This is a genomic window from Nonomuraea sp. CA-141351 (assembly GCF_050944675.1).
Lineage (GTDB): Bacteria > Actinomycetota > Actinomycetes > Streptosporangiales > Streptosporangiaceae > Nonomuraea.
This window is the reverse complement of the sequence record NZ_CP191982.1, coordinates 3,719,143-3,830,488: the sequence shown is the minus strand read 5'-3', so window position 1 is coordinate 3,830,488 and position 111,346 is coordinate 3,719,143. Positions and strand designations below refer to the sequence as shown.

The following is a 111,346-nucleotide window of genomic DNA, read 5'->3' as shown; positions in this document are numbered from 1 at the left end:
GCCGGTGCCGCCGAGGATGGCGATGGAAAGCCCGCTCACATCTGTCATACGCCCGATGATGCCAGCCCCGGGGGACTGCGCCGGCCCGCGGGGCCGGGCCCGGCGAGGCGGGCCCGGCCGGGATGCGGGCTAGCAGTTGCCGATGGCGGGCAGCCCGAGTATCCGCAGGGCCAGCCATTCGATGGCCGGCGGCCCTCCTTCGACGGCGCCAGTGACGTGGCTGGGCGCGGGCACAGCGGTCCACCGGACGTTCACGCCGGCCCGGCAGTACTCGGACCGCAGCGTGGACCCGACGGCGAGCGGGATGATCTCGTCCCCCTGCGCGTGATACAGGAACATCGGCACTCGGGGAGCCACGGCGCCCAGACGGTTCTGCCCGAGCCGGGCCAGCCACTTCGGCTGGTTGAGCAGGTCGACCGGGCTCAGGTCGGAGAAGCTGAGCCCGGCCAGCTTGTCCAGGTCGCCCACGCAGTCGTCGGCGGCGTCGGCGAGCAGGGCGCGGCCCCGGTCGTTGAGGTCGCCTTCGAGGTTCAGCTCGGGATAGGCCGCGTCGAGCCCGACCCCGGCCGCCGCCGCCAGCCCGAAGTTCGGCCCGCCGTCCAGGTGGTCCGCGACCGCGTGCAGGTCGGCGGGCACGCCACCGGCCGCGACGCCCTTGAGCCGCAGCTCGGGCGCGTACGACGGCTGCAGCTGCGCCGCCCACCCGGCCGACGCGCCGCCCTGGGAGTAGCCCATGACGGCGACGGGCGCCCGGCTCGACAGCCCGGCCCCGGACACGTGGGTGGCGGCCCTGATCGAGTCGAGCACGGCGTGACCCTGCGAGATCCCGGCCATGTACGTGTGCGGCCCGGGCGTGCCGAGCCCCTCGTAGTCGGTCATGGCCACCGCGAACCCCTTGAGCAGGAACAGGCTCACCAGCGCGAGCTCGGCCTCCCGGCCCTGGCTCATGCTGACCGAGGGGGCGCACTGGTCGCCGAGCCCGTGGGTGCCCACGGCGTACCCGATGATGGGGCGCGCGCCGAGCGGATAGCCGCTCTTGGGCACGAGCAGCGTCCCCGACACGGTGTTGATCGAGCCGGTGGCGGAGGTGGAGTTGTAGAGCAGGTGCCAGGAGTTGACCGGGACCTCCAGCAGCTTGCCCGGCAGGAGGTAGACGGTGGTGGGCTGGGCGGAGACCACATCTCCCGGAGCCGCGGCGCGGGCCGGGGCCGTGATGAGGGACATGATCAATAACAGGATCATGGACATGCTGACGCGGACACGTAAGGTCATGTGCCGCCCCTCTCCGTGAGGACCACATACTTGGGACGGCGGCGCCGCGAGCCGATCGTTACCCGAGAGTAACCCCGTGTCAAGGCCCGAAATGACGCGTAAACACACCTCGTGTCAACACATCACTCCCGAATCAGCCACCCCGAGGGTGCTGGTCGGGCACCATGGGTGACATGGACTCAGGATCGGTGGCCCTGCTACGCGAGCTCCTGGCCGAGACCGGCTGGCTCGAACGCGCCCGCGAGCTGGGCGTCGCGCTGCGCGCCACCCGCTCGCCCGGCGGCCTCCTCCTGGTCGGCACCCCCGACGAGGAGCCCTGGCACCTGACCGCGCACCTAGCTGACGAGGCCAGGTTCTCGGGTTTGTCGCAGCTCACGCCCACGCTGGTGCGCTGGGCGCCGCCTGCCGACGCGCCCGCCCACCTGCGCGTCGGCCTCGAGCGCCTGGAGCGGGCGGCCCGGGGCGAGACGCTGTTCGTGCTGACCGAGCAGCAGGCGCCGGTCCCGCTGCTCGAACGCGTGAACGACGCGCGCCGCACGGGGGCGACCATCCTGGCCATCGAGGGCGGCGACCGCGAGCTCGCCGGGCTGGCCCATGACGCCATCCAGGTGCCGCGCGACGGGCTGGTGACGTTCGACGGGGCGCAGCACCTGGTGAGCACGGCGGCCGGAGAGCCGGAGCGCCGCCCCGGCCTGCGCGAGCGTCTGGCCCGCCTGCTGGAGAAGGTCAGCGGTCCTCAGCCGGCGGACTAGCCAGGCGTCCGCTCAGCGACGTGCCCAGCGTCGCCGTGGACTCCTCGATCGCGCCGATCACCACGGCCTGCACCGGGTCGGGCTCCCCCGACCTGGTACGGCTCACCCGCGTGACGGCGTCCAGCCTGCGCGCCCCCACGTCGCGTATCTCGCTCACCCGCACCTCGCCCTCGGGCACGTCCAGCAGGGCCAGCGCGGGCACGATCGCCACCCCGTGCCCCGCCGCCACCAGCGCGAGCGTCGGCCCGAACTCCGTGATGACGTGCACCTTGCGCGGCTCGAACCCGTGCAGCCCCGCCAGCCGCTCCAGCGCCTGACCGCACACCTGGTTCGGCTCGCCGGCCACCCACGGCTGCTGCATCAGGTCGGCGACCGTGTGCGGATCCGGCCAGCCGGGCGGCAGCACGATGCGGTATTCGTCCACGTAGAGCAGCCGGGTCCGCAGCGACGGCTGTGACAGCGCGGGCAGGCCCATGTCCTGCTCGGTGATGAGCACGTCCACGGCCCCCATCCGCAGCTCCTGCAGCGCGGGCTGGCCGTAGATCTCATGGATGACCGGGGTGATCTTGGGGTGTCGTTCGGCCAGGTCACGCATGGCGGGCACCAGCACGTGCTTGATGACCGTGGGGAAGGCGGCGATGCGCACGGGCCCGGCCAGGCGTTCGGTGAAGCGGGTGAGCTCCCGTCTGGCCTCCAGGAGCTCCTCTTCCACGCGCTCGGCGTAACCGGCGAGCACCCGCCCGGCAGGAGTGAGCGAGACGCTGCGCTGGGAGCGGTCGATGAGGGCCAGGCCGACTTCACGTTCGAGCTGCGCGAGCTGCTGCGAGACGGCTGAGGGGGTCAGGTAGAGAGCCTCGGCGGCCCGCATCACGCCGCCGCGGCGGGCGACCTCGTGGAGGATGCGTAACCGCCGTGGATCGATGTCCATGCAGGTCAGCTTACGCGCACCTTTAGCCTTCTTTATTTGTGCTTCAGCACCCCACGTCCGGACAATGGCCGCCATGGATCTCCTCCTCACCGCCGTGGGCTGGATCGGCGCCGCGCTCCTGCTCGCCGGGTATGCCCTGGTCACGACGTCCCGGTTATCGGGGGACGGCGTGGCGTACCAGCTCGTCAACCTCGCGGGCTCGATCGGCCTGATGATCAACAGTGCTTACAACGCCGCCTGGCCGTCGGCCGGGCTCAACCTGATCTGGGCGGGCATCGGCGCCGTGGCCCTCGTCAAACTCACACGAGCAGGAGTGTCCAAATGATCGTCGAACTCAGCCACCGCATCGTCGACGGGATGGTCACCTATCCCGGCATCCCCGGCCCGAAGCTGGGGGTTCACCTGAGCCGGGAGGATTCGCGCAAGGTGTACGCGCCGGGCACGGAGTTCCACATCGGCATGATCACGCTCGCCGCCAACACCGGCACCTACCTGGACACCCCGCACCACCGCTATGCCGACGGGCCGGACCTGTCACAGGTGCCGCTGAGCAAGCTGGCAGACCTCCCCGGCCTCGTGGTCCGCGGCGGTGAGGGCCGGGAGGTGGTGATCGACAAGGGTCTGGACGTACGCGGGCGGGCCGTACTGATCCACACCGGCTGGGACCGCCACTTCGGCACCGACGCGTATCTGCACGGCCACCCCTACCTCGCGCCCGAGTCGGCGCAGTGGCTGGCCGGCCAGGGCGCAGTGCTGGTGGGGATCGACTCGCTGAACATCGACGACACCCCGCCGCACGGCGAGCGCCCCGCACACTCGATCCTGCTGGAGGCGGGGATCCCGCTGGTGGAGCACCTGACGGGGCTGGCCGAGCTGCCCTCCGGCGGCTTCCGCTTCCACGCCGCGCCCCCGATGGTCGCGGGCATGGGGACGTTCCCGGTCAGGGCGTACGCGATCGTTCCTTAGTGGTCGCCTTCATCAGCCTTCCCAGCCCCTCAGCTGATCAGCTTGGCGACCATGCGGACGAGGGTGTCACGGGCGGTCCCGGCACCCTCGGCCATGATCATCTGCGCTAGTTGCGGGGTGGCGTACCACCAGCCCGCCAGCGCGATCACCGCGTAGAGCAGCTCGCGCGGCGCGAAGTCCGTGCCCAGCGTGCCGGCCTTCTGGGCGGCGGCCAGTGCGGCCAGCTTCGCGGCGTAGTGAGCCGCGCGCACTTCACCACCCGCGACCGGGCCGCTGCCACGGTGCAACCCCTCCCAGTGCAGCAGCCGGATGAACTGCGGGTGCTCACGGTGATAGTCGTAGACACGGCCGGCGTATTCGGGCAGGTCGGCGGCCAGGCCCTCCTCCAGCGGCACCGCCTCGGCCAGCCGTTCCAGCGCCCAGGTCAGGACGGCGGCGAACAGCTGCTCCTTGTTGCCGAAGTACTGGTAGATCCGCTCCTTGTTGACGCCCGCAGCGGCGGCCACCCGGTCGAGCCGGGCGCCCTCGGGGCCGTGCTCGGCGAACTCCTCCACCGCCGCGTCCAACAGGAGCCTGCGCGTCTGCGCCGTGTTCCACGCCATGGGAGCAGCATAGCCAAAATTCCAACTCGACAGTTGGAGATGAGTGTGCCAAACTCCAACCAACGAGTTGGAAATGACCCAGGAAAGGGACGAACCATGTCTGCTGCCCCCTCTGTGCACCACCGCGCGATGATCACCTGGCTGTCGGTCTACTTAATGATCATGGCGGTGCAGCTGCTCCTCGGCCCGGTCATCGCGCCGCTGCCACTGGCCCTGCGCACGCTGGTGCTCACCTTGATCGTGGTGCCCACAGTGGTGTACGCCCTCGTGCCGAGCCTCCTGCGGGCTCACTCCCGCCTGCGCCGGCAGCGGGGGACGCGACCCGAGCCCAATCCCTGTGACCCGGCCGCAGCAGTGACCCGGCCGGAGGGAGCCGGCCGCTGACAGCAGAACCACGGCTCCGCTGCCCCGGCCGCTCAGCCCGCCGGGGACCCCGAAGGGCCGCCCGGCGTCGTGCGACCAGAACCCCGGCACGACGCCGCGGAGGCACCACCAACGGCCCGGGCCGCGCCGTGCCTCAGTCTTCTTCTTCGGCCTCGTCCCAGGTCTTGTTGCGGGCGGCGGCGCGCTCCAGCGCCCCGGCCGCCTCCTGCTCGGACTCGTAGGGACCCATCCGGTCCTTGTTGGGGCAGCCCTGGTCGGGCTCGACCCGCATGTGCTTGAGACAGAACCACCACTGGCCTTCGCTCACGAGGTCAATTCTGCCCCGTAGACTCATGTTTCATGACGACACTGCTCCAGCCCGGGCGAGTTTCGCCCATGCGAAAGGTTCCCGCCCACATCGAGCGGCCGGAGTACGTCGGTAAGAAGCGCCCCAGGACCGGCGAGTCCGACGTGAAGAGCCCCGAGATCATCGAGCGCATGCGGGTTGCCGGCCGGATCGCCGCCCAGGCGCTCGAGGAGGTCGCCAAGCACATTCAGCCGGGCGTGACGACCGACGAGCTCGACCGGATCGGCCACGAGTTCCTCATCGACAACGGCGCCTACCCGAGCACGCTCGGCTACAAGGGCTACCCCAAGTCGCTGTGCACGTCGATCAACGAGGTGATCTGCCACGGCATCCCCGACGACACCGTGCTGCGGGACGGCGACATCGTCAACGTCGACATCACCGGCTACATCGGCGGCGTCCACGGCGACACCGACGCCACATATCTGGTGGGCGAGGTGGACGAGGAGTCGCGGCTGCTGGTGGAGCGCACGCGCGAGGCGATGATGCGCGCCATCAAGGCGGTCGCGCCCGGGCGGCAGCTCAACGTGGTCGGGCGGGTCATCGAGGCGTACGCCAAGCGCTTCGGCTACGGCGTCGTGCGCGACTTCACGGGTCACGGGATCGGCACCAGCTTCCACTCCGGGCTGATGGTGCCCCATTACGACGACCCGTCGCTGCGGGTGGAGCTGGTGCCGGGGATGACGTTCACGATCGAGCCGATGCTCACGCTGGGGACGATCGAGTACGACATCTGGCCGGACAAGTGGACGGCGGTGACGAAGGACCGCAAGCGCACAGCCCAGTTCGAGCACACGATCGTGGTGACCGACAGCGGCAGCGAGATCCTCACCCTGCCCTGACCCTCGCCGTGGCGCGGCGAGTCACCGCTGCCTGGGCACCACCCCGGTCACCGTCGTGCCCTCCCCCAGCACGCTGTTGACCGACAGGCTCCCGCCCATCTCCGCGAACGCCGCCCGCATCCTGGCGATCCCGCCGCCCGTCCCCGTGATGGGAAAGCCCTGGCCGTTGTCGCTGACCGTCATGCGCAGCCCGCTCTTGGAGGTCGTCACGGCGATGGACACCATCCGGGCCCGGCTGTGCAGCTCGACGTTGGACAGTGCGTCGTCCATCGCGGCCATGACGGCGCTCGAGACCCGTGACGGCACGTCGGTGGCGGGCAACGCCCAGGTCTCCACGGCGATCCCCGTGCGCTCGGACCACTCGGCCAGGTAGCTCTCGAGCGCCTCCGCCAGGCTCTGCCCCCCGCGCATCCGTGTCTCTTTCGACAATGGTTTCGCCTTCCTCGGCACGCCGGGCTCGCGCCGGTCCCCACTCCGGCGCTCCCACCTGGCGCGCGCATCCCCCCCTCAAGGCCTACGCACGCTAACTGATGAGGTTATGCCCGTCTCCCCTACGAGACAGGCTACCGGCCGGTCCAGAGACGTGTAGTGGGAAGATAGAAGGCCATGGCCGAACCGCTACTCGCCCATGAGGCCACGCGGGAAAACGGCTACTTCCCCTTGTCGGCGCGGTTGAGACGGGCGAGATAGGCGTTGTAGGAGTCGAGGTCGGGATCCCCCGCGCCCGTGCGGTCGGCCCGCCTGTCGGCGCGCCGGGCCTGCCTCTCGTCGTCCCTGTACCACTGCGCCGCGATGGCCAGCAGCACCAGCAGCGTCGGGATCTCGCCGAACCCCCAGGCGATGGCTCCGCCGTTGCTCTGGGTCTGGAGCAGCGTCTCGCCCCAGGGCCGGCCGAGCTGCTCGTACCAGTCGGAGGCGATCACCGTGCCCATCATCATCAGCGCGATGCCGAAGAACGCGTGGAACGGCATGGTGACGAAGAGCATCAGCAGCCGCCCGACGTGCGGGAGCCGGTTGGGCCCGGGATCGATCCCGATGATGACCCAGAAGAACAGGCACCCGCTGATCAGGAAGTGGAGGGTCATCCAGATGTGCCCGAGATGCTCCTGCATCGCCGACTCGAAGAGCGGCGTGAAGTACAGCGCGTACGTCGAGGCCACGAAGATGAACGTGGCGACGCCAGGATGCGTGATGACCTTGGTGAACCGGCTGTGCAGGATCGTCGTGATCCACTCCCGCGGCCCCCGGTCGCCCCTGCGGGTGGCGGGCTTGAGCGCGCGCAGGGCCAGCGTGACGGGTCCGCCGAGGACCAGGAAGATCGGCACGACCATGGAGAGCGTCATGTGCTCGATCATGTGCATGTCGAACATGACCTTGGCGTACCGGGCCAGGCCGCTCTGCGTGGCGAAGATGAGCAGCGCCACCCCGACGTACCAGGAGGCCGTGCGTCCCCATGGCCACTTGTCGCCGCGCCGCAGCAGCCTGAACACGCCCAGCCCGTAGAGCCCGCCGAGCACGGCGGCGACCACGGCGAAGAACAGGTCGAACCACCACAGGGTGAACACGTTGCCGAGCGTGATCTCGACGGGAAGGGGGAAACCGAGCAGCTCGTACGCCCGGTCGGCGGGGACGCTGAACTCGGGAGGCGGCGTGCGCGACAGCGCCACGGCCACGCCGACGGTGGCGAGCATGAGCAGCATCTCGCCGGAGGCCAGCCGGGTGAACGCGCGCGGTTTGCCCTTACGGAGGTCGGCCACCGTGCGCTGCCTGTGCCAGTAGCCGATGTAGCCGAGCAGCACGAACGCCACGATCTTGGCCAGGGCGAGCAGGCCGTACTGGGTGGTCCACAGGTCGGACAGCGCGCCCAGCCGCGCGACCAGGCTGAACACCCCGGAAATGCCGACCCCGGCGTAGCACCAGAGGGCCATGTCGGAGAACCGGGCGGCGGCCACCTCGAGCTGCGGCTGCCGGCGGACCGCGTGCAGGGTCAGCACGACGAGCCCGCCCACCCACAGCGCGAGCGCGAGCAGGTGCAGCGACACCGACGACGTGGCCAGGTCGTGGTTGGGTGAGGACGAGGTGTGGCCGGTCAGCGGCGCCGGCAACAGCGTCACCAGGGCGAACACCAGCAGCCCGGCCGCCGCTCCGGCGGTGATGGCGCCGCGCGAGAACAGCGCGATCGCCACCCCGAACAGCACCACGAGCGTGAGCGCCACGCCCTGCGTGGTCTGGGTGGCGTAGCTGGTGAGAAAGGCGCCGTTGAGGATCTCGGGCACGGTCCTGCCGATGGACTCGGCGGTGCCGAACACGATGGCGGCGAACGCCGACCCGGCCCAGGCCAGCGCCGCCCACGAGCCGGCCTTGACGTATTCGACGCCACTCCTGCCGAGCACGCCCTTGTCGTTGGGCAGCAGCATGGCGGCCATCAGCAGCAGGCCTACGGTGGCCACGCCCGACACGTCCATGGCCAGCTTGGACAGCGGCAGCCCCCACCGGACGACTGCTCCGGAGTCGGGCAGCCCCGGGATGATCCTCGGGAACGCCCTGCCGCCGGCGATCATGCCGATCACCAGGGCGACGACCGCGGCGGCCGCCCCGGTGAGCGCGAGCCGCGCCGCCCTGCTCATGGCTTCCTTCTCCGCGCGCTCAGCAGGAAGCCGATGCCGATGCCGATGAGCGCGCCGATCACGATGATCAGCCAGACCGGGAACGTCCCCTCTTGGGCGGCCGACGCCTGATCGGTGGCCGGCGCCGTCTCACTGGCCGAAGGCTGGGCCTGAGCGGGCGCACTGGCGCTCGCCGGCGCCTGGCTCTCGGAGACGGAAGGGCTGGGAGACGGCGTCTCGGCCCCCTCCACCTTGAACGGGATCTCACCCTCGATGGGATGCCCGTCGGACGACACGACCCGGTAGGCGATCGTGTATTTCCCATCGGGCAGCGGCCCCTCGACCGCCTGCGTCACCACCTTGCCGTCCACCTGCGGCTTGCCGCTCTGATGCTCGGCGTCGCCGGGACCGCGCACGATGACGAACGGCAGGCGCACACCGGCGGTGAACTCGAGGCGCACCTCCTCGAGGGCCTTGACCTCGGCGCCCTTGGCCGGGGAACTGCTCTTGAGCGCGTCGTGCGCCAGCGCGGGCGCGGCGGTGACGAGCACGAACAGGGCGGCGGCGATAGCGGTGAACACCGCGAACGGGGATCTCTTCATGACATCCTCAAGGCTACCGACGCCACCGCCCGGTCCGGACTCCGCTACAGCCCCGCGCAGGCCAGCGCCCGCTGGTAGGCCTCCACCGCTCCGGCGGAGTCGCCGAGCTGCTCCATCGTCTCGGCCGTGGCGTACCAGGTGGCGGCCGAACGGCGGGAGTCGGGCAGCGGGGCGAGCCAGTCGCGTGCGGCGGCGACGTGCGCGGCGGCCTCGTCCGAGCGCCCGACGGCGCCGTAGATCCTGCCGAGCAGCAGATCGGCCTCGGCGCCCAGCGCCATCCCCGACTTGGGCAGCAGGTTGCGGCCCGCCACGGCGTGCTCGACGGCCCTGTCGAGCTCACCGGTGATGGACTCGGCCCTGGCCAGCTCCACCTGGAGGCGGGCCCGCTGGATCGTGCTGGTGGAGGTCTGCTCGAACTCGGCGACCGCGTTGCGGAGCATGTCGCGGACGGCAGCGGCCTCGTGAGGCCGGGCCTCCAGGCGCTTTTGCGCGAGCGCGAGGCGCATCCTGGCGACGGCGCGCGGCTGGCCATTCTCCAGCTGCACGGCCATGGCCCGCTCGGAGAACGACAGCGCCTCCTCCAGGTGACCGGTGAACTGGGCGGTGTTGGAGGCCATCCAGGTGGCCGCCACGATCGAGCGCGGGGTGCCGAGCGCGTCGGCGGCGTTGAGCAGCTCGGCCGCGAACTGCCTGGCCCGCAGCAGGTCGCCGCGCTCTATGTAGGCGGCCAGCAGGGTGCCGCCCAGCTCGACGAGCAGGTCGGTCCAGGCCGGGCGGGCGGTGCCGACGAGCAGCTGCTCGCCGACCTCGACGGCCTCGGTCAGCCGCTCGCTCTCCCGGTAGATGCGGCAGAGCGCGATCGCGACCTCGATCTGCCGCTCGGCCGGCAGGTCCTCTGCCCGCAGCCCGAGCAGGATGGAGATCGCCCCGTCGAGGTCGCCGCCGGCCTCCGCCGCGAGGGCGAGCCCGTATTCGGTCTCTTGACGTAGCGAGGTCAGCCCTGTCAGGTTATTGTCCGCCAGAAGCTCGTCGAAGCGTGTGCGGGCCTCAGAGACCTCGCCGTTCTCGAGCGCCAGGCGTGCGTAGCCGAGCGCGAGCTCGATGTCCTCCATCTGCTCGGCGGTCACGCCGTTGATCAGGTAGGACAGCGAGCAGTCGAGTTTCTGGGCCAGCAGCTCCAGGACGGCGGGGGTAGGGGTACGCTTGCCACTCTCGATCAAGGAGACATAGCTGTCAGACAACTCGGGATGCGCCAGCTGCGCCTGCGACAGGCCGCGCTGTCGCCGAACCGTTTTAATACGGAGTCCGACCAGGTCAGATGTGGTCACTGTCGCCGCTCCCTGAGATGATGAAGTCCGAGCAACCCCACATAGGCGAGGGAGAATCCTCCATGCGTATGCGTATTGCCCTGTCTGCTCTGGCTGCCGTGGTTTTGGCCGCGGTTGCCGTTGGAGGCAATGTTACGGCCGCGAGTGCCGAAACGTCTGCCTCCCTTTCGAGTCTGCAGGACGCGGAACACTGCTGCTGAGCATTCGGCGAGAGGGGGCCCACGACTGATCAAGGGCACGCAACCGCACCGTGCCCCCGCAGGCGACGTCTCCCGATCAAGATGACGAAGCCCGCCTACGTCGTTGTGCCCCCTCTTCCGCCCCCTCTCATGGAAGGGCCTGCCGCGGCGGCCCCGTGTCTCTGAGGGCGAGAAAGAAATCCACCCGGTCGGCCATGGTCGACAGATTCCTGCCGGTAAGTTCCTCGATTCTGCGGATGCGGTAACGCACGGTGTTCACGTGCACGTGCAACTGCTCGGCGCAGGCGTTCCAGGAACCGGCGCAGTCGAGGAAGATCCCCAGCGTCCGCACCAGCTCCGACTGGTGCCTGCGGTCATAGTCCAGCAGCGGCGACAGCAGCCTGGCCGCGAAGGAGCGGCGCACATCCCCCGGCACCGTGGCCAGCAGCAGCGCGTGCGTGTAGATCTCGTCGCTGGTCACCACACCCCCGGCGCGGGCCTCGGCCAGCCGTCTGGCGTGCCCGGCCTCCTCGACGCCGCCCTTGATCGCGGCGGCCCCGGTCAGGGCGCCGCTCAGCCCCACGCAGAGCCGGGTGTCCGGCAGGGCCGACAGCACCTCGGCGCCGGCGCGCAGCCGCTCGGCGACCTCGGCGGTGGTGCGCTCGCGCAGCGGCACCACGGCGACCGCGCCGTCCGCGCCCGCCGCGGCCACGACCTCGCGGCCCAGCAGCTCCTCCACGACCTGGCCGCCGAGCGTGGCGGGGTCGGGGCCGCGGGTGGCGCCCGGCCTCGGCGCGGTGGCGTTCACGACCGCGTACGGCTCCGCCGCGTCGATCCCGCACGTCCGCAGCCTGGCGTTGAGCTCGGCCACGTCCGACTCGGCCAGCGCGGCCACGATGAGCTGCTCGCTGAGGCGGCGCTCGACCCTGCGGCCCTCCTCCATGCGGCTGCGTTCGAGGCCGACGCAGGCCGCCAGCTCGTAGCCCAGGTCGGCCTGGCCGATCAGGTCGCCGTCGCAGGCCAGTGCCCAGCCGGCGGCCCGGTGGCCGCGCCCGACCGCGAAGATCGTGTGGTTGCCGACGTGCGCGGGCAGCCGCGGGGCCGTGAGGTACGCCTTGGCCAGCCGTACCGGATCCTCGGCCGCGCCCACGATCACCTCGCCCGACGCGGACAGGACGGCGCCGGTGACGCCCAGCTCGGCGGCGGTCAGCTCGAACAACTCTCGTAGATCCGCGCCCTCGGCGATGGCCGCGACCAGCCTGCGGTGGCGGCCGAGCGCGTCGCGCATGTCGCCGGACAGCCGCGGCACGACCAGCTCCGCCAGCGTGCGGAACGACACCTCCGTCGGCACCTCGATCAGCGGCAGGCCGGCGTCCTCGCACGCTGCCACGAGGTCGGCCGGGATGTGGCCGAGCCACGCCTGTCCGGCGCCGAGCGCGGCGACCCCCGACTCGACGAGGGCCGACACGAACCTGGCCGAGTCCTCGGGCGCGTGCCACCACATCAGCCCGGACAGCACCAGCTCGCCGCCGACCAGGTAGCGTCCCGGCTCGGGCAGGTCCGTGATGTGCACGGTGTGGAACTCGCGCGAGGCGTCGCCGGCGAGCAGGGTCAGGCCCAGGTCGTCGATGGCCAGCAGGTCAGAGATGTGCACTTGTAGGAATATACAAGGCTGTGCGGCCAACCGCTGACCGGGATTTCACGCGACGCGCATGGAGGCGGCCGGGCGGCGGTGCTCTACTCGGAGAATGACGGAGACGGCGTACACCACCCTTCACGGCGTCGGAGAGAGCGCCCGGCGGCCTGACGCGACGCTGAAGGTGACCGGAGAGTTCGCCTACGCCTCCGACCTGTGGCTGGACGGCATGGTGTGGGGCACGACGCTGCGCAGCCCGCATCCGTCGGCGTGGATCCGCTCGATCGACGTCGGTCCCGCGCTGAGGATCCCGGGCGTGCTCACCGTGCTGACGCACGAGGACGTGCCGGGCGCGAAGTTCTACGGGCTGGAGCACAAGGACCAGCCGGTGCTGGCCATCGACCAGGTGCGCTACCAGGGCGAGCCGGTGGCGCTGGTGGCCGCGGACCACCCGGAGACCGCCCGCAGGGGGGCCGAGGCCATCGTGGTCGAGTACGAGCCCCGCGAGGCCGTGACAGACCCCCGCAAGTCCCGGCATTTCGTGAGACATCAGCCGGTGCGGCGGGGCGACACGTTCGAGGCCGAGGTCGTCGTCACCGGCGAGTACGAGGTCGGCATGCAGGACCAGGCCTTCCTCGGCCCCGAGTCGGGCCTGGCGGTCCCGGCCGAGGACGGCGGCGTGGACCTCTACATCGCCACCCAGTGGCTGCACGTGGACCGCGACCAGCTCGCCCCCTGCCTCGGCCTGCCCCCGGACAAGGTGCGCCTGACGCTGTCGGGCGTCGGCGGCGCGTTCGGCGCCCGCGAGGACCTGTCGATGCAGGCGCACGCCTGCATGCTGGCGCTGCGGCTGAACCGGCCCGTGAAGATCGTGTACGGCCGTGAGGAGTCGTTCTTCGGCCACGTGCACCGCCACCCCGCCTGGATGCGCTACGAGCACGGCGCGACCCGCGACGGCAAGCTGGTCTACGTCAAGGCCGACATCCTGCTGGACGGCGGCGCGTACTGCTCCTCCTCCCCCGCCGTGGTCGGCAACGCCGCCTCGCTCGGCGTGGGTCCGTACGAGGTGGAGAACGTGCGGGTGGACGCCACCGGCGTCTACACCAACAACCCGCCGTGCGGCGCGATGCGCGGCTTCGGCGCGGTCCAGGCGTGCTTCGCGTACGAGTCGCAGATGGACAGGCTGGCCGAGGCGTGCGGCCTGTCACCGGTCGAGATCCGGGTGCGCAACGCCGTCTCCCAGGGCTCCCACCTCATCACCGGCCAGGTGATCGACTCCCCCGCCCCGCTCGCGGAGATGCTGCGCGAGTTGGAGGCGATACCGCTACCCTCCGCGGTGTCGGAGGACCTGCGGTCCATGCCTGGCGGCGTCTCCCAGACGACGCACGGCGAGTCCGTGCGCCGCGGCGTCGGCTACGGCGTCGGCATCAAGAACATCTGCTTCTCCGAGGGCTTCGACGACTACTCCACGGCCAGGGTGCGCGCCGAGCTGATCGGCGGCGAGCCGCACGTCACCGTGCACACGGCGGCCGCCGAGGTGGGCCAGGGCCTGGTGACGATCCAGGCGCAGATCGCCCGTACCGAGCTGGGCATCGCGAACGTGACCGTGGCCGCCGCCGACACCTCGGTCGGCTCGGCCGGCTCCTCGTCCGCCTCACGCCAGTCGTACGTGACCGGCGGCGCGGTGAAGGCCGCCTGCGAGGCCGTACGGGAACGATTCAACGGACTGTCGCCGGAGGAGGCCCTCGAGAAGTTCGGGCCCATCGAGGAGACGCGCGAGTACCGGCACCGCCCCACGTACCCGATGGACCCGCGCACCGGCCAGGGCGACTCCCACACCCAGCTCGCCCTCTGCGTGCACCGGGCCGTCGTGGACGTGGACGTGGAGCTGGGCCTGGTCAAGGTGGTCGAGCTGGCGGCCGTCCAGGACGTGGGCCGGATCCTGAACCCGCAGGCCCTGGAGGGTCAGATCCAGGGCGGCTCAGCTCAGGGGCTCGGGCTGGCGCTCATGGAGGAGATCCAGATCCGCGACGGCAGGCTGCTGAACCCGTCGTTCACCGACTACCTCATCCCCACCATCCTCGACATGCCGCCGATGCACATGAAGATCCTGGAAAATCCGGATCCGGCGGCGCCTTACGGACTGCGTGGCGCGGGCGAGCCGCCGACCCTCTCCTCCACCCCCGCCATCGCCGCCGCGGTCCGCGCGGCGACCGGGCTGCGGTTGACTCGCGTTCCGATTAGGCCGGAAGATATCGCGTTGTTCGACTGACGTTCCGCAATGGGGGTATCCGATGGCAAGCGCGCGTGAAGCGGCCGAGGCTGAGTTCAGGCGGTTCGACACCGACGGCGACGGTCTGCTGACCGCCGCCGAGATCCGCCAGGCCAACGAGGCGCTGGGCGGGCTGGGCGCTTCCGAGAGCGAGATCGAGGCGTTCATCAAGGCCGCCGACAGCGACGGCGACGGGACGATCGGGCTCGAGGAGTTCGTCGGCCTGGTCAGCCACGGGCGCCACGAGAAGGCGTGATCTCGTCCCCCGCAGGGTAGCAAGCCAGCAGTCCCCCTGATCATGATGAAGGGGGACGGCGGGTGCTCGATCGATTCTTCGAGCTCACCGGGCGGGGGACCACCGTCGGCCGCGAGGTGCGTGGCGGGCTGACCACGTTCGTGGCCATGGCCTACATCATCCTGCTCAACCCCATCATCCTGGCCGGCGCCAAGGACGTCACGGGCGCCCGGCTCTCCATCGCCCAGCTGACCACCTCCACCGCGCTGGCCGCGGCCGTCTCCACGCTGCTGATGGCCTTCATCGGCAACGCCCCCTTCGGCCTGGCCGCCGGGCTCGGGCTCAACGCGGTCGTCGCCTACCAGGCCGCGCCCCACATGACATGGGCCCAGGCCATGGGCCTGGTCGTGCTGGAGGGCCTCGTCATCATCGTGCTGGCCGTGACAGGGCTGCGCACGCTCATCATGAACGCGATCCCGCTGGCGCTCAAACACGCGATCAGCGTGGGGATCGGGCTGTTCATCGCGCTGATCGGCCTGGTGGACGCCGGGTTCGTGGCGCGGGGCACGGGCACGCCCGTGCAGCTCGGCGCCACGGGCCACCTCACGGGCTGGCCGGTCGCGGTGTTCTCCTTCGGCCTGCTCCTGATGATCGCCCTGTACGTGCGCAGGACCCCGGCGGCGATCCTGATCAGCATCATCGTGACGGCCGGCCTGGCGATCCTGGTCAACTCGCTGGCCAGGGTCCCGCGCGGGTCGTGGGGCGTGGTCACGCCACACGTGCCGGAGCGCCTGATCTCGGCGCCGGACTTCGGGCTGGCCGGCGCGTTCGACCTGTTCGGCGGGTTCGCCAGGGCTGGGGCGCTGACGGCGGCCGTGGTGCTGTTCACGCTGGTGCTGTCGGGGTTCTTCGACGCGATGGGCACGATCATCGGCGTGAGCGACGAGGCCGGGCTCGTGGACGAGCGGGGACAGGTGCCCCGGCTGGGCCGGATCCTGACCGTGGACGGCGTGGGAGGCATGGTGGGCGGCTCTCTGAGCTCCTCGGCGAACACGGTCTTCGTCGAGTCGGCCGCCGGCGTCGGCGAGGGCGCGCGGACCGGCCTGGCCAGCGTGGTCACCGGCGCGCTGCTGGGTCTGACGCTGCTGTTCACGCCGCTGGCCGCGGTGGTGACCTCCGCCGCCGCGGCGCCCGCGCTGGTGCTGGTCGGAGCGCTGATGATGACGCAGAGCAAGAACGTGCCCTGGGACGACCTGGACCTGGCCGTCCCGGCGTTCCTGACGATCGCGCTGATGCCGTTCACGTACTCGATCACGAACGGGGTGGGCGCGGGCGTGATCGCCTACACCCTCGTCAAGGCGGCCAAGGGGCGCTTCTCCGAGATCCCGTGGCTGCTCTGGATCGTCTCGCTGATCTTCCTGGCCTACTTCGCGATCGACTGGCTGGAGGAGCTGTTCGGCCGTTAACGGAGGTCGCCGCTGTTGCAGGCCACGCCGTTGCCGTCGACGTCCTTGTACCAGTAGTACTCCTCATGCGTGCCCTTGGTGTAGGGGCCGTCTCCGGCGGCCACGGCCTCCTTGCAGCTCGCGTACCGCTTGTCGGGGGTGCGCCTGGAACCTGACGCCGGGTTCGTCGCGGCGGGGTTGGTAGCACCGGGGTTCGTGGTGCCGGGGTTCGTGGTGCCGGAGTTGGTGGTGCCGGGGTTCGTGGTGCCGGAATTGGTGGCGCCGGGGTTCGTGCTCTGCTGGTTTCCGGTCTGCGGCGGGGTGGGCGCACCCGTGGAGGCGGGACCGGTCGGCGCCGAGGTCGCCGGGGAGGTGTCCTGGCCGGGCGTGGTGCCCAGCAGACGCGCCACCAGGGCGTCGGCCTCCTCCTTCTCGAACCCCGCGATGCTCATGCTGTCGCCGTCCATGTACTGGGTGACGATCGGCGCGGCGAGCACGACCTTGGGCGCGTCCGGCTGCACAGGCGCCAGCACGATGGCGACCTGCCGCTGATCGGGCACCAGTTCGTCGATGAGCTGCACGAGGCGCTCCTTGAACCTCGGGGCGATCGCGATGCGCACGGAGTATTGCCCGTCCTTCTCGCGCACGGGCTGGACCGTCTGCACCGAGTCCACCGTGACGCCGTCCTCCAGCAGGTAGCAGGTGGTCTGCTCCTCGTCGAGCACGGCCTGGTCGCCGGGGCACGGCGCGGCCTTGGCCTGCCTGACGGGGGCGAAGTGGATGGGCACGGCCAGCTGCTGCGCCGGCGCGGCGCCTAAGAGCGGCGAGTCGGGATTCCTGGTCATCAGAACGGCGATCGTGCCGAGCACGCCCGCGACCAGCACGACGAGGACGAGCGAGACGATCAACACGATGGTGGTGAGTCTGCTGGCCTGCGGGTCCCCCGGCTCCGCGGTCGGCGGCTCTTCCGGCTTGTCCATCGATGTCGATCCCATCCTGACGTTCGGACTGCCGGTGAGCCTATCGAGGTCCGGCGGCACCGGGGTAATCAGCCGGATAATCCTCACCTATCCGTGAGATGGAGTGAGATGGAGGAAGAATGGAGGTGTACACGCACCTCACCGAAAAGAGTTCGCTCATGAAGGTCGGTGTTCCGCAAGAGCTCAAGAACAATGAATATAGGGTGGCGCTCACCCCGGCCGGAGCGTACGAGTTCGTGCGCCACGGCCACCAGGTTTTCGTGGAGCAGGGCGCCGGCCTCGGCTCCTCGATCCCCGACGCCGACTTCGCCGCGGCGGGGGCCGTCATGATCCCGGACGCCGATGAGGTCTGGTCGGTCAGCGACCTGGTCATGAAGGTGAAGGAGCCGGTGCCGGAGGAGTACCACCGGCTGCGCAAGGGGCAGGTGCTGTTCACGTACCTGCATCTGGCCGCCTCCAGGGCGTGCACGCAGGCACTGCTCGACTCGGGCTGCACCGCTGTCGCCTACGAGACCGTCCAGACGCCGAACCGCGCGCTGCCGCTGCTCGCGCCCATGTCCGAGGTGGCGGGGCGGCTGGCGCCGCAGGTGGGCGCGTACCACCTGATGCGCTCGCAGGGCGGCAGGGGCGTGCTCATGGGCGGCGTGTCCGGCGTGCACGCGGCGAACGTCGTGGTCATCGGGGCCGGCGTGTCGGGCATGAACGCCGCCGCCATCGCCCTCGGCATGCAGGCCGAGGTGCTGCTGCTGGACAACAACATCGACAAGCTGCGCCAGGCCGACATGATCTACCAGGGCCACTGCCAGACCGTCGCCTCCAACACGCTGGAGATCGAGCACGCGGTGCTGGAGGCCGACCTGGTCATCGGCGCGGTCCTGGTGCCCGGCGCCAAGGCGCCCGAGCTGGTGAGCAACGAACTGGTGAGCCGGATGAAGCCGGGCTCGGTGCTGGTGGACATCTCGATCGACCAGGGCGGCTGCTTCGAGGACTCCCGCCCGACCACGCACGCCGAGCCGACGTACCAGGTGCACGACTCGATCTTCTACTGCGTGGCCAACATGCCCGGCGCGGTTCCGAACACCTCGACGTTCGCCCTGACGAACGTGACGCTCCCGTACGCGCTGGCCATCGCCGACCTCGGCTGGCAGCGGGCCCTGCGCGAGGACCGGGCGCTCGCACTCGGCCTGAACACCCACGAGGGCCGCCTGACCAGCCGCCCGGTGGCCGAGGCGCACGGGCTGGAGTGGACGCCGCCGGAGCACGTTCTGTCCGCCTGACCCGCCCAAGGGACGTCAGCCCCTCCCCTCCCGAGGGACCCCAGCCGAAGTACGGAGGGGGCCCGAGCTACTTCTGGCTGGGCGACGGCGAGATGGTCTCCATCGGTGCCTGCTGGTCACCCGTGGGCTGCGGCGGCAGCGGCGCCTGGTCGGCCGTCGTGGTGATGGCGTCGTCGCCACCGCACGTGGCGCCGGGCTCCGGCGTGTCAGCCCCGTTCTGGAACTTCTTGATGAACGCGGGCAGCTTGGGGTCGGCCGGATCGTTCAGCTTGAGCTGGTGCCCCCAGGACGACGCGACCACCGGGGAAGGAAGGCCGGGGTACGGGCTGACCAGCATGTAGTCCTGCTGCCCCGTGGTCGTGGCGACTTCCTTCAGCTTGTCGATCTGCGCCTTGGGCAGGTCGGGCCGGTAGGTGATCCAGACGGCGCCGTGCTCGAGCGAGTGCACGCCGTGCTCGTTGTGGATTGGCTTGTCGTAGATCGAGCACATCTGCCAGTAGTTGTTGTGCTCGCCACCGACCGGCGGCGTCTCCTTGTACTTCACCGCGGTCCACACGTGCTGCCCGGCCTCGTACTTGTAGTTGGCCACGGCGTCCAACGAGGTCTCGCGGGCCTGCTTGATCAGGTAGAAGCCCACCACGCCGACGAGAACGACGATGATCAACCCGCCCGCTCCCCACATCAGCAGGGCGGCGCGGCGTTGTTTGCGCTTCTGCTCGGCCCGCATCTTGGCCAGATGCTCGCGCCGCGCCTGCGCCTTCTCCTTCGTCATCGTTCCTCCATCGGCGTGCCAACTCCGGTCACCCTATTGCCTTCCGGCGTATGCGGAGAATAAGACCCTTATAAGGGTCCGATCACGACGCCCTCTTCCTGTGGGTACGCTGGACGAGCCATGGAAAAGCCCGTGAGGAAACCCATCCTGATCGTCTGCGGCGTGCTCGTGCTCGCCGTGGCCGCGTTCCTGCTGTTCGGCCGCGACGGCACGCCCGGCGACACCTCGCCCGAAGCCGGGTTCGCCCGCGACATGGCCACGCATCACGCGCAGGCCGTCGACATGGCGTTCACGATCAGGGACAAGGGCCCGGCCAGGGAGATCAGAAACCTGGCCTTCGACATCATCAACACCCAGGCCAACCAGCGAGGCATGTTCCTGGGCTGGTTGCAGCAGTGGGGGCTGAGCCAGGCGACCGACCAGAAGGCGATGGCCTGGATGAACGGCCACGGCCACGGCGGCGGCGCCATGGCCACGCCCGGCGTCATGCCCGGCATGGCCACGCCGCAGCAGCTGACCCAGCTCAAGGAGGCACAGGGCACGCAGGCCGAGGTGCTGTTCCTGCAGCTGATGATCCGCCATCACGAGGGCGGCGTGCAGATGGCCGAGGGCCTGCTCAAGCTGTCCAACCGTCCCGAGGTGGTCAGCATGGCGCAGAAGATCGTCCAGGGGCAGAGCGGAGAGATCAAGCTCATGACGGAGCTGCTCAAGCAGCGAGGCGCGCAGCCCTACCCGTCGATACTCACGGCCCAATAACCGCCCCGGCAGACATGGACGCCGACGCGGTCGTGGTGGGGTCCGGGCCCAACGGGCTCGCCGCCGCCGTCACGCTCGCCCGCGCCGGGCGCAGGGTGCTGCTGCTGGAGGCGGCCGACCGGTTCGGCGGCGTCGCCCCCCGGGTGGGTCAGGGGTGGGCGGTCCGCATTTCCTCGGCGAGGGCGGCGGCGAAGGCGTCCACGTCCGCCTCCGTCGTGTCGAACGCACACATCCATCGCACCTCCCCCGTTGCCTCGTTCCACGTGTAGAAGCGGAACCGCTTCGCGAGCCGCTCGGTCACGTCCGGGGGCAGCACCGCGAAGACGGCGTTCGCCTCGACCGGCCGGGACAGCGAGACCCCAGGGATGCCGCTCACCGCCTCGGCCAGCCGCCGCCCCATGGCGTTGGCCTGGCGGGCGTTGCGGAGCCAGAGATCCCCCGACAGCAGCGCCTCGAACTGCGCCGACACGAACCGCATCTTCGACGACAGCTGCATGAACGTCTTGCGGATGTAGTCGACCCCGCTGGCCGCGGAGGGGTTGAGGACGACGACCGCCTCGCCGTACAGCAACCCGATCTTGGTGCCGCCGAACGAGAGCACGTCCACCCCCACATCCGTGGTGAGGGAGCGCAGCGGCACGTCCAGGGCGGCGGCGGCGTTGGTGAGGCGGGAGCCGTCGAGGTGGACGAGCAGCCCCAGGTCATGGGCGTGGGAGCAGATCGCCGCGAGCTCGTCGGCCGTGTAGAGGGTGCCCAGCTCGGTGGTGTTGGAGATGGACACCACGCGCGGCTGCGCCCGGTGCACGTCGCCGAACCCCCACGCCTGCCGGTCGATCAGCTCCGGCGTGAGCTTGCCGTCGGGCGTGGGCACGGTGAGCAGCTTGATGCCGCCCACCACTTCGGGCGCCCCGCCCTCGTCGGTGTTGATGTGGGCGCTCTCCGCGCAGATGACGGCCTCCCACTGGGAGGTCATCGAACGCAGCGAGACGACGTTCGCGGCCGTGCCGTTGAAGACGGGCCAGGCCTCCGCCTGCTCGCCGAAGTGCCGCTTGAAGACGTCTCGCAAGGCCTCGCTGTAGACGTCCTCGCCGTAGGCGATCTGGTGGCCGCCGTTGGCGGCGGCGATGGCCTGGAGGATCTCGGGGTGCACCCCGGCGTAGTTGTCGCTGGCGAACGCCTTGAGCCGGGGGTCGTGCCTGGCAGTCACGCAGTCAGGTCCAATCGGGTGCCGTTGATCTCGGCGGCGGGACGGTCGTAGAGAGCGCCGATCGCCGCTGCCAGGTCGTGTACGTCCGTGAAGCCGAGGAACTTCGCCTCTGGCTTGGCGGCCCGCATGGCGTCGTTCACCAGGGCCTTGATGACCAGGATGACCGCCGCGCTGCCGGTGCCGGACAGGGAGTCGGCCAGCGCGAGCGTCCACGCCTCCGAGGCCGCCTTGGCCGTGGCGTAGACGGCGCCGCCGGCGGAGGGCCGTTCGGCCGCCTTGGCCGAGACAATCACGAAGCGGCCGTTGTCACTGCGCCGCAGCAGCGGTTCGAAGGCCAGTGACACGTGCTGGAGCGTGCGGATCAGCAGGTCGTGCAGGAGGTCCCAGTCGTCGAGGCTGGTCTCGGCGAACGAGTCCGACCCGCGCCATCCGCCGACCAGATGCACCACGCCGTCCACCCGGCCGTGTTCACGGCCGATGCGGTCCGCCAGGTCCTGTACGGCGGCGCGGTCGAGCAGGTCGACGTCGTCCTTGTCGACACCGATCACAGTGTCGCCTTTTTTCCAGAAGAATTCGGAAACGGCCTCGCCCGTCGGCCCGCCGGCACCGGTAATCAGAATGATCATGCGCGCAGTCCCTTAGTCGATTCGACCACATCCGTCAGCTTACGGCGCAGCGCCTCGTAGAACATGCTGAGCGGGAACTCGTCCGGCAGCACCGCGTCCACCTTGGCCTTCTGCTCCTCCGGCAGCGCCTCAACCCCCTTGGCCCAGGTCGAGCCGGGGTGCGGCGCCACGTACGAGCTCACCAGCTCGTACGCCGCCAGCCAGTGCGCCAGCTTGGACCGGTCGATGCTGTCGCGGTACAGCTTCTCGACCTCGCCGCGCAGATCGGCGACCCCGTCCGCGACCCGCTCCCAGTCGATCGTGAGCCGGTTGTCCGTCCACCGCACGATGTCGTTGCGGTGCAGATAGGCGAAGAGCAGCTGCCCGCCGAGCCCGTCGTAGTTCCGCACCCGCTCGCCCGTGATCGGGAACCTGAACAGCCGGTCGAACAGGATCGCCACCTGCACGTACCGCGCGTGCGGCACCCCCCGCTCCTCCAGCTTCACGGCCTCGCCGAACGCGGTCAGGTCGCAGCGCAGCTCCTCCAGCGAGTACAGCCAGTACGGCATCCGCTGCTTGATCATGAACGGGTCGAACGGCAGGTCGCCGTGGCTGTGGGTGCGGTCGTGGACCAGGTCCCACAGCACGAACGTGTCCTGCGCGAGCCGCTGCGAGTCCAGCAGCCTGGCGGCGTCCGGCGGCAGGTCCAGCTTGAGCGTGCCGGCGGCCGCCTGCGACACGCGCCGGAACCGGGCGGCCTCGCGGTCGGCGAAGATCCCGCCCCAGGTGAAGCGGGCCGGGGCCTGCCGCACCGCGACCGTCTCGGGGAACAGCACGGCGGAGTGGGTGTCGTAGCCCGAGGTGAAGTCCTCGAACGTGATCGGCACGAACATCGGGTTGTCGTAGCCGCCCGCCTCGAGCTCGGCCAGCCAGTCCGGCCAGATCGTACGGATCCAGACGGCTTCGAGGTTGCGGTCGGGGTTGCCGTTCTGGGTGTACATGGGGAACACCACGACGTGCTCCAGCCCGTCCTCACGCTGGGTGTCGGGGTGGAAGCGGTCGAGCGAGTCGAGGAAGTCCGGCACGCCGAGGTCCTGCGCGGCCCACTTCGCCAGGTCGTCCTGGACGGCCTGGAGGTAGGCGGCGTCATGCGGGAAATATGGCGAAATTTCGCCCACCAGCGTCCCGATCTCGGCCACCAGCGCCTTGGCCCGCTCCTTGCCCTCCGGCACCGAGCCGTCCTTGACCTGGAGCGGCCTGAGCTCCTCCACGGCCGCCTTGAGCCGGGCGAAGACGGCCGCCTTGGCCTCGTCGCGGCCCTCGGCGGCGCCGCCGGCGTCCGGGACGCGGGCGGCCCAGGTGACCGCGTTGCCCCAGAGGCGGCGGTGGTCGTAGTCCTCGATGGAGTCGTCACCGAAGAGGTCGGAGTCGGCGAAGGCGACCACGCGCCCCCGCCCGTGCCGGACCGCGACGGCCAGCGGCGCACCCGCCGGGTCGGCGGTCGGCGAGGAGGCGAACAGCACCTCCGACTCGCCCGTGATCGTGAGGACCCCGGTGCGGTAGAAGCAGGCCGAGCGGACCCCGGCGAGCAGGCCGGAGGTGGTGGCGGGCTCGGCGAGCACCCAGGTGGCCACGTCCCGGTGCGCGTGCTTGGGGTCGCGCACCGTCGCGTGCTCCACGCCCACTCCGAAGCGGGCGAGCAGCTCGCGCAGGTTGTTGCCGTACTTGTCCTGCTCCTCCTCGGCCAGCACCACCAGTCCGCCGCCACCGGCCACGAAGGACTCGATCGCGTCCAGCTCGCCGGCGGTGAAGACGGGGCTGCCCTGGCCGGTGGTGCGTTCCCAGCGCTCTCCTGACGGGTGCGCGATCACCAGGACGTCCTGCTCCGCCAGGACCTCGGGCGTGAGCCCGCCCGACGTGCGGGCGGTGACCGTGTGCCCCAGGTGCCGCAGCAGCCCGGCCGCGCGCGCGTAGCTGTTGTCGTCAGGGTGGGCGGGGTTGATGGCCTCCGCCACCTCGCGGCGGACGGTCCACGACTCGCTGTGGGCCTCGTCGAACAGCACCCGAGGGAACGCTTGCATGAAATATCTCCTGTATCTACCGCCTTACGCAGAAAAATATACACAAAGATCGGCCATGCCCCGCCAAACCCTCACTCAGGCGGTGCCGGGCTGGACGACGCCGGTCTCGTACGCGAACACCACGGCCTGCGCCCGGTCGCGCAGGGACAGCTTCATCAGCACGCGCGCCACGTGCGTCTTGACCGTGGCCTCCCCCACGTACAGCTGCCTGGCGATCTCCGCGTTGGTGAGGCCGCGGGCCAGCAGCCGCAGCACCTCCAGCTCGCGCGGCGTCAGCTCGGCCAGCCGGGGCGAGGGCGTCGGCTCGGCCCGGCTCGCGAACGTGGCGATCACCCGGCTCGTCACCGCCGGGTCGAGCAGCGCGTCACCGGAGTGCACCACTCTGATCGCCTCCAGGAGCTGCTCCGGCGGCGACACCTTCAGCAGGAACCCGCTGGTGCCCGCGCGCAGAGCGGCGTAGAGGTTCTCGTCGGTGTCGAACGTGGTCAGCGTGATGACCTTGGGCGGCGACGGGGCGTCGAGCAGCTCCTTGGCCGCGGCCAAGCCGTCCAGTCTGGGCATCGAGATGTCCATGAGGACGATGTCCGGCCGCGTACGCCGGGCCACCTCGACTGCCTCGCGCCCGTCGGATGCCTCGCCGACCACTTCCATGCCGGGGTCGCTGTCGACGACCATGCGCAGCCCGGCCCTGACCATCGCCTGGTCGTCGGCGATGACTATGCGAATGCCCACACGCGGAGGGTAGACGCCGGGTGCCCGCTTTGGACACCCAGGCCAAGCCGCCCGCAAGTGAGTCACAAGTCACGACACCTGGACACTCTGCCTTATACGGGCCTGGGTTGCGTCGTCGCAGGCGGTCTTGGCGCAGAAGTACATCACGAGCATGGTCTTGGGCTGCCGGTCGATCACGTAGCTCACGAAGCCCAGCCTGGTGCCGCTCGCGGGGTCGTGCAGGGCGCCGTCGAAGCGGGTGGCGGGGCTGGTGCCGGCCTGGTCCTGCACGGGCTTGCCGACGTCGACCTCGCCGGGCAGCAGGGCCTCCATCTTGGCCTTCATCTGATCGGAGGTGCCGCTGGCGTCGAGGGTGTCGGAGACCTGGACGTACACGCCCGAGGCGCTGTCGGGATCGTCCGCGACGATCTGGGAGACCGCTGTCCAGTCGGCGCCCGGGCCGGCCACGAACAGGGACTCGAACTCGGGCGCGTGCGGCGAGGCCACCGCGAACAGGTCCTGGTGGGTCCGTACGGTCCAGTCGCCCGGATACTCGAACGTGAGCGGCGCGGCGGCGCTGGTCTTGTAGTGGGACCAGGTGTCGCTGCGGTGGTTCATGATGATCATGATGACCAGCGCGAGCGCCGCGACGGCGGCGACCAGCGTGGTGGCCACGATCGGGACGCGGCCCGGGCGCCTCGTGGTCGCGGACGGCTGCGTGGGCGGCGAGAGCCGGGACCCGAACCCCGGCGCCGCGTGGGGCCCGGACGTCGGCCCAGACGTCGGGGCCGCGTGGAAGCCGGACGTCGGCGCCGGAAGAGGCCCGGCGGAGGGACCGGTGTGCGGGCCTGAAGGCGGCCCGGACCCGGGCACGGGATAGGGCCCCGAAGGGAGGCCCTGACGCGGCACGAAGTGGGCGCCCCCCATCGGGTCGGACTGGAGTCCGCTGACGGCGTCACGCAGCACGGTCACGAACTCCGTGCAGGTCGCGTAGCGCTGCTCGGGCGACTTGGCCAGCGCCCGCATCATCACGGCGTCGACCTGCTCCGGCAGCTCGGGCCGCAGTTGCGACAGCGGCGCCGGCTGCTCGGCCAGGTGGGCCCAGAGCAGCGCGATGTCGTTCTCACGCTGGAACGGCAGCCGCCCCGACAGCGCCTCGTAGACCACGCAGGCCAGCGCGTACTGGTCGCAGCGGCCGTCGATGTGCTCCTTGTTGATCTGTTCGGGCGACATGTAGCGGGGCGTGCCGATGAACTGGTCGGTCTGGGTCAGCCCGGAGATCGACGAGCGGTGCTTGGTGATGCCGAAGTCGGTGAGGTAGACGTGGTCCCCGGCCAGCAGGATGTTGGCCGGCTTGACGTCGCGGTGGATCAGGTCGTGCGCGTGCGCGGCGTCGAGCGCGGCGGCGACCTGGGCGAAGATCTGGTTGGCCTGGCCTAGGGGCAGCGGGCCCCGGTCGTAGAGGAGGCGGCGCAGGTCGAGGCCGTCGACGTAGCGCATGGCGATGTAGAGCACGCCGTCGGCGTCGGCGTTGGCCTCGTAGATGGGGATGATGTTGGGGTGCTCGATGCTGGCGACCGTCCTGGACTCCAGGATGAACCGCTGCCTGAACCGGTCGTCGACGCTGAGCACCGGGTTGAGGATCTTCAGCGCCACCCGGCGGCTCAACCTGGGGTCGAGTGCAAGGTAGACGACGGCCATGCCGCCTTTGCCGACGATGTCCTCGATGTAGTACCCGGCCACCTCCTGGCCGATGAGCGATCTTTCGTTCAATGGCATCACGTCTCGATGGGGTGGCCGCAGTAGCCGCAGAAGCGATGTGCGGGCCCGAGTCGCATACCGCACGACGTGCAGTACTTGATCGCCGGATCCTGCGCGGTCATCACCTGCTGTTGCTGCGGGGCCACTTGGAACGACTGTGATCGCCGTACGACCACGGTCTGGTTGGCGCCGTCGTCGAGCGGTGGGCCGGCCGCCAGCGGCTCTGGCAGCTCTTCCGGTCTTTCAGGAGCGCGGCGGCGCCACAGCAGATACGCCCCGCCACCGGCGGCTATGAAAAGTATCCCGGCCGCCAGGATGAACGGCCACAGGGGCGTGGACCTGGCAGGGGTGCTCGCCGCCTGCTTCGTGCCCTTGTCCTCGGGCCCGCCCCGCTTGGCCAGCGAGGTCTTCAGCAGGTCGGCGGCCACCACGTTGCCCGGGTAGAGCTCGAGCACTCGCTGGAAGCCGGGCGCGGCCTCGGTGTAGTACTTGGTGTGGTAGCGGGTCAGCGCCGCCTCGAACGCGGTGTCGATCGCGCCTCTGCGCGGCACCACCTTGGCCGCGGCCAGGATGCCGGTGACCTCCCTGATCCCGATCATCCTGCCTTCTTTGCCGCCGCCGACCAGCAGGCCGATGACGTGGCCGTCCTTGTCGCCGATCACCGGCGCGCCGATCAGGCCCTTGTCGGCGAGCCCGCCCAGCTTGACCGGCTCGTCCACCTTCTTCTCCGGGTCGGCGAACGGCCTGCCGTTCTCACCGGCCACGCCGCCCTTGGCCAGGTGGGCGATCTCGACAGTGTGCTTGACGTTCGGACCCGGCCTGCCGAGGAAGCCCGCCACGTTGGTGGGCGAGCCCTCCTGCTCGGGCACCTTGTCGGCGAGCGGCGCGGTGGGCATGCCGACGCCTCCGGCCGTGGGGGTCACCGGCACGAGCACGGCGGGGCTGTCGGGCGTCGGGCCGGCCTTGATGCACTTGACCTTGAAGCCGTTGGGGCTGGGGGGCGACACGTTGGGGTAGGCCGTGATCTCGGTGGTCACGTTGATGATGCAGGTCGCCGTGTCGGTCTTGGGCGGGTAGCACTCCTGCAGGTGGTGGTCGAGCAGGTCGTCGGAGACGTGGTGCTTGGTGTAGTCGGCGGGGATCTTCACCTTGTGGTGCTCGGCGAAGATCTTGTTCGCCGCGTAGACGGCGGCGTCGTCGGGGTTCACCGCCAGGCGCCTGAGCGCGACGATGGTGCCGTCGGGATTGACGACGGTCCCCGTGCCGGCGCCGAACGGGATGTCGTAGGACCGCTCCACATGTTTGAGCTCGCCGATGTGGTCGAGCAGGGTGATCTCCACGTGGGACACGGCTTCCAGCCGCACCACGGCCGGGGTCACCAGGTCGGTGATCCCGCTGGGGTGCTCGTGAGCCGCGACCGGCATCGCGATCAGCACCAGTGCCGCCGCGACACCACCGGCAAGAGCTGTGAGGCGCGCCATCTCCGCTCCAAACGCAGGCCCTGGAACCAGGGTGCCAATCAGGTGCCGTAAGTCAATAGATCGCTGCATAGACAAGCGCTTGTTTGGTAGCATAACGTGCCTGAATGGGCTACACGATCGGCGTCGATGTCGGTGGCACCTTCACCGATGTGGTCCTTCGTGGCACGTACGGCGCGGTTTCCGTGGCCAAATGTTTGAGCACCCACTACGACCCCATCGCGGGCATCGTGGCAGGCGTTACGCGCGCGCTCGGCGACCGCGACCCGGCGCAGGTCACGCGGGTGGTGCACGCCACGACGCTGGCCACCAACGCGGTGCTCGAACGCAAGGGGGTGCGCGTCGCCTTTGTCACGACCCAGGGCTTTCGTGCCGCCATCCCGCTCGGCCGCTACGCCCGCGTCGAGGAGGACCGCTACGACCTGCGCTTCTCGCCCCCTCCTCCCCCGGTGGCCGCGGGCGACTGCTTCGAGGTGGTGGAGCGTGTCTCGGCGCGCGGCGCCGTAGTGACGCCCCTGGATCCTGACTCCGTACGGCACGTCGCCGCGGAGATCGCGGCGCGCGGGATCACGTCGGCGGCCGTGTGCCTGCTGCACTCGTACGCCAATCCATCCCATGAGCGGCAGGTCGCCGCGATCCTCCGCGAATCAATCCCGAACGTGGTGACGTCGTCGGAGATCTGGCCGGAGATCCGCGAGTACGAGCGGGCCACCACCACCATCATGTCCGCATACATAGGCCCATTGATGGCGTCTTACCTTTCGCGGCTCCGGGAGCGGCTGGCCGGGCTCGGGATCCACGCGCCCATCCACGTCATGGAGTCGAGCGGCGGCGTGATCTCCGCCGAACTGGCGGCCCGCCGAGCGGTGGCCACGATCGAGTCGGGCCCGGCCGCGGGGGTGCTGGCGGCGGCGGGTTCCGGGTTCGCGAACGTGATCTCGTTCGACATGGGCGGCACCACGGCCAAGACGTGCGTGGTGCGCGGTGGGCGTCCGGAGATCACGCACGAGTTCCATGTGGGCGGCAAGGGCAGCTTCGGGGGACGGCGCGCGGGCACCGGGGTGCCGATCAAGACCCCGGCGATCGACCTGGCGGAAGTGGGGGCGGGCGGGGGCAGCGTGGCCTGGCTCGACCCGGCGGGCGCCCTCCGCGTGGGCCCGCACTCGGCGGGCTCGTCACCCGGGCCCGCCTGTTACGGCCTGGGCGGCTCGGAGCCGACCGTCACGGACGCGAACCTCGTCCTCGGCTACCTCTCCTCGGCCTCACTCCCTCTGTCGCCTGCCTTGGCCGCCAAGGCCCTCGACCGGCTGGCGTCGCCCTTGAACGTGTCCCGGGAGGAGGCCGCGTACGCCGTGCACGAGATCGTGAGCGCCTCCATGGCATCGGCGGTGCACGTGGTGACGGTGCAGCGCGGCATCGACCCGCGCGGCTTCGCCCTGGTGGCCTTCGGCGGCGCGGGGCCCATGCACGCGGCCCGGGTGGCGGAGCGCTTCGGGATCGGGACGGTGGTGGTGCCCGCGTACTGCGGCGTGGCCTCGGCGGCAGGCCTGCTGTCGGGCGCCCTGTCCACGGACCGCGTCCTGTCCCGCCTGGACGCTCCCGATCCCTCGGCCGTCTTCACCTCCCTCGCCGCGGAGGCCGCCGCCGACCTGGGCGTCTCGCCTTCGGAGCCCGGAGTGCTGGTGTCGCGGTCGGTGGACGTCCGCTTCAAGGGCCAGTCCCACGACCTGACGGTGGAGTGGACGCCCGAGCGCCCGGTGCTGGAGGCGCGCTTCTCCGAGCGGTACGCGGAGGTGTACGGCATCGCGCAACGGGGCGAGATCGAGCTGGTCAGCTACCGCGTCCGCGTCACCGTCCCCGCCACCCCCGACGCCGCCCCCACTCCACACCCTCCCGGCGCCGGTGCGGCCGGAGCGCCACGCACGAAGCCGGGCAGCAGGCAGGCGTACTTCCCGGAGAGCGGCGGTTACACCGAGGTGCCGGTCCACACCAGGGACACCATGGGCGGCGACCACCTCCACGGCCCCGCGATCATCGAGGACGCCGAGTCCACGATCGTCGTCCCGCCCGGCTGGACCGCCGCCCTGGCCGGGACCCGTGCCGTACACCTCACCAGGAGCACGACATGCCAGACCCCCTGACCGCCGAGGTGCTCAGGAACGCACTGGTCGTGGCGGCCGAGGAGGCCAGCATCGTGGTGGTCCGCTCGGCGTACTCGACGTTCATCGTCGAGGGCTCCGACGCCTCGGCCGCCATCCTCGACGCCCGGGGCCGCCTGATCGCCCACTCCATGGCCACCACGCTCATGAACAGCATGGCGCTCAAGGTCGCGCTCCCCGAGCTGCTCAAGGACATCCCTCCGGACACGATGAGCCCTGGCGACGTGTACGTGCTCAACGACGCCTACCGCGGCGGCGTGCACACCAACGACCTGCTCGTCTACCGCCCGGTCTTCGTCCAGGGCGCCCCGGCGTACTTCACCGCCACCATGATCCACGTCTCGGACCTGGGCGGCCTCTCGGCGGGCGGCATGGCCCCGCTGGCCACGGACATCTTCCTGGAGGGCCTCCAGCTCCCTCCGGTACGCCTGGCGACCGGCGACGGCCTCGACCCCGCCATCGAGGCCGTGCTCAGGGCCAACAGCCGCACTCCCGACAAGGTCATGGGCGACGTACGGGCACTGGTGGCCGGGACGGCGGTGGCGGCCGCCCGCATGGAGAGCCTGGCCGGCGAGTACGGCGAGGAGGGCCTGCGGGCGGGCATCGACGACTACCTGGACTACACGGAGGCCAGGACCCGCGCGGCGCTGGCCGAGCTGCCTGAGGGCCGGTTCGAGGCGGCGTACTCGATCGACGACGACGGCATAAATCAGGAAAAAGCCCACCACATCCGCGTCGCTGTCACCCTCGGCGACGACCAGGCCGTGCTGGACTTCGCGGGCACGGACCCGCAGGTCCCGGCGGCGATCAACGCCTCGGCCTCGCAGTCCCTCGCCGCCGCCGTCTTCGCCGTCCGCTGCTTCCTGGACCCCACGATCCCCATGAACGACGGCTGCCTGCGCGCCATCGACGTGCGCCTCCCCCAGGGCTCCCTGCTCAACGCCCGCTCGCCCTATCCGTGCGGCGGCCGGTACGTCCCGATCTACGCCGCCATGGAGGCCGTCTTCCAGGCCATGTCGGACGCCGTCCCCGACCGCGCCATCGCCCCCAGCGGCATCCTGCAGCCGTTCTCGATCGCCGCGGTGGGGGCGCCGTACTGGATCCACCTCTCCTACGACTTCGGCGGCGTCGGCGCCCGCGTGGGCCTGGACGGCCCGGACGCGACGGGAGTGCACTTCGGCATCGGGCGCAACTCGGTGCCGCAGGCGGAGCCGGTGGAGAGCCGGTGCCCGCTGATCGTCGAGTCCGTCGAGACCATCCCGGACTCTGGCGGCCCCGGCCGCTTCCGTGGCGGCCTGGGCTCGCGCACGGTCTACCGCTTCCTGGCGGACTGTCACGTGACGACGCGCGGCGACCGCCTCCGGCTCGCGCCACCCGGCCGGGACGGCGGGCTGCCGGGGCGGCTCGGGGGGTTCTTCAAGCGTCACCCGGACGGGACGGTGGAACGGCTGGCGTCCAAGGTCAACAATGTGCGGTTCGCGGCCGGGGAGGCGTTCATAGTGGAGACCACGGGCGGCGCCGGCCTCGGCCCGCCCGGCGAGCGGGCCCGTGAGGCGGTCCTGGCCGACCTGGAGGCGGGGCGCGTCACGCCTCCAGGAGCGGTGGAGGACTACGAGTTCAGCCCCGGAGGCGTAGCAAATCGGCCGGATCGAAGCTCACGGGGAAGGGCGACGACAGTGTGACCGTGGTCCCCGCCTTGTGAGCGACAGGTCCTGCGTAGGTGCGACCGTCGAGTTCGTAGACGTAAACTGTCGGCCCTTCCATGGGCTCGATGCGCCAGTAGAAGGGAATGCCCGCCTCCGCGTATGCCGCCACTTTGGCCGCCCTGTCGAGCGATTTGCTGCTCGGGCTGACCACCTCCACAGCCAGGAGCAGGTCGCTGGGCGCGTAAATGAGGTCAACCACCTCAGATACCTGCTCCGGCACGACGACAAGGTCGGGTATGTAGAGATCCTCGTTGCTCGGGCTGACGTTGACGGTCGTCAAACATTCCAGCTCAGGCGGTGCTGCGGATTGAAGAATGAGCAGCAACCGGGTGATCACCCTCTGGTGACGGGGGGTGGGGGCAGGGCTCACTACAAGGCTCCCGTTGAAGAGCTCGTAACGGTTCCCGTCGTCGGGGAATCTGAACAGGTCGTCGACGGTGAACGGTGCGATCGGAAAAGCCATGCGTTCCGTCGGTTCGATCGTCGCCATTGCGGTCACCCACTCAGTATCGGGAGTCTCGCCCTCGCCCACATGCTACTTGCCCAAATTCCGTCACCTAAAGTCACGATGTCGCCACGCCTCGGCGCCTCTTCGCACGGCCGTGTGCACGGCGCGGGCCAGCCGCGCGCCCCACTCCGAGCGCGGCCCGCCGAACAGCTCCGGAGTCCCTTCCACCGGCACGGCCACGCACACCGCGTCCGACGCCGTCCCCGTGCACGGGAACCCGGTCTCGATCAGCGCCTGCGACTTCGCCTCCGTAACAGTCATCACCGCGTTGACCAGGGCGGCGTCCGTCATGGCCACCGGCAGCACGGCCACGATGTTGATGGTCCCCACCCGTATGGGCGCCAGCTCCGGGTCCGCGGTCCCCTCCGGGGCGGCGGCCCAGGTGGGGACGCGGAGGCCGACGGTCGCGCAAGCCTCCACGCCGCCGTCCGAGGCCTCGACGTAGCGGTCGACCGAGGCGGCGGTCAGCATGCCGACGCCGTCACCGCCGGGGCCTAACGACACCAGGTGATCCACCGGGTCCATCCGCGAATAGCCCGCCACCACCTGGGCGTTCAGCACCCACTCACGGACCCCGATGCCGCCGCCGAGCAGCGCGGAGGAGATCATCCGCCACCCCGGTCCGAACTCCCACAGCAGCGCCCCCAGCCGCGCCCCGTCCTCCACCCGATACGTGAGCTTCACGGTCCTCCCCTGACCAGGTGCACGACGGGCCGGCCGTCCGGCCCTGGCTCGATCTTGACATGGGCGTCGAAGTGCCGTCCCACCAACGACTCGGTGAGCACCTGGGCGGGCTTGCCCGAGGCCACCGCGCGCCCGCCGGCCAGCAGGAGGAGGGCGTCGGCGTACAGGCCCGCGACGGTCAGGTCGTGCAGGGTGGTGACGACGGTCAGGCCGTCCGCGCGGCGCAGCCGGTCCACCAGCTCCAGGACCTGCTGCTGGTGACCGAGGTCCAGCGCCGTCGTGGGCTCGTCGAGCAGCAGCACGGGCGCCTGCTGGGCGAGTGCCCTGGCCAGCACCACGCGCTGGCGTTCGCCGCCGGACAGCTCCCCGACGCGGCGCATGGCGAGCGCGGTCAGGTCGAGCCGGTCGAGCACCGACGCGGTCACCTCCCGGTCGTGCGCGCTCTCCCGGCCCAGATACGGGATGTACGGGGTACGCCCGAGCAGCCCGTAGTCGAAGACCGTCATGTCGGGCGGCAGGGCGGGGGCCTGCGGGGCGTAGGCGAGCAGGCGGGCCCGTTCGCGCGGCTTGAGCCGGGCCGACGGCCGGGAGTCCAGCGCGACCTCGCCCCGGTGCGCGACCAGGCCCATGACCGCCTTGAGCAGGGTGGACTTGCCTGCCCCGTTGGGCCCGATGACGGCCAGCCACTCGCCGCGGCGCACCTCGAGGTCCACCTCGGACACGACGTCGCGGTCGCCGAGGCGTACGGACAGCCCCTGGGTCCTGATCACGTGGCCGCCCGCCTGGTCATGCGCAGGACGCCGACGAAGAACGGCGCCCCCACGAACATGGTCACCACCCCGATCGGCAGCTCGGCGGGTGCGATCACGGTGCGCGCGATGAGGTCGGCCAGCACCAGGAACGCCCCGCCGCCGATCAGCGAGAGTGGCAGCACGATCCGGTACGAGCCGCCCGCCAGCCGCCGCACGATGTGCGGGATGACGATGCCCACGAACCCGATCAGCCCGCTCACCGCCACGGCCGCCGCGGTGGCCAGGGAGGCGGCCAGCAGCACGATGAGGCGCACCCTGGCCGCCCGCACGCCGAGGCTCGTGGCCTCCTCGTCGCCCACGGACAGCACGTCCAGCATCCGCCCGTGCAGCAGGAGCAGCACGGCCGAGACGGCGGCGTACGGCAGGACCAGCCAGAACTGGTCCCACCCGCCGCCGACGTCGCCGAGGATCCACGAGTAGATGCGCTGCAGCTCCTCGACCTTGAACTGCTGGATGAACGTCTGGATCGCGGTCAGGAACGACGTGACCGCCACCCCGGCGAGCACCAGCGTCGCGGTGCCGCCCGCCCGCCCGGCGGTGTTGCCGAGCGTGTACGCGAGGAACACGCCGCCCACGGCCCCGAGGAAGGCCGCGACCGGGACGCTCCCGGCCGACACCGGCAGCAGCACGATGGCCACGGTCGTCGCCAGGCCCGCCCCGGCCGCGGCGCCCAGCAGGTACGGGTCGGCCAGCGGGTTCCTGAACACGCCCTGGTACCCCGCCCCCGCCATGGCCAGCAGCCCACCGACCACGGCGGCCACCAGCACCCGGGGCAGCCGCAGCTCGAACAGCAGCCCCTGCTCGACCGGCGCGAGCCCGGAGTCGACGTGGACGAACGGCAGCCAGTCCAGGGCCTGGAGCACCACCTGCCAGGGCGAGATGTCGGCGGCCCCGCCGAGCAGCCCGGCGATCATGCAGACGGCCAGCACGCCCAGGGCGCACGCCACCCAGAGGGGTCTGGCCCTGGACGGGCCGGCCTGCCGTGTCATGGTCAGCTCTTGGTCCCAGTCTTGGGCACGGCCTTGGTCACCGCTGCGCCGATGGACTCGGCGAGCTGGACGACGCGCGGCCCCCAGCGGGAGGCGAGGTCGTCGTCGAGCTGGATCACCTGGTCGTTCTTGATGGCGGACAGGCCCTTCCAGCCGGGCCGCTTGGCCAGGGTGTCCTTGCTCTGCTGGCAGCACTTGACGTCGCCGAGGAAGATCAGGTCGGGGTCGGCCTGGGCCACGAACTCGGCCGACAGCTTGGGATAGCCGCCCGCCTGGTCGGGGGCCTTGTCGGCGATGTTCGTGAGGCCGAACATGCCATAGACCTGCCCGATGAACGTCTGGGACGTCGCCGCGTACGGCGTCTGGTCGAGCTCGTGGTAGTAGGTGAGCTTCTTGTCCTTGGGCGCCTCGGCGGCCAGCTTCTCCATGGCCGTCTTCATGCCGGAGACGACCTCGTCCGCCTTGGCCTTGTTGCCGGTGGCCGCGCCGATCTCGGCGATCTCGTCGTACGCCTCGTCCAGCTTGGCGGCGGCGGGCTCGAGCAGGACGGGTACGTTCACCTTGCCCAGCTCGGCGACGATCTGGTCGATGTCGTTGGAGACGATGACCAGGTCGGGCTTCTTGGCGACGATGGCCTCGACGTTCGGCTTGAAGCCGGACAGGTCGGTCTTGGGGGCCTCGGGCGGGTAGTTCGACTGGTCGTCCACGGCGACGACCTGGGAGCCGGCGCCGATCGCGAAGAGCGTCTCGGTGTGGGTGGCCGAGAGGGAGACGATCCGTTCGGGCTTCTTGGCGAGGGTGACCTTGCCGTTGCCCGCCTCGATCGTGACGGGGAACTCCGCCGAGGAAGCGGTGGCGGGGGCGGTGGCCGTGGGGGCGGCGGAGGAAGTGGGGGCGGTCTGGCCACATCCGGCCAGAGCCAGCGTTCCCAGCAGCGCGCCCGCGAAGGCCGTGCGTACGGGCCTCACGAGTAGTCCTTTCACACTGTTCGGAACCGAGAGACCCGCGTTTGAGCGACGGATCACCCTTTTCCACGAGGGTTGATGACGTCAGCGCAGAGGCAGGCGACCTGGCTATGACAGTTGCGGGACAGCGCCGGATTCGCACCGGACTTCGCTGCAACACTGCGCGTCGGACAAACGCTATCAATCCTCCAGATGCGCGCGGCGTCAAGGGGCGAGTTGGGCCTCCGCCTCGGCGATGATCTCCTGGAGCCTCAGCCCGTGGGCGGCGTCGAGGGGATGGCCGCCGCCGTTCCGCACGGTCTCGGCGAACTCCGCGACCAGGGTGACCATGGGGTCGTCGTCGAAGGGCTGGAGCTGGGCGCTGCCGGTGCGGCCGTAGACGGCGAACGTGGACGGCGGCAGGTCTCCGGCGGCGGCCATGCACAGTGACGCCTCGCTGACGGCGCCGCCCTCGTGCTCCAGCAGCAGCCCGGTCCAGCCGAGCGGGTCGCCGTGCGCGCGCACCCCGGTCACCGGGCCCAGGGCGGCGTCGAGCAGGTCGATCACGTGCGGGCCGACGTCGAGCAGCGCGCCCTTCTTGAGCCGCCACGGGGTGGCGAAGGGGTGGTCGCCGAGGAGGACACCGGAGATGTTCGCGGCGTGGCCGCCGAACGCCTGGATCTCCCGGCACCGGTCCAGGAACGCGCGGGTCTGGGCGGCGTACCGCATGGTGAGGACCATCTGGGAGGCCACGCCCGCCTCCGCGACGGCCTCGGCCAGGCGCCGCGCGCCGTCCAGCGTGTCCGCGAGGGGCTTCTCGAGCAGCAGCGCCTTGCCCGCGCGGGCGGCGCGGACGCCGAGCTCGGCCTGTACGGCGGGCGGCACGCAGAACGCCACGGCCTCGCAGGCGTCGAACAGCTCCTCGATCCGCTCGAACACCGGCGCCCCGAGCCGGGCGGCGGCCTCAGGACGGCGGGCCCACACGCCTGCCAGCCGCGTGTGCGGCCCCCTGGACAACATCGGCCCGTGCGCCATCTCGGCCCACGGCCCCGCTCCGACCAGCCCCACTGCCACCGGCTCCATGAAAACCCCCCGACATACAGCCCTTATGGGGAGGATCTTCCCACATTGCGAAACCAGGCCTGGCCGGCGTACAACGCGAAACTCGCCGAACTGCCGCGAGCGCACCGACCCGGCGATCGACCCGGCACGATGGGTGTCAGTGGGCCGCGCGCCACTGGTGGATGGCGTGCTGCGGGCGGTGGGCGAGTGTGCCGGAGTCGATGGCGACGGTCTGGCCCGTGACGCAGCGGGCCTCGTCGGAGGCAAGGAAGCTCACCAGGTTCGCGACGTCCTCGGGGGTGCAGGCCCATGGCAGGAGGCGCTCGGCGGCCTTGTCGGAGAGCTGGTCCTGGGTCATGGCCCGCTGGGCGTTCGCGGTGAGGACGAGTGCGGGGGCGACGGCGTTGCAGCGGATGCCGCGGGAGCCGTACATCGTCGCGACGTAGCGCGTGAAGCCGATCAGGGCCGCCTTCGAGGCGCCGTACGCGGCGTGGACCGCGTCTCCCACCAGGGCGGACACGGACGACATGAGGACGATGGCGCCGCCGTCCGGCATCGCGGGCACCGCGTGCTTGACCGTGAGCATGGCGCCGCGCAGGTTGACCTCCATCGTGCGGTCCCAGACCGCGGCCTCGAGCGAGTCCAGGTCGCGGTCGCGGCCGTAGACGTCGGCGTCGAGCGCGGCGGCGTTGGCGTGCAGGACGTCCAACCGGCCGAACGACGCGACCAGGGCCGCGACGGCCTCCTCCACCTGTTTCTCGTCGGAGACGTCGCAGGTCAGCGCCATGGCCGTGCCGCCGTGGGCGCGGATGGCGGCGGCGGTGGCCTTGGCCGCCGCCGTGCGCAGATCGAGCACGCCGACGCAGGCGCCCTCGGCGGCCAGGCGCGCCGCGCAGGCCGCGCCGATGCCCTGGCCCGCCCCCGTCACCAGCGCGACGCGGCCGTCGAACCGGCCTGAGGGGTGGCCGCTCACCACTCCACCGCCAGGGACGCCAGGCCGCGGCCCACGAGCGACCTGCGGTAGGCGATCGGCTCGCCGGCGACGAGCCTCAGGCGAGGCAGGCGGCGGCCGAGCACGTCGAGGGCGGTACGCAGTTGCAGGCGGCCGAGGGCCGCGCCGACGCAGAAGTGGATGCCGTACCCGAAGACCATGTGCTCGGCGGCGTTCGGCCGGTCGATCAGGAAGCGCTCCGGATCCGGGAAGACGCTCTCGTCGTGGGCGGCGGAGTCGGTGGAGAGCAGGACGAGGGAGCCCGCCGGGATCGTCTCGCCGTGCAGGGGGACGTCGGTCAGGGCATGGCGGAACGAGCCGAGCGACGCGCCGTCGATGCGCATGCACTCCTCGACGGCGTTCGGGACCAGCTCCGGCGGCACCGGCCAGGCGTCCTCCCTCAGCAGGCGCAGGACGGAGTTGCCGAGCTGGTTCGGGACGGTGTCGTTGCCGCCGAGCAGGATCGTGGAGATCAGCTCGACGACCTCGCGGTGGCTCAGCTCGCCGCCGATCAGGGACGTCATCAGGGACGTGAAGTCGTCCTGGGGGTCCTTGGCCCTGGCGGCGACCAGCCGATCCACATAATCCAGATAGGTCAGGAAACTGTCGGCGAGCTCGAGCTGGCGGTCCGGGGGCTGCGGCGACAGGAAGAGCTGGAACCAGTCCTTGACGTGCGTCTGGACGAACGTCTCGTCGGCCTCGGGCACGCCGATGAAGCGGGCCGTCAGCTTGATCGACGGCTCGTGGCCGATCTCGGAGACGAAGTCGGCCCGGCCGCGTGGCTCCAGGCGGTCGAGGAGGTCCTCGTTGAGCCGCCGGAACGCCTGCTCCATGGCCGCGACCGCCCGGGGCGTGAACGCCTTCGACACCGAACGGCGCAGGCGGGTGTGGTCGGGCGGGTCCACGTTCGCCACGAAGCTGGACAGGAACGAGCCGTGCTCACCCAGCTTCTCCTTGGTCTCGCGGGTCAGGCTGCGGGAGATCGTGAGCGAGCCCTTGGAGGAGAAGCGCCGCGGGTCGCCGTAGGCCGCCCGCACGTCGGCGTGGCGGGACAGCACGTACGCGCCGAGGTGCTCGCTGTGGAACACCGGCCGGTCCCGCCTGAGCCTGCGGAGGAAGTCGTACGGCGCGGCGACGTGCCACTCCGAGCCGACGTCGAAGTCCTCGATGTCATCAGTCATGCGAAGATCCTCCGCGGGTTGTCGACGAGCATCTGGTGGAGCTGGTCGTCCGTGACACCCCTTTTGCGGAGCTCGGGCACGACGTCGCGGGAAATATGGAGGAGGTGGTAGTTGGGGTGGCGGCGCCGTACGACGTCGGAGTCGAAGCGGTCGTTGAAGCAGTACGAGTCGTGACTTAACACCATTTTTCCGGCGTGTCCGCGCTCGCACATTTTCGCCACTATTTCCACGCGGTCCTCGAATGGGCTGATCGTCTCTATGCCGAAGCGGTCCATGCCGAGGTAGGAGCCGTTCGCGATGAGCTCCTCCAGGTAGGCCACGTCGGTGGAGTCCCCGGCGTGCCCGATGACCACCCGGCTCAGGTCCACGCCCAGCTCGCCCAGCAGGCGCTGCTGCTCGAGGCCGCCCTTGGAGGCGCTGTGGGAATGCGTGGTGATCGGCGCGCCGGTCGCCAGGTGCGCCTCCGCGACCGCCCTGAACACCCGCTCGCACCCCTTGGTCATCCCCAGGTGGTCGGAGGCGCACTTCAGCATGGCCGCCTTGACGCCCGTCCTGCCGACGCCCTCCTCGATGTCGCGTACGAAGAACTCGGACAGCCGGTCCGGTCCCCCGAACAACGATCCCGGACCGCGGTTGGCGAAGTACGGCGGCAGCGCGTCGTAGGTGTAGAGGCCGGTGGCGACCACGATGTTCACGCTGGTCAGCTCGGCCACGCGCCGCACCGCCGGCACGTACCTCCCGAGCCCCACCACGGTCAGGTCCACGATCGTGTCGATGCCCTCGGCCTTCAGCGCGTCGAGCTTGCCCGCGGCCTCGCGCGCCCGCGTCTCGAGATCCCACGCCTCCGGGATGTCCGGCCAGTTCCACAGGATCTCCGGGCTCAGCCCGAAGACGTGCTCGTGCATGAGCGTCGCCCCGAGATCCGCCACCGGGCCCCTCACGGTCTCAGGCATGGGAACCTCTCGTGCTCGAACGGCCGGTTGACCTCGAGCCCGAGCCCGTCGGTCTGCCGGTACGGCAGGCCGGTGTAGAGGGCGTCGGCGTCGAAGTACGTGACGGTGAACGACAGGCGCGGGCTCTCGCGGCGGTTCGCGGGCGCGCCGTGCACGGTCAGGGCGTGGTGCACGGTCGCGTCCCCCGCCCGCAGGTCGAGCGGCGGCGACAGCTCCAGCTCCTTGAGCCACGGGTGCTGGCTGAGCTGGTCGTCCCCCGGCCGGGTGAAGCTCCGCCCGAGCAGCCCGTACCGGTGCGAGCCGTCGTAGAAGCGCAGCGACCCCATGTCGGCGGGCACGTCGGCGAGGGCCAGCCACACGGTCAGCATGGCCGAGCGGTCCATCGGCATCCACGGGAAGTCCTGGTGGAACTCGGTCGCGCCGTGCTCTCCCGCCTCCTTGACCAGGAGGTTGGTGACCTGCACGCGCACGGCCCGCACGCCGCGCAGCAGCCGTACGGCGTTGCGCCCCATCCCGGGGCTCAGGGTCAGCGCGCCGAACATCTCGTCGCTCGCCGCGATGTCCCTCGACTGCCCGAACGCCTCGTCGACCAGCGTCTTGTGGCTCTTGGAACGCGCGCGCAGGAAGCCCTCGGCCCGCTCGCGCAGCGCCGCCACGGAGCCCGGATCGATCAGCCGCCCGAGCCGTACCCAGCCGTGCTCTTCGAAGAACGCCGCCTCGTCGTCCGTCACCTGACGCACCGGGATCTCCATGGGCCCCAGTCTCGCACCTAAGCAAGCGCTTGGTAAGCCCCGCGTGTTGAGTACCCCCTACTCATGCGCGCCGCGCCCGGCGAGCCCACCCTCGGGACATGACCACAGTCGAGACAACTCCCGCCACCACCGGCTTCACCCGGAACGCGATGATCGCCTGCGCGCTGGTCTCGCCGCTCGTCGTCGCCCTGTCGCTGCTGTTCGCCCCGTTCGACGCCACGACGGACGGCGAGCCGTACATCCGCGGATTCGTCGCCAACCTCGGCTCCTATCCCCTCTGGAGCTGGCTCGGCGCCCTGAGCGCCGCCACCCTCATCCCTGCGACCTTCGCGGTGAGCAAGGTGGCCCGGTCGGGGCGGCCCGTGCTGGGGCTCGTGGGGATGATCCTGGCGTTCAGCCTGGCCGTGCCCTTCAGCGTGGACAACGATGACGTCATCTACGCGGCCGCCAAGGCCGGGCTGGACGTGCCCACCACGAACCGGCTCGTCACGGAGCTGAGCGACGGGGTGCCGACGGCGGTGCTCGGGTTCACGTTCTTCCTGGGCCTGCTCGGGTTCGTCCTGCTGGGGATCGCCGCCCTTCGCGGCGCCGCGCCCAGGTGGGCGGCGATCGCCATGATCGTGGCGCCGTTCCTCATTCCCGTCGCCTGGCTCGCCCAGCTCCCGAACGCGGCGGCGGGTGTGGCCTGGCTCGTCTTCGCCGCCGCCTCCACCGGCATCGCCCTCGCCCTCCCGCACCGCTGACGGCTCCGCACGCGGGGGCCGGCGGTTCGCGCGTACAGTGTCGCACAAGCGCTTGCTCAAACTGGCGGGAGGCATCGTGCGGCGGTTCAGGTTCGGGGCGGTGGTGCGGGAGGCCGAGTCAGGGGTGGCGTGGGCCGACAAGGCGAGGCGGCTCGAGGGGCAGGGGTACGACGTGCTCCTCGTGCCCGATCATCTCGTCGGCCCCCGGTTCGCGCCCATCGCCGCGCTGACGGCGGCCGCCTGCGCCACCACCAGGCTGCAGGTCGGCACGCTGGTGTTCGCCAACGACTTCCGGCATCCGGCCGTGCTGGCCAAGGAGGCGGCCACACTCGACCTGCTGTCCGGCGGGCGGCTGGAGGTCGGGATCGGGACCGGGTGGATGGCGGGCGACTACGAGGGCGCCGGGCTGGCGCTGGAGCCGCCCGGGGTACGGGTGGAGCGACTGCGGGAGGCCGTCGCCGTGCTCAAAGGGCTCTGGGAGGACGAGCCTTTCAGCTTCCAAGGCAAGCACTATCGCATCGACCGGCTCGACCAGCGGCCCAAGCCCGTGCGGAAACCGCGTCCCCCGATCGTGCTCGGCGGTGGCGGGGCTCGGATGCTGCGGCTGGCAGCCGAAGAGGCGGATGTCGTGAACATCGGGATGAGGGTCCGGCCGGATGGGAGCGGCCCGGACGAGAAGGACGGCGGGCTGAAGGCGTTCCTGGACAAGCTCGAGGTGGTGCGGGAGGCCGCCGGGGAGCGGTATGACGGGCTGGAGCTCGGGACGAGTGTGATGCAGGCGGGTGAGCGGAAGGCGGTGGAGGCGTGGAGCGCCGCCGACAGCTCGTCGCTCGGCGAGACACCCCAGGTCCTGCTCGGGACGCGCGCCGACATCATCGACAAGCTCCGCTATTGGCGGGGCGAGCACGATATTTCGTACTTCGTCGTGCATCACGAGCGTGACCTGGACACCTTCGCCCCCATCGTCGAGGAGCTCGCCACCTGACACGAGGCGGAAATCGGCCGTGCCCGATGATGGACTCCATGAACGAGATGCTGCTGCTCCGGCACGGAGAGACCGAATGGAGCAAGGCGGGCAAGCACACCGGCCGCACCGACCTGCCTTTGACGGAGCACGGCGAGGACCAGGCCAGGGCGCTGGCGTCGCTGGTGAAGGGGCAGGCTTTCGACCTTGTGCTGGTCTCACCCGCGCAGCGCGCCCGGCGCACCGCGGAGCTGGCCGGGCTGAACGGTTACCAGGTGGAACCCGACCTGTGGGAGTGGGACTACGGCGGCTACGAGGGGATCACCACGCCGGAGATCCGCGAGACCCGGCCCGGCTGGTACCTGTGGCGTGACGGCGTGATCCCCGGCGACGCCGAGCATCCAGGCGAGAGCGCCGAGGAGGTGGCGGCCCGTGCCGACCGGGTGATCGAGCGGGCCAAGGCGGTCGAGGGCCGGGTGGCGCTGGTGGCGCACGGCCACTTCCTGCGTGTGCTGGCCGCCCGCTGGCTGGGGCTGGGGCCCGAGGAGGGCAGGCTGCTGAAGCTCGACACGGGCACGTACTCGCGGCTCGGCTTCGAGCACGCCGAGCCGGTGCTCACGACCTGGAACGCGCCGATCAGCTGACCTTCGAGCGCAGGGCCGACTCGTGCAGCGCCCTGCCGACCAGCCAGCCGCGTAACGACCCGAGTGCCGGGTCGTAGGAGAGCGGGTCCTGCCACAGGGCGACGAACACGTTCTGGGTGATCTCCTCGGCGTGCGCCTGGCTGCCGGTGACCTTGACCGCGACCCCGTACACGTACGGGCCGTGCTGGTCGTAGACGTGGGCCAGCGCGTCGAGGTCGCCGGCGGTCAGGCGCGTACACAGCTCCTGGTCTCTATTCATTGGCCTCACTCCGTGAGGCGGGCTCGGTCGCCATATGCCGCCGCCTTCCCTCGCTCTGGTCGCTTCGCTCCCGCCGCTCCTCCAGGCGACGGCACTCCCTCGCCATCAATCGCATCCCAGCGTGGCGGCGGCGCTGATCATGTCGCGGGCGAGGGCGGGATCGCCCTCGGCGGCGTACGGGAAGGAGCCGGGGGGCCATCGGCTGGCCAGCAGCCGGCAGAAGGCCACCGCGTCCGCCGACAGCAGCACGCCGACGTGGTCGGACGCGGGCGACAGCGGGATCGTCCAGGTGCCGCCGCCCGGTCCGGTCAGCACGACGGTGGCGGAGACGTCGCGGCGCGGCTCCCGCATGGCGCGCGGCAGCAGCGCGAGGCCGAACTCGGCGATCATGTGCACGTGCTCGGGGCGCGGCGGGGTCTGGGAGCGGTCGGTGGCCGCCCTGATGTCGTCGGCGTGTGTCCACGTCTCGAACGTGCGCTGGACCAGCGCCTGGCGCAGCGGCGCGCGGGCCGGCCGCGCCCCCGCCAGCGCCACCTCGACGCCGAGCAGCACCTCACTGCTGTGGGAGACCCGCTCGAGCAGGGATCCGGCCTGCTCGCGCCAGCGCCGGTGCACCGGCATCCCGCTCTTGCCCGGCACGCCCATGAAGCTCGCCACGGTGGCGTCGTTGGAGGCCAGGTGCTCCACCAGTCCCCTCACCGTGCCGTGCTTGGCGATCGGGGCCTCCCACTGCGGGGCGCTCAGCTCCGCGAGCAGGTCGTCCATGAGCGCCACCTGCTCGGCGTACGGGACGGCGACGGACGCCACGCCCATGACGGCCGGGCTGCGGCGGCGGCGCGCCATGGACAACACCGCCTCGCGCAGCGTGGGCGGCGGCTCGACGGCCGTGTCCGACTGATCGAGCAGCGCGATGGCCGCGCCGCAGTCAGGGCACGAGGCGACATGATCGTCGGGGCTCTGCCCGTTGTAGAGGTACGAGTCCGTCATGGCCACCTCCGCAGCCGACGCTAACCCGGCGGGCCCTCCGGCGCCAGGCGGCAACCGGGGAACGGTGCCAGAAGCGTCTCACGCCACGGGCCTTCCAGATAGTCGCGAGCCCGCTTACCCCAGGCCGGCAGCCGGGAATCGGGCTCCACCTCGTCGTCGAGGCCCAGTGCGGCGTCGCGGGCGCGCTGGGTGGCCAGGTGGTCGTCGAGCGAGACGCCCCAGATGGTGACCGCCTCGGTGTCGCAGAACAGCACCTCGTACAGCCCGACCAGGGTGTGGCCGTGCTCCGCGAGCAGCGGCGCGCGCTCGGTGCGCACCGCGTGGAGGTAGTCGAGCGCGGCTCCCGGGCGTACGCGGGCGCTCTCGAAGAGGTAGAGCTCGGCGGCGGGCGCCTCGGAGAGCGGCGGGCAGCCGGGCGCGGCCCCGAGCGGGCGGGAGAACGCGGAGAAGCGCAGGTCGTCGATGTCGGACAGGAACAGGCGCTCGTCGACGCCTTGGTAGATCTCCATCATCTGCCGCCAGCCGCCGTCCCACCCGCCGTGGCAGTCCCACAGCGTGACGGCCTTGAACTGCGGGTGGCCGGTGATGCCGACCGCGTAGAAGGCGCCCACGAGGTCGATCTCGCGGGACCTGATCGACATGCCGGAGGTGAGCGAGGGGGCGGTGCGGGTCTCGTCCTCGCGTTTGTAGCGGGTCAGCCAGGTGAGGTACTCCAGCGGCCGTCTGGAGTTCATCGGCCGGAAGTCGACCTCCTCGAGCAGGTGGATCGCGCGCCGCACCACGCCTCCTCTACCAAGCGGTTGCTTGGCACGAGGATAGCGATCAGGCCACGGCTTGGGAAGGTTGCGGCCCCCGCCCCGTGAGCCATTCCAGGACCTCTCGGTGCCCCGAGGCGGCGTCCTCGTAGTGGCCCCAGTGCCAGTAGCGCGGCTGGTCCCGGATGCCGGTCACCCAGGTGCGATAGGAGACGGAGGCTCCCGCGGTGGCGGGCGCCACGCCATAAGTGCGGATCACGACCTTGCCGCCCGGCGCGAACAGCACGTCGTCGGCGATCGGATACAGGGTCATCTGGTCGAGCATGACCTGATCCTGTCCGCAGGACGAGGCCGGGCGGTTACGCCTCCGGCGCGCCTCCGTTAAGCAGGCGCGCCGGAGGTTACAAGGCTGTTAAACGAGCAGTCCGTCGAACTCTCCGTCCTTCACCCCGAGCACCAGGGCCCGGATCTCGTCGCGGGTATAGATGAGGGCAGGGCCGTTGGGAAAACGTGAGTTGCGCACCGCGATGCCCCCGTCGGGAAGCTCCGCGAGCTCCACGCAGTTGCCCTGCGAGTTGCTGTAGCGGCTCTTGCGCCACGCGACCTGCGTGAGGTCCGCCGCGGGCATGCCGTTGTAGGTCTGGTTCATCTACATCTTTCTGAGAAGACCGCCGATGAGCTCGACGGTGCCCCCTGGCGTGGTGCTCTCCACGCACAGCTGTTCCATGGCCGTGAGGTACGGATCGATGTCCTCACGCTTGTCCAGGTACAGGGCACCCCAGAGCTGTTCGACGTAGACAACGTCCGACAAGTCGGACTCGGGAAACCGCAAGATGCTGAACGCGCCCCCTTCAGCGGCGTGCTTGCCGAACCTGAAGGGCATCACCTGAATGGTGATGTTGGGAAGGGCAGCGACTTCCAGCAGATGCTGGAGCTGCTCGGACATGACCTCCCGCCCGCCGATCGTCCGTTTGAGCGCCGCCTCGTCGATGACGGCCCACAGGCGAGGCCCGTCCTTCTGGGTGAAGCGCTCCTGACGCTGCATGCGCAGATGCACGCGGCGTTCGATTTTGTCCGGACTCAGACCGGGGTTGCCAAGCTGGAATACCGATCGCGCATACGAGGCCGTCTGCAACAGGCCTGGCACGAACTGAACCTCATAGGTACGGATCATCTCGGCGGCCTCCTCCAGGCCCACGTACGTGGTGAACCATGAGGGCAGCTCGGCCGAGTACTTGTGCCACCACCCGGGGGTGTTGGCCTCTCTGACCATCTCCAGCAGGGCACGGCGCTCGGCATCGTCGACGACGCCGTACAGGGTGAGCAGGTCTTCCACGTCACGTGTCTTGAAGCCGACGCGACCGAGCTCCATCCGGCTGATCTTGGACTCGGACGCCCGGATATGGAATCCAGCCTGTCCACGGTCGAGTCCGCTGGCCTCACGCAGGCGCCTCAGACTCGCCCCCAGCATGATGCGCCGAACGGTCGAACCCGAACCTGGCGGATCAATGGACACGTGCTGCTCCTTGTTCGTTTCCTTGCGACACGGCGGGCCGCGGCAAGCGGGGCCACCGCAGGTAGCGGAGTATGCACCTCCAGTCTGTCACTTCACGGCCGAAAGATCATGGGCCGCGGACAAGATCCCCTTTCCCCCATATTGACCATTTGAGGGAAACCGTAGCGTGCGCACGGGTTGTCTGCACGTGCATTCGCTCTTGCACCTGCACGAGAGTTTGTCGCAGAATGATCAACGTGCAATCCACCACGGCGCCCGGCCAGTGGACCACGTTCGATTGGTGGCCTCCGGTCGGCTGGTGGCCGGAGGCGGCTCGCGATCTGCTGGTCCCCGGCCCGTCCGCGAGCGCCACGTTCGTGCTCCCGCCCAGCCCTGCCTCGGTCCATTCGGCCCGTAGTTTCACCGCTGGCGCGTTGTCGGGATGGGGCCTCGGCGAGCTGATCGAGAACATGGAGCTGGTGGTCTCGGAGCTCGCGACCAACGCGCTGCGCCACGGTCTGCACCTCGACGAGCCCCACTGCGCGCGCCCCGTCCACATGTCCCTGGTACGCCGGGGACCTCTCGTCACCAGCGCCTTCACCGATCCAGGCTCATCGGTGCCGGTGCTGCGATACCCTGGCCCCCTCGACACCGGCGGCCTCGGACTCCACATCGTCGAATCGCTCAGCCTCCGCTGGGGCTGGTCCGCACTTGCACCTCACGGAAAGATCGTCTGGGCAGTCCTCTCCTGACCGGGAGTGATCTGCATTACCGTGGATGCTCATGGCTCACGGTGAGTCCCGCGCGCGACCCCATGAGAGTGCTGACAGATGGAAGATCACCTGCTCGGCTGGCTGCGAAAACTGAACGAAGACAGGCTCGGCCGCATCCTGGCCAACCGTCCCGATGCCATCGCCGCGCCCTGGCCGCGGCGGCTCGACACCCTGGCCCAGCGACTGGGCAACGGCTTCGCCGTGATGGAGACTCTGCGCTGCCTGCCGCTGCCCTGCCTGCAGCTGGCCGAGGCGGCCCTGGCCATGACCCGCCCCACGGCCGAGCGGCTGGCGGACTTCGTCGACGCGCCGCTCGAAGAAGTGACCCCCTGGCTGGAATACCTCTATGACCACGCACTGGCCTGGCCCGGCGACGAGGGTGTCATCCACCTCGCCGAAGGCGTCGCGCGCTGGTGGTCCGCCCCGCTCGGCCTGGGCGAGCCGCTCGACCACTACCTCAACTCCTGGTCGATCGGCAACGACGCGCTGCACGCGCTCACCCGCAACCTGGGTCTGTCCTCCCAGGGCAACAAGCGCCGCGTCATCGCCCGCGTCACCCAGGCGCTCAGCGACCGCGAGCGCGTCAACACGCTGGTGCGCGGTGCGCCCGACGGCACGATCCCGCTGCTCGACCGGTTCGCCTGGCAGGGTCCCGCGCTGAACGTCGACGGCGGCAGGTTCGTCACGCCCGGCACACCGGAGAAGTGGTGCGCCGACCACGGCCTGCTCTACCGTCCGAGCTGGCACGTCGCGGAGATCCCCCGCGAGGTGGCGATCTGCCTGCGCGGCCCCGGCTACCACCCGTCCTACCGGCCCGAGCCGCCCGAGGTGGCCACGATCCCCGTCGATCCCGAAGAGGTAGACCACCTGATGACGCTGGCGGCGCCGCACGTCGTCGAGCGGTGCGCGGCCCTGCTCGACAACACCGCCAAGACGCCGCTGCCGCTGCTCAAGACGGGCGGCGTGGGCGTGCGCGAAGTACGCAGGGTCGCCAAGGAGACCGGCTGCGACGAGGACGAGACGCGGCTGCTGCTGGAGCTCTGCGCCGTGGCCCGGCTACTGGCCTGGGACGAGCAGTCGGGCGGCATGATCCCCACCGACCGGTTCGACCGGTGGCGGCTCGACGAGGGCTCGGCGCGGCTGCGGGTGCTGCTGGCGGCGTGGTGGCGCATGGAGCGCGCGTCGCTCCGCAAGATCGACGGCAAGTACGGCACCGTGCTCGGCGACGACCCCTCGGGCAGCGCGGTGGCCAGGGTCCGCAGGGCCGTGCTGTCGGCGCTGGCCGACCTGCCGGCGGGCACGGCGTTCGCCGACCGCGACAGCCTCGTGGCCAACGTCCACTGGCACGCGCCGCTGCTCGACCTGGAGCTGCTGGTGGCGTGCGCGCCCGCGGTGCTCGACGAGGCCACACTGCTGGGGCTGCTGGCCAACGACGCGATCACCGACCTGGGCCGCGCGCTGGCCACGCTCACCGCCAAGCCGGGCGACGAGAACGACGACGCCGTCCCCATGGTCGAGCACGACCCCGTGCTGGCCGAGGCGGCCACCAGGGCACTGGCGAGCGTGCGCAGGAGCGCGCTGTTCGGGCCCGACCTGACCGCGGTCGTGACCGGGCCGCCCTCGGCGGAGCTGGCGGCGCTGCTCGACCGGGCCGCCGACCGCGAGTCGCGGGGCGCGGCCTCGGTCTGGCGCTTCACGACCGAGAGCGTGCGCCGCGCGCTCGACCGCGGCTACGACGCCGACGAACTGCTCGACGAGCTGGCCGGTGTCGGCACGATCCCGCAGCCGCTGGAATACCTCGTACGCGACACCGCGCGCAGGCACGGTGAGATCACGGTCACCACGGTCGGATGCGTCATCCAGGCCGGCGATCCCGGTCTGCTGGCCGAGATCGCCGCGCATCGGCGGCTGGGCAGGCTGGGCCTGCGGCTGCTCGCGCCCACGGTGCTGGTGAGCTCGGCACCGGCCGAGCGCACGCTGGCCGCGCTGCGGGAGGTCGGCTACTCCCCCGTGCCCGTCTCCGACACCGGCGAGATCACCATCCACCGGGCCAGGCCCGAGGAGCCGCAGGGCGGCAAGCTGATCCTGCTGCCCGGGGGCCGGGTGGCCGAGCTGTCGGAGTTTCCCGGCATCACAGATATGGACCCGTCCCCCTACATGCTCGCCGAGCCGACGCCCGACCCGTACGAGCACGCCCGCCGCCTGATCGAGGCCACCCGGTCCGAGGACGGGACGAACGGCCGCACGTGGGCGATCATCGGCAGGATGGCCACCAGGCTGCCGACGGCGCAGCAGTCGCTGCTGGGGTTCGTGGTCGACCGGGGCGTGCGCGCCGGCATCACCCTGACCGGCGGGCTGACGGCCACGATCAGCCACGGCGAGCTCAAGGGCGGCGCGCTGGACGCCTGGTGCGAGGAGGCAGGCGACTACCTGGAGTTCCCCCTCGCCGAGATCGTCGAGGTCAGGGGAGCTCTTTAGCCTTCTTCAGATTGGCCACCAGCTCCTCGAGGAAGGTGGCGTACCCCTGATAGCTGAACGGCACCTCCGCGCGCCACGGGTAGAGCTGGCCGGCCTCGACCGCGGGGAGCTTGGCGAAGGTGGGCTTCTTCATCATCTCCTCGGGCTTGAGAGACTGGGTGCGGGTGTCGTAGAGGATCACGTCGGCGTCGTACTCGTCGGCGTTCTCCCAGCTCAGCGTCTGGAAGAAGCCGCCCTCGTCGACCTTCGACGGCTTGACGACGTCCAGGCCCGCGGCCGTGAGGTGCACGATGTCCGGGTACTCCGGCGGGTTGACCACCCACATCGCGTCGGCACCGCCGGACATCATGAGGATCTTGAGGTTCTTGAACTGGGCGAGCTCCTTGGTGGCGGCCTCCATGCGGGCCTTGGCCTCGGGCACGCCCTGCATGCTCGCGCCGAGCGACTTGGCCAGCTCCTCGTACTTGCCGATCACCTGAGTGGCGCTGCGGCCGGTGAGCATGATGCCCGCGGTCGGGGCGACCTGCTCGATGGTGTCCTTGGACTTGTCCGGCACGTACCAGAGCGTGCCCTTGACGTACATGCTGCTGACCAGGAGGTCGGGCTGGAGCGAGATGTACTTCTCGACGTTGAACTCGTCCCAGACGTTGCCGAGGCCCTCGACCTTGGTGATGTCCACGTTGCCGACCTGGGGGTCCTTGCTGCCGTCCTTGAGCTTGTGCGGGCCGAAGACGGCGATGGGGCGCACGCCGAAGTCCCACAGGGCGGCCGCGGCGCCGACCTGGGCGACGATCCTGGAGGGCGGCTTGGGCTGGTCGACCTTCTTGCCACGATCGTCGGTGAACGTCCAGCCCTGAGCCGCAGGGGATTCCGTGGTGGCCTTGGTGGGTGCTGATTCGCCGCCGCACGCCGCCAGCGTCAGGGCCGCCGCGAGGCCTGCGGCGGACGCCAGGAAGCCCCTGCGAGCCAGTACCGGTCCTGACATGCACATCTCCTAAGGTTAGGCTTGCCTTCGTATTGGGGAATTAGATTAGCCTTACCTAAGCTTTACCGCTACGAGAGGGGGTCGGGTGCGCCCGGCTGAGCACACGGCCAAGGCCACGCCCGGGGCCGGCGACGACGCCGAGCGCGCGGCGGAAGGCGGGCGGAGCGGCAAGGGGCGGGTCCTCGGGCTGATGGGCGGGCTCGTCGTCGCGGCGGCGGTGCTGGCGCTGGTGGCGGCGGCGAGTGTGGCGCTGGGGGCGCGGTCCATGTCGTTCTCGACGGTGATCGACGCCTTCCTCGCCCCGAACGGCTCCAGCGACCACACGGTCATCCGCGAGCTACGCATCCCGCGCACGTTCCTGGGACTCGGTGTGGGCGCGACGCTGGGGCTGGCGGGCGCGCTCATGCAGAGCCTGACCCGCAACCCCCTGGCCGACCCCGGCCTGCTGGGCATCAACGAGGGCGCGGCGCTGGGCGTGACGCTGGCGCTCGGCCTGTTCGGGCTGTCCGACCCCGCGATCTACGTGTGGTTCGCGTTCGGCGGCGCCGCGCTGGCCTCCGTCGTCGTCTACGCCCTGGCCTCCGCGGGCCGCTCGGGCTCCAGCCCCGTACGTCTCGCGCTCGCCGGCGTGGCCCTCGGCATGGTGTGCACGGCGGTGGCCTCGGCCATCCTGCGCATGGACACCCAGACATTCGACCGGATGCGGTTCTGGCTGACCGGGTCGCTGGCCGGGCAGACGGCCGGCACGCTGGTGCGACTGGCGCCGTTCATGGTGGCGGGGCTGGTGCTCGGCCTGCTGCTGGCCAGGCCGCTCAACATGCTGGCCCTCGGCGACGACGCGGGCAAGGCGCTGGGCGTGGCCGTGAACCGTACGAGGATCCTCACCGGGGTGGCCGTCACGCTGCTGTGCGGCTCCGCCACCGCGGCCGCGGGGCCGCTGTGGTTCGTGGGACTGATCGTGCCGCACGCCGTTCGCGCGGTGGTGGGGCCCGACCAGCGGTGGGTGCTGCCGTACTCGGCGCTGATCGCGCCGGTGCTGCTGCTGGGGGCCGACGTGGTGGGCCGGGTCATCGCCCGGCCAGGAGAGGTGCAGGTGGGGATCGTGTGGGCGGTGATCGGCGCGCCGATCTTCATCCTGCTGGCCAGGCGGAAGCGGGTGGCGGCACTGTGACCATCCGCGTCGGCCCCTGGTCCGTACGGCTCGCGCCCCGCGCACTGATCGTCGGCGCCGCCCTCGTCGTGATCGCCTGCGCGGTGACCGTGGCGGCCATCTCGACGGGCGAGTTCACGGTGCCCGTGCCCGACATCGTCTCCGCGCTCTTCGGCCGGGGCACGCCGGTCGCCGAGCTGATCGTCAGCAAGCTCCGCGCCCCTCGCGTGGTGACGGGGCTGGTGGTCGGGGCGGCGTTCGGGGTGAGCGGCGCGATCTTCCAGAGCCTCACCAGGAACCCCCTGGGCAGCCCTGACTTCATCGGCTTCACCGCGGGCGCCTCGACGGGCGGCATCGTCGCCGTGGTCGCGGGCGGCTCGGCCATGACGATCGCCGGCGGCGCGCTGGCCGGGTGCGTGGTGACGGCCGCGCTGGTGTACGCGATGGCGTTCCGCGGCGGCGTGCAGGGCTACCGGCTGGTGCTGGTCGGCATCGGGGCGAACGCGCTGCTGCTGGCGGTCAACTCGTACCTGCTGACCAGGGCCGACATCAACGACGCGGCCACCGCGGGCGCCTGGCTCACCGGGAGCCTGAGCGGGCGCGGATGGGACCACGCGATCCCCGTGGCGCTGGCGCTGGCCGTGCTGCTGCCGGTGTGCGCGTTCGTGGCGCGGCCGATGCGGATGATCGAGATGGGCGACGACGCGGCCAAGGCCATGGGGATCAGGGTCGAGGTCGTGCGCGCGGCGGCGATCACGGCCGGCGTGCTGCTGTCCGGCGTGGCCACGGCCGCCGCGGGGCCCGTCGCCTTCGTCGCGCTGGCCGCTCCCCAGCTCGCCCGGCGGCTCACCCGCTCGGCCGGGGTGACGATGGGGGCGTCGGCGCTGATGGGGGCCGTCCTGCTGACCGCCGCCGACCTGGCCGCGCAGCGCCTGCTCGCACCCACCCAGCTGCCCGTCGGCGTGCTGACCGCCGCGATCGGCGGCACGTACCTCGCTCTGCTCCTGCGAAAGGACCGTCACTGATGACCTTGGAAGGACCGGTGCTGACGGCCGATGCCCGGCTGTCCGGCACCAGCCTCACCCTCGCCTACGACCAGCGGGTCGTGGCGACCGACCTGAGCGTGGCGATCCCCGACGAGTCCTTCACCGTGATCATCGGCCCGAACGCCTGTGGCAAGTCCACCCTGCTGCGTGCCCTGGCCCGGATGCTCAAGCCCAAGACGGGCGCCGTGCATCTGGACGGGAGCGTGATCACGTCGCTGCCCTCGAAGGAGGTGGCGCGCCGGTTGGGCCTGCTCCCCCAGAGCTCGATCGTCCCGGACGGGATCACCGTGGCCGACCTGGTGGCCCGGGGCCGCTACCCGCACCAGCGGCTCATGCGGCAGTGGTCGCGCGCCGACGAGTCGGCGGTGGCCGAGGCCATGCGCGCCACCGACGTGGCGGAGCTGGCCGACCGCATCGTGGACGAGCTGTCGGGCGGGCAGCGGCAGCGGGTGTGGCTGGCCATGGCGCTGGCCCAGGAGACGCCGATCCTGCTGCTCGACGAGCCGACCACGTTCCTGGACATCTCCCACCAGATCGAGGTGCTGGACCTCTGCGCCGGCCTGCACGAGGCCGGGCGCACGATGGTGGCCGTCCTGCACGACCTGAACCAGGCCTGCCGGTACGCGACCCACCTGATCGTGATGCGGGCCGGCGAGATCGTCGCGGAGGGCGACCCGACGCAGATCGTCACGCCGGAGCTGGTGCACCGGGTGTTCGACCTGCGCTGCGAGATCATTCCTGACCCGCAGTCGGGCACCCCGCTCATCGTCCCCGAATCCCGCCGCCGCGTCCCCACCACCGCCTGACCCGCCCCTACCCACCGCTGCCCCATCGCCCCCGGCCGAAACGGCGCACGCGTGGACGAGACGGGCGATCGCACGGCGCGTCGTCGAAGCCCACCATTCCCTCCTCAAGGGACCCCGGACGACGTGCGGCGGCCGGCGGGCACCGGTCAGGGGAAGGTGGCCAGAGCCGTGGCCAGGGTGGCGATGGCCGCCGTGGCCCGGGCAGGGCCGTAAGCGTCCTTGAGCACGCACGCCGCCTCCGCCCCCATCGCCGCCAGCAGCGTGTGGGACAGGGCGTCGGCGTCGCAGCCCGGCCGGGCCTCGGCCAGGAGGATGGCCACGTGCCGGTGCCAGAAGCGGTAGGCCCCGATCCGGTAGCGAGCCCCCGGGCTGGCGGTCTCCGACATGCGGACCAGGTCCAGGTGGGCGAAGAGGTAGTCCAGGTAGGCGGCCACGAAGGCGGCGAGGCGCTCAGGAGCGGGCGCTCCGGGCCCGAGGGGCGGTGGGCCGGACAGGATGCGCTGCTGGAGGTCGCGTTCGCGGGAGTCCAGGAGCGCCACGGCGAGTCCAGATTTGTCGCCGAACCGCCGGAAGAGCGTGCCCTTACCCACGCCCGCCTCCGCCGCGATGGCGTCCATCGAGACCGCCTCCACCCCTTTCTCCGCGAACAGCCGGGCGGCCGCGGCCAGTACCTTCTCCCGGTTGCGCGCCGCGTCCGCCCGTTCCTTCACGGGACGGCCGACCAGAAGCTCCAGCGACTCCGACATGATTCGGACTCTAGTCCAGTTCGGCGCCTGCCAGCACAATCGGAACGCGCTCAGAGTGCTCCGCAGCGGCGCACCACGAGCAGTGCCAGTGCCCGTGTGACCTCGCGCAGCTCCCTCAGCTCGACCTGCTCCCTGGGGGCGTGAGCGAAACGCACGTCCCCGGGGCCGTAGTGCACCGTCGGGATCCCGCCCGCCGCGTACAGCCGCAGGTCGCTCCCGTACGGCGCCGCCGACTCGGCGGGCCGCGCGCCCGTGACGTCGGCGACCGCCCCGCCGACCTCGTCCAGCAGCGCATGCCCGGCAGGCAGCCGGCCGCTGGCGAACTGTCCGCCAGGCCACGTCACCACCGGCGGATTGTCGCGCAGCCACGGATGCGTCACTCCCAGGACCGCCTCCTCGAACGCCGCGCGTGCCGCCGCCGGGTCCTCCTCCAGCCGCACCCCGAGCCGCCCCTCGGCGACCAGCAGGTCGGGCACCGTGCTGGCCCAGTCCCCCGCGCGTACGGTCCCGATCTCGATCGGGTACGGCATCGCGTTGCCCTGGAAGATGCCGGGAACGTCCCGGTTCCGCTCTGCCTCCAGACGCCGGATCGCCTCGAACACCGGCCAGAACACCTCGACCGCGTTGACCCCCTCGTACCGCGTGGCCCCGTGGGCGGCCCGCCCGGCGATCTCCAGCCGGAACGTCAGCGCGCCCGCGTTGGCCGTGATGACCGCGCCGCTGGTGGGCTCGGTGATGACCGCGGCCTCCGCCGTGTGCCCTCTGGCGAGCGTGGCGAACGCGCCGAGCCCGCCGTCCTCCTCGCTGATCACGCAGTGCACGGCGAGCGGCCTGGCGAGCCTGATCCCGGCCTTCATGATCGCCCGCGCCACGGCGAGGTTGGCGACCAGGCCCGCCTTCATGTCGCAGGCGCCCCTGCCGTGCAGCACGTCGCCGGTGATCCTGGCGGCGAACGGGTCGCTGCCCTCCCATTTGGCCAGGTCACCGGTGGGGACGACGTCCACGTGGCCCTGGAGGGCGAGCGCGGGTGTGCCCTCACCCTCGGTGACGGCCACGACGCCGTACCCCTCGGTCCTGGGTGCTTCTGTGCCGGGGAAGCCGGGACGGCCGGTCAGGCCGGCGAGGTCGAGCTTCCAGACGTCCACGTCCATGCCGGCCTCGGTGAGCAGGCGGGCGAAGCGGTGCTGCAGCTCGGACTCGGCGTCGGTCCCGGTGACGCTGGGGACCCTGACGGTCTCGGCCAGCAGGTTGACGGTCTCTGCCTCGTCGATGGCGTTCAGGACCCTGGCTTCCACGTCGTGCATGGCGCACAGCCTCTCATGAACCCGAATCGCTCTTCGTGGCGATACATGGCGTGCGGACATGGGTGAGCTGGATCGTGGTGGCGCCGTTCGCCGGGTGGGCGGCGGTGCGGCTGAGCGGGTTCGAGCCGGACTGGCCGTGGGTGCCGGTGGTGGCGTACACGCCGTACGCGGTGTGCGCGGCGGCGGTGACCGTGCTGCTGGCCTGCCTGCTGAGACGGTGGGCGGCGGGCACGGTCGCGCTCGTCTCGGTGCTCGCGCTGACGCCCGCCGTGCTCCCCCGCGCCCTGGCCGACGGCAACCCCGTCGTCCACGGACCGGCGCTGCGGGTCCTCGCGGCGAACCTGCTGGTGGGGCGGGCCGACACGGCCGAGCTGATGGCGCTGGTCACCACGCGGCAGCCGGACGTGCTGACGCTGCAGGAGTTCACGCCGGACGCCATGCGGCGGCTGGAGAGCGCGGGGCTGCGCGAGGTGCTGCCGTACGCCGTCACGCGGCCGCTGCCGGGGGCCGGCGGGTCGGCCGTCTACGCGCGGTATCCGCTGACGGCCGGAGAGACGATCAAGTACGGCGGGTTCGGGCAGGCCAGGGCCTGGCTCAGGCATCCGGGCGGGGTACGGGTGGAGATCGTGTCCGTGCACCCGTGCGCCCCGAGACGGATCGGGCGGCAGCCGTGCTGGCAGGCGGGGCTGGCGGCGCTGCCGCAGGCGGGCAAGGAACTGCGGGTGCTGGCGGGCGACTTCAACGCCACGCTCGATCACCTGCCGGTACGCGAGCTGCTGGCGAACGGCTACCGGGACGCGGCCGACGTCATGGGGCGGGGGTTCGTGCCGACCTGGCCGCAGGAGGGCTCGAACCAGAACCTTCCCGGCGTGACGATCGACCACGTGCTGGCGGACTCCCGGATGGCGGTGCGTGACTTCGAGGTGCTGCAGCTGGAGCACACCGACCACCGGCCCGTGTTCTCCGAGCTCAGGCTGCCTTGATCGCGACTTCCGGAGTTTCGCGGGTGTCATGGCTCGTAAACTTGAGCCCGTGGTAGAGCCCAAGTTCGAGATTCAGATGCTGCACGACCGGGTCATGATCAAGCTGGAGCAGGAGGCCGAGGAGCGGCGCAGCGGCTCCGGGATCGTCATTCCCGCGACGGTCAAGATGGCCAACCGGCTGTCCTGGGGCGAGGTGTGCGGCGTCGGCACGAACGTGCGCTCGGTCAAGGTGGGCGACAAGGTGCTGTTCAACCCCGAGGAGCAGTTCGAGGTCGAGGTGCACGCGCGGACCTATCTCGTGATGCGCGAGCGCGACCTGCACGCGGTGGCCACCCAGGAGACCGACCACGGCACCGGCCTCTACCTATGACACGCGGATGAAGGAGAGCCACAGGTCCGACGCCCACGCCGTGCGGGGCACGTCCGCCAGCACGCGCGTCGCCTTGCCGCTCAGGTCGAGCACCGTCAGCCGGTAGGCCGCGCCGTGCGCCATGACGGCGATCACGTGGCTCTCGTCCCACCAGCCGAAAAGGGCCTCGGGTCGTACGTTCACGCGCTGGGCGATCTTGCCGCTGACCGGATCCACCAGGCAGAGCTGCTCCTTGAACCGCGACGGGCACCAGGTGGTGAGCCGCTTGCCCGACGGTGAGAACGGGTCCTCGGGGCCGGTCGGCAGGCCGACGCCCGCGTAGGTGCGCATGACCGCGCCGTCGGAGGCCCGGTAGGCGCGCAGGCCGGTGCCGTACATGGAGACGAGGTTGCCGTCGGGGCTCCACCAGAAGCCCGCGTTCCGGCTCAGGCCGGCGACCCGCACCGTGCGCGCGGTCTTGGCGGCCACGTCCACGACCGTGAAGCCGAGCACCTGCCACTTGCCGCCCACCTTCTGCTCGACGGTGAGCGCGACCCGCTTCCCGTCGCGGGACCACGAGGCGTAGGAGGCGGTCAGCGGCTTCTTGACCGTGCGGATCCTGGTTGAGGCGCCGGTGGTGCGGTCGGTGACGATCAGGGAGTCGTAGCCCGACCGGTACGAGCCGGGCACGCCTGCCGTCAGGCGGTTCCCGGGCGAGACGGACTCTTCGGAGAGCGTCTTCTCCCAGGCGAAGGCGTTGCCGGTCGTGGCTCTGAGGTAGGTGCGCTTGGTGCCGAGGCCGTAGGCGGCAAGACGTACCGGATCGCCCGTTTTTTCGTAATATTTCACGCCGCCAGTCCCGGGCAGCACGAGGTCCGCCTGGGCTGCGACCGGGAGCGTCACCGGTCCTGCATAACCCGCGGAAAGCGTCATGGACAGCGCGATGGCGATTTTGGCGATCACGCCCGCAGAATAGACAGGTAAGTACGAAATTTCGGGCGTCGATACCGACCGGGTCTAGATGTAACCCCGAGCGATCCTGATGACGTCGATGCCGAGCGTACGCAGGCCGAAGTAGACGATCACCGCGGCGACGGCCACCGTCACGATGAGCACGACGACGCGCAGGAGCCAGCCCTGCCGCTTGTACCACTCCATCCAGGCGTGCAGCGTGCGCTTGCCGAACTCCAGCACCCTGCGCGCCCAGTGGAACTCCACGGCCAGCACCGCCAGCCCCGCGAACACGACCGCCCACCCCGGCCCGGGGAACGGCACCATGATCAGCCCGGCCACCACCATGAGGGCCCCGATCACGCCGAACACGATCTTCAGCGTGAGCGCGCCGGTGCGCGTGGACCTGATGCCGTCCAGCCACCCGTGGAGGCCCGTGCGACGCTCGGGCATGCTGGAGCGGTCTGCGGCCTCGCCCTTGATCACGTCGGCGTCGCCGGTGTCAGACTTCTGAAGCTGCACAATTCCCCCCGGCAGTCGGTATGCCATCCAGGATACGGGCCGCCAACCGGTGGCCACTTGCAACCGACTAGCAAAAGACCAAACCCGCAAGACGGTAAATTTTCCAGCCCCAACGACCGGCTTCCGGCAAACATCGGTTAATGTCTGTTATGCCCGAGGTTTTGCTCCGTACCGTCACCGGTCCTGTACGCGCGGCCGCCATTACCGGCGCCGTGCTCCCCCACGAGCACCTGCGTACCGACATGCGCTGGGGAGTCGGCATCGACTCCGACCCGTACCGCTGGCTCGACGAGGAGCACGCCGTCACCGCCGAGCTCCGCGAGCTGCGACAGTCCGGCGGGCTCGGCCTTGTAGTGGATCTGACCTGCATGGGCATGGGCCGCGACGCCGCCGCCCTGGCCCGCATGGCGGCAGGCAGCAGGGTGCCGGTGATCGCCTCGACCGGGCATTTCGCGGAGCCGTTCACGAACGCCGGAAACGCGGACGTGGACTCACTCACCAGCCAGCTGATGGACGAGATCCTCAGCGGCGCGGACGACATGGGCGTGTTCCCCGGCGTGATCGGTGAGGTCGGCTCCTGGGGCGCCGAGCCCACGCCGCGCGAGGAGCGCTGCCTGATCGCCGCCGCCCGCGCCTCCCTGAAGTCGCGCCTCCCCGTCGCGACGCACGGCGCGAACGCCCCCGCGCTGCTGGAGATCCTGCTCGGGCAGGGCCTGCCGGGTTCCCGGGTGGCCGTCGGCTACGCGGGCACCGACCTGGGGGCGGCCAGGAAGATCGCCGAAGCGGGCGCGTACGTGAGCCTGGGCCTGCTCGCCCTCGGCCCGGACCAGGCGGCCAGGATCGTGCTCGGCCTCATCGAGGACGGCCACGCCGACCGCCTGCTCGTCAGCACGGGGCTGAGCCGGGTGGCGCAACTGCGCAAGTACGACGGCCCCGGCTACGCCCACCTGTTCGACGCACTGCTGCCGCGCCTTGGCGAGGCAGGCGTCGGCGAGGAAACGATCGGCCTCATCACCCACGACAACCCACTGCGCTGGCTGACCGACGGACTGGCTTGACCTCAACCAATGTCAAGGTTGCAGACTCGACCGCATGACCTTCACATCAGCGGAACTGGAGTACCTGTCGTCGCAGCACCTTGGCCGTCTGGCCACCGTGTCGCCCGGCGGGCAGGTGCAGAATAACCCGGTCGGCTTCTTCGTCGACGCCGAGACCGGCACGATCACCATCGGCGGGCACGCCATGGGCGCGTCCAAGAAGTTCAGGAACGTACAGAAGGGCAGCACCGTCGCGCTCGTCGTGGACGACCTGGCCTCGGTGGATCCGTGGGTGGTGCGCGGCATCGAGATCAGGGGCACGGCGGAGGCGCTGTCGGACACCGACCCGCCCGTGCCGTTCTTCTCCAGGGAGATCATCAAGATCACACCCACGAAGATCACCTCGTGGGGGCTGGCGGGTCCGCGCGAGACCCGGGTCGTGTGAAAGCTCGCTAGGATCTGGGCTACACGAGCCTTGGCCGGGTGGGGATGGTGACGGAGCACACGCACAGGGGCGGCCGCCTGCGCCGGCCGCTGGCCGCTCTGTCGCGCCTGACCCGGCTCGGCGACGTCCCGGTCGTGGTCATGCTGGCGTGGGCGGGCTGGCTGGCCGTCCCGTGGTCGTTCAGCGGCCTCGCCCAGGCCCGCGCCGCGGCGGCCGCCGCCGCTGCTGAGGCGGAGCCGCCGCAGGTCAACCTCTCCGCCGGATCGGTACGCCCATGGGCCCTCCCGGCGGCCCAGCCCCGCCCCCTCAAAACGGTGCGCCAAGTGCCCACCCACCGAAACGGCACCGCGCCGACCTCGGCGGGACCGGGCGCCGTGGGACCGGGCGCCGTGGGACCGGGCGGCAGCGCGTCGCCGGCCATCGCGGTTGACGGCTCTCGGCCGGCACCGGCAGCGCTGCACCACGACGAGACAACTCCGGGCTCGCTGGGCGTCGGCGAAGCGGCTCGTGACGCTTGGAGCACCGCCGCGCTGGGCTCCGGGACTCGGGGCGGCCAGAATGGCGCCGCGCTGGGCGTCGGCGGGGCCGTTTGGGGCGAGCCGGTCGCGGCCACGCTGGACACGGCGGCAGGCACGACCGGGCCGGGCGGTGTGGCGGCCGAGCGGGCCAGGATCGCCGGTGAGGTGCATGACGCGGCCGGGCATGGGCTCGCGGCCATCGCCATGCAGGCCGGGCTCGCGCTCGTCGCGCTGGACGACGACCCCGAGCAGGCGCGGGCGTCGCTGCGGGCGATCAGGGAGACCAGTACGACGGCTCTCTCCCAGCTGCGGGCGGCGCTCGACGGCATCGACCCGCCGGGCGGCGACCTCGCCCGGCTCATCGAGGGCGTCCGGGCGGCGGGCCTGCCGGTGGACGTCGAGCCCGCGGACTTCACCGTGCCCGCCCGCCTTCAGGGCACCGTCTACCGGGTTGTGCGGGAGTCGCTGACCAACGTGCTGCGCCACGCGGGCCCCACCAGGGCGCTCGTGCGGGTGGACGGGCGTCCGGGCGAGTTCGTGCTGGAGGTGGCCGACCGGGGTGCGGGCTGGACGGGCGCCCGGGAAGGGCGCGGGCTGGCCGGGATGCGCTCCCGAGTCACCGAGGCGGGCGGCCACTTCGCCGCCGGGCCGCGCGAGGGCGGCGGCTTCCAGGTGATCGCCCGCTTCCCCCAGGTCTCGATGTGATCATGCCGGAACACGGGCCCACGCCGGAACCCGCATCCGAGTCCTCCCCCCAGCCCGCAACCACCACTGCCCCCGTAACTGAGCACGTCAGCGCGCCCGAGCACGTCGGCCCGACCGAGGGCGTGATCAAGGTGGTCGTCGCTGACGATCAGGCGGTCGTGCGGATGGGGCTGCGGGCCCTGCTGGAGCGCGCGCCCGGCATGGAGTGCGTCGGCGAGGCCGCCGACGGCAGCGCCGCGCTGGCGTTGATCCGCCGTGCCCGCCCCGACGTCCTGCTGCTCGATATCCGCATGCCCGGCATGGACGGCCTCGCCACGCTACGGGCCATCGCCGAGGACCCGGAGCTGCGCGGCACCAGGATCGTCGTGGTGACCACGTTCGCCGTCGACGAGTACGTCTTCGCCGCGCTCCAGGCCGGGGCCAGCGGCTTCGTACTCAAGGACAGCGCCCCGGAGGAGCTGGTCAACGCCGTGCGCGTGGTGGCCGCGGGCGAGGCGCTGCTGTCACCGGCGATCACCAGGAAGGTCATCGGCATGTTCGGGCAGCACGGCGCCGGGCCGGTCGAAGGGCTGGAGACGCTGACGCCCCGGGAGCGGGAGCTGGTGGCCTGGGTGGCCACGGGCAGGTCGAACGAGGAGATCGCCAAGGAGCTGGTGATCAGCCCCGACACCGTCCGCACCCACGTCAGCCGCGCCATGGTCAAGCTCCGCGCGAGGGATCGTGCCCAGCTCGTGGTGTTCGCCATGCGAGCCGGGCTGAGCATCCCCGCATGAGCTACTTCTTCAGGAAGCCCTCGTAGTTGCGCTGCTGGAGCTGGGCCTCGATCTGCTTCACGGTGTCCAGCCCCACCCCGACCATGATCAGCACGCTGGTCCCGCCGAACGGGAAGTTCTGCTGCGTGCCCGGATCCTTGAGGATCGCGAACGCGACCAGCGGCAGCAGCGCCAGCACCGCCAGGTAGACCGCCCCGGGCGCGGTCAGCCGTCCCAGCACGTACGCCAGGTACCGGGCCGTGGGTCCCCCGGGCCGGATCCCAGGAACGAATCCCCCGTACCGCCGCATGTTGTCCGCCACCTCCACGGGATTGAAGGTGATCGACACATAGAAGTAGGCGAACCCCACGATCAGGAGCACGTACAGGCTCATGTGAAGAGGGCCCGACGTCAGGTTGCGCTGCACCCACGCCTGCCCCGCGTCCCCGAGCAGCGGCGCCGCCAGCGTCGGCAGGTACAGCAGCGACGAGGTGAAGATCACCGGCACGATCCCCGCCTGGTTCACCTTCAGCGGGATGTACGTGCTGCTCCCCCCGTACATCCGCCGCCCCACCATCCGCTTGGCGTACTGCACCGGGATCCGCCGCTGCGCCTGCTCCACGAAGACCACGGCCGCCACCAGGCAGAGCCCCGCCGCGGTCATCACCACGAAACTCACCGGGCTGAGCACGAAGATCTTCGCCATGTACGCCGGGAAAACGGCCACGACCTGCGTGAACATCAGGAGCGACATCCCGTTCCCGATCCCGCGGTCCGTGATCAGCTCGCCGAGCCACATGACCACGCAGGCCCCCGCCACCATGGTCACCACGAGCACGGTCACGGCCAGCAGGCCCTCGTCCCGCAGCAGCGGCCGCGTGCACCCGGGCAGGAGCTGCCGGGCGCGGGCCAGCGCGACGATCGTCCCGGCGTTCAGCAGGGCGAGCCCGACCGTCAGGTAGCGCGTGTACTGCGTGATCTTGGCCTGGCCGCGCTGTCCCTCCTTCCTGAGCGCGTCCAGCCGCGGCACGAGCACGGCGAAGAGCTGCAGGACGATGCTGGCGGTGATGTACGGCATGATGCCCAGCGCGAACACCGACAGCTGCAGCATCGCGCCCCCGCTGAGCATCTGCACCATGTCGAAGATGCCGCCCTTGGCCGCCCCCACGCACTCCCGCACGGCCACCACGTCCACCCCCGGCGAGGGCATGAGCTGCCCGAGGCGGAACAGCGCGATCAGTCCCAAGGTGAACAGCAGCTTCTTGCGCAGCTCCGGCACCCGGAACGCCCCGGTCAATGTCCCGGTCAATGTCCTGGTCAAGACGGTCAGCATGGTCAAGGAGTCTGACCGGGGCGGCCCGCGGGGTCGTCCGCCGAGACGAGGCACCCGCGTACGCAAATCCGCGTACGTCGGACGCCACGTCAGACGCGGTAGTCGTCGTCGCGCGCGTCGAGGATGGCCATGTGTCCAGGCAGGTGGCCGATCGCGTACTCGACGCCGCTGGCCATGACCGCCGCCTGCGGCGTCACCCCGCACGCCCAGAACAGCGGCACCTCCCCCGCCCGCACCTCCACCGGGTCACCGAAATCGGGCCGGCCAAGGTCGCGGATCCCGATCGCCGCGGGATCTCCGACGTGCACCGGCGCGCCGTGCACCATCGGATAGTGCCCGCTCACCTCGACGGCGGTCTCCACCAGCGCCTCGGGCACCGGCCGCATCGACACGACCAGCGGCCCCGACAGGCTGCCCGCCGCCTCGCAGGGGACGTCGGTGACGTACATCGGCACGTTCGTCCCCAGCTCCAGGTGCCGTACCGGCACCCCGGCCGCTAGCAGGGCCGCCTCGAAGGTGAAGCTGCACCCGATGAGGAACGGCACGAGGTCGTCCCGCCACTCCGCCACCACGTCGCCGAGGTCCGCGACGGGCTCGCCGTCGCGGTAGAGCCGGTATCCGGGCAGGTCGGTACGGAGATCGCCGGGAAACAGCGGCGTGGACCAGGTCCCGGGCTCCCCAACGTCGAGCACGGGGCACGCCTGCGGGTTCTGGTGGGCGAACAGCAGCAGCTCGTACCGCAGCCGTCTGGGCACGGCGATCAGGTTGGCCTGCGTCCAGCCCCTGCACCAGCCCGCCGTGGGCACCCGCTCGCCGGCGCGGAAGCGCTCCCGCGCCTGCGCCGGGCTGAGGTCGGCGACGTTCACCTCTTGACAGTATGGCGGGCCGCGTACAACGGTCCACTACGCCCCGTGAGGTGCCCTTATTTGAGGGGTACTCATATCGAGCGGCGGAGCCGGTGATGCCGGGGCTTTCCGGGGTAGCGGCAGTGCCGTGCGACTCGACGTGAACCTCCTCGACTACGTCCTCATCGCGATCTACTTCGCCACCGTCCTCGCCATCGGGTTAGCCGCCCGCCGGCGGATCAGCTCCAGCCTCGACTTCTTCCTGGCCGGGCGCGGCCTGCCGGCCTGGATCACCGGGCTCGCGTTCGTGTCCGCCAACCTCGGCGCGATCGAGATCCTCGGCATGGCGGCCAACGGCGTGCAGTACGGCGCCATGACCGTGCACTACTACTGGATCGGCGCGGTCCCCGCGATGGTGTTCCTCGGCATCGTGATGATGCCCTTCTACTACCGCTCCAAGGTCCGCAGCGTGCCCGAGTTCCTGCGCAAACGCTTCAACGGCGCGACGCAGCTGCTGAACGCGATCACGTTCGCGGTGGCGCAGATCCTCATCGCGGGGGTGAACCTCTACGCGCTGGCCCTGGTCATGGAGGCGCTGCTGGGCTGGCCGCTGCCGGTCTCGGTGGTGGTCTCGGCGGTGATCGTGCTGGCGTACATCACGCTCGGCGGGCTCTCTTCAGCGATCTACAACGAGGTGCTGCAGTTCTTCGTGATCCTGGCCGGGCTGATCCCGCTGACCGTCCTCGGGCTGATCAAGGTGGGCGGTTTCTCGGGGCTCGCGGACAAGGTACGCCAGAGCGCGCTCGGCGAGGGCGGCCTGCACACCTGGGCGGGCACGGCGGGCGAGAACCCGATGCACGCGCACTGGATCGGCATCGTGTTCGGGCTCGGGTTCGTGCTGTCCTTCGGCTACTGGACCACGAACTTCGCCGAGGTGCAGCGGGCCCTGTCGGCCAGGAACACGAACGCGGCCAGGCTCACGCCGATCATCGCCGCGTACCCGAAGCTGTTCATCCCGCTGGTGACGGTGCTGCCGGGGATGATCGCGCTCGTGCTGTTCAGCGGCTGGGGCAAGAGCCAGGACTACAACAGCGCGATCCCGATGCTCATGCGGGACCTGCTGCCGAACGGCGTGCTGGGGGTCGCGGTGACCGGGCTGCTGGCCTCGTTCATGGCGGGGATGGCGGCGAACATCAGCGGGTTCAACACGGTCTTCACCAACGACATCTGGCAGGCGCACCTGCGTCCTGACCGCGACGACGGCTACTACCTGCGGGTGGGCCGGATGGCGACCGTGGCGGGAGTGGCCCTGGGCGTCGGCACGGCGTTCATCGCGGCCGGCTACTCCAACATCATGAACTATCTCCAGGCGCTGTTCTCGTTCTTCAACGCGCCGCTCTTCGCGACGTTCATCGTCGGGCTCTTCTGGCGGCGGATGACGCCGTGGGCCGGGTTCTGGGGTCTGCTCTCCGGCACGGCGGCGGCCTTCGCGTCCTACATCGCGTACAAGGCCGGGATCGTGGACTTCGGCACCGAGCTGAACGCCAGCTTCTGGGGCGCGGGCCTGGCGTTCGCCGTGGACGTGGTCGTGTCCGTGGCGGTCACGCTGGTCACCACGGCGAAGCCGGCCGAGGAACTGCGCGGGCTCGTGTACGGGCTCAGCGCCGTCAATCTGGAGGACGACGCGCTGGCGGGTGACGCACGGTGGTACCGCTCGCCGGTGGTGCTCGGCACGGGCGCCCTCGTCCTCGCCGCCGCTTTGTACGGGGTGATCATATGAGCGACATCCGCATGGTGATCGGCGGGCTGTTCCTGCTGTACGGCGTGATCCTCGTCGTGGCCGGGGCATTCGGGAGCGCGGTCAACCTGTGGACCGGGCTCGTCATGGCCGTGTTCGGCGGCACGTTCCTGGCGTGGGCCCGGCTCCGACGGCTCTGACGGGTAGACGGTCCGGGTGGCCAGTCCGTCGTGCTCGTCTTCTACGTGACGCCGTCGAGTATGCGGCGCACCCCGTTCCCACCGCATTTCGTCGAGCCCCCCGCTGATCTCCGGCTGATCCCCGGACGGCACGTGTCAGGCGTGGTCGAGCAGATCGGCGAGTACGTCGGCCAGCATCGATCACGTCCAGGCCGCCGCGCTGCCCATGCGCGGCCCTGACCGCGTGGCAGGCGTTCTCGGACATCGTCGAAATCTCGCCGGGGGCTCGTCGACGCATGTTCATCGCGGGCTCGGGGATGCCCCCCCGCGGACACGGCCGCGTTCGACCAGGCAGGTGTGCGGCCGCCGCCGCCAAGGCGCACGCGGTCATGGAGAGCGGCGACTTCCTAGTACTCGACCTCGAAGGTGTGCGGCCCCAGGGCGTACCCGTCTCCCCTGGGCACCACGTACCCCTGCTCGATCAGGTGCGCGATGCACTCGCGCACCTCCTCCTCGGTCAGTCCGGACGCCCGCACGACCCCTGCCCGACTCGCCATCCCATGCTCCACCGCCTGTGACGCCACCGCCTCGTACACGTGGATGTCGACGTCCGACAGAGCCTGCACATCGTGGGCCTCGATCATGAGCGCTGTCTCGCCCCCTCCCTCAACCGGTACGGATCGACTTCGCGATCCGGGTAGCGACGGAGGTACTCGGTCTCCAGCTCGTTCGTCCGTGACGTGTGCACCGCCAGAGCGTCCTCCGACCCGTGGAAGAACGTGTCGCTCCGGGTCGCGTGCAACTGCCGCAGCTCGCGGAGCAGATCCTCGTCGCTGAGCTGCGCCGGGTCTATTCCCATCGTCGTCATGGGCTTCCCCTACCCCAGTGCTCTCGACAATATCTGTCACATTTCCTGACATATTGGCATTGTTTGTAAGAGATCGCCGCCTTACGTTCCCCTTATGGACCTCGAGCTCAGGCACCTCAGGATCGTCCGCGCGGTCGCGGACGCGGGAAGTGTGAGCAAGGCCGCGTCCCTGCTCGGGCTGGCACAGCCGGCCCTGACCGCCCAGCTCAAGCGCATCGAGAGGGGGCTCGGCGGCGCCCTTTTCGAGCGCGACCGGCACGGCGCGAGACCCACCAGGCTGGGCGAGCTCGTGCTCTCCAGGGCACGAGTGCTGCTCCCCGCGGCCCAGGAGCTACAGGAGGAAGCCGTACGTTTCGCCGCCTCCCCCTCCTCCCCCGGCTACCGCATCGGCGCGACCAACGGCCCCATCCTGGGCGGCCTGGTCGACCGGCTGGCCACGGAGCGCCCGGTCAGCACGTACACGTCCTGGTCGGCACGCGAGCTGACCAGCATGGTCGAACTCGGCCGCCTCGATTACGTGCTGACCGGCGCCTGCGGCGACTCCGGCACGCCCGCCGGCGCGCTCGCGTGGGAGTCGATCGCACTCGACCCCGTGTTCTGCCTGGTCGGCGAGGATCACCCGGCCGCCAAGGAGAAGGAGGTGGAGCTGGCCGGCCTCGCCGGCGAGCACTGGGCCGTGACGCCCGGCGACGGCTGCTTCGCCGACTGCTTCGCCACGGCCTGCGCGCGTGCCGGGTTCACCCCCGGCACGATCTACGAGACCGACGTCTCCACCTGCACACACCTCGCCCAGGTCGGCCGCGCGGTGGTGCTGTGCCAGGCCACCCACCAGCCCGCCCAGGGCCTCGTCATGGTGCCGCTCGCGGGCGCGCCGCTGCGCTGGCGGCAGCTCCTCGGCCGCCACCCCACCGCCCCCGACGCCGCGTGGGTGGTGGCGCAGGCCAAGCAGGTCCACATGGACGCGGTACGCCGGAGCCCGGTCTACTCCGACTGGCTGGTACGGAACCCGGGTTACGGCACCACCCCATAACTCCCGCGGTTGCCGCCGTCCGGCATGGTCGGCGGCGACCGTCACGCGCCGCCACGCGGCCCCGGCGGCGGCCGTCGAGCGCACCCAGCCGCGCGGCCCGGACGGCTCGCGGGGAGGGCGTGCCCTCTGCCCCCTCCCCGAACCGGCCCTTCACGCCAGGCCGTACTCCCACCCCGGCCGCCACTCGAACGGCGCGTCGACCAGTTCCTCCAGGGAAGTCTCGTCCAGCAGATTCTGCAACGCCCACCGATTGGCGGAGTGCGACACCAGAAGCACCACGCACCCCTGCCACTGCTCCATCACATCCCGCAGAAATCCCGCCATCTCCGCCACGACCTGCCGATAACTCTGCCCGCCCGGCCACGGCGTATCGATGTGCCTGCTCCGCAGCGCCGCCACCTCACTGACCGGCCCACCGTTGTAGATCCCGTAGCCACATTCCCTGAGCCGCCGATCGAGCCTGACCTCCTTGCCGCTCCCCGCAAAGGCGATCTCCGCCGTCTGCACGGCCCGCCGCAGGTCGGAGGCGTACACGACGTCCACCTCCCGCCGCCGCACCCCCAGCTCCACAGCCAGCGCCCGCCCGCGCTCGGACAGCTCACCAGCCGGTGGCGATGCCCGTCTCGTTGTCCACGGTGACGGAATGCGTCTCGTAAGCCGGCTTCACGGCCACGCCCAGACGCTACCCGCCCCTACCTCGCCCGCCTTCACGCGTCCCTAAACCGAGACCCGAATATGATCGAGTCAGGCTCCAACAACGTTGCCGAGCATGGAATGATGTCGGCGGAGATCTGTCTCCCGTTCGGCCGGGCACGACGAGCGGATCCGATGCTCTAGCCTTAGCTTGCACGGGGGCTCGGCATGGTCCTTCGGACGTCCCGCCGCACGTCACACAACTGAATCCAGGGGCGGTAGCTCAGCCGGTCAGAGCATCGGACTCATAATCCGTGGGTCGTGGGTTCAAGTCCCACCCGCCCTACTCTTCAATACCGCGTTCGGCCTGGGGCTTCTCGGTTCTCACCGACCTTCGTTCCCATTGTTGATCATGCTCGGTTGCTCCGTGGTTGCTCGTGTGTACGCACCGTGTAACGCGGTAGATCGTTTAGGCGGTCATCGTCAGTTCAGACCCCAGAGATGACCATCAGAAGATCAAGCCAGAAGGCCTGCACGGCGTTGCTGGTCAGCAGTGGTCTGATGGGCGGCCAAGTCTTGTCCAAGTCGGCTCGTCTCCTCCGCCAGGCTGCTGGTGACCAGCAGATAAAAGATCCGCTGGTTCTCGTAGCGATACTCTCGGCCCGCATCCAGCGCAGACTAGAGATCGATCGGCTGTGCTACCTGTGCGACAGTCCCTGAGGACAAACAGGCAGGCCCGCCGAAAGGATCGGCGGGCCTGCTGGGTTCGGTGGTTCAGGTGGTGGTGTCTCAGGTGTGGTTCGGCAGGGTGATCAGCCGGGCCGTCTGGGCGCCTGCGGCTGCGGTGTTGATGAAGGCGGCGGTGGATTCGGCGGCGGCGCGGGCCACCTCCGGGTAGACGCTGGTGTAGGTGTCGCGGGTGAAGGTGGACGAGACGTGGCCGAGGGTCTCCTGTACGACCTTCAGGTCGACCCCGGCGGCGAGCATGAGTGAGGCGGCAGCTTCGCCAGCTGCCGCGAGTTCCTCTGACGGCTGGCAGGATGACGCCGGCTGGGGCTCGGCCACGGTCTCGGCCGACCGCAAGCACATCACGGTCTGCGACCTGAGCCGGGACGGCCGCGCCGTCCGGGTTGAATACGCCACCACGTACCTGCAGAAGTGGACCGTGGTCGACTCCGACGGCGCCCGCTGGGGCTGCGGAACCGACACCACCCACCTCAGCCGCATCACCGTCTTCAAACTGTGCGAAGGCGGTACATTCGGCTCCTGCCGCCCCCCAATCTGGGTCTCATGTGCCGGCTTTCTCGGGTAGGCCGGGGGCGACCGGTCAGACTCGCACCGCCTGCGTGCATGGCGACAGCTGAGCGGCAGGCTAGGACCTGGCCGGGTCCACTCCCCCGGCTGATCCGGCTCGGTACCCAAGAACTCAGCTCGATCTCCACCGCCAACTCCAGCCGCCCTACTGCCTCCTTAGTCGGCACGACGTTTGCCACGTTCCAAAGGCTCAGGCCGCAACGCGCCGCCAGCACCTCAGGACACTGCGGACAGACTCCGGCGATCGCGTCCGTGACGGCGCTGTAGCGGCAAGGTGCAGATCGCTACCGGCCTGGCACGGCCGCCCGCAGCGGGGGCAATTCGCTTCAGTCCGCGAGGGGCGAGTCGAGCGCCCAGCGAGATTTTCGGGTCATCGCGGTGATGGCCCGCCCTTCGCTGACCGTGAAGGGGGCGGCGGTCGGGTGGCCAAGCCGGGCGGCCAGCTCGCGAGCGTCCTGTCCCGTGCGAGGGGGCGCCGCGCGGATCTCCAAGCGCGGGCGGCCGGCAAGCCGGGCGTCCGCAGGATCCCGCGCGTGGGCATCTACATGCCACCGCCCGCCTCGGCAGGTCATGGTCATTCGTAGTAAGCCATCTTTGCGTGAGGACCTGAAACAGCTCTGAAAACACCCCTGAAACGGGTCGGCACCTCAGGTGTCCGTGCAAGGAATCTCACCATCATCGGATTGGGAAATGTGCCGGTCGGCACCCGGACGAGTTGCCGCATGCCCGGCACAGCGGGCACGCCCAACCGCTCAGCGAGGTGGTGGGCGGGTTTCCCGATTCCTGCGGGGCTCAAGAAGGTGGGTCCGGACGGGATGACGGGTCAGGTATAGGCGATGGGCCAGCTTGACCGGCGCGGCGCCGGTGCCCGCGATCTCCCTGGCGCCGCCCGCGAACATCGCTGCCCCGGACACCGCCGTGGCGGCGAACCCCACGCGGGCCACCGGCAGCAACTGCCGCGCCGCAGCCGACACACCTCCGGGTGTGGGTCGCCCCACCTGACTCGCTCACCGTGCCCGACACGTACCGCGGCTGCTCGGTCCTGAAGTCCTCCCAGCCGTGGCGCAACGTGCCGAGGAGGGCGAGCCCGACGATCACCGACTTCATAACCGCCATCCTCACTACCGAATCCGTTTGCGCCAGATCCAGAGGCAGGTACGTGTCCATTAATATCGATGGCATATGGATCTCCAGCAGGCGACCGGCCGGTTTGGCGGCGGTTCGCCGCGTCACAGGTGAGTTCGCGGGTGGCCTCGGAGTTTTCCGCCTTCCAGGTCGAAGTCGAGGGCCAGCGTGCGTTCGAGCGGCCGTGGCAGCCACCAGATCCTCGGGCCGAGTACGGCCAGTACGGCCGGCATCAGCGTCATCCGTACGACGAACACGTCGAGCAGGACGCCGGCCGCCAGGCCCAGCCCGAGCGTTCCGGTCAGCGGTTTGCCACCGGCGACCAGGATGATCGACACGCTGGTCAGCACGAGCGCGGAGACGGCCATCACCCGGCGGGAGCGGTCGAACCCGGCCCGGACGGCGGCCTCGGGGGCCAGGCCGTCCGCGAGCGTGGAGCGGATCCCGGCGCCTAGGAAGATCTGGTGATCCATCGCCACGCCGAACACCACAATGATCGCGAGAACGGGAAGCATCGGATGTGGGTCCGCACCGGCGGGGCCGCGCGAGACCACGATGGCGAGCAGGCCCAGCGTGGCCGCGACGCTCAGCAGGTAGCCCGCCACCGAGATGATCGCGAGCAGCACCGACCGGAACGCCATCGCCAGGTGCTGATACGTCAGCATCAGCATGAGCACCAGATAGAGCGGCAGGAACTCGGTCTCGGGTCGCGCGAACCGCGACTCCCGCAGGCCGAGGGCCGCGACAGCAAGCAGTGCCAGACCCGCGACCAGGACCGGAGCGGGATGCCCTGTGACGAACGCGCCCCATCGGGATTCGGTGGGCGCCGGCCGCCTCGAGAGCCGAGGAGCGGCGAACGCCAGCAGAGAGGGCATCAGCGTGACGGCGGCGAGCACAGCCGCGAGGACCACGGCGAACGTGGCCAGGCCCGCCGTGACCAGGAAGCCGCCCTGGCCCGCCATGACCAGCTGGACCATCGCGGGGAGGACCGCCATGGCCGCGCACACGACGCCCGGCCCGGCGGAGCCCATGGCCCTGCCGACGGCCTCGTCCCGGTCGGGCGACGGATCGCGCCGGAGTGCGGACACGATCCGCAACCCGTAGTCGACGGCCACGACCAGGGCCAGGATCGACGGCAGTGCGAGGGCTTGCGGGTCAAGGTCGAGGCGCGCGACGACGACGCCGGCAACGAGCAGGACGACCAGCCAGATCCCGGTGACACGTTCCCTTTGCCGGGAACAGTACGCGCCGATGCGATAGAGGGTTAGCGACAAAACGAACTCCCAAGCGGTGTGACGAGCCCCCGGGCCCCAGCCCAACGGTCCACCAGGTGCGGCGGTCCAAGCCAGGCGGTCCGGGTGCGGCGGTCCGGGTGCGGCGGGTCAGTCGACGGGGAACGGCACCATGCGGCGCATGAACGCGTCCCAGCCGCGATCGCCGACGAGGCGCCTCGCCAGTGGGGCGATGCGGGCCTGGGGGCCCACCTTGTACCGGGCCTTCGGCCGTCGCGCGGCGACCGCTCTGACGATCACCTTCGCCACGTCCTCCGCGCTCAGTACGTCCCGCGCCCCTTCCCGGTGAGCTCGCTCCACCATCCTGGCCACGCTGTGCTTGAAGCCCTCGTACGGGCCGTCGCCGCCGGTGCGCGGATTGTGCCGTTCGCTGCTGGCCATGAACTCCGTCCGCACCGCTCCCGGTTCCACCAGCACGACGTTGACGCCGAACGGGGCGACCTCCTGCCGGAGCGAGTCGCTCAGCGATTCCAGCGCGTACTTGGTCATCGCGTACGGGCATCCGGTCGGAGGCGTCACGAGACCGGCGGCGGAACCCAGGTTGACGATCGTGCCGGAATGTTGCCCCCGCATCCCCGGCAGGACGAGCTGGCACATCCGGATCAGGCCGAACACATTGGTCTCGAACACCTCGCGCACCAGAGCGAGCGGAACCTCCTCCACCGGCCCGCCCCCGCCACGCCCGGCGTTGTTGATCAGCGTTCCGACGGCGCCATGCTCTTCCTCGACGGCTCGTACGACCCGCGTCATGGCCTCCTCGTCTGTGACGTCCAGTTGCTGCACCCTGCATCCGGCTGCCCGCAGCTCGGCCAGGGTGTCCAGCCGCCGGGCCGTGGCCCAGGTGGGGTACCCGGCGCGGGCCAGGGCGAGGGCGGTGGCCCGTCCGATGCCCGTGGAGCAGCCGGTGATCAACACTGCGTTGGATGTCATGTCGCTTCTCCAAGGTGCCAGGTGACGGGGAGGCTGCGCACGCCGTACGTGATGGAGTCGGTGCGGAAGTCGATGTCCTCCCGCGTGATCGCGAGACGCAGGGTGGGGAAGCGGCGGAGCAGGGCGTTCAGGCCGACGCGCAGCTCGACGCGGGCGAGTTGCTGGCCGATGCACTGGTGGATTCCGTGGCCGAAGGCGAGGTGGCCCGCGGTCGCCCTGGTCAGGTCCAGCTCGTCCGGGTCGGGGAATCGGCCGGGGTCCCGGTTGGCCGCCGGGAGCGAGATCGTCACGGTCTCGCCCGCGGCGATGCGCACGCCGTACAGCTCGATGTCTTTCAGCGCGGCGCGGGTCGGGCCGAGGTGGATGATCGACAGGTAGCGCAGGAGCTCCTCTACGGCGCCGCCCGTCAGTGACGGGTCGGCGCGGAGCCGGGCCTGCTGGGAGGGGTCTGACAGGAGGGCGAGCGTGCCGAGGCTCAGCATGCCGGCGGTGGTCTCGTGGCCGGCGATGAGCAGCATGACCGCCACGCCGGTGAGCTCCTCGTCGTTCAGCTCGCCGCTGCGGATCAGGCCGCTGATCAGGTCGTCTGCCGGATCGGCGCGCTTGCGCAGGACCAGTTCGTGGAGATGGCGGGCGAGGTCGGCGGTCGCCGAGCGGGCCTGCTCCGCGGTGGCGTCCAGGCTCGCGATCACGGCCGTGTCCCGCTGGAATCGTTCGCGTTCGCGGTACGGCACGCCGAGCAGTTCGCAGATGACCAGTGACGGGATGGGCAGGGCGAAGGATTCGACCAGGTCGAGGGGTGGGCCGTGGCGTTCCATCGCGTCGAGGCGCTCGGCGGTGATCTGCTCGATCCTGGGCTCCAGCTCGCGCATACGGCGCACGGTGAACTGGCCGGTGATCAGACGGCGGTATCTGGTGTGGTCGGGCGCGTCCAGGTTGATGAAGATCCCCGGACCGGCGGGCTCGCGCGGGCCGTCACCTACCGGCCTGCGCTGAAGCTCTGATCGGGCGCTGAAGGCGGGGTCAGCGAGGATCGCCCGGGCGGCGGCGTGGCCGGTCACCAGCCAGCCGAGGTGGCCGTCAGGATAGGCGAGGCGGCTGATCGGATGCTCCGCGCGGAGCCGGCCCAGCTCTGCCGGCGGATCGAGGGGGCGGGTGCGGGCCGTGGGCAGTGGTCGGGCCATCTCAGTCCTTCCTCGAAGGTGGCGCGGGAAGCAGCTTCTCCGGGCTGATCGGCAGGTCGCGGACGCGGGTGCCGGTGGCGTTGAAGACGGCGTTGGCGACGGCCGCCGCCGAGCCGACCGTGCCGATCTCACCGAGCCCCCGGCTGCCGACGGGATTGAAGATCGTGTCCGGATAATTCAGGAAGTGCACGTCGATATCGGGGATGTCGGCGTTGGTGGGGATGAGGTAGTCGGCGAAGTTGGCGTTGGCGATGCGGCCGGTCGCGGGCTCAACCTCGGCGCCCTCCATGAGCGCCTGACCCAGGCCCCACACCACGCCGCCGATGATCTGACTGCGCGCGGTCGCCGAGTTGAGAATCGTCCCGGCGTCCACCACGCTGGCCATCCGGGCCACCCGCGTCTCGCCGGTGAAGCGGTTGACCCTGACCTCGCTGAAGTGCGCCGCGAACGAGCTCATCGCGTGCTGCGGCTCCGCCTTGGGGGCGCTGGTGCCGCTGGCGGTGACTCCGTCCACCTCCATGAGCCTCAGCAACGGGCCGAACCCGATGCTCCGCTCGTTCGTGCTCAGCACCCCGTCGTGGTAGCTGACCTCCTCAGGCTTGAGGCCGTGGAACGGCGAGCGCTCGTGCTGGGTCGCCCGTAGGATCAGCGCGTCTGTGGCCGCCTTGGCGGCGGCCCTGACCGCGGGCGCCACACTCGAACTACCCGCCGATCCCACGGCGCCCGCCATCGCCCCGATCGGCATCGGGGCCGGGCTGAGCTTGGTGTCGCCCAGCCAGGACACGACGCGGGCGAGCGGGATGCCGAGGCTGTCCGCGGCCATGATCGACAGCACGGTGCGCATGCCGGTACCGAGATCGGCGGTGGCCGCGCCCACATGCACGGTGCCGTCGTGCCGGAATGAGATCCGCATCGTCATCTCGTACCGGTTCGCCCCGTACACCCCTGTCGCCACGCCGTATCCCACCAGCCACTCCCCGTCCACCACGGAGCGCGGCTCCGCCTTGCGGTGGGACCAGCCGAAGCGGGCCGCGCCCACCTGCAGGCACTCGGCGAGGTGCTTGCTTGAATACGGCAGGCCGCCGATGGGATGCCGGTCGGCGTCGTTCGCGAGCCGTAGAGCGATCGGGTCGAGGCCGAGCTCGTGGGCCAGCTCGTCCATCGCGCACTCCAGCCCGAACGACCCGGCCTCCTCGCCGGGCGCCCGCATGATCGTGGCCGGCGGCATGTCCAGGGTCACGACCCGGGTGCCCGCGTGAACATTGGGCGTGCAGTAGACGCCCAGCGAATAACCGCTGACGCCGTTGTAGAGGGAGCTGACCTTCGATCTGGTGGACACGCAGTCGTGCTTGATCGCGCGGAGCTTGCCATCGCGGGCGGCGCCGAGCGCGACGTCCTGGACGACCGCCGGGCGGTGGCCGGTCACCGAGTAGAGCTGCTCGCGGGTGAGCGCCAGCTTGACCGGGCGGCGCACCTGCCGGGCCGCCGCGGCCGCGAGCACTGCCGGTGGCCACGTGCTGGCCTTGCCGCCGAAGGCGCCGCCGACGTGTGTGCTGATCACCCGTACGGCCGCGGCCTCGATCTCCATCGCGACGGCGATCTCCTGCGCGTGCAGCAGCGGTCCCTGGGTACCGCTGTGGACGGTCAGCGTGCCGTCGGCGTCCCAGGCGGCGATGGCCGTGTGGGGCTCCATCGGGTTGTGGTGCTCCGGCCGCTGGCTGTAGGAGGCCCGGACGGTGACCGCGCTGGCGGCCAGCGCGGAGTCGATCGAGCCGTACCGGGGGTTCAGGACGTCGACGACCGGCGGCCCGGTCAGCGGGGGCGGCACGACGGCGTCCGGGATGCCGTCGGCGAAGGACGTGTTCGGCCGCCTCACGTCGTAGGCGGTCTCGACCAGCGCCGCCGCATCCCGTGCTTGCTCGAAGGTCTCGGCGATGACCAGGCCGATGACCTGTCCGTGGTGACGGACCTCGCGGTCGCCGGGTTGCAGTGGGAACCGGTTCGGCCCGTAGAGGAAATAGCCGGGGCCCTGCGCCCAGGGACCCGCGTAGCGCAGCGGGTTGAACGGCGTGAAAACAGCGAGCACCCCGGGTGCGGCGAGTGCGGCCTCGGCGCTCATCGTGCGGATGGTCCCGTTCGCGATCGTGCTGAGCACCAGGTAGCCGTGGACGAGTCCCTCGACGGTATGGTCGCCGGAGTAGCGGGCGGCGCCGGTCACCAGGCCGGGACCGTCAACGCGATTGGTCATGGCCGGCCTGCCAGTCCGGTCAGTGCGCGGATGACGGTCTGTCGCAGGAGGGCGGGCTTGAACCCGTTGTGCGGCAGCGGCCTGGCGCCCTCGGCCGCGTGGGCCGCGGCCTGCTCGAAGACCTCTGGACGGGCCGGGCGGCCCTTGAGCGCGCTCTCGACCGCGCGCAGCCGCCACGGCTTGGTGCCCACGCCCCCCGCCGCGATCGCCGCGTCCGCGACAGTGCCGTTGCGCAGGTCGATCGCCGCGGCCACGGAGGTCAGCGCGAACTCGTACGACCTTCTGTCCCGCACCTTCACGTACACCGACCGCTTGGCCCAGGCCAGGACCGGCACCGTCACGCCGGTGACGAGCTCGCCCGGCCGCAGCCGGTTCTCCAGGTGCGGGTTGTCCGCGGGCATCAGGTAGAAGTCCTCCAGGCGGAGGGTGCGCGTGCCGGATCGGTCGCGCAGCTGCACCGAGGCGTCGAGAGCCGTCAGCGCTACCGCGAGGTCGCTGGCGTGCGTGGCCGCGCACGAGCCGCTCGTGCCCAGGATCGCGTGCATCCGGTTGTTGCCGGTCAGCGCGGGGCAGCCGCTGCCGGGCGTGCGCTTGTTGCAGGGCGTGGCTGGATCGCGGAAATATCCGCAGCGCGTGCGCTGCAACAGGTTTCCGCCAATGCTGGCCATGTTCCTGATCTGGGGCGATGCGCTCTGAAGCAGCGCTTGGGAGATCACCGGGTAGTGGTCGGCGACCATGGGGTGGGCCGCGGTGTCGCTCATCCTGGCCAGCGCGCCGACGTACAGGCCGCTCGTGTCGTAGCGGATGTCGCGCAGCGGCAGCCCGCCGATGTCCAGCACCGCGCTCGGAGCCATGACGTCGAGCTTCATCAGGTCCACCAGCGTGGTCCCGCCCGCCAGGTACGCCGAGCCGTCATCGGCCGCCACCAGGGCGTCCTCCACGCTGGAGAGCGCGACGTAGGTGAAGGCGCGCATCAGCTCGACCCGCCTTTCCCGACCGCCTCGACGATGTTCGGGTACGCGCCACAGCGGCACAGGTTGCCCGACATGAACTCCCTGATCTCCGCGTCCGAACCGTCGTGCCCCTCTCTGACCAGCGCCACCGCGGACATGATCTGTCCGGGGGTGCAGAAACCGCACTGGAGCGCGTCGCAGTCGAGGAACGCCTGCTGCATCGGGTGGAGCCTCGTCCCTTGGGCGAGCCCCTCGATCGTGGTGACGGCCCTGCCGTCCACGCTCGCGGCCAGGGTCAGGCAGGAGAGCACACGGCGGCCGTCCACGTGCACGGTGCAGGCGCCGCACTGTCCCCGATCGCAGCCCTTCTTCGTACCGGTCAGGCGGAGCCGCTCACGCAGCGCGTCCAGGAGCGTGGCCTTCGTGTCCAGCCGGAGGAGGTGGGAGGCGCCGTTCACGCGGAGGGTCAGGTTGAGCTCGGCGGAGTGCGCGGTGGCGGCGGCTCGGCCTGCTGGGCCGGCCGGACCTGGCGCACTGGGCGGACCTGCCGGCAGGACGCCCACCGCCACGGCCGCGGCTGACGTGGCCAGGAATCCGCGCCGGGATACGCCATCGGGAAGCCGCGATGTGCCCACCTCGTCGGGAGGCCGGGCCATGCCTGACGGATCGAAATTTGGCGCATTGTCCATGAATCTTGCCCGTTTCTCCAGATGGTCCAAGACGTCAGGTCTCGTTGATAAGACAGACTGTCTCAATTTCGAGATGGGGTGTCAAGCGATCGGATGGCGACGTATGATGACGGCAATGATCAGAAGGTCAGCCCTGCGCGAGCACGCCGCGGCCGGGATCCTCGACATCGCGGCAACGGTTTTCGCGGAATACGGTGAAGCGGCCAGCATGACGGACATCGCGAAGGCCGCCGGGGTGGGACGTGCCACGCTCTACCGGTATTTCCCGAGCCGGGAGGCGCTGGTCCAAGCGCTCTACCAGACGGCCGTCAGCGACCTGTTCAGCAAGATCGACGACGCCAACCTCGACGCCGCCCCCGTGGAGGAGGCGCTGGCCAGGCTGACCAGGGCCGCGATGACCATGATCGGTAAATATCGGGCGCTGGCCGTGCTCGACAGCAGGATGGACGGGCTCGACGAGGTCAACGGACGACTCGCGCCGCCGTTCCATCGGATCTTCGAGCGGGGCGCCGCCGACGGGACGTTCGGCGCCGACCTGTCCTCCTCGACCCTGATGGGCGCCTATGTGGGACTGCTCAGGGGCATCGGCAACCTGGTGATCCAGGGCCACATCGGGGTGGAGGAGGCCAGCGCGGCGGTCACGGCCGTCTTCCTGGACGGCGCACGTTACAGGACCAGGCCGATGGCACCGAACGAGGGCTGACTTCGTCCACCGGACAACACCGGGGACGCACCTCCAGGCTGCCCGAGCCACACAGAACGGACCGCACCAAGCAGGACAGGACCGACACGTTCGGCAGGCCCGCGCCGGCCTCCCCGGCATCGGACGCACCGCCGCCTCGTTGATCCCGTCCGAAATCGGTCTGGACATGACTCGGTTCCCGACCGCCGGCCATCCGGCCTCCTGGGCACGCTTCGCCCTCACGATGAAGGAATCGGCCGGTCGGAAGAAAGGCCGGAGCGCCACCGGCCACGGCAACCCCCATCTGGCCCGCGTCCTGGGCGAAGCCGCGGTCTCGGCCGGCAGGACCAACACCTTCCTCGGCCGACGCTACCGCCGCATCGCCCGCCGCCGCGGCAAGACGAGAGCCATCGTCGAGTCAGGGCTGAAGCATTCTCGGCCGCTGAGCGCACCCCGGGGTGCGCATGGCAAACGCGACCAACGTGCTCACCCGTCATCCGGAACATGTCGGAACCGTCTTACCGAGCGGGACACCGTACCGAAACAGCCACAATCCGCGATGCGTGGAACGTCTATAACGCCACTCGATCACCGCAAACGCGAAGATCAGAACTTGGCCGATGAGCCTAGCGGGCGAGGTAGCCGCCGGTGGCGTCGAGGTCGTGGCCCAGGACGGCGCTCGAGTCGTCCGAGGCGAGGAACATGACGACCCTGGCGATCTCCTCGGCAGCTACGATCCGCTTGATCGGGTAGTCTTGGGCGATCTGCTCGTAGGTCATCTCGAACGCCTCGGCCGCACGCTGCAACATGGGCGTGTCCACGGCACCTGGTGCCAACGCGTTCACCCGGATGCCGTCGGCCGCGTACTCCAAGGCCGCGACCTTCGTCAACGACGCGACGGCGTGTTTGCTCGCGTTGTACGGCGCGATCGTGGCCCACCCGACCTCGGCGGACACTGATGCCGTGTTCACGATGGCGCCGCCGCCCCGCTCCAGCATCCTCGGGATCTCGTACTTCATGCCGAGGAAGACACCGGCGGCGTTGGTGCGCCAGACGGCTTCCATGTCGGCGAGGGTCTGCTCGTGCAGGCGAACCGCGCGGGGGCTTTCGATCCCGGCGTTGTTGACGGCGATGTCGATCTGGCCGTGGCGGCGTACGCATCCCTCGACGAAGTCGCGTACCTGGTCCTCCTCGCGGACGTCGGCCCGCCGGAAGATGGCCTGGCCGCCCGCGGCCCGGATGCTCGCAGCGACCTGGTTGCCGAGCGCCTCGCGCCGACCGCAGAAGAACACCGCCGCCCCCTCGGCCGCGAATGCGCGAGCGGTGGCGGCACCGATGCCGGATGTGGCACCGGTGATCAGCACGACCTTACCCGCGAACCGGTCACGTGGCTGCTGGATCGTGAGGGCAGTGGCGGCGCCGGGCGTGAGAGCGGTGACGGCCACCGCGGTGACACCCGCGGTAAGGACGCTTCTTCTCGACCGCGTGCTCTGGTCTGGCATGTGCGTGGTCATGCCGACAGGCAACCAGCTGGGAGACGTCGCGGGCCAATACCCATGCCCATACATTTCAGGCATGGACATGGACACCCGGGTACTGCGCTACTTCGTCACCGTCGCTGAACGGCTGAGCTTCACGCAGGCCGCGAAGGAACTGTTCGTGGCACAGCCGTCGCTGTCCCGGCAGATCCGGCAACTGGAGGAGCGGCTCGGCGCCGACCTGTTCACCCGGCCCGAGGTCCGGCTCACCCCGGCCGGTGAGCAATTACTGGCCGCGGCACGTCGCCATCTCGCCGAGTGGCAGGAGACCACGAGACTCGTACGGACCACCGCCGCGGCCGCCCGCAACGTGCTGCGGGTCGGGTTCGTCATCGCGGGCGGCGGTCCGCTCGCCCGGCGGGCGCGGACCGCGCTCGCCGCCCGTCGCCCCGAGGCGAGCATCGAGCCGAAACGGTTCGCGTGGGCTGGCGAGACGCGGGCGCTGCGGGACGGGCAGGTGGACGTCGCCTTCGTGTGGTTGCCCGCTGATCTGACCGGGCTGCGCAGCGAGGTGGTTGCCACGGAGCCCAGGTACGTGGCGGTGGCCGCCACCCATCGGCTGGTCGGGCGGGAGTCGGTGCGCATAGCCGACCTGCGCGACGAGCCGATCGGGTGGACTGAGGTGGCGCCGGCCGCGTGGGTCGACTGGTGGGCGGTGAACCCCCGGCCCGATGGGTCCGCGCCGGCGTGGGGGCCGAAGAACGACAACGTCGATGAGATGCTGGAACATGTTGCCACGGGAGCGGCGGTGTGCATCGGGGTGCGCTCCATGGCCGAGTACTACGCGCATCCCGAGCTGACGTGGCTGCCGATTACTGACGTCGAGCCGCTCCGGATCGCACTGGCATGGCCGATGGGCACGGTCAACCCGCTGGTGGGCGAGTTCGTCCAGGTCGTGCGCGAAGTTGCCACGGATTGATCGCCCTCCCGCCGAACAACCCAGGGCACGCCGCCCCGAACCTGATGCCGATGCTACGGCGGCTCCAGGCCGCTCTGCACGCCGCCGGATGCCTCGGAGGGCAGGTACAGGCCGCCGGCCCGGTCAGGCCGAGCGTCTTTACGCGTTTCACGGAGAAGAAGTCCTCTCCGTTAACTGGCGCCGGGCGTGGACCTGTCCAGCCACATCCGGCCCACCTTACGTATGTAGAGGCTGCACAGGACGGCGCCGAGCTACATGCCGCAGGAGGCGCCGAAGGCGCGGGCGCGCCTCCCAGGCTCCCGGAACACACGACCGCCGCGCTGCGGCCCACCAGACCCCGCGGGTCGATCCCGATCAGGCATAGCGTTCACCGAGTCTCGCCGCACCCCCGCCACGCGATGACCGGAGCCTTGTCCTTGACGGTGGCAAGTGCGGCATGGAGGCGGACGTGCCAGGCTCCGGCAAGCGATCATCTGAGCGGCCCGGTGGGGCTCAAGTGCGATCGAAGTAACCGCGCTCAAGGCTTCGAAATCGCGATTGACTCTGCGCCGGGGGAGGCGGCGCGCCCACCACCGGCACGACCACGCATGAAGTCGCCGCGGCGGCCGGTGGGCTTTACGGGGTGGCGGTGGGCGGGGTGCGGAAGAGGGAGCGGAAGTTGCGCAGCACCGGGTTCGCGTCGCTGGTGCGCCAGGTCAGGTCCAGGGTGACGACCCTGGTCGGCGGAGTCAGCGGGCGGAAGGCGACGTCGCCGCGCCGCAGCCGGGCCACTGACTCGGGCACGATCGACACGCCGATCCCCGCCGCCACCAACCCCACGATGGTCTGCATCTGCACGGCCTCCTGGACGATCCTGGGCTCAAACCCGGCCGCCCTGGCCACGGCGGTGATCTGGTCATGCAGCCCAGGCCCGTACCGGCGCGGGAACAGCACGAACGGCTCCTCCGCGAGCGCCGCGGGCGGCAGCGACGTATAGGCGCTGTGGCGGTGGCCGGTGGGCAGCGCGGCGAGCAGCAGCTCGCGGGCCACCGTCTGTGTCGTGAGCACCTCGGCCGCGGGTCCGGCGAGCGGTGCGTGCAGCAGGCCGACGTCGAGCAGCCCCTGCCGTAGTTCCTCGGCCTGCTGAGCGGTGGGCAGCTCACGTAGCTCGACCTGCACCCCGGGGTAGCGGGTGCGGAAGCGGCGCAACACCTTCGGCAGCGTGAGGTTGGTCGCCGACCCCACGAACCCGATCACCAGCCGCCCCGCCTCGCCCCGGCCCGCCCGTCTGGCCGACTCCGCCGCCTGGTCGGCATGGGCCAGGCTGCTGCGGGCTTCGGTGACGAACGCCTGGCCCGCCGGAGTCAGGCGTACCTGCCTGGTCGTGCGCTCGAACAGCCGCACGCCCAGTTCCTCCTCCAGTTTGCCGATCTGCTGGCTGAACGGTGGCTGCCGTACACCCTCACGCAGTGCCGCCCGGCCGAAGTTCAGCTCCTCGGCGAGGGCCACGGCGTAGCGGAGCTGCTGGAGATTCATATGTCATTTATATCAATCGATGCCTATTTGACGCTAAATGCGGATATGTCGAATGGGTCGAAGACAGTGGCCTTATGAAGTCGATGATTGTTGGACTCACCGCCCTGCTCAGCACGCTGCACCACGGGTGGGAGGAGTTCCATACCGAACAGCCGCTGTACGTCTCGGGGACGGTGACGGCGGTGCGGTGGGGCAACCCGCACCCAGAGGTTCAGCTTCGCGTGTCCGCCCCGGTGCGCCTGCCTGCCGGGCTCGCCCAGCGATCTATCCCCGCCGAGCTGGAAGCGCTCGGCGGGCGGGACGTGTTGGGCCGCACCCAGCCGTTCGAAGGGCCAGCCGATGAGGTGGTGCTGGTGCTCGCGCCAGTGGAGCGGCTGTCGGCATGGGGGATGCCGGACCGGGTGGCCCAGGGCGAACGACTGGAGGCGGTCGGATATGTCAGCAGGGAACACGCCAGCGAGTTCCGGCCCGAACTGCTGGTACGCCAAGACGGACGCGCCATCCGCCAACGCTCGGTCCCCCTGCCTGATGTCCCGCCCCCAGCCCCCACCCCGGTCGGCCCGAGCGAACAGGGTGGCTCGCCGGACTCGGCTGACGGAACGTCAGACGGTTCCGTCTCAGGGCCACTGCCCTGGCTCGTGGCGGGCGCGGTGCTGGTGGCCGGTGGAGCGGTCGTGGCGGTGCGCGCCATGAGGAGACGCGACACATGAGGACTGCCAACGCGAGGTCGGCCGGGCACGGCAGTACAGGGCCGGAGGCGTCGGCGGGGCGGTCCCATGCGACGCTCCAGGCAGAGGCAGGCTCGGAGGAAGGCGTGTGGCTGGAGGCGCTCGGCTGGCTGGAGGATACGTGGGTGGCGGAGTTCGTCAGGGTGACGCCCTGGGTGTACTCCTCCCTGGAGGTGGCACACCTCCTCGGTCTGGCGCTGCTGGTCGGCCCGGCCGCCCTGTTCGACCTGCGGTTGCTCGGGGCGGGACGGGGTGCGGTCTCTGTCGTGGCGGCGGCGCGCCACCTGCTGCCGGTGGCCCGGGCCGGGTTCGCCGCCACCGGATTGTCCGGGGCGGCGATGTTCGCGGCAGGGGCGCGGGAGGTGGCCGGAACCGGAGCCGCGCCGGTCAAGCTCGTCCTGCTGATGGTGGCCGGGCTCAACATCGCCCTGTTCCACCTCGGCGTCTACCGCAGGGTGCACGTATGGGACGACGCCCGCCGCACCCCGGCCAAGGCCCGGGTTGCAGGCGCCATCTCACTGGTCACCTGGACGGGAGTGGTCGCCTGCGGCCGGCTCATCGCCTACACCTGAGGCTCATCCGTAACCTTCGCCGCTAAGCTTGACTCTGTCGGGAATCTTGAAAACATCCGGCATGTCCCGAAGGGTGACTGATCAGTAACTGTGAGGCTTCTGGGGTCGGTGAAGTCGGTCATTCCCCCGAGGTGGTCAGGTGTCTCTACCGGTTCGTCCCCGGTCCGCGCTGGAGGTCCCGGAGCTCACCGCCCGGGTAGCACGAGCGAGTAATCCCCGTGGCACCCCGGCCATGTGGATCCGCGACCGGCTGGACGGGTTATGGAGCGATGAGGACTTCGCGCAGTGGTATCCCCGCGACGGCCGGGACTCTCACCTGCTCAGCTGGCCACGGTGAGCGTGCTGCAATTCGTGCTGGACCTTTCCGACCGCGATGCCGCCGAGGCCGTGCGCTGTCGCATCGACTTCAAGTACGCGCTCGGCCTCGAACTGGACGACCCCGGCTTCCACCACAGCGTGCTCGGTGACTTCCGTGACCGCCTGCTGCAGGACGGGCGGGCGGACCGGCTTCTCGATCTGGCCCTGGCCCGTCCGAAGGAGGCCGGACTGGTCCGCGAGCGCACCACCCAGCGCACCGATTCCACCCATGTCCTGGCCACCGTGCGCGGCCTGACCCGCCTGGAGCTGGTCACCGAGGCCATGCGCGCAGCCCTGGAGGAACGGGCCCGCACTGCCGCTCAGGCGCTGAACGGCTTGGTCGATGAGGACTGGGGACGCCGCTATGGTCGGCAGGTCCGCCTGGGCAAGAACCCCACCCGGCCCAAGACCAGGATCAACACCACCGGGGCAGATGCCCGTCGCCTGCTGGAACACCTGAGCCGAAACCATCCCGGCGTGCTGGGCGGCCCCCAAGTGCAGGCCCTGCGACAGATCCTGGTGCAGAACTACTACTGCGACTCCTCCGGGCGGCTGCGCTGGCGTGACGAAGACGACGATAGCGGTCTGCCGCCCTCGGCCAAGCGGATCATCTCGCCCTACGACCTGACGGCCCGCTATGCGCGTCCGGGGGCAGGTCACCCGTTGGCAGGGGTTCCTCGCGCACGTGACCGAGACCTGCTCGGCGACGGCCCCAATGTGATCACGGATGTGGTCACCATGCCCGCGACCAGCGCTGACACCGAGGTCCTGCCCGGCATCCACACCCGGCTGGAACGCCGGGGCCTACGGCCCGAGCAGCACCTAGTCGACGGTGGCTACACCTCCCTGGTCCACCTCGAACAGGCCGAACGTGAACACCAGATCACCGTGGTCGGACCGCTTCCAGGCAACCCCACCCACCAAAACCGCCAGGGTGAGGGTTTCGCCCGCGACGACTTTCGCATCGACTTCGACCGCCAGGAAGTCACCTGCCCGCAGGGCCAGGTCAGCAAGGGCTGGCACGGCCCTTATCCGACATCCTCGCTGACCGCCGCCCCGTTGATCGTGGCCCGCTTCACCAAGAGCCAGTGCCAACCCTGCCCGGTCCGAGCCAAGTGCACCACCTCCCGCGACGGTGCGCGCAACGTGGGCTTTCCTCCGCGAGAACTACACGAACTGCAGCTGCGCAACCGCGCGGAGCAGCGAGAACCGGACTGGCACAAGCGCTACGCGGTGCGTTCCGGCATCGAGGGCACCATCTGCGAGTTCGCCCACGGCCATGGCATGCGCCGCTGCCGCTACCGCGGGCAAGCCAAGGCTCACCTGCAACACGTGCTCACCGCCATCGCCGTCAACGTCGAACGCCTCAGCCGGCACCCTCCTGGAGAAAGCGCGCCCCCACGACCGCCGACAGCCTTCCAGGACTACCTCGACCAGCAAGGCATCCCGCGCTTGCGTTCCTGGCGAGCCGCCAGCTGACCCGACAGCGAACAAGATCCCCGACAGAGTCAAGTGCGCGATGTTCCGTGCGAGCCACGAAAGGCGGTCACATGAACAGCAAGCTGCGCGGATATGCCGTCATTGACGTTGAGACCACAGGCCTGCGGCCATCGTGGCATGACCGGGTCATCGAGGTCGCGATCATCCTGCTCGACCCGCTCGGACAGGTCACCGACGAATGGAGCACGCTGGTCAACCCTGAACGCGACCTGGGACCACAGCGCATCCACGGCATCACCGCCGCGGACGTCCGCCATGCGCCTGCCTTCAAGAACATCGCTGCGACGATCACGGACCTGCTGCGAGGCCGGGTGCCTGTGGCTCACAATCTCCACTTCGATCTGGGTTTCCTGGAGTACGAGTTTGCTCGGGCCGACGCGTCGATCCCGAACCTCGACGCCATCGGCATCTGCACGATGACCGAGGCTGTCCGCTTCCTGCCAGACGCACCGCGCACGCTCGCTGGCTGCTGCGCCGTCGCCGACATCCCGCTTGACGGTCAGCACGATGCGCTCATCGACGCCCGGGCCACCGCCGAGCTGTTGCGTCACTACCTCATGCTCGCCCACCCCGGCTCACCATGGGCCGACGTCCTCCAGACCGCCGCCGGTCTCACCTGGCCGGTTATTCGGCACATGGACTCCGCCCCCGTGCGCCGGGGTGTATCGGCGGAGCGCGGCGCCCATTTCCTGGCCCGGCTCCTAGATCGGCTGCCTCGCGCTTTCGACACCGTCCGGGCCGATCCCTACTTCGCCCTGCTCGATCAAGTGCTTCTCGACCATCACATCTCAGCCAGCGAGGCCGACGCGTTGATCGCCCTGGCCGCCCGGCTGGATCTTAGCCGCGATGACGCGGTCCGATTGCACCACGAGTACCTGCATGCCCTGGCCCATGCGGCCAAGGCGGACGGCAATGTCACGCCGGCCGAACGTCACGAACTCGACCTCGTCGCCACCCTCCTCGGTCTCTCACCCGCAGCGGTTGAGGATGCTCTGGCGACGGCCACACCACCCCAACGCCATGCCCCGGGTGGGGGGTTCCGTCTTCGGCCGGGCGATCTCGTTGTCTTCACCGGAGAAATGGAAGATGGACGCGAGAACTGGGAGGAACGGGCCCGCCGGGCCGGCTACGTCGCTCACGCCAACGTCACCAAGCGGGTCCGGCTGCTGGTCGCCGCCGATCCCGACACGATGTCCGGTAAAGCACGCAAAGCCCGCGCCTATGGCATTCCCATCGTCACGCCTGACGCCTTCGCCCGCTTGAGCGCCTCGCGACTGCCGTAGAAGGGGGAGACCGCAGGGAGACCGGCAGTTCTAGACGGCCCCGGCTCCGCACGGCTTTTGTATCATCGATTGACAAGCGCGTAGGCGCTCTACCTGCATAAACGCCAGGCCGTGACATCATTCGTCATCATCCGAGACCGAGCGCTGCGGACTTTTAATCCGTAGGTTCCGGGTTCGAGCCCCGGACGCCCTACCACTCCACACCCCATCTGACCTGCGATTTTCGATTCTGCAGGCATTGCGTGAGGCCGAGAAGCGGGGATGGTTGCTCGCCGGCCGCTCGCGGGCACGGATTGGGCACATGTGACCGGAGCCGGTATACCGTTCAGGCACCCAACATCTGGGCAGACCACCCGGAGGGCCAAGAGAAGACCAAGGCGGAAGACCCCCTCCGGCCGATGCATCCGCCTTTTGGCAAGCCGCGCAAACCGCTGGTCAAGGGACAGGGTTCCCCTCTGGCTAACGGATTCTCGTCAAGCTTGCTGCAGCGCAGCAAGAGGGAACGCCGAGCGTCGTGGTGAGCTGCAGGGCAAATGTTGATCAAGGCACGCCATGAGGGGCGCTGTCCTGCGGGCTCTAAGGGCTCCTTGCCTCCACAGTGGCCCCGTTCTGATCTCCTCACCGGAACGGATCGCACGTGTTCCCTCGTATCGCACTGGCGGCCACCGCCCTCACCGCCCTCCTGGCAGCTTCGCCAACTGCCGCGAGTTCCTCTGACGGCTGGCAGGATGACGCCGGCTGAGGCTCGGCCACGGTCTCGACCGACCGCAAGCACATCACGGTCTGCGACCTGAGCCGGGACAGCCGCGCCGTCCGGGTTGAATACGCCACCACATACCTACAGAAGTGGACCGTGGTCGACTCCGACGGCGCCCGCTGGGGCCGCGGAACCGACACCACCCACCTCAGCCGCATCACCGTCTTCAAACTGTGCGAAGGCGGTACATTCGGCTCCTGCCGCCCCTCAATCTGGGTCTCACGTGCCGGCGCGCCGATCCTTGGGCAGCCGGCCATGCGCGTCGACGACGTCCTCGGGGTCGCCGACAAGGTTGGTGAGCCGTTCGATCTCTGATCGCAGCTGTGCGATGGTGCGGTCGTGTTCGGCCACCTGTTCGGCGCGTCTGCGCGGGTCCATTGCCGGAAAGTGTGTGCCATCGCGCAGTCCGGCAACTTCATGCAGTTCGAACTCCACCCGAGATTGATGTTCGAGCAGAGATAGCCTCGCATGCTCGCGCTCTGGGTCATATCGCATGCGGACACGATCACAACGCTCACGGTCGGAGGCCTGCCGCGCCTTGAACTCGCGATCCTGGCGGGCCATCATCGCGTCGATCTGCTTCTTGGTCATGGGGCGGTGGCCAGGTTCGGCGCGTGTCCATTCCCCCATGACGATCCGCGGCGGAGGCCGCGAAGGGCAGGTGCGGAGAAGGGACACCCGCGGGGTGTTCCCCGAAGGGCGCGTCTCAGCTCGCCGGTGGCTCCGTCGAGGGCTCGGGTGTGAAGCCGAGTTCCTGCGAAATCAGTGCCGAGGTCTCCAGCAGGAACGGAAGCTTCTCCTTCAGCTGGTCCAAGCTCGCGATCACCTCGATCGCGGTCAGGGAGACGGCCGCGATGACCTGTCCACGCGAATCCCTGACCGGTGCGGCGACGCACATGACATAAGCGTCGTGCTCGCCGTCATCGATGGCCCAGCCACGCTCGGCGACGCGGGCGAGTTCGGCGTCGAAGGCTTCGCGGTCGGTGAAGGTCGTGCTGGTGTACCGCTCGAAGGTGACGTGCGAGAGCAGACGATCGCGTTCCTCCTGGGAGAGGTGGGCGAGGATCACTTTGCTCGCGGCGCTCGCATGGATCGAGACGGCACGGCCGATCCGTGACGGCAGCTTCACCGCGTCGAACGCGGGGCTGTCCACCTTGTCGACGTAAACGATCTCGTCACCGGTTAACTGTGCCAGGTGCACGGTATGGCCCGTCTGCCGCTGAAGCACGCGCAGGTGCGCGGACGCGAGCTGACGTAGGTCCATCGAGCCGAGCGCGAGTTCCGACAGTTCGATGAGCCCGCTGCCGAACACGTATGTCCCCGCTCCCGTCTTGCGCACGAACCGTGCGGCCTCCAGCGTCTGGAGGATCCGGAGGGCCGTGGATTTGTGGACGCCGAGCACGTCCGAGGCCTCCGAGAGTGTCAGCGGATGCTCCGCCGCCATGCGGATCAGGTTGATCGCACGCTCGATCGATTGCGCCACTTATCGTCCTCTCTGCGTTGCATATTATGCAATGAAGCTCGCGAGGTGCGCAACTGCCGCTTGACAGCGTTGCACATGTCGCTACGATCGTTGCAAATCCGACCATATTCGGGGAAGTAACCGGTTATTACTCTGGAGTAACAAATGAGCCTGCATCGCCTTCGCCGCAGCATGGTCGCGGCGGCCGGCGTCACATGTATGGCCGCCGCCCTCTTGACCGGCTGCGGCTCCGACGGCGGATCCGAAGGCGGCGTGACCAAGCTGACGTTCGCCGCCTCTACCCTCGGCGATCCGGGCCGTGGGCCGCTGCTCACGAAGTGGCTCGAGGAGTTCAACAAGAGCCAGAGCAAGGTACAGGTCTCCGCCGCGGCGGTGCCGTACCCGACCTTCGGCCAGACCATCCTGACCCAGATGGGCAGCGGAAAAGGGCCCGATCTGATCCGCTTCGACATGCCGGAGTTCGAGTCCGCCTCGGATGCCGGCCTCGTCGCACCCCTCAACGACCTGATCGACGTCAGCAAGTATGACCTGCTCAAGCAGCCGGACCAGTTCATGGTCCACGACGGCCAGCGTCACGGGATCATCTTCGAGGCGTCGAACTACGCGATGTTCTACAACGCCGACCTGATCCCGAAACCCCCGACCAACTACAAGGAGTTCTTCGACACGGCGAAGTCGCTGACCAAGGGCGACACCTACGGCCTGGCGTTCCGTCAGACGGAGGCCGAGGAAGCCGGTATGTGGCAGGACATCTTCAATTACGTCTACGGCTTCGGTGGCGCGTGGTCGGACGGCAAGAAGCTGACGATCAACTCGCCCGCGAACCTCAAGGGCCTGCAGGCGTTCAAGGACCTGTACGACGCCAAAGTGATCCCGCGTGGTGCGGACGCGGCGACGTTCCGCCGGATGTTCGCCGAGGGCAAGGTCGGCATGGAGCTCAACAACGGCGGCTATGCGACGGCGACTCGCGGTCAGAACGCCGATCTGAACTTCGACGTCGCACCCATCCCGTTCCCGGTCCGCAAGCAGGGCGCGATCCTCGCACCTATCGTCATCAACGAGGCGAGTCCGTCAAAGGAGGCGGCGGCCACCTTCATCAAGTGGGCGCTCGAGCCGAACAACCAGGTCAAGCTGCAGGAGATCCTCGGTGCCAGCAGCGTGGCAACGGCCACCAAGCGAAGCCCTGAGCAGCTCAAGAAGACGCCCTACCTGACCGTCTTCGACGACCTCACCGAGTCGAGCCTCCCGCAGATCGTCCAGGGGTTCGAGGCGAAGACGCCGGACATCCGCAAGATCGTCGTGCAGAACGTCGTTGCGGCGCTCCAGGGCACGGTCGACCTCAAGGCCGCACTGGACCGCGCCCAGCAACAGGCATCCCAACTGGTTGGCTGACCGGATGACGCCGCCGGCGAGACCCTCCCGCCGGCGGCGTCCTACTTTCGAAGGACCGAACTCGATGACCGTGCTGGAACAGCAGCAGATCACAGGGCCTCGATCAGGGGCCCGGCGTCGAGGCAGCCCGCTGGGGAGCAAGTGGACGCCCTACTTCTTCCTGGCCCCCGCAGCCCTCTTCATCCTGGTGTTCCAGGTCGTTCCGCTGGCGCAGGAAATCTTTCTGAGCTTCACGCGAACCTCCCTGCTGAATCCCACACGCAGCACCTGGGTGGGATTCGACAACTTCACCCGTATCTTCGGCGACGCGGACTTCCGCCGTACCCTCCTCATCACCCTCGTCTACGTCGTCGTGTGTGTCGTCGTCGCCGTGGGAGCCGGACTCGCGGTCGCCCTGCTCCTCAACAAGAACTTCCGCGGCCGGGGGCTCGCGCGGGCACTGGTGACCATTCCGTGGGCGGCGCCCGGTATCGCGGTCGCGCTCATCGCGATCTGGATGCTCAACCCGGACTACGGGATCGTGAACCGATTCCTGGACGCGGTCGGCCTCGACATCCCGGGCGGCGCCATCCTCGACAGCCCGCGATACGCCCTCCCGGCGATCCTCGCGACGACCATCTGGCAACTGTTCCCGTTCACCTCGGTGGTGCTGCTGTCCGCGCTGCAGTCCGTCCCCCCGCACCTCACCGAGGCCGCGACGATGGACGGAGCGGGACGGTGGTGGACCTTCCGCGCCGTCACCTGGCAGGCCATCAAGCCGACCGTCGGCCTGCTCGCCCTCCTCATGACCATCTGGTCGCTGCGGCGATTCGAGCTCATCTGGCTCATGACGAAGGGAGGACCGGTCGGCGCGACACAGACGCTGGTCATCGACCTCTACTCGCAGGCCTTCGACTCCAAGCAACTCGGCTCGGCGGCGGCGGTCGGCATGGTCGGCGTCGTCATCTCGCTCATCGTCATCGTCGGTAGCCGGCTCGTCGCCCGTGCCGCCGAGAGGGAGGCCCACTGATGAGACTGCCCCACGTCGGTCTGACCCTGCGGATCATGGCTGTTCTCGTCGTGCTCGGGCTCGCCGTCTTCCCGCTGTACTGGATGTTCGTCACCGCAATGTCGGGCAATTCTGAGCTCTTCGCCCATAAGGCCAGGCTCATCCCCGACCTCTCGCAGTTCGGGGTCTTCATCGACGCGCTGGCCGAAGGCAAGGCGGCGACCTGGCTGCGCAACAGCCTGGTGATCGCCGCAGGCACGACGGTCCTCTCGATCGGCCTCGGCATCCCGCTCGGCTACGCGCTCTCGCGGTTCTCGTTCCGGGGCAAGGTCCTCGTGACCGTCGTGCTGCTGTTCACGCAGATGCTTCCCGAGGCTCTCATGGTCGTGCCGCTGTTCGCGCTCTTCCGGCGATTCGACCTCCTCGACTCCCTCGGCGGGCTCATCCTGGTCAACTCCGCCTTCGTCCTGCCGATCGTCGCCCTCATCCTCAAGGGCGCGATCGATGGCCTGCCCCGTGAACTGGAGGAGTCCGCGCGGGTCGACGGAGCACGACCGCTCACCGTGCTCGCCCGCATCAACGTGCCGCTCATCGCTCCGTCGCTCGCCGCCACCGCGGTCATCGCGTTCTTCCACGCCTGGAACGAGTACGTGTTCGCCGTGACGTTCATCTTCACCCCCGGAATGCAGCCGGCATCCGTCGGCATCGCGAACTTCATCGGCGAACTCGGCACGCCGATGCAGACGGTCATGGCGGTCGCCTTCATGTTCACGGCGCCCGCCGTCGTCTTCTACCTGTTCGTGCAGAAATATGTAGTGGCCGGCATGACCGCCGGCGCAGTGAAGGGCTGAGCCGGAGCATGAAGATCACCTCGGTCGACACCCTTGTCGTCGACTTCTACCGCACCAACCTGGTGATCGTCCGCGTCTCGACGGACGAAGGGATCGTCGGACTGGGCGAGGCGACCTTGGAGGGCAAGGAACGCGCCGTCCAAGGCGCCATCACCGAACTGGCCGAGGCCGTGGCCGGGATGGACCCCACCCGCATATCCGGCACCCTGTACGAGCTGGCCAGGGACTGGTACTGGCGAGGCGGCCCGGTCATCATGACCGCGCTGAGCTCGCTCGAGATGGCGCTGTGGGACATCTCGGCACGAGAGCTCGGCGTCCCGGTCTCCCGCCTGCTCGGCGGCGCCACCCGAGACCGGGTGCGCGCCTACGCCAACGGCTGGTTCTCCGGAGCCGTCACGTCCGAGGACTACGCGGCCGCCGCGAGGAGGACCGTCGACAGCGGCTTCCGCGGCCTCAAGTGGGATCCCTTCGAGAACTACGACCTCACGATCACCTCCCGGCAGCTGGACCGCGTGCTCGCGCAGATCGACGCCGTACGCTCCGCCGTCGGGCGCGACGTCGAGCTGTTCATCGAGGGCCACGGCCGGTTCGACGTCACCCACGCCGTCAAGATCGCGCGGGAGATCGCGCAGTTCGACCCGGTGTTCTTCGAGGAACCCTGTCCCCCGGACAACCTCGACGCTCTCGTCGACATCCGCCGGGCCTCGCCGGTGCCCATCGCCGCCGGGGAGCGATGGTTCGGACGGCAGGGTTTCGCGCCGGCGCTCGCCCGTCAGGCGGTCGACTTCGTCCAGCCCGATGTGACGCACGCCGGCGGCATCGCCGAGCTGGCCTTCATCTCGACGCTCGCCGCGACCGGCTACGTCGGTTTCGCGCCGCACAATCCCAGCGGACCGCTGAGCACCGCGGCGACGCTGCAGCTCGGGGCCGCCCTGCCCAACTTCCGCTATCTGGAGATCATGGCGACTGACGTCCCATGGCGCCCGGAGATCACCAACGAGAGACTCGTACTGACGGAGGAGGGTGACGTCCTCATCCCGACCGGGGCCGGGCTCGGCATTGAGCTCGATCTCGAGGCGATCGCCCGGCATCCCTTCACGCCCCACCCCATGCGGATGTTCCGGGACGCCGTCTTCGACATCCGGCCCGCGGACGAGCGATCCTTCTTCAATCTGGGGGACGGCAAATGATCCAGTCATCGCCCGACGAGCTCGCCTGGTTCGGGACGGTCGCAGATGCGCTGCCAGACGATGCCGCGGACAGTGTCCTGATCGGCCGGATCTGGGATCCCCTCGTCGAAGGGCCCTCACCCGTGGTGGTCCGCGACGGAGAGGTCATCGACATCAGCGCGGAGTTCCCCACGGTCCGCGACATCTGCGAGCTGCCGGAACCCGCTGCCGTGGTCTCCGGGCTCGATGGCCGGCATGTCGGCGGCTTCGGGGACGTGCTCGCCAACACCGGGTCCACGGACCGGGACAGTACCCGGCCCTGGCTGCTCGCACCGGTCGACCTCCAGGCGCTCAAGGCCGCCGGCGTGACCTTCGCCGTCTCGATGATCGAGCGCGTCATCGAGGAGCGGGCCGGCGGCGACATGGCACTCGCGGCGGACATCCGCCGGCGGATGTTCGCCGACGTTGGCGCCGACCTTCACGACCTGTCGCCAGGTTCCGAGGAAGCGGCGCGGCTGAAGACCCTGCTCATCGCCGAAGGCGCCTGGAGTCAGTACCTGGAGGTCGGGATCGGCCCGGATGCCGAGATCTTCACCAAGGGTCAGATCCTCTCCGCCATGGGAACCGCGGTGCCCGTCGGGGTGCTCGCCGCCTCGACCTGGAACAACCCAGAGCCCGAGGTGTCGCTCATCGTCCAGTCGAGTGGCCGGATCGTAGGAGCGACGCTCGCCAACGACGTCAACCTCCGCGATGTCGAGGGCCGATCCGCGCTCCTGCTGCCGATGGCGAAGGACAACAACGCGTCGTGCGCGCTCGGCCCCCTCATCCGGCTCTTCGACGAGCGGTTCGACCTGGAACGGGTACGCGGCCTCGTGGTGCGGCTGGACATCGAAGGCGAGGACGGCTTCCGCCTTGAGGCGGTCTCGGAGATGGCGCGGATTTCGCGCGATCCGGAAGCGCTGGTACGGCAACTGATCGGCCCGCACCATCACTATCCCGACGGTGCGGTCCTCATGCTCGGCACGATGTTCGCGCCCATCCAGGACCGCGACCACCCTGGCGAGGGGTTCACGCACAAGACCGGCGATGTGGTGAGGATCAGTTCCCCCGCGCTCGGCACCCTGGTCAACCGCGTCCAGCACGCCGAGGACTGTGCACCTTGGGGCTTCGGAGTCCGCGATCTCATGGGGAATCTCATGAAGAGAGGACTGTTGTGAGCACTGTCATCACAGTCGATCCAAGGGAGACCGGCGCGGTGCTTGCCTCCTTGAGGCAGGTCACGGCAGGCAAAGACTGACTACGGCTTCGACCCCCTATCCACACACCAGATCAACCTCGCATCAACCCGCTGAGGCCGGGTCCGTCTGAGGGTGCCCAGCAGATTCCGGACAATCATCAACGCCCCCACGGACGACGCCGTTCACGAGGCTGTCACTGGTGACGAAACCGGCCTTGAAGTTCTTCACCTGCAGGACCGCCGCCGCGGGTGAGCAGTCGATGCGGGTCCGGTTGGGCAGGAGCAGGTATTCGTTGAACGTCCGCGAGACCTCGGCGATGATCTGTGCCACTCGTTCCTCCTGGCCCGTCGACCGGGGCGCACCGGCCCCGCTGTCGAGAACGCTTCCCCGCAAGGCAACCGTGACCTGCGGTCGTGACGTGGCACCCATCGCCCTCCTGCGGTCCCGTCAGGGAAGGGCCCGCGAGAGGGCGATCAGGCCGCGGGGCCGGCGTCGCGGACGAACTGTTCGACGGTGGCCGGCTTGACCTCGGGATAGCGGTCGTTGTCGAGCGTGTCGAACTTGGCCTTCCCGGTCACCATGCACCACTGGTACTGCAGGGCCACGTACTCGAATGGGTTCTGGGTCCCGGCGGCTCTTCGCTCGATCTCGGCCCGCAGGTCGTCGGCGGTGCCCAGTGTCCGCAGCTCCAGCTTTCTGCCGCTGCCGCGCTCGACCGCCTCGTGAAACCCGCGCATCGAGAGCACCTCACCGGCGAACCGCACCGTCCCGCCGTCCGCCAGCGCCGGGTCCAGGACGGCGGCGGCGGTGTAGTCGGCGGTGTTCTGAACGGAGGTCACGTCCAGCGGCTGATCGGGGTCACCCCAATGCGAAACGGTCCCGCTGTCCCAATCGACCAGGCCCATGAAGCCCACCATCACCTCGATGAAGGCGCCGTTCAGCACCGACAGCACGCCCAGCGGCGACCCGGCGAACCTGTGCGCCTGCGGGTGCCGATTAATCATCCGGCCAGGTCAAGCCGCATGTCGATACTCTCTCAGGATGCCGCCGAGTCGATCACGTCGATGGATGTCGAGCGCCGTGATCCGGGTTGGGACAGTGTCAGGGGCGGGAAGCGGTCGGTGCGGAGCTGCCTGGTGGAGAGCCCGATGTGGCCGATGTTCGTTGTAGAAGGCTTCGAACTCTCGGCAGCGCCTGCAGAAGGTGGTGCTGGTTCCAGATCAACGTCCGGTCCAGCAGTTCGCGCCGGCAGGTCCGGATCCACCGCTCCATGATCGCATTCATCCGCGGTATCCGGACGCCGCTCTTAACGATGCGGATGCCAGCATCGACCAGCACGGCGTCGAAGGCCGCGGCGAACTTGGCGTCCCGGTCCCGTATCAGGAACCTGGCGGTGCTGCCGGCGTCCTGCAGATCCATGACAAGGTTGCGACCAGCTTGGGTCACCCACTGTCCGGTGAGATGTGCGGTGACGCCGAGGATCCGCACGCGGCGGGTGGCGTGCTCGATGACTGCCAGATCGTACAGGCGCGCTCCAGTCAGGGTGCGGACCTCGAAGAAATCACAAGCCAGCAGGGCGCCAGCCTGGCTGCGTAGAGAGTCGGACCAGGTGGTGTGCTCCCGTTGGGGGACGGGTCGATTCCGTGGCCTTTGAGGATCTCCCAGCCCGTGGAGGCAGCAACCTTGATGCCGAGTACGGCCAGCTCACCGTGACTACGCCGGTAGCCCCATGAGGCGTTCTCCCGCGGCAGCCGCAACACCAGGAAGCGGACGGACCGGACAGTACGTGGACGTCCACGCCCGCGAGGCGCCCTGGCCGCGGCGTGACGGCGCCGCAGCACATCACGGTGCCAGCGCAGGACGGTGTCCGGTCGCACCAGCACCATAAGGTGCCGGAGCTTGTCCGTCGGCAGGCGGTGAAGCAGCCCGGCGAGAAGGAACCGATCAGCCGGCGTGAACACGGGCTTGGCCGCCTGCCGCTGCAGCACCATCAGCTGGTGCCGTAACACCAAGATTCGATCTCCTTGTCCCGATCGGTTCGGGGTAGCAACCCCAGGAACGAGAAGGTGATCGTCATCGTCAAGTAGGCCAACCGCAGTAACACGATCGCCCATCATGCCGTGCGGGGCGCGCGACGGGAGCACAAGAGAGCGCATCACCTCACGACCTGCACGGATGAATATTCGGCACCCGCAAGGTGTCCTGCTGGCCGGCGAAGCTGGCCTCGGGCAGGTCCTCGGCGGTGGCGCTGGAGCGCACCGCCACCCGCCCGCCGCCGAGCCGCTCGTACGCTTCGGCCAGCTCCTTCTCGGGCAGCTCCGCGGACCGGTAGGACTCGACGGTCAGGCAGAAGCCGTCGGGGACGCGCTCCCCCCGCTTTGATCATCTCTCTGAGCCCGGCGGCCTTGCCTCCCACGAGGTCGATCATGGAGGCATTGATGTCGGCCAGCCTGATCAGTTTCATCGCGCCTTCTCCTCAGGCCGACAGTTTCATGACGTTGCCGACCAGGCTTCCCGGCGCACCATCCATCAAGTCAACACCGGGGGAGGGCGCGCACCAGAGCACCCTCCCCCGGGGCCTACCGCCAGTTGTGCGGCGCGCGTTTGAGCGTGTAGACCGCCTCGGGGAGGTCGTCCCTGACGCGGATCATCCACCGGGCGAGGTCGGTGGTGAGGCCGGCGCGGATCCCGGCGAGCTCCGGGTCGGCGTACCGGTTGTCCAGCTCGGCCGGGTCGGCGTCCAGGTCGTACAGCTCCCCGTTGCCGCTCTCGTCCAGCATCAGCTTCCACTGCGCCCGCCGCACCATCACGGTCGTGCCCGACTGGGTGACGGTGTTCAGCTCGTCGAAGGTGCGCCCCTCGTACGGGAAGTGCAGCGGCGGGCGCTCCTCGACGCCGTAGGGTAGCCCGCCGAAGCCCAGCTCCCCATACCCGGTGGCGAACTCCTCCGCCGGGTACGGCTCGCCGGTGAGCAGCGGCCACAGGCTGCGCCCCTGCACCCCGGCCGGGATCTCGACGCCGAGGGCGTCGCAGATCGTCGGGAACAGATCGGCGAGCGAGACGAAGTCGACGTCGTCGGTCCTGGCCCGCACGCCGGGCCCGACCACCGAGAACGGGATGCGCATCAGGCACTCGGGCATGCCCGCGCCCTTGCGCTGCAGCCCGTAGTCGCCGGTGAAGTCGCCGTGGTCGGCCACGAAGAACACCAGCGTGTCGGCGTCCCGCCCGCTCTGGTGCAGGTGCGTGAAGAACCGGCGTACCTGGTCGTCGATGAGCCGCAGCATGCCGCAGTAGTTGGCGCGGTAGCGCCGCCACTCCTCGTCGTAGCCGGGCCGCTTCTCCTCGATCAGCCGCCGCAGCCACACGTACGTGCCGCCCTTGCGCTCGGCCCCCTCGGGGCCGACCATCCGCTCGGGCACCTCGTCCGGGTCGAACATGCTGAAGTACGGCTCGGGCACCTGGTACGGGTTGTGCGGCTCGGGGAACGACAGCCAGCTGAAGAACGGCCGGTCGTCCGGCGTCGCGTCGACGGCCTCGATCGCGTCGGAGACGATCCGGTAGGGGAGCTGGCTCTCCAGCGGGAACGGCGTCGCCTCGTGGCCGACCGAATGGTCCTGCGCGAGGAGCCATTCGTCGAACCGCTTGTGCTCGGGCGTGCTCTGCGGGCCGCCCACGTGCCAGTACGGCGCCGCGTAGGTGTCGAAGTCGCCCGGCTCGCGGTGGAAGTGCGTCTTGCCGGCCAGGTGCAGCGCGTACCCCGACTCGCGCAGCACGTCCACCAGGTCGGCGCCGCGCAGCACGTGCTGGGCGGCGCTGTTCTGCCTGACCCGGTGCGCGGACGGGTAGCGGCCCGTGAGCAGGCTGATGCGGGCGGGTACGCACAGCGGCGAGGTCGTGTGGGCCCGCCGGAACTGGACGCCGCCGCTCATCAGCTCGTCCAGGAAGGGCATGGTGTCCAGCGGGAAGCCGCCTGCGGCGGTCCAGTCGGCCCGCTGCTGGTCGGTCATGATGAGCACGATGTTGGGTCGGTTCACGTAAGGGTGCTTCCTAGCGTTCTGCGTACATCGAAGTGGTGTAGTCCGTGCGCGGCTTCCAGTTGGGGAAGGCGTAGTCGTCCAGGCTGACCTTCGCGCCCTTGGCCTTGGCCGCGGCGATGGCCAGGTCACGCTGCTTGGCGGTGTCGCTGGACAGCTTGGTCAGCGCGGCGCGGACGTCGGTGACGTCGCCGGTAAGCGCGCCCTGGATGATGTCGCCGAGCGTGGGCTGCACCGGCTTCTGCTCGACGTCCACGTGCCGCAGTTCCTTGTTGCCGGCGATCGGCATGGGGGCGAGGTGGACACTCTCCTTGAACCAGCCGATGAGCTTCTTGTAGGCGGCGTGGGCGCTGGACTGGTCGACGACGCTGATGTCGCGCGGGGGCTGCGACATGGTCTCGGCGACCCTGCGCGAGTAGTCCTCCGTGACGAAGTGCTCGCTGAGCAGCTTGTTCGCCGCCTCGGTCTGCTTGCTGCCCGGTGACAGCCAGTACTCCCCTGGCTGCGGCACATGGTAGGTGGCCACGGTGTCGCCCGCGTTGGGCACCAGGATAGGCCCGACGTCGAGCTTGTCCGCGAAGTCGGGCGTGGCCTGCAACGCCACGCCGGGGCACCAGGGGCCGTCGAAGTAGTACGCCGCCACCCCGGCGGTCCACCGGGCGCGGGCCACGTCGTCGACCCAGGAGTTCGCCCCCGGGACCAGCAGCTTGTCCTTGCGCAGCGAGACCAGGAACTCGATCACGTCGAGGTATTCGTCGGCGTGGAAGGCGTACTCGCCGGTGGCGTACCGCAGGCCGATGCCACCCTCGAACCCGGCCGCCTGCGCCAGGTCGTGAACTTGCTCGGCCATCCGGTTCGGCATGCCGACGTTCCACACCCAGCCGTACGTCTGACCGCCGCCCTTGTCCTGCACGGCGCGCGCCGCGGCCCGGAACTCGTCATAGGTCCGTGGCGGGGCCTGCGGGTCCAGCCCGGCCTGCGAGACCAGTTCCTTGTTGAACCACGACGCCGCGACGTAGACCTGGTGGCTGAAGATGGGGAAGGCGTAGATCTTGCCGTCGAAGACGTGCAAACCCTCGATCAGCGAGTCCTCGACCCGGGCCTTGGCCTGGTCAGTGAGGTTGATCGGCTGCGCCCAGCCGGCGGCCACGAGCGCCCCGGCGGGCAGCGTGAGCCCCGCGTTGGAGTGGATGTCCGGCATCTGGTTGCTCTGCTTGGCCAGTTGCAGCGCCTGCCCCATCTTCCCCGGGTTGTAGTAGGTGTACTGGACGGGCATACCTCCCGGGCTCTTGGCGAAGTCGGCGAAGATCGCCGCTTTCGCCTTCTGCAGCTGGTTCTGGTGGTCCCACCAGGTCAGCGAGCCGGCGTTGGCGGCGTCCCCGCCCCCGCCGCCGGTGCTTGAGCCGCTGCCTGAGCCACCGCCCAGGGCACAGCCGCCGGTCGCCGCCGTCGCGGCCAGAGCGCCCGCCGCGGCGAGGAATCCCCGCCGAGTCATCGCGGTCATCGGTCCTGCCTTCCACCATGCGGCGCGTGAACGTGTTGTAAAGGAATGTTGCCGCGTGGCAAATTCATTCTTGCCACGCGGCATGCCGCGCGGCAAGACTCTTCTTCAACAAGGTGTCACTCGACTCCCGATCTGGAGGTTGATCCAACTTTGGTGACACAACGTGACGTTGCACGGCGTGCGGGAGTCTCGGTACGGACCGTTTCCAACGTCGTGAACAACTTCGCCTATGTCTCCGAGGAGACCCGCGCCGTCGTGCAGCAGGCCCTCGAAGAGCTCGACTACCGGCCCAACGTGGCCGCCCGCAGCCTCAACCGCGGCCGCTCCAACCTGCTGGCCCTGGTGCTGCCGCTGGACGTGCCGTACTTCACCGAACTGGCCGCCCACGTGGTGGACAGGGCCGAGGAGCGCGGCTACACGGTGCTCATCGACCGCACCGAGGGGACGGCGGAGCGGGAGCGGCGGATACTGATGCGCCGCGACCGGTCGGCCCTGTTCGACGGGTTCATCTTCAGCCCGCTCGGCCTGCCAGCCGACGAGCTGCGCAACTGGGCGGGCAGATGCCCGGCGGTGACGCTGGGTGAGATTCAGGTGGAGGGTGTGGACCACGTCGCCATCGACGACACCGCCGCCGCCCGCGCCGCCACCGCGCACCTGGCCTCGCTGGGCCGCACCAGGATCGCCGCGATCGGCGTGGTCGAGCGGCCGAGCGGCAACACCGCGGCGCACCGCTCCGCCGGATACCGGCAGGGGCTGGAGGAGGCGGGGCTGCCCTTCCGTCCCGAGCTGGCCGTGCCGGTGCGGCGCTACCAGCGCGAGGACGGCCGGCGCGCCATGGAGCGGCTGCTCGACCTTCCTGAGCCGCCCGACGCGGTCTTCTGCTACAACGACCTGCTGGCGCTCGGCGCGATGAAGGGCGCGCTGTCCCGGGGTCTGCGGGTGCCGCAGGACGTCGCCATCGCCGGCTTCGACGGCCTCGAGGAGGGCCGGTACGCCACCCCCGCGCTGACCACGATCGTCTCCGACAAGCAGCGCATCGCCGAGCTGGCCGTGGACCGGCTGCTGGAACGCATCGAGGGCGACCAAAGCGAGCCCGTCCAGCTCGAGGCGCCGTGGCGCCTGCTGGTCGACGAGAGCACCACGGGCGTGCAGGCCGAGGTCCGCGAATGACGCTCACGCTCTCCCCCGTGCGGGCTGCGGGCACCGGCACGGCCCGCCCGCGGCGCAACCGCACCACCCTGTACGTCTGGCTGTTCCTGACCCCGACCGTGTTGCTGTACGGCGCGTTCACCGTCTACCCGATCATCTCCAGCTACGTCTACTCGCTCACCGACTGGAACGGGTTCGACGAGGGGGCCCGGTTCATCGGCCTGGCCAACTACCAGGAGGTGCTGGCCGACCCGATGTTCTGGAGCTCGTTCGGGCTCACCCTGACCTTCATGGTCATCGCGGTGCCGCTGCAGGTGCTGACCACGCTGCTGCTGGCGATCCTGCTCAACTCGCCGAAGATGCCGCTGCGCAACCTGTTCCGCACGGCGCTGTTCCTGCCGGTGGTGACCACCACGGCGATCGTCGGCGTGGTCATGCAGTTCGTCTTCGACCCGGCCAGCGGCCCGGTGAACCTCGCACTGCGCGAGACCGGTCTGGTGACGGAGGGCGTGGACTTCCTCGGCCAGTCCTCGACGGCGCTCTTCACGACGATCGGCGTCTACGTGTGGAAGTGGGCCGGGATCACCCTGGTCTACTGGCTGGCCGCGCTGCAGACAGTGCCGAACGAGGTGTACGAGGCCGCCCGCCTCGACGGCGCCGGCGCCCCCGCGCTCCTGCGGCACATCACCCTGCCACTGCTCAAGCCCTTCCTGATCATCATCACCCTGCTGTCGATCGAGGCGTCGCTGCAGGTCTTCGACCTCGTCCTGACCATGACCGGGGGCGGCCCGTTCTACTCGACCGAGGTGATCGAGGTGTACATCTACCGATGGGCCTTCGCCGGAACCGTCCCCAGGCTCGGCTACGCCTCGGCGGCGGCCGTGCTGTTCGGCCTGTTCGTCTGTGTCATCGGGCTGATGCAACTCCTCGCGGTCCGCGCGACCCGCCGGACGAGGAGGGCGTCATGAGCGCCACTCTGCGCCGGCTGCCCTGGTGGATCGCCGCCGCCGCGCTCGCTATCGGCTGCCTGATGTGGATCTACCCGTTCCTGTGGATGGTCTCGGCGTCGCTGAAGACGTCGGCCGAGGTGTTCACCAAGGGGCTCGACCTGCTGCCCTCCATCCCGGCGTGGGACAACTACGAGCGCGCCTGGGTCGAGGCGGACTTCGGGAAATACCTGCTCAACACCGTGATCGTGACCGTGTGCACGGTGGTGGTCGTGGTCGTCAGGTGCGCCATGGCCGGGTACGCCCTGGCCAGGCACGACTTCCGCGGACGCAAGATCATCATGGGCGTGCTGGTCGCCACGCTGTTCGTGCCCGCCGGCTACACGATCATCCCGGTGGTGGACCTGTCCCAGCGGCTCGGCCTGCTCAACTCGCTGACCGGCATCATCGTGGCGATGTCGGGCGCGGCGAACGTGGCGGCGATCCTCCTCTATGTCGGATATTTCCGCGGCTTGCCGAAGGAGCTGGCCGAGAGCGCGCTCATCGACGGCGCCGGGTTCATGACCGTCTTCTTCCGCATCATGCTGCCGCTGGCCAAGCCCGTGACGGCCACCGTCACCGTGCTCACGTTCCTGTCCACCTGGAACGCGTTCTTCCTGCCGCTGGTCTTCACCTTCTCCCGGCCCGACCTGCGCACCGTCAGCGTCGGCATGCTGTCGTTCATAGGCGAGAACAGCACCGACTGGTCCGGCATGGCCGCCGCGGCCACCATCTCGCTGCTGCCGGTCGTCGGGCTGTTCATCGTCCTGCAGCGGTACTTCGTGGAAGGCATCGCCGGTGCCGTCAAGTCCTGACCTGTTCAACCCCTCAAAGAAAGTGAGTATCGTGACCGCTGATCTTCCCCGCTCCGAGTACCCTCGCCCGCAGTTCGTCCGCGCCGACTGGCAGTGCCTCAACGGAGCCTGGCAGTTCGAGAGGGACCCCGGTGACTCCGGGCTGGAGCGCGGCCTGCTCGACCGGGACCTGACCGGCGAGATCGTCGTGCCGTTCTGCCCCGAGTCCGAGCTGTCCGGCATCGGCGACCCCGACTTCCACACCGCCGTCTGGTACCGGCGTACCGTCCGGGTGCCGGAAGGCTGGGCGGGGCGGCGGGTGCTGCTGCACTTCCAGGCCGTGGACCACGACGCCACGGTGTGGGTGGACGGCGTGGAGGCGTGCAGGCACCGTGGCGGGTTCACGCCGTTCACGTGCGAGCTGGCCGCCTCCGCCGACCCGGAGCACGCGTACACGGTGGTCGTGCGCGCCCGCGACGCGGGCTCGGGCCCGCAGGCGCGCGGCAAGCAGACCACCGACTACCAGGGGCGCGGCGCGCTGTACGGGCGCACCACCGGCATCTGGCAGACGGTGTGGTGCGAGCCCGTGCCCGACGTGCGGCTCGGCCGGCCGCGCATCACCCCGAACGTCGCCGCCTCCGCCTTCCGGGTCACGGTGCCGGTGTCGGGCAACCGCCCCGGGCACGCCGTCCGGGTGACGCTGTCGGACCAGGCGGGCGAGGTCGTACGGGCGCAGTCCCGCGCCGACCTCGACCTGGCCGCCGAGGTGTGGCTGGCGCTGCCCGAGGACCGGGTGCGGCTGTGGTCGCCCGAGGACCCGCACCTGTACGACCTGCGCATCGACCTGCTCGACAGCGACGGCGCGGTGGCGGACACCGCCGCCAGCTACGCCGGGCTGCGCTCGGTCGCCATCGACGGGCAGGCCGTGCTGCTCAACGGCAAGCCGCGCTTCCAGCGGCTGGTGCTCGACCAGGGCTACTACCCCGACGGCCTGATGACCGCGCCCAGCGACGAGGCCCTGCGCCACGACATCGAGCTGGCCGTGGCCGCCGGGTTCAACGGCGCCCGGCTGCACCAGAAGGTGTTCGAGGAGCGCTACCTGTACCACGCCGACCGGATGGGGTTCCTGGTCTGGGGCGAGTTCGGCGACTGGGGCGCCAACACCTTCGGGCCGCCCGGCGACAACCAGCAGCCGACCGCGTCGTTCGTGACGCAGTGGGTGGAGGCGGTCGAGCGCGACTACTCCCACCCGTCCATCGTCGGCTGGTGCCCGCTGAACGAGACCTGGCAGCGGCTGCACGACCGGATCACCGTGCTCGACGACGTCACCTGGGGCATGTACCTGGCCACGAAGGCCGCCGACCCGACCCGGCCGGTGGTGGACGCCTCGGGCTACGCGCACCGGGTGCCCGGCGCCGACATCTACGACTCGCACTGCTACGAGCAGAACCCCGAGGTGTTCGGCAAGCTGATGGGCGGCCTGGCCGACGGGACACCGTACGTCAACACCGACCCCGAGGGCCGGACGTGGTCGGTGCCGTACGCCGGCCAGCCGTACTTCTGCAGCGAGTTCGGCGGCATCTGGTGGAACCCGGACGTGCGCACCGACGAGAGCTCCTGGGGGTACGGCGAGCGGCCCACGAGCGAGGAGGAGCTGCAGGAGCGGTTCGCCGGGCTGGTGGGGGTGCTGTTGGGCGACCCGCGCATGTTCGGCTACTGCTACACGCAGCTCACCGACGTCTTCCAGGAGCAGAACGGCATCTACCGCTTCGACCGTACGAGCAAGCTGGACGTCTCCCGGATTCGCGCGGCCCAGCTGCGCCCGGCCGCCATCGAGGAGAGCGAGTGAGGTTAGCCATCACCAAGGGGCGGCGGGCGTTCACCATCGGCCTGGCCGCCGCCTTGACGCTGCTGTCCACGGCCACCCCCGCCCCCGCCTCCGCCGCACCTGAGCCGGCTGAGGTGCGCGGCCGGGTGGTGGACGCCCGCAGCGGCGCGCCCGTCGAGGGGGCCAGTGTGCACGCCTCCAGGACGGAGGTGTACGCCACGACCGCCAGGAACGGCACCTTCACCCTGCCCGGCGTGCCGGACGGCAGCGCCCTGGTGGTCGCCGCCAAGGAGGGCTATGCCTTCGCCTCTGCCGCCACGGACGGCGGCCAGGTCACCCTCAAGCTGAAGCGCGACACCGATCCGGCCAGGACGGAGTACCCGCGCCCCGACGCCGACCGCCGCCCCTTCACCTCCGGCGCCTGGAAGTCACTCAACGGCACCTGGTCCTTCGACTTCGACCCGGGAAACGTCGGCGAGCGCGAGCGCTGGTTCGACCCCGGGCACGCGTTCGACAAGGCCATCCGGGTGCCGTTCGGCTACCAGTCGCTGGCCGCGTGGGGCGAGGAGGAGCTGGCCACCAAGGAGGTCTTCCGCAGCGCCTTCTCCCGCTACCGGGGCGCGGTCTGGTACCGGCGCTCCTTCACCGTCCCGGAGAATTTCTCCGGCCAGGAGGTGAGGCTGCGGATCGGGGCCGCCGACTATGGCGCGGCGGTCTGGCTCGACGGCAAGGAGGTGCTGCCGTACTCGGGGGACGGCTACACCGAGATCAGCGCCGGGCTCGGCGCGCTGGCTCCCGGCTCGTCCCACACGCTGGCGATCCGCGTGGTCGCGCCGCCGACGACGCCCGACTCCCCCTACCCGCAGGGCAAGCAGACCGGGGAGCCCGCCGGGGAGAACACCGGCTGGTTCACCGACGTCGGCGGCATCTGGCAGTCGGTGTGGATCGAGCCGTACGCCGGCGCGCGCCTCACCCGTACCCACGTCACCCCCGATCTGATCTTCGAGGGCGACGCGCGCACCCCGTCCACGGCCACCGCCAGGATCGACGTCACCGCCACCGGCGCGGCCACCGCCACCGTCAAGGTGAAGGACCCATCGGGCGAGGTCGTCGGCAGCGCGGACGTGCCCCTGGGCGACGGCGGCACGGGCACGGCGAGCATCCCCATCCAGCGCCCGCGCCTGTGGGAGCCGGACGACCCGGCCCTCTACACCGCCGACATCCGCCTCGGCAATCAGGACGGCCTGCGCACCACGTTCGGCCTGCGCAAGATCGAACGCAAGTGGGCGCCCGGCCACACCGGCGAATACCAGTACATCCACCTCAACAACCGGCCCATCTACGTGCGCGGCGTGCTCGACCAGGGCTACAACCCCTGGGGCCTGTACACCTACACCGGCCTCACCGCCGGCCCCGACCTGCGCACCGGCACCGAGGCCGACCCGGGCCGCGGCTCGGTCCTGCTCGACCTGAAGAACGCCAAACGGCTCGGCTTCAACGTGATCAGGAACCATCTCAAGGTCAACGAGCCCGCCTACTACCACTGGGCGGACAAGCTCGGCCTGATGATCTGGTACGACCTGCCCAACGCCGGCTGGCACTCCCTGGGCGCGGAGGCGGAGCGGCTGTTCGAGGGGCTGCTGCGCAGCACATTCGAGCGTGACCACAACCACCCGTCGATCGTCATCTGGACGATGTTCAACGAGGCGTGGGGCATCAGCGACGAGCCGTGGCAGCAGCCGATCCCGGCCGAGGCGTTCCCGTACATGCGCCGCATGGTGAGCCTCGCCCGCGGCCTCGACCCGTCCCGCCTGATCGTCGACAACTCGGCCTGCTGCCAGAACGGCCACCTCGAGGGCCAGACCGACCTCAACGACTGGCACTACTACCTGGCCGGCTACGAGGAGTGGAAGAAACTCCTCGACGGGTTCGACGCCCAGGTCAAACCCGGCTCGGCCTGGAACTTCAACGACGGCGAGCAGAGCGGCCAGCCCTGGCTCAACTCCGAGTTCGCCATCAGGTCCGGCCAGTTCCCGCACACCTCGGGCCTGTTCCGCGCCTATCCCAAGCTCAACGGGTACGTCGGCGTGCAACTCGCCGAGACCGAGCAGGAGGTGCAGAGCCCGGTCACCTTCGACCGGCAGCCGAACCAGCCGGAGTTCACCGACCATCTGGGCAAGCCGCGCGGCATCGAGCTGTTCCAGCGCGACGACGCGATCTCCCTGATGGGCACCTCGGCGCGCTCGGTCAAGCGCGGCGACACCATCGACGTACCGGTCAAGGTCAGCCACTTCGGCGACACCGACCTGTCCGGGGCCGAGCTGCGCTGGAAGATCGGCGGCTACGACGACCAGGGCCGCTGGATCGCCGACGCGGGCGGCGGCGGCTCCCGCCCGATCGCCCCGGCCCGCTACACCGTCACCGACGCCGGCACCGTCTCCGTCACCGCCCCGGCCGGCCTGCGCGTCGGCTACCTGTGGATCTGGCTGGACACCGGCGGCGGCAAGACCGTGGCCGAGAACTACCTCACCTTCGACGCCCCCGGCCCCGACGGCGAGACCGGCTTCTCCCCTGGCGCGGTGAGCGCGCAGTCGTGGACCGGCGGCGCCCAGGCCCGCACCACGGGCGGCTCGGACTGGGTCACCGGCCAGGGCCGCGGCTACTTCGAGTACGAGGTGCCGGTGCCCCAGGCGGCCCGTTCCGGCGGGGCGACCCTGGTGGCCGAGGTGGCCTCCGCGCAGTCCCGTGGCTGGTACGACCCCAACAACGTCACCACGGCCCGCCGCAACCCCACCCGCCTCACCGTCTCGGTCAACGGCACCGCGCTGCCCGCGATCGACCTGCCCGACGACCCACACGGCCCCACGGCCCTGGCCGGCCGCTCCCGCGGCTCCCTGGTGGGCGATTTCGGCAACCGGTACGGCTACCGCCTGGCCATCCCGATCCCCGCCCGCCACCTCGGCAGTTCCGGCACCGTCAGGCTGCGCTTCGCCTCCGACGGCGGCGGCCTGTCCCTGTTCGGCGCCCGCTCGGGCCGCCACGGCATCCCACCCGCCCTGGTCGCCGGCCGGGCCTCCGTACCCAAGGAGGAACGCCCCCGCTTCCACGCCGTGGACTCCCGCCTGTCGGTCTACCAGGCCCCCGCGACGATCTCCCCCTCCACCGGCACCGGCACGGTGATCGTCTCGGTCGTCAACGACACCGCCACACAAGCACGCAACGTCCAGACCCGCCTGTCACCCCCGCCCGGCTGGACCACCAAGGCCGCCGAGTCCACCACCATCCCTGCCCTCAAACCCGGCGAGTCCCGCCACGTCGCCTTCACTGTACGCTCGGACTCCCCCGTACGAACCGGCCAGAACGCGGACTTCACCGCCACCGCCACCTGGGACGGCCACGCCATCCAGGCGACCAGCACCAGCACGGTGGCCTTCTCCCTCGACGCCTACCCCCAGGTCGGCGTGGACGACACCTTCGACACCGACTCCAGCTCCGCCTACCAGGTCTTCCAGCCGTCCGCGAGCGAGGCCCTGCCCCAGCTCACCTTCGGCGAAGGCACCCTCCGAGCCCAGGGCCCCGGCGCCTTCTACGGCCTCGTCGCCCACAGCTCCGGCCCGTCAACCCCCCGCGCGGCCGTGATCGTCGATCACGCCCAGTGGGCCGGCACGGGCAAAGGCCAGGACGCCCTGTTCAACGGCCTGGTCAAGGACCAGAACAACTACATCATGGCCTGGACCGGCATCAAGGGCGGTCACGGCTTCGACCTCAAGATCGACGGCAAGCTCACCACCGCCGGCGGCGCCACGAGCGTCCTCGAACCCGGCGACCGCTGGGCCTTCGTCCTGGACGGCAACGCCCTCGCTGTCTGGGTGGACCGAGGCCGCGGCTGGGGCTGGTCCAGAGTCATGACGGCCACCACCCAGGGCCGCATCGACTTCACCCGCCCCGGCGCCCTGAACGGCTGGCACTACGCCACGGGCCTGCGCAGCAACGCCGGCATCCAGGCGATAGGCCGATTCGAGGGACGCAGCGCGACCGGCTGACCTCCATGCGCCGACCGGCCAGGACGAGGACGCGACCCTTCCTCGTCCTGCCCTCACCGCACACGTCACGCCCGTAGAAAGGAGACCGAGCGCCCGGACGGAGTGGTCGCCTGATCGAAAGTGCCTCGCTCCTTCCACGGCGGGGCCTCAGGACGCCGGTGTCCAGGGTGAGCCGGTCCAGATACTGGTCGAGCTGCGCGAGGCCCTCGGAGGTCGGATCATTGCCGTTCGGCCGCCAGACCTTCAGCTCCATGGCCTCACGCTGCAGCAGCCGCTTCCCGTCCGGGCCGGTGTAGGGCCAGCGAACCTGTGGGGCTCGAATATTCAGCCACCGTGTCCGACCTGCGGGTTCGCTAGACGCACTGGATCTCCAGCTCCCCCGCGGTGAAACGCAGTCGCTCAAGCCGTTTTGAGCAACCGCTCAGACGGCAACACTCAAGGTCCGCAGACCTGGCAAGGACCGCAGGTCAGCGCATGAATCGAATATTCGAGCCCCACACCGTCGAGGCGCCGTCGAAGCTGCGCTGGGCGGCTAGGCTGCGTGGATCACGAAGACCGGTGAGCCGGCAGTGACGCCACAAGGTGCGTGGCCCGGCTTCGACGGTGGAAGAGAGCCAGCCGACGCCAGACGACGAATGCCCAGCTGCCGCCTGATGAGGTGGCTCAGGCGCCGACGAGACCAGATGCCTGGGCGGCCGCGACAGCCTGGAGAGCGACAAGTCCGGTTGACGAGGTCGTCTAAGGGGCCTGCATTACTGGCACGTGTTACCGACGAGCGTGCGGACGTTAGCATCGTCCCGACGGACGGACGGCGGGACGAGGGCACAGTGGCGGACCAGAAGAAGACCAAGCGCCGCATCACCAGCGTGGACGTGGCGCGGGAGGCGGGGCTGTCGCGCGCCACGGTCAGTTTTGTCCTGAACGACACGCCGGGCCAGTCCATCCCCGAGGCCACCCGGCAGCGAGTGCTGCAGGCGGCGGCCCGCCTGGGTTACACGCCCTACGCGCCTGCCCGTACGCTGCGCAGCGGCCGCAGCGACGTCGTGCTGTTCGTCCTGCCGGATTGGCCGCAGGGGCCCACCATGGCGGAGTTGGTCGACCGGGCCGCCCAGGTGCTGGCCGACGCCGGGCTGACCCTCATCACCCATGTCCACACCGGCCGGGACGACGATCTCGCGCGGCTGTGGACCGCGCTCGCCCCGGCGGCCGTGTTCGGCATGCGGCCGTTCACGGCCGACGAAAGGGCCGGCATGAAGCGCGCGAACATCGCGGCCGTGCTGCCGTCCCCGGAACAGAGCGGCCACGATGTCGGCTCGACACTGTGGCTCAATGGCGTGGGCCGGCTACAAGCGCAGTACCTGATCGGGAAGGGGCATACCCGGCTCGCCTACGTCCTGCCCGACGACCCCCGGCTGAGAGCACTGAGTCAGGGGCGTGCCGAGGGAGCGGCCCAGGTGTGCGCGGAGGCCGGCCTGCCGGTACCGATCGTCTCGACCATCCCCCTGGACACCGCC

110 protein-coding genes, 1 tRNA gene and 2 pseudogenes (2 of these 113 running past the window's edge) are annotated in these 111,346 nt (G+C 70.0%); 52 read left to right on the top strand and 61 right to left on the bottom strand.

The window, feature by feature from the left end:
• Window positions 1–48, bottom strand: partial view of an NADPH-dependent F420 reductase gene (gene npdG, locus ACQPWU_RS18155; RefSeq protein ID WP_433441491.1) — the beginning only. Its footprint begins 606 nt before the window's first position; only the first 48 of its 654 coding nucleotides appear in the window; its start codon is at window positions 46–48; the stop codon falls past the left edge of the window.
• A gap of 81 nt (window positions 49–129) precedes the next feature.
• Window positions 130–1,272, bottom strand: coding sequence for a lipase family protein (locus ACQPWU_RS18150; RefSeq protein ID WP_433441489.1), 1,143 nt, complete (start codon window positions 1,270–1,272; stop codon window positions 130–132).
• 173 nt (window positions 1,273–1,445) lie between these two features.
• Here ACQPWU_RS18150 and ACQPWU_RS18145 point away from each other — a divergent pair, with 173 nt between their 5' ends.
• Window positions 1,446–2,024 carry a hypothetical protein gene (locus ACQPWU_RS18145; RefSeq protein ID WP_433441487.1) on the top strand — a complete coding sequence of 193 codons (579 nt, stop codon included), beginning with the start codon at window positions 1,446–1,448 and terminating at the stop codon, window positions 2,022–2,024.
• On the opposite strand, the gene ACQPWU_RS18140 is transcribed toward ACQPWU_RS18145, so the two are convergent.
• The gene (locus ACQPWU_RS18140; RefSeq protein WP_433441486.1) at window positions 1,999–2,952 is read right to left on the bottom strand and encodes a LysR family transcriptional regulator; all 954 of its coding nucleotides are present in this window, start codon (window positions 2,950–2,952) and stop codon (window positions 1,999–2,001) included. The genes ACQPWU_RS18145 and ACQPWU_RS18140 overlap by 26 nt on opposite strands.
• A 73-nt stretch (window positions 2,953–3,025) precedes the next feature.
• Here ACQPWU_RS18140 and ACQPWU_RS18135 point away from each other — a divergent pair, with 73 nt between their 5' ends.
• Window positions 3,026–3,277 carry a CBU_0592 family membrane protein gene (locus tag ACQPWU_RS18135; RefSeq protein WP_433441484.1) on the top strand — a complete coding sequence of 84 codons (252 nt, stop codon included), beginning with the start codon at window positions 3,026–3,028 and terminating at the stop codon, window positions 3,275–3,277.
• The gene (locus tag ACQPWU_RS18130; RefSeq protein ID WP_433441482.1) at window positions 3,274–3,918 is read left to right on the top strand and encodes a cyclase family protein; all 645 of its coding nucleotides are present in this window, start codon (window positions 3,274–3,276) and stop codon (window positions 3,916–3,918) included. Before ACQPWU_RS18135 ends, ACQPWU_RS18130 begins: the two co-directional genes overlap by 4 nt.
• Window positions 3,919–3,947: 29 nt before the next feature.
• Here ACQPWU_RS18130 and ACQPWU_RS18125 read toward each other — a convergent pair whose 3' ends face one another.
• The gene (locus tag ACQPWU_RS18125) at window positions 3,948–4,520 is read right to left on the bottom strand and encodes a TetR/AcrR family transcriptional regulator (protein ID WP_433441480.1); all 573 of its coding nucleotides are present in this window, start codon (window positions 4,518–4,520) and stop codon (window positions 3,948–3,950) included.
• Between the two features lie 96 nt (window positions 4,521–4,616).
• On the opposite strand from ACQPWU_RS18125, the gene ACQPWU_RS18120 reads away from it, so the two are divergent.
• Window positions 4,617–4,904 carry a hypothetical protein gene (locus ACQPWU_RS18120; RefSeq protein WP_433441478.1) on the top strand — a complete coding sequence of 96 codons (288 nt, stop codon included), beginning with the start codon at window positions 4,617–4,619 and terminating at the stop codon, window positions 4,902–4,904.
• 133 nt (window positions 4,905–5,037) lie between these two features.
• Here the strand turns inward: ACQPWU_RS18120 and ACQPWU_RS18115 are convergent, their stop codons facing one another.
• Window positions 5,038–5,211 (bottom strand): hypothetical protein, encoded by a 174-nt coding sequence (locus tag ACQPWU_RS18115; RefSeq protein ID WP_433441476.1) that lies wholly within the window; start codon window positions 5,209–5,211, stop codon window positions 5,038–5,040.
• A 32-nt stretch (window positions 5,212–5,243) separates the two neighbouring features.
• Between ACQPWU_RS18115 and map the strand changes: the two genes are divergently transcribed.
• Window positions 5,244–6,092: a type I methionyl aminopeptidase gene (map, locus tag ACQPWU_RS18110; protein ID WP_433441474.1), complete on the top strand. Its 849-nt coding sequence runs from the start codon at window positions 5,244–5,246 to the stop codon at window positions 6,090–6,092.
• A gap of 21 nt (window positions 6,093–6,113) precedes the next feature.
• Here the strand turns inward: map and ACQPWU_RS18105 are convergent, their stop codons facing one another.
• The 5 genes from ACQPWU_RS18105 to ACQPWU_RS18085 form a co-directional block, all read right to left on the bottom strand.
• Window positions 6,114–6,503, bottom strand: a complete 390-nt coding sequence (locus ACQPWU_RS18105) for a sensor histidine kinase (protein WP_433441472.1) — start codon at window positions 6,501–6,503, stop codon at window positions 6,114–6,116.
• A gap of 239 nt (window positions 6,504–6,742) precedes the next feature.
• The gene (locus tag ACQPWU_RS18100) at window positions 6,743–8,719 is read right to left on the bottom strand and encodes a cytochrome c oxidase assembly protein (RefSeq protein WP_433441470.1); all 1,977 of its coding nucleotides are present in this window, start codon (window positions 8,717–8,719) and stop codon (window positions 6,743–6,745) included.
• The gene (locus ACQPWU_RS18095) at window positions 8,716–9,300 is read right to left on the bottom strand and encodes a copper resistance CopC family protein (protein ID WP_433441468.1); all 585 of its coding nucleotides are present in this window, start codon (window positions 9,298–9,300) and stop codon (window positions 8,716–8,718) included. Before ACQPWU_RS18095 ends, ACQPWU_RS18100 begins: the two co-directional genes overlap by 4 nt.
• 44 nt (window positions 9,301–9,344) lie before the next feature.
• Window positions 9,345–10,628, bottom strand: coding sequence for a helix-turn-helix domain-containing protein (locus ACQPWU_RS18090; protein ID WP_433441466.1), 1,284 nt, complete (start codon window positions 10,626–10,628; stop codon window positions 9,345–9,347).
• A 327-nt stretch (window positions 10,629–10,955) separates the two neighbouring features.
• Complete coding sequence (locus ACQPWU_RS18085) at window positions 10,956–12,461, bottom strand: PucR family transcriptional regulator (RefSeq protein WP_433441464.1); 1,506 nt, start codon at window positions 12,459–12,461, stop codon at window positions 10,956–10,958.
• A gap of 94 nt (window positions 12,462–12,555) precedes the next feature.
• Between ACQPWU_RS18085 and ACQPWU_RS18080 the strand changes: the two genes are divergently transcribed.
• The 3 genes from ACQPWU_RS18080 to ACQPWU_RS18070 all read left to right on the top strand — a co-directional run bounded on the left by ACQPWU_RS18080 (window position 12,556) and on the right by ACQPWU_RS18070 (window position 16,416).
• A complete protein-coding gene (locus ACQPWU_RS18080; protein WP_433441462.1) occupies window positions 12,556–14,715 on the top strand; it encodes a xanthine dehydrogenase family protein molybdopterin-binding subunit in 2,160 nt (719 codons plus the stop codon).
• A gap of 22 nt (window positions 14,716–14,737) precedes the next feature.
• On the top strand, window positions 14,738–14,971 hold the full coding sequence (locus ACQPWU_RS18075; RefSeq protein WP_433441460.1) for an EF-hand domain-containing protein: 234 nt from the start codon (window positions 14,738–14,740) through the stop codon (window positions 14,969–14,971).
• Window positions 14,972–15,033: 62 nt separating this feature from the next.
• On the top strand, window positions 15,034–16,416 hold the full coding sequence (locus ACQPWU_RS18070; RefSeq protein WP_433441458.1) for an NCS2 family permease: 1,383 nt from the start codon (window positions 15,034–15,036) through the stop codon (window positions 16,414–16,416).
• On the opposite strand, the gene ACQPWU_RS18065 is transcribed toward ACQPWU_RS18070, so the two are convergent.
• Window positions 16,413–17,375 carry a pentapeptide repeat-containing protein gene (locus ACQPWU_RS18065; protein WP_433441456.1) on the bottom strand — a complete coding sequence of 321 codons (963 nt, stop codon included), beginning with the start codon at window positions 17,373–17,375 and terminating at the stop codon, window positions 16,413–16,415. The genes ACQPWU_RS18070 and ACQPWU_RS18065 overlap by 4 nt on opposite strands.
• A 158-nt stretch (window positions 17,376–17,533) precedes the next feature.
• Here ACQPWU_RS18065 and ald point away from each other — a divergent pair, with 158 nt between their 5' ends.
• Entirely contained in the window at window positions 17,534–18,652 is a 1,119-nt protein-coding gene (gene ald / locus ACQPWU_RS18060) for an alanine dehydrogenase (RefSeq protein WP_433441454.1), read from the top strand.
• A gap of 67 nt (window positions 18,653–18,719) precedes the next feature.
• Here the strand turns inward: ald and ACQPWU_RS18055 are convergent, their stop codons facing one another.
• Window positions 18,720–19,424, bottom strand: a complete 705-nt coding sequence (locus ACQPWU_RS18055; RefSeq protein WP_433441452.1) for a DUF3105 domain-containing protein — start codon at window positions 19,422–19,424, stop codon at window positions 18,720–18,722.
• Window positions 19,425–19,556: 132 nt separating this feature from the next.
• On the opposite strand from ACQPWU_RS18055, the gene ACQPWU_RS18050 reads away from it, so the two are divergent.
• Window positions 19,557–20,180 (top strand): DUF305 domain-containing protein, encoded by a 624-nt coding sequence (locus ACQPWU_RS18050; protein ID WP_433441450.1) that lies wholly within the window; start codon window positions 19,557–19,559, stop codon window positions 20,178–20,180.
• 14 nt (window positions 20,181–20,194) lie between these two features.
• A pseudogene (locus ACQPWU_RS18045) lies at window positions 20,195–20,308 on the top strand (FAD-dependent oxidoreductase); the annotation flags it as partial.
• A 20-nt stretch (window positions 20,309–20,328) separates the two neighbouring features.
• Here ACQPWU_RS18045 and ACQPWU_RS18040 read toward each other — a convergent pair.
• The 6 genes from ACQPWU_RS18040 to ACQPWU_RS18015 form a co-directional block, all read right to left on the bottom strand.
• On the bottom strand, window positions 20,329–21,387 hold the full coding sequence (locus ACQPWU_RS18040; RefSeq protein WP_433441448.1) for a threonine aldolase family protein: 1,059 nt from the start codon (window positions 21,385–21,387) through the stop codon (window positions 20,329–20,331).
• Complete coding sequence (locus tag ACQPWU_RS18035; protein WP_433441446.1) at window positions 21,384–22,013, bottom strand: SDR family NAD(P)-dependent oxidoreductase; 630 nt, start codon at window positions 22,011–22,013, stop codon at window positions 21,384–21,386. Before ACQPWU_RS18035 ends, ACQPWU_RS18040 begins: the two co-directional genes overlap by 4 nt.
• Window positions 22,010–24,073: a DUF6421 family protein gene (locus tag ACQPWU_RS18030; RefSeq protein WP_433441444.1), complete on the bottom strand. Its 2,064-nt coding sequence runs from the start codon at window positions 24,071–24,073 to the stop codon at window positions 22,010–22,012. Before ACQPWU_RS18030 ends, ACQPWU_RS18035 begins: the two co-directional genes overlap by 4 nt.
• 75 nt (window positions 24,074–24,148) lie before the next feature.
• Complete coding sequence (locus ACQPWU_RS18025; RefSeq protein WP_433441442.1) at window positions 24,149–24,805, bottom strand: response regulator; 657 nt, start codon at window positions 24,803–24,805, stop codon at window positions 24,149–24,151.
• Between the two features lie 69 nt (window positions 24,806–24,874).
• Window positions 24,875–26,563: a serine/threonine protein kinase gene (locus tag ACQPWU_RS18020; RefSeq protein WP_433441440.1), complete on the bottom strand. Its 1,689-nt coding sequence runs from the start codon at window positions 26,561–26,563 to the stop codon at window positions 24,875–24,877.
• Entirely contained in the window at window positions 26,563–28,026 is a 1,464-nt protein-coding gene (locus ACQPWU_RS18015) for a zinc ribbon domain-containing protein (RefSeq protein ID WP_433441438.1), read from the bottom strand. The genes ACQPWU_RS18020 and ACQPWU_RS18015 overlap by 1 nt, the downstream gene beginning before the upstream one ends.
• A 104-nt stretch (window positions 28,027–28,130) precedes the next feature.
• Here ACQPWU_RS18015 and ACQPWU_RS18010 point away from each other — a divergent pair, with 104 nt between their 5' ends.
• Entirely contained in the window at window positions 28,131–30,164 is a 2,034-nt protein-coding gene (locus ACQPWU_RS18010; protein ID WP_433441436.1) for a hydantoinase/oxoprolinase family protein, read from the top strand.
• Window positions 30,149–31,864 carry a hydantoinase B/oxoprolinase family protein gene (locus tag ACQPWU_RS18005; RefSeq protein ID WP_433441434.1) on the top strand — a complete coding sequence of 572 codons (1,716 nt, stop codon included), beginning with the start codon at window positions 30,149–30,151 and terminating at the stop codon, window positions 31,862–31,864. Before ACQPWU_RS18010 ends, ACQPWU_RS18005 begins: the two co-directional genes overlap by 16 nt.
• On the opposite strand, the gene ACQPWU_RS18000 is transcribed toward ACQPWU_RS18005, so the two are convergent.
• The 10 genes from ACQPWU_RS18000 to ACQPWU_RS17955 form a co-directional block, all read right to left on the bottom strand.
• Window positions 31,800–32,378, bottom strand: coding sequence for a Uma2 family endonuclease (locus ACQPWU_RS18000; RefSeq protein WP_433441432.1), 579 nt, complete (start codon window positions 32,376–32,378; stop codon window positions 31,800–31,802). The genes ACQPWU_RS18005 and ACQPWU_RS18000 overlap by 65 nt on opposite strands.
• Before the next feature lie 63 nt (window positions 32,379–32,441).
• Entirely contained in the window at window positions 32,442–33,080 is a 639-nt protein-coding gene (locus ACQPWU_RS17995; protein ID WP_433441430.1) for an adenosylcobinamide amidohydrolase, read from the bottom strand.
• The gene (locus tag ACQPWU_RS17990) at window positions 33,077–33,850 is read right to left on the bottom strand and encodes an ABC transporter ATP-binding protein (protein ID WP_433441428.1); all 774 of its coding nucleotides are present in this window, start codon (window positions 33,848–33,850) and stop codon (window positions 33,077–33,079) included. Before ACQPWU_RS17990 ends, ACQPWU_RS17995 begins: the two co-directional genes overlap by 4 nt.
• The gene (locus tag ACQPWU_RS17985) at window positions 33,847–34,881 is read right to left on the bottom strand and encodes a FecCD family ABC transporter permease (RefSeq protein ID WP_433441426.1); all 1,035 of its coding nucleotides are present in this window, start codon (window positions 34,879–34,881) and stop codon (window positions 33,847–33,849) included. Before ACQPWU_RS17985 ends, ACQPWU_RS17990 begins: the two co-directional genes overlap by 4 nt.
• 2 nt (window positions 34,882–34,883) lie before the next feature.
• Entirely contained in the window at window positions 34,884–35,849 is a 966-nt protein-coding gene (locus ACQPWU_RS17980; RefSeq protein ID WP_433441424.1) for an ABC transporter substrate-binding protein, read from the bottom strand.
• 201 nt (window positions 35,850–36,050) lie between these two features.
• Entirely contained in the window at window positions 36,051–36,908 is an 858-nt protein-coding gene (locus tag ACQPWU_RS17975) for a Gfo/Idh/MocA family protein (protein ID WP_433441421.1), read from the bottom strand.
• 136 nt (window positions 36,909–37,044) lie between these two features.
• Window positions 37,045–37,860, bottom strand: a complete 816-nt coding sequence (locus tag ACQPWU_RS17970; protein WP_433441419.1) for an SDR family NAD(P)-dependent oxidoreductase — start codon at window positions 37,858–37,860, stop codon at window positions 37,045–37,047.
• Window positions 37,857–39,059 (bottom strand): cytochrome P450, encoded by a 1,203-nt coding sequence (locus ACQPWU_RS17965; RefSeq protein WP_433441417.1) that lies wholly within the window; start codon window positions 39,057–39,059, stop codon window positions 37,857–37,859. The genes ACQPWU_RS17970 and ACQPWU_RS17965 overlap by 4 nt, the downstream gene beginning before the upstream one ends.
• Window positions 39,056–40,012 carry a phosphotriesterase family protein gene (locus ACQPWU_RS17960; protein ID WP_433441415.1) on the bottom strand — a complete coding sequence of 319 codons (957 nt, stop codon included), beginning with the start codon at window positions 40,010–40,012 and terminating at the stop codon, window positions 39,056–39,058. The genes ACQPWU_RS17965 and ACQPWU_RS17960 overlap by 4 nt, the downstream gene beginning before the upstream one ends.
• On the bottom strand, window positions 39,997–40,764 hold the full coding sequence (locus tag ACQPWU_RS17955; protein WP_433441413.1) for a phytanoyl-CoA dioxygenase family protein: 768 nt from the start codon (window positions 40,762–40,764) through the stop codon (window positions 39,997–39,999). The genes ACQPWU_RS17960 and ACQPWU_RS17955 overlap by 16 nt, the downstream gene beginning before the upstream one ends.
• Window positions 40,765–40,862: 98 nt before the next feature.
• On the opposite strand from ACQPWU_RS17955, the gene ACQPWU_RS17950 reads away from it, so the two are divergent.
• The 3 genes from ACQPWU_RS17950 (at window position 40,863) to ACQPWU_RS17940 (ending at window position 43,115) form a co-directional block, all read left to right on the top strand.
• A complete protein-coding gene (locus ACQPWU_RS17950) occupies window positions 40,863–41,507 on the top strand; it encodes a hypothetical protein (protein ID WP_433441411.1) in 645 nt (214 codons plus the stop codon).
• Between the two features lie 76 nt (window positions 41,508–41,583).
• On the top strand, window positions 41,584–42,492 hold the full coding sequence (locus ACQPWU_RS17945) for a TIGR03621 family F420-dependent LLM class oxidoreductase (RefSeq protein WP_433441409.1): 909 nt from the start codon (window positions 41,584–41,586) through the stop codon (window positions 42,490–42,492).
• 38 nt (window positions 42,493–42,530) lie between these two features.
• Complete coding sequence (locus tag ACQPWU_RS17940) at window positions 42,531–43,115, top strand: histidine phosphatase family protein (RefSeq protein WP_433441407.1); 585 nt, start codon at window positions 42,531–42,533, stop codon at window positions 43,113–43,115.
• Here the strand turns inward: ACQPWU_RS17940 and ACQPWU_RS17935 are convergent.
• From ACQPWU_RS17935 to ACQPWU_RS17910, 6 genes are all read right to left on the bottom strand, one after another.
• Window positions 43,108–43,374: an RNA polymerase sigma factor gene (locus ACQPWU_RS17935; protein ID WP_433441405.1), complete on the bottom strand. Its 267-nt coding sequence runs from the start codon at window positions 43,372–43,374 to the stop codon at window positions 43,108–43,110. The genes ACQPWU_RS17940 and ACQPWU_RS17935 overlap by 8 nt on opposite strands.
• 105 nt (window positions 43,375–43,479) lie before the next feature.
• Window positions 43,480–44,361 (bottom strand): maleylpyruvate isomerase family mycothiol-dependent enzyme, encoded by an 882-nt coding sequence (locus ACQPWU_RS17930; RefSeq protein WP_433441403.1) that lies wholly within the window; start codon window positions 44,359–44,361, stop codon window positions 43,480–43,482.
• Window positions 44,362–44,381: 20 nt separating this feature from the next.
• Window positions 44,382–45,140, bottom strand: a complete 759-nt coding sequence (locus ACQPWU_RS17925) for a hypothetical protein (protein WP_433441401.1) — start codon at window positions 45,138–45,140, stop codon at window positions 44,382–44,384.
• A 43-nt stretch (window positions 45,141–45,183) separates the two neighbouring features.
• A complete protein-coding gene (locus ACQPWU_RS17920; protein WP_433441399.1) occupies window positions 45,184–45,441 on the bottom strand; it encodes a hypothetical protein in 258 nt (85 codons plus the stop codon).
• A gap of 87 nt (window positions 45,442–45,528) precedes the next feature.
• Window positions 45,529–45,765 (bottom strand): DUF397 domain-containing protein, encoded by a 237-nt coding sequence (locus tag ACQPWU_RS17915; RefSeq protein ID WP_433441397.1) that lies wholly within the window; start codon window positions 45,763–45,765, stop codon window positions 45,529–45,531.
• A complete protein-coding gene (locus ACQPWU_RS17910; RefSeq protein ID WP_360690161.1) occupies window positions 45,766–46,587 on the bottom strand; it encodes a helix-turn-helix domain-containing protein in 822 nt (273 codons plus the stop codon).
• A gap of 272 nt (window positions 46,588–46,859) precedes the next feature.
• Between ACQPWU_RS17910 and ACQPWU_RS17905 the strand changes: the two genes are divergently transcribed.
• On the top strand, window positions 46,860–47,363 hold the full coding sequence (locus ACQPWU_RS17905; RefSeq protein ID WP_360690130.1) for an ATP-binding protein: 504 nt from the start codon (window positions 46,860–46,862) through the stop codon (window positions 47,361–47,363).
• Between the two features lie 78 nt (window positions 47,364–47,441).
• Window positions 47,442–49,862, top strand: coding sequence for a helicase-associated domain-containing protein (locus ACQPWU_RS17900; protein ID WP_433441394.1), 2,421 nt, complete (start codon window positions 47,442–47,444; stop codon window positions 49,860–49,862).
• On the opposite strand, the gene ACQPWU_RS17895 is transcribed toward ACQPWU_RS17900, so the two are convergent.
• Window positions 49,846–50,847: an ABC transporter substrate-binding protein gene (locus tag ACQPWU_RS17895; protein WP_433441392.1), complete on the bottom strand. Its 1,002-nt coding sequence runs from the start codon at window positions 50,845–50,847 to the stop codon at window positions 49,846–49,848. The genes ACQPWU_RS17900 and ACQPWU_RS17895 overlap by 17 nt on opposite strands.
• Before the next feature lie 85 nt (window positions 50,848–50,932).
• Between ACQPWU_RS17895 and ACQPWU_RS17890 the strand changes: the two genes are divergently transcribed.
• Genes ACQPWU_RS17890 through ACQPWU_RS17880 form a run of 3 tightly spaced genes read left to right on the top strand, consistent with a single transcriptional unit; the run spans window position 50,933 to window position 53,849 of the window.
• Window positions 50,933–52,018, top strand: coding sequence for a FecCD family ABC transporter permease (locus ACQPWU_RS17890; protein ID WP_433441390.1), 1,086 nt, complete (start codon window positions 50,933–50,935; stop codon window positions 52,016–52,018).
• Complete coding sequence (locus tag ACQPWU_RS17885) at window positions 52,015–53,022, top strand: FecCD family ABC transporter permease (protein ID WP_433441388.1); 1,008 nt, start codon at window positions 52,015–52,017, stop codon at window positions 53,020–53,022. Before ACQPWU_RS17890 ends, ACQPWU_RS17885 begins: the two co-directional genes overlap by 4 nt.
• Complete coding sequence (locus ACQPWU_RS17880; protein ID WP_433441386.1) at window positions 53,022–53,849, top strand: ABC transporter ATP-binding protein; 828 nt, start codon at window positions 53,022–53,024, stop codon at window positions 53,847–53,849. Before ACQPWU_RS17885 ends, ACQPWU_RS17880 begins: the two co-directional genes overlap by 1 nt.
• Before the next feature lie 146 nt (window positions 53,850–53,995).
• Here ACQPWU_RS17880 and ACQPWU_RS17875 read toward each other — a convergent pair whose 3' ends face one another.
• On the bottom strand, window positions 53,996–54,595 hold the full coding sequence (locus ACQPWU_RS17875) for a TetR/AcrR family transcriptional regulator (protein ID WP_433441384.1): 600 nt from the start codon (window positions 54,593–54,595) through the stop codon (window positions 53,996–53,998).
• Between the two features lie 50 nt (window positions 54,596–54,645).
• Window positions 54,646–55,899 carry an ArgE/DapE family deacylase gene (locus ACQPWU_RS17870; RefSeq protein WP_433441382.1) on the bottom strand — a complete coding sequence of 418 codons (1,254 nt, stop codon included), beginning with the start codon at window positions 55,897–55,899 and terminating at the stop codon, window positions 54,646–54,648.
• A gap of 50 nt (window positions 55,900–55,949) precedes the next feature.
• On the opposite strand from ACQPWU_RS17870, the gene ACQPWU_RS17865 reads away from it, so the two are divergent.
• Together ACQPWU_RS17865 and ACQPWU_RS17860 are read left to right on the top strand one after the other, a co-directional pair.
• A complete protein-coding gene (locus ACQPWU_RS17865) occupies window positions 55,950–56,882 on the top strand; it encodes an endonuclease/exonuclease/phosphatase family protein (RefSeq protein ID WP_433441380.1) in 933 nt (310 codons plus the stop codon).
• A gap of 49 nt (window positions 56,883–56,931) precedes the next feature.
• Complete coding sequence (locus ACQPWU_RS17860; RefSeq protein ID WP_360690112.1) at window positions 56,932–57,252, top strand: GroES family chaperonin; 321 nt, start codon at window positions 56,932–56,934, stop codon at window positions 57,250–57,252.
• Here ACQPWU_RS17860 and ACQPWU_RS17855 read toward each other — a convergent pair.
• Both ACQPWU_RS17855 and ACQPWU_RS17850 read right to left on the bottom strand, forming a co-directional pair.
• Entirely contained in the window at window positions 57,247–58,194 is a 948-nt protein-coding gene (locus ACQPWU_RS17855) for a TolB family protein (protein WP_433441377.1), read from the bottom strand. The two genes, ACQPWU_RS17860 and ACQPWU_RS17855, sit on opposite strands and share 6 nt — an antisense overlap.
• A gap of 54 nt (window positions 58,195–58,248) precedes the next feature.
• Window positions 58,249–58,704 carry a TIGR02611 family protein gene (locus ACQPWU_RS17850; protein WP_433441375.1) on the bottom strand — a complete coding sequence of 152 codons (456 nt, stop codon included), beginning with the start codon at window positions 58,702–58,704 and terminating at the stop codon, window positions 58,249–58,251.
• 149 nt (window positions 58,705–58,853) lie between these two features.
• On the opposite strand from ACQPWU_RS17850, the gene ACQPWU_RS17845 reads away from it, so the two are divergent.
• The 4 genes from ACQPWU_RS17845 (at window position 58,854) to ACQPWU_RS17830 (ending at window position 62,182) form a co-directional block, all read left to right on the top strand.
• Entirely contained in the window at window positions 58,854–59,762 is a 909-nt protein-coding gene (locus tag ACQPWU_RS17845; protein WP_433441373.1) for a phosphotriesterase family protein, read from the top strand.
• Between the two features lie 34 nt (window positions 59,763–59,796).
• Window positions 59,797–60,186, top strand: a complete 390-nt coding sequence (locus ACQPWU_RS17840; RefSeq protein ID WP_433441371.1) for a PPOX class F420-dependent oxidoreductase — start codon at window positions 59,797–59,799, stop codon at window positions 60,184–60,186.
• A 44-nt stretch (window positions 60,187–60,230) separates the two neighbouring features.
• On the top strand, window positions 60,231–61,409 hold the full coding sequence (locus ACQPWU_RS17835; protein ID WP_433445233.1) for a histidine kinase: 1,179 nt from the start codon (window positions 60,231–60,233) through the stop codon (window positions 61,407–61,409).
• A gap of 122 nt (window positions 61,410–61,531) precedes the next feature.
• Window positions 61,532–62,182 (top strand): response regulator, encoded by a 651-nt coding sequence (locus ACQPWU_RS17830; RefSeq protein ID WP_433445232.1) that lies wholly within the window; start codon window positions 61,532–61,534, stop codon window positions 62,180–62,182.
• A 1-nt stretch (window position 62,183) separates the two neighbouring features.
• Here the strand turns inward: ACQPWU_RS17830 and secY are convergent, their stop codons facing one another.
• Both secY and ACQPWU_RS17820 read right to left on the bottom strand, forming a co-directional pair.
• A complete protein-coding gene (secY, locus tag ACQPWU_RS17825; RefSeq protein ID WP_433445231.1) occupies window positions 62,184–63,470 on the bottom strand; it encodes a preprotein translocase subunit SecY in 1,287 nt (428 codons plus the stop codon).
• A 113-nt stretch (window positions 63,471–63,583) separates the two neighbouring features.
• The gene (locus ACQPWU_RS17820; RefSeq protein WP_433441369.1) at window positions 63,584–64,360 is read right to left on the bottom strand and encodes a putative hydro-lyase; all 777 of its coding nucleotides are present in this window, start codon (window positions 64,358–64,360) and stop codon (window positions 63,584–63,586) included.
• A gap of 127 nt (window positions 64,361–64,487) precedes the next feature.
• Between ACQPWU_RS17820 and ACQPWU_RS17815 the strand changes: the two genes are divergently transcribed.
• A complete protein-coding gene (locus ACQPWU_RS17815; RefSeq protein WP_433441367.1) occupies window positions 64,488–66,119 on the top strand; it encodes a sodium:solute symporter family protein in 1,632 nt (543 codons plus the stop codon).
• Window positions 66,116–66,277 (top strand): hypothetical protein, encoded by a 162-nt coding sequence (locus tag ACQPWU_RS17810; protein WP_433441365.1) that lies wholly within the window; start codon window positions 66,116–66,118, stop codon window positions 66,275–66,277. The genes ACQPWU_RS17815 and ACQPWU_RS17810 overlap by 4 nt, the downstream gene beginning before the upstream one ends.
• 386 nt (window positions 66,278–66,663) lie before the next feature.
• Here the strand turns inward: ACQPWU_RS17810 and ACQPWU_RS17805 are convergent, their stop codons facing one another.
• Complete coding sequence (locus ACQPWU_RS17805) at window positions 66,664–66,900, bottom strand: hypothetical protein (RefSeq protein ID WP_433441363.1); 237 nt, start codon at window positions 66,898–66,900, stop codon at window positions 66,664–66,666.
• Window positions 66,897–67,124: a DUF6158 family protein gene (locus ACQPWU_RS17800; RefSeq protein WP_360690094.1), complete on the bottom strand. Its 228-nt coding sequence runs from the start codon at window positions 67,122–67,124 to the stop codon at window positions 66,897–66,899. Before ACQPWU_RS17800 ends, ACQPWU_RS17805 begins: the two co-directional genes overlap by 4 nt.
• A 94-nt stretch (window positions 67,125–67,218) precedes the next feature.
• Here ACQPWU_RS17800 and ACQPWU_RS17795 point away from each other — a divergent pair, with 94 nt between their 5' ends.
• Window positions 67,219–68,154: a LysR family transcriptional regulator gene (locus ACQPWU_RS17795; RefSeq protein WP_433441361.1), complete on the top strand. Its 936-nt coding sequence runs from the start codon at window positions 67,219–67,221 to the stop codon at window positions 68,152–68,154.
• A gap of 150 nt (window positions 68,155–68,304) precedes the next feature.
• Here the strand turns inward: ACQPWU_RS17795 and ACQPWU_RS17790 are convergent, their stop codons facing one another.
• Complete coding sequence (locus tag ACQPWU_RS17790; protein WP_433445230.1) at window positions 68,305–68,751, bottom strand: histidine phosphatase family protein; 447 nt, start codon at window positions 68,749–68,751, stop codon at window positions 68,305–68,307.
• 308 nt (window positions 68,752–69,059) lie between these two features.
• Between ACQPWU_RS17790 and ACQPWU_RS17785 the strand changes: the two genes are divergently transcribed.
• A tRNA-Ile gene (locus ACQPWU_RS17785) sits at window positions 69,060–69,133 on the top strand.
• Between the two features lie 443 nt (window positions 69,134–69,576).
• On the opposite strand, the gene ACQPWU_RS17780 is transcribed toward ACQPWU_RS17785, so the two are convergent.
• The gene (locus ACQPWU_RS17780; RefSeq protein ID WP_433441359.1) at window positions 69,577–69,774 is read right to left on the bottom strand and encodes a hypothetical protein; all 198 of its coding nucleotides are present in this window, start codon (window positions 69,772–69,774) and stop codon (window positions 69,577–69,579) included.
• On the opposite strand from ACQPWU_RS17780, the gene ACQPWU_RS17775 reads away from it, so the two are divergent.
• The gene (locus ACQPWU_RS17775) at window positions 69,773–70,099 is read left to right on the top strand and encodes a hypothetical protein (protein WP_433441357.1); all 327 of its coding nucleotides are present in this window, start codon (window positions 69,773–69,775) and stop codon (window positions 70,097–70,099) included. The two genes, ACQPWU_RS17780 and ACQPWU_RS17775, sit on opposite strands and share 2 nt — an antisense overlap.
• A gap of 754 nt (window positions 70,100–70,853) precedes the next feature.
• Here the strand turns inward: ACQPWU_RS17775 and ACQPWU_RS17770 are convergent.
• From ACQPWU_RS17770 to ACQPWU_RS17740, 7 genes are all read right to left on the bottom strand, one after another.
• Window positions 70,854–71,075: a hypothetical protein gene (locus ACQPWU_RS17770; RefSeq protein ID WP_433441355.1), complete on the bottom strand. Its 222-nt coding sequence runs from the start codon at window positions 71,073–71,075 to the stop codon at window positions 70,854–70,856.
• 255 nt (window positions 71,076–71,330) lie between these two features.
• The gene (locus ACQPWU_RS17765; protein ID WP_433441353.1) at window positions 71,331–72,500 is read right to left on the bottom strand and encodes an MMPL family transporter; all 1,170 of its coding nucleotides are present in this window, start codon (window positions 72,498–72,500) and stop codon (window positions 71,331–71,333) included.
• A gap of 108 nt (window positions 72,501–72,608) precedes the next feature.
• Complete coding sequence (locus ACQPWU_RS17760) at window positions 72,609–73,448, bottom strand: SDR family NAD(P)-dependent oxidoreductase (RefSeq protein ID WP_433441351.1); 840 nt, start codon at window positions 73,446–73,448, stop codon at window positions 72,609–72,611.
• Complete coding sequence (locus ACQPWU_RS17755; RefSeq protein ID WP_433441349.1) at window positions 73,445–74,632, bottom strand: cytochrome P450; 1,188 nt, start codon at window positions 74,630–74,632, stop codon at window positions 73,445–73,447. Before ACQPWU_RS17755 ends, ACQPWU_RS17760 begins: the two co-directional genes overlap by 4 nt.
• A 1-nt stretch (window position 74,633) precedes the next feature.
• Window positions 74,634–76,880: a xanthine dehydrogenase family protein molybdopterin-binding subunit gene (locus tag ACQPWU_RS17750; protein WP_433441347.1), complete on the bottom strand. Its 2,247-nt coding sequence runs from the start codon at window positions 76,878–76,880 to the stop codon at window positions 74,634–74,636.
• Window positions 76,877–77,854 carry an FAD binding domain-containing protein gene (locus ACQPWU_RS17745; protein ID WP_433441345.1) on the bottom strand — a complete coding sequence of 326 codons (978 nt, stop codon included), beginning with the start codon at window positions 77,852–77,854 and terminating at the stop codon, window positions 76,877–76,879. Before ACQPWU_RS17745 ends, ACQPWU_RS17750 begins: the two co-directional genes overlap by 4 nt.
• A complete protein-coding gene (locus ACQPWU_RS17740; protein WP_433441343.1) occupies window positions 77,854–78,489 on the bottom strand; it encodes a (2Fe-2S)-binding protein in 636 nt (211 codons plus the stop codon). The genes ACQPWU_RS17745 and ACQPWU_RS17740 overlap by 1 nt, the downstream gene beginning before the upstream one ends.
• A 148-nt stretch (window positions 78,490–78,637) precedes the next feature.
• Here ACQPWU_RS17740 and ACQPWU_RS17735 point away from each other — a divergent pair, with 148 nt between their 5' ends.
• Together ACQPWU_RS17735 and ACQPWU_RS17730 are read left to right on the top strand one after the other, a co-directional pair.
• Window positions 78,638–79,225 (top strand): TetR/AcrR family transcriptional regulator, encoded by a 588-nt coding sequence (locus ACQPWU_RS17735; protein ID WP_433441341.1) that lies wholly within the window; start codon window positions 78,638–78,640, stop codon window positions 79,223–79,225.
• A gap of 118 nt (window positions 79,226–79,343) precedes the next feature.
• The gene (locus tag ACQPWU_RS17730) at window positions 79,344–79,910 is read left to right on the top strand and encodes a transposase (protein WP_433445229.1); all 567 of its coding nucleotides are present in this window, start codon (window positions 79,344–79,346) and stop codon (window positions 79,908–79,910) included.
• Here the strand turns inward: ACQPWU_RS17730 and ACQPWU_RS17725 are convergent.
• Complete coding sequence (locus tag ACQPWU_RS17725; RefSeq protein WP_433441339.1) at window positions 79,831–80,649, bottom strand: SDR family NAD(P)-dependent oxidoreductase; 819 nt, start codon at window positions 80,647–80,649, stop codon at window positions 79,831–79,833. The genes ACQPWU_RS17730 and ACQPWU_RS17725 overlap by 80 nt on opposite strands.
• Before the next feature lie 130 nt (window positions 80,650–80,779).
• Here ACQPWU_RS17725 and ACQPWU_RS17720 point away from each other — a divergent pair, with 130 nt between their 5' ends.
• On the top strand, window positions 80,780–81,661 hold the full coding sequence (locus ACQPWU_RS17720) for a LysR family transcriptional regulator (protein ID WP_433441337.1): 882 nt from the start codon (window positions 80,780–80,782) through the stop codon (window positions 81,659–81,661).
• Window positions 81,662–82,276: 615 nt separating this feature from the next.
• Here ACQPWU_RS17720 and ACQPWU_RS17715 read toward each other — a convergent pair.
• Window positions 82,277–83,176, bottom strand: coding sequence for a LysR family transcriptional regulator (locus ACQPWU_RS17715; protein WP_433441334.1), 900 nt, complete (start codon window positions 83,174–83,176; stop codon window positions 82,277–82,279).
• Between the two features lie 83 nt (window positions 83,177–83,259).
• Between ACQPWU_RS17715 and ACQPWU_RS17710 the strand changes: the two genes are divergently transcribed.
• The 5 genes from ACQPWU_RS17710 to ACQPWU_RS17690 all read left to right on the top strand — a co-directional run bounded on the left by ACQPWU_RS17710 (window position 83,260) and on the right by ACQPWU_RS17690 (window position 87,616).
• On the top strand, window positions 83,260–83,886 hold the full coding sequence (locus ACQPWU_RS17710) for a hypothetical protein (protein ID WP_433441332.1): 627 nt from the start codon (window positions 83,260–83,262) through the stop codon (window positions 83,884–83,886).
• On the top strand, window positions 83,883–84,476 hold the full coding sequence (locus tag ACQPWU_RS17705; protein ID WP_433441330.1) for a hypothetical protein: 594 nt from the start codon (window positions 83,883–83,885) through the stop codon (window positions 84,474–84,476). Before ACQPWU_RS17710 ends, ACQPWU_RS17705 begins: the two co-directional genes overlap by 4 nt.
• 139 nt (window positions 84,477–84,615) lie before the next feature.
• The gene (locus tag ACQPWU_RS17700) at window positions 84,616–84,813 is read left to right on the top strand and encodes a hypothetical protein (RefSeq protein ID WP_433441328.1); all 198 of its coding nucleotides are present in this window, start codon (window positions 84,616–84,618) and stop codon (window positions 84,811–84,813) included.
• Entirely contained in the window at window positions 84,810–86,312 is a 1,503-nt protein-coding gene (locus tag ACQPWU_RS17695; protein WP_433441326.1) for a transposase, read from the top strand. Before ACQPWU_RS17700 ends, ACQPWU_RS17695 begins: the two co-directional genes overlap by 4 nt.
• Before the next feature lie 71 nt (window positions 86,313–86,383).
• A complete protein-coding gene (locus tag ACQPWU_RS17690) occupies window positions 86,384–87,616 on the top strand; it encodes an exonuclease domain-containing protein (RefSeq protein ID WP_433441324.1) in 1,233 nt (410 codons plus the stop codon).
• Between the two features lie 976 nt (window positions 87,617–88,592).
• Here the strand turns inward: ACQPWU_RS17690 and ACQPWU_RS17685 are convergent.
• Window positions 88,593–88,964, bottom strand: coding sequence for a hypothetical protein (locus ACQPWU_RS17685; RefSeq protein WP_433441322.1), 372 nt, complete (start codon window positions 88,962–88,964; stop codon window positions 88,593–88,595).
• Window positions 88,965–89,079: 115 nt separating this feature from the next.
• The gene (locus tag ACQPWU_RS17680; RefSeq protein WP_433441320.1) at window positions 89,080–89,856 is read right to left on the bottom strand and encodes an IclR family transcriptional regulator; all 777 of its coding nucleotides are present in this window, start codon (window positions 89,854–89,856) and stop codon (window positions 89,080–89,082) included.
• Window positions 89,857–90,000: 144 nt separating this feature from the next.
• On the opposite strand from ACQPWU_RS17680, the gene ACQPWU_RS17675 reads away from it, so the two are divergent.
• From ACQPWU_RS17675 to ACQPWU_RS17655, 5 genes are all read left to right on the top strand, one after another.
• Window positions 90,001–91,248, top strand: coding sequence for an ABC transporter substrate-binding protein (locus tag ACQPWU_RS17675; RefSeq protein ID WP_433441317.1), 1,248 nt, complete (start codon window positions 90,001–90,003; stop codon window positions 91,246–91,248).
• A 64-nt stretch (window positions 91,249–91,312) separates the two neighbouring features.
• Window positions 91,313–92,257: a carbohydrate ABC transporter permease gene (locus ACQPWU_RS17670; RefSeq protein WP_433441314.1), complete on the top strand. Its 945-nt coding sequence runs from the start codon at window positions 91,313–91,315 to the stop codon at window positions 92,255–92,257.
• Complete coding sequence (locus tag ACQPWU_RS17665) at window positions 92,257–93,087, top strand: carbohydrate ABC transporter permease (RefSeq protein ID WP_433441311.1); 831 nt, start codon at window positions 92,257–92,259, stop codon at window positions 93,085–93,087. Before ACQPWU_RS17670 ends, ACQPWU_RS17665 begins: the two co-directional genes overlap by 1 nt.
• Before the next feature lie 8 nt (window positions 93,088–93,095).
• Window positions 93,096–94,277, top strand: coding sequence for a mandelate racemase/muconate lactonizing enzyme family protein (locus ACQPWU_RS17660; RefSeq protein WP_433441308.1), 1,182 nt, complete (start codon window positions 93,096–93,098; stop codon window positions 94,275–94,277).
• A complete protein-coding gene (locus ACQPWU_RS17655; RefSeq protein ID WP_433441306.1) occupies window positions 94,274–95,473 on the top strand; it encodes a fumarylacetoacetate hydrolase family protein in 1,200 nt (399 codons plus the stop codon). The genes ACQPWU_RS17660 and ACQPWU_RS17655 overlap by 4 nt, the downstream gene beginning before the upstream one ends.
• 123 nt (window positions 95,474–95,596) lie before the next feature.
• Here the strand turns inward: ACQPWU_RS17655 and ACQPWU_RS17650 are convergent, their stop codons facing one another.
• Both ACQPWU_RS17650 and ACQPWU_RS17645 read right to left on the bottom strand, forming a co-directional pair.
• Window positions 95,597–95,824, bottom strand: a complete 228-nt coding sequence (locus tag ACQPWU_RS17650) for a hypothetical protein (protein ID WP_433441303.1) — start codon at window positions 95,822–95,824, stop codon at window positions 95,597–95,599.
• A gap of 143 nt (window positions 95,825–95,967) precedes the next feature.
• Window positions 95,968–96,498 carry a hypothetical protein gene (locus ACQPWU_RS17645; protein WP_433441301.1) on the bottom strand — a complete coding sequence of 177 codons (531 nt, stop codon included), beginning with the start codon at window positions 96,496–96,498 and terminating at the stop codon, window positions 95,968–95,970.
• Between the two features lie 202 nt (window positions 96,499–96,700).
• On the opposite strand from ACQPWU_RS17645, the gene ACQPWU_RS17640 reads away from it, so the two are divergent.
• On the top strand, window positions 96,701–97,090 hold the full coding sequence (locus ACQPWU_RS17640) for a hypothetical protein (protein ID WP_433441300.1): 390 nt from the start codon (window positions 96,701–96,703) through the stop codon (window positions 97,088–97,090).
• A 600-nt stretch (window positions 97,091–97,690) separates the two neighbouring features.
• Here ACQPWU_RS17640 and ACQPWU_RS17635 read toward each other — a convergent pair.
• From ACQPWU_RS17635 to ACQPWU_RS17625, 3 genes and pseudogenes are all read right to left on the bottom strand, one after another.
• A pseudogene (locus ACQPWU_RS17635) lies at window positions 97,691–97,958 on the bottom strand (PEP/pyruvate-binding domain-containing protein); the annotation flags it as partial.
• Between the two features lie 115 nt (window positions 97,959–98,073).
• Window positions 98,074–99,528, bottom strand: a complete 1,455-nt coding sequence (locus ACQPWU_RS17630) for a sulfatase-like hydrolase/transferase (RefSeq protein ID WP_433441298.1) — start codon at window positions 99,526–99,528, stop codon at window positions 98,074–98,076.
• 13 nt (window positions 99,529–99,541) lie between these two features.
• Window positions 99,542–101,032 (bottom strand): ABC transporter substrate-binding protein, encoded by a 1,491-nt coding sequence (locus tag ACQPWU_RS17625; protein ID WP_433441296.1) that lies wholly within the window; start codon window positions 101,030–101,032, stop codon window positions 99,542–99,544.
• A 153-nt stretch (window positions 101,033–101,185) separates the two neighbouring features.
• On the opposite strand from ACQPWU_RS17625, the gene ACQPWU_RS17620 reads away from it, so the two are divergent.
• From ACQPWU_RS17620 to ACQPWU_RS17595, 6 genes are all read left to right on the top strand, one after another.
• Complete coding sequence (locus ACQPWU_RS17620; RefSeq protein ID WP_433441293.1) at window positions 101,186–102,202, top strand: LacI family DNA-binding transcriptional regulator; 1,017 nt, start codon at window positions 101,186–101,188, stop codon at window positions 102,200–102,202.
• A complete protein-coding gene (locus ACQPWU_RS17615) occupies window positions 102,199–103,149 on the top strand; it encodes a carbohydrate ABC transporter permease (protein WP_433441291.1) in 951 nt (316 codons plus the stop codon). Before ACQPWU_RS17620 ends, ACQPWU_RS17615 begins: the two co-directional genes overlap by 4 nt.
• Window positions 103,146–103,982: a carbohydrate ABC transporter permease gene (locus tag ACQPWU_RS17610; protein ID WP_433441288.1), complete on the top strand. Its 837-nt coding sequence runs from the start codon at window positions 103,146–103,148 to the stop codon at window positions 103,980–103,982. The genes ACQPWU_RS17615 and ACQPWU_RS17610 overlap by 4 nt, the downstream gene beginning before the upstream one ends.
• 31 nt (window positions 103,983–104,013) lie before the next feature.
• Window positions 104,014–105,810, top strand: a complete 1,797-nt coding sequence (locus tag ACQPWU_RS17605) for a glycoside hydrolase family 2 protein (protein WP_433441286.1) — start codon at window positions 104,014–104,016, stop codon at window positions 105,808–105,810.
• Window positions 105,807–109,832 carry a sugar-binding domain-containing protein gene (locus ACQPWU_RS17600; RefSeq protein ID WP_433441284.1) on the top strand — a complete coding sequence of 1,342 codons (4,026 nt, stop codon included), beginning with the start codon at window positions 105,807–105,809 and terminating at the stop codon, window positions 109,830–109,832. The genes ACQPWU_RS17605 and ACQPWU_RS17600 overlap by 4 nt, the downstream gene beginning before the upstream one ends.
• Window positions 109,833–110,659: 827 nt before the next feature.
• Window positions 110,660–111,346, top strand: the 5' portion of a protein-coding gene (locus ACQPWU_RS17595) for a LacI family DNA-binding transcriptional regulator (protein WP_433441282.1). Its footprint extends 306 nt past the window's final position; the window shows 687 of its 993 coding nt (coding positions 1–687); it begins with the start codon at window positions 110,660–110,662; the stop codon falls past the right edge of the window.

Excerpts from the sequence above, each read along its gene's own strand:
- ACQPWU_RS18150 (WP_433441489.1), bottom strand. The coding sequence starts at position 1,272 with ATGACCTTACGTGTCCGCGTCAGCATGTCCATGATCCTGTTATTGATC.
- ACQPWU_RS18145 (WP_433441487.1), top strand. The coding sequence starts at position 1,446 with ATGGACTCAGGATCGGTGGCCCTGCTACGCGAGCTCCTGGCCGAGACC.
- ACQPWU_RS18140 (WP_433441486.1), bottom strand. The coding sequence starts at position 2,952 with ATGGACATCGATCCACGGCGGTTACGCATCCTCCACGAGGTCGCCCGC.
- ACQPWU_RS18135 (WP_433441484.1), top strand. The coding sequence starts at position 3,026 with ATGGATCTCCTCCTCACCGCCGTGGGCTGGATCGGCGCCGCGCTCCTG.
- ACQPWU_RS18130 (WP_433441482.1), top strand. The coding sequence starts at position 3,274 with ATGATCGTCGAACTCAGCCACCGCATCGTCGACGGGATGGTCACCTAT.
- ACQPWU_RS18125 (WP_433441480.1), bottom strand. The coding sequence starts at position 4,520 with ATGGCGTGGAACACGGCGCAGACGCGCAGGCTCCTGTTGGACGCGGCG.
- ACQPWU_RS18120 (WP_433441478.1), top strand. The coding sequence starts at position 4,617 with ATGTCTGCTGCCCCCTCTGTGCACCACCGCGCGATGATCACCTGGCTG.
- map (WP_433441474.1), top strand. The coding sequence starts at position 5,244 with ATGACGACACTGCTCCAGCCCGGGCGAGTTTCGCCCATGCGAAAGGTT.
- ACQPWU_RS18105 (WP_433441472.1), bottom strand. The coding sequence starts at position 6,503 with ATGCGCGGGGGGCAGAGCCTGGCGGAGGCGCTCGAGAGCTACCTGGCC.
- ACQPWU_RS18100 (WP_433441470.1), bottom strand. The coding sequence starts at position 8,719 with ATGAGCAGGGCGGCGCGGCTCGCGCTCACCGGGGCGGCCGCCGCGGTC.
- ACQPWU_RS18095 (WP_433441468.1), bottom strand. The coding sequence starts at position 9,300 with ATGAAGAGATCCCCGTTCGCGGTGTTCACCGCTATCGCCGCCGCCCTG.
- ACQPWU_RS18080 (WP_433441462.1), top strand. The coding sequence starts at position 12,556 with ATGACGGAGACGGCGTACACCACCCTTCACGGCGTCGGAGAGAGCGCC.
- ACQPWU_RS18075 (WP_433441460.1), top strand. The coding sequence starts at position 14,738 with ATGGCAAGCGCGCGTGAAGCGGCCGAGGCTGAGTTCAGGCGGTTCGAC.
- ACQPWU_RS18065 (WP_433441456.1), bottom strand. The coding sequence starts at position 17,375 with ATGGACAAGCCGGAAGAGCCGCCGACCGCGGAGCCGGGGGACCCGCAG.
- ald (WP_433441454.1), top strand. The coding sequence starts at position 17,534 with ATGAAGGTCGGTGTTCCGCAAGAGCTCAAGAACAATGAATATAGGGTG.
- ACQPWU_RS18055 (WP_433441452.1), bottom strand. The coding sequence starts at position 19,424 with ATGACGAAGGAGAAGGCGCAGGCGCGGCGCGAGCATCTGGCCAAGATG.
- ACQPWU_RS18035 (WP_433441446.1), bottom strand. The coding sequence starts at position 22,013 with ATGATCATTCTGATTACCGGTGCCGGCGGGCCGACGGGCGAGGCCGTT.
- ACQPWU_RS18030 (WP_433441444.1), bottom strand. The coding sequence starts at position 24,073 with ATGCAAGCGTTCCCTCGGGTGCTGTTCGACGAGGCCCACAGCGAGTCG.
- ACQPWU_RS18020 (WP_433441440.1), bottom strand. The coding sequence starts at position 26,563 with ATGCCATTGAACGAAAGATCGCTCATCGGCCAGGAGGTGGCCGGGTAC.
- ACQPWU_RS18015 (WP_433441438.1), bottom strand. The coding sequence starts at position 28,026 with ATGGCGCGCCTCACAGCTCTTGCCGGTGGTGTCGCGGCGGCACTGGTG.
- ACQPWU_RS18010 (WP_433441436.1), top strand. The coding sequence starts at position 28,131 with ATGGGCTACACGATCGGCGTCGATGTCGGTGGCACCTTCACCGATGTG.
- ACQPWU_RS18005 (WP_433441434.1), top strand. The coding sequence starts at position 30,149 with ATGCCAGACCCCCTGACCGCCGAGGTGCTCAGGAACGCACTGGTCGTG.
- ACQPWU_RS18000 (WP_433441432.1), bottom strand. The coding sequence starts at position 32,378 with ATGGCGACGATCGAACCGACGGAACGCATGGCTTTTCCGATCGCACCG.
- ACQPWU_RS17985 (WP_433441426.1), bottom strand. The coding sequence starts at position 34,881 with ATGACACGGCAGGCCGGCCCGTCCAGGGCCAGACCCCTCTGGGTGGCG.
- ACQPWU_RS17975 (WP_433441421.1), bottom strand. The coding sequence starts at position 36,908 with ATGGAGCCGGTGGCAGTGGGGCTGGTCGGAGCGGGGCCGTGGGCCGAG.
- ACQPWU_RS17965 (WP_433441417.1), bottom strand. The coding sequence starts at position 39,059 with ATGACTGATGACATCGAGGACTTCGACGTCGGCTCGGAGTGGCACGTC.
- ACQPWU_RS17960 (WP_433441415.1), bottom strand. The coding sequence starts at position 40,012 with ATGCCTGAGACCGTGAGGGGCCCGGTGGCGGATCTCGGGGCGACGCTC.
- ACQPWU_RS17955 (WP_433441413.1), bottom strand. The coding sequence starts at position 40,764 with ATGGAGATCCCGGTGCGTCAGGTGACGGACGACGAGGCGGCGTTCTTC.
- ACQPWU_RS17950 (WP_433441411.1), top strand. The coding sequence starts at position 40,863 with ATGACCACAGTCGAGACAACTCCCGCCACCACCGGCTTCACCCGGAAC.
- ACQPWU_RS17940 (WP_433441407.1), top strand. The coding sequence starts at position 42,531 with ATGAACGAGATGCTGCTGCTCCGGCACGGAGAGACCGAATGGAGCAAG.
- ACQPWU_RS17935 (WP_433441405.1), bottom strand. The coding sequence starts at position 43,374 with ATGAATAGAGACCAGGAGCTGTGTACGCGCCTGACCGCCGGCGACCTC.
- ACQPWU_RS17930 (WP_433441403.1), bottom strand. The coding sequence starts at position 44,361 with ATGACGGACTCGTACCTCTACAACGGGCAGAGCCCCGACGATCATGTC.
- ACQPWU_RS17920 (WP_433441399.1), bottom strand. The coding sequence starts at position 45,441 with ATGCTCGACCAGATGACCCTGTATCCGATCGCCGACGACGTGCTGTTC.
- ACQPWU_RS17915 (WP_433441397.1), bottom strand. The coding sequence starts at position 45,765 with ATGAACCAGACCTACAACGGCATGCCCGCGGCGGACCTCACGCAGGTC.
- ACQPWU_RS17910 (WP_360690161.1), bottom strand. The coding sequence starts at position 46,587 with ATGCTGGGGGCGAGTCTGAGGCGCCTGCGTGAGGCCAGCGGACTCGAC.
- ACQPWU_RS17905 (WP_360690130.1), top strand. The coding sequence starts at position 46,860 with ATGATCAACGTGCAATCCACCACGGCGCCCGGCCAGTGGACCACGTTC.
- ACQPWU_RS17900 (WP_433441394.1), top strand. The coding sequence starts at position 47,442 with ATGGAAGATCACCTGCTCGGCTGGCTGCGAAAACTGAACGAAGACAGG.
- ACQPWU_RS17895 (WP_433441392.1), bottom strand. The coding sequence starts at position 50,847 with ATGTCAGGACCGGTACTGGCTCGCAGGGGCTTCCTGGCGTCCGCCGCA.
- ACQPWU_RS17880 (WP_433441386.1), top strand. The coding sequence starts at position 53,022 with ATGACCTTGGAAGGACCGGTGCTGACGGCCGATGCCCGGCTGTCCGGC.
- ACQPWU_RS17875 (WP_433441384.1), bottom strand. The coding sequence starts at position 54,595 with ATGTCGGAGTCGCTGGAGCTTCTGGTCGGCCGTCCCGTGAAGGAACGG.
- ACQPWU_RS17870 (WP_433441382.1), bottom strand. The coding sequence starts at position 55,899 with ATGCACGACGTGGAAGCCAGGGTCCTGAACGCCATCGACGAGGCAGAG.
- ACQPWU_RS17845 (WP_433441373.1), top strand. The coding sequence starts at position 58,854 with ATGCCCGAGGTTTTGCTCCGTACCGTCACCGGTCCTGTACGCGCGGCC.
- ACQPWU_RS17840 (WP_433441371.1), top strand. The coding sequence starts at position 59,797 with ATGACCTTCACATCAGCGGAACTGGAGTACCTGTCGTCGCAGCACCTT.
- ACQPWU_RS17835 (WP_433445233.1), top strand. The coding sequence starts at position 60,231 with ATGGTGACGGAGCACACGCACAGGGGCGGCCGCCTGCGCCGGCCGCTG.
- ACQPWU_RS17810 (WP_433441365.1), top strand. The coding sequence starts at position 66,116 with ATGAGCGACATCCGCATGGTGATCGGCGGGCTGTTCCTGCTGTACGGC.
- ACQPWU_RS17805 (WP_433441363.1), bottom strand. The coding sequence starts at position 66,900 with ATGATCGAGGCCCACGATGTGCAGGCTCTGTCGGACGTCGACATCCAC.
- ACQPWU_RS17800 (WP_360690094.1), bottom strand. The coding sequence starts at position 67,124 with ATGACGACGATGGGAATAGACCCGGCGCAGCTCAGCGACGAGGATCTG.
- ACQPWU_RS17795 (WP_433441361.1), top strand. The coding sequence starts at position 67,219 with ATGGACCTCGAGCTCAGGCACCTCAGGATCGTCCGCGCGGTCGCGGAC.
- ACQPWU_RS17775 (WP_433441357.1), top strand. The coding sequence starts at position 69,773 with ATGAGTGAGGCGGCAGCTTCGCCAGCTGCCGCGAGTTCCTCTGACGGC.
- ACQPWU_RS17780 (WP_433441359.1), bottom strand. The coding sequence starts at position 69,774 with ATGCTCGCCGCCGGGGTCGACCTGAAGGTCGTACAGGAGACCCTCGGC.
- ACQPWU_RS17760 (WP_433441351.1), bottom strand. The coding sequence starts at position 73,448 with ATGACATCCAACGCAGTGTTGATCACCGGCTGCTCCACGGGCATCGGA.
- ACQPWU_RS17755 (WP_433441349.1), bottom strand. The coding sequence starts at position 74,632 with ATGGCCCGACCACTGCCCACGGCCCGCACCCGCCCCCTCGATCCGCCG.
- ACQPWU_RS17750 (WP_433441347.1), bottom strand. The coding sequence starts at position 76,880 with ATGACCAATCGCGTTGACGGTCCCGGCCTGGTGACCGGCGCCGCCCGC.
- ACQPWU_RS17745 (WP_433441345.1), bottom strand. The coding sequence starts at position 77,854 with ATGCGCGCCTTCACCTACGTCGCGCTCTCCAGCGTGGAGGACGCCCTG.
- ACQPWU_RS17740 (WP_433441343.1), bottom strand. The coding sequence starts at position 78,489 with ATGGCCCGGCCTCCCGACGAGGTGGGCACATCGCGGCTTCCCGATGGC.
- ACQPWU_RS17735 (WP_433441341.1), top strand. The coding sequence starts at position 78,638 with ATGATCAGAAGGTCAGCCCTGCGCGAGCACGCCGCGGCCGGGATCCTC.
- ACQPWU_RS17720 (WP_433441337.1), top strand. The coding sequence starts at position 80,780 with ATGGACATGGACACCCGGGTACTGCGCTACTTCGTCACCGTCGCTGAA.
- ACQPWU_RS17715 (WP_433441334.1), bottom strand. The coding sequence starts at position 83,176 with ATGAATCTCCAGCAGCTCCGCTACGCCGTGGCCCTCGCCGAGGAGCTG.
- ACQPWU_RS17710 (WP_433441332.1), top strand. The coding sequence starts at position 83,260 with ATGATTGTTGGACTCACCGCCCTGCTCAGCACGCTGCACCACGGGTGG.
- ACQPWU_RS17705 (WP_433441330.1), top strand. The coding sequence starts at position 83,883 with ATGAGGACTGCCAACGCGAGGTCGGCCGGGCACGGCAGTACAGGGCCG.
- ACQPWU_RS17690 (WP_433441324.1), top strand. The coding sequence starts at position 86,384 with ATGAACAGCAAGCTGCGCGGATATGCCGTCATTGACGTTGAGACCACA.
- ACQPWU_RS17685 (WP_433441322.1), bottom strand. The coding sequence starts at position 88,964 with ATGACCAAGAAGCAGATCGACGCGATGATGGCCCGCCAGGATCGCGAG.
- ACQPWU_RS17675 (WP_433441317.1), top strand. The coding sequence starts at position 90,001 with ATGAGCCTGCATCGCCTTCGCCGCAGCATGGTCGCGGCGGCCGGCGTC.
- ACQPWU_RS17670 (WP_433441314.1), top strand. The coding sequence starts at position 91,313 with ATGACCGTGCTGGAACAGCAGCAGATCACAGGGCCTCGATCAGGGGCC.
- ACQPWU_RS17665 (WP_433441311.1), top strand. The coding sequence starts at position 92,257 with ATGAGACTGCCCCACGTCGGTCTGACCCTGCGGATCATGGCTGTTCTC.
- ACQPWU_RS17660 (WP_433441308.1), top strand. The coding sequence starts at position 93,096 with ATGAAGATCACCTCGGTCGACACCCTTGTCGTCGACTTCTACCGCACC.
- ACQPWU_RS17655 (WP_433441306.1), top strand. The coding sequence starts at position 94,274 with ATGATCCAGTCATCGCCCGACGAGCTCGCCTGGTTCGGGACGGTCGCA.
- ACQPWU_RS17645 (WP_433441301.1), bottom strand. The coding sequence starts at position 96,498 with ATGATTAATCGGCACCCGCAGGCGCACAGGTTCGCCGGGTCGCCGCTG.
- ACQPWU_RS17625 (WP_433441296.1), bottom strand. The coding sequence starts at position 101,032 with ATGACCGCGATGACTCGGCGGGGATTCCTCGCCGCGGCGGGCGCTCTG.
- ACQPWU_RS17615 (WP_433441291.1), top strand. The coding sequence starts at position 102,199 with ATGACGCTCACGCTCTCCCCCGTGCGGGCTGCGGGCACCGGCACGGCC.
- ACQPWU_RS17610 (WP_433441288.1), top strand. The coding sequence starts at position 103,146 with ATGAGCGCCACTCTGCGCCGGCTGCCCTGGTGGATCGCCGCCGCCGCG.